Source organism: Thiorhodovibrio litoralis, from assembly GCF_033954455.1.
GTDB classification, from domain to species: Bacteria; Pseudomonadota; Gammaproteobacteria; order Chromatiales; family Chromatiaceae; genus Thiorhodovibrio; species Thiorhodovibrio litoralis.
The window spans coordinates 3,753,084-3,868,426 of sequence record NZ_CP121473.1; the positions used below are offsets into that span (position 1 = coordinate 3,753,084).

Consider the following 115,343-nt stretch of genomic DNA (forward strand, 5'->3'; position numbering starts at 1 on the left):
TCGTAGGCGCGCGCTTCACCGCCGAATTTCTTCGCCTGGGTGACGGTGATGGCCGCTGTCAGGGTGGTCTTGCCATGGTCTACATGGCCAATGGTCCCCACGTTGACGTGCGGCTTCTTGCGTTCGAATTTTTCTTTGGACATGGCTCAATCCCCGCAAGCACTAAAATTGACTTTTCTGGCAACCACTCACCGGCAGCCTTTGACACCTGAACAATATGGAGCCCATGACCGGAGTCGAACCGGTGACCTCACCCTTACCAAGGGTGTGCTCTACCAACTGAGCTACATGGGCCTGAGCAACACGGACGACACTGATAGCTGACGACCGACACAAAATCAAAGGCGGCAGAAATGCACAAAGCCCGGAAGCAAAACTGCAGCAAGCCAGCCTCAAGCAAACACCGAGTTTCGATAAACCGTCTGGAGCGGGTGATGGGAATCGAACCCACACCATCAGCTTGGAAGGCTGAGGTTCTACCGTTGAACTACACCCGCACGTTCTTCCACCGGCAAGTCGCTAGACTTGCAAGCTTTCGGACCCGCAAAGTTTTTGGACCGGCGGAGCTGTTTGATTGGCTCCGGACCAGTCCTTCATAGCTGCCGATCAACAAACTCGCAAATCTTAAGTGCCCGGTCCTGCACAAATGCCGACCTGCAGAACTTTGAAGACCCAAAGCCCCTTGCGCAACTCAGCCGGGATACCATTAGCCTGAAATATTTTTGGCTTAAGACCCTGGTCTGGTGGAGGGAGGAGGATTCGAACCTCCGAAGGCTGAGCCGCCAGATTTACAGTCTGGTCCCTTTGACCGCTCGGGAACCCCTCCGAATCAAGCTGACCAGTATAAGCGCCCAGGACATGAAGGTCAACTTGCCCGATAACGCTTTTGCCTCCTGATCCGGTTAGAATACCGCAGGTTGGATACCCGAGTTACATCAAAGGGCGCAACCGACTAGCTCGAATCGCCGATCGCCCAGGATTCAGATTTCGTGGTATCCCAAAAACCCTACTGACAACATTGGCACCGGGCGGCGGTTCTCCTACCGCGCCGGTCCGCGCGCGAGGCTTACTACATCATGGACATTACAATCTTCGGAAGTGGCTATGTCGGGCTGGTCACCGGCGCCTGCCTGGCGGAAGTCGGCAACGACGTCCTTTGCGTTGATATCGACCAGCGCAAAATCGATATGCTCAACAGCGGCGGCGTGCCCATCTTCGAGCCCGGTCTTGACGCGCTGATTGCCCGCAACCGCGAGGCGGGACGCATGTCCTTCACCACCGATGCCGCCGCCGGCATTTCTCACGGTCTGTTTCAGTTCATCGCCGTGGGCACCCCACCGGATGAAGACGGCTCAGCTGACCTGTCCCATGTGCTGGCAGTAGCCGACATGATCGGGCGTCATTTGACTGAGTACCGCGTGGTTGTCGACAAATCCACTGTCCCGGTTGGCACCGCCGATCGCGTCGCCGCTCGCATCCGCGAGCGCCTCGAAGAACGCGGCGTGCCGATCGAGTTCGACGTCGTCTCGAACCCGGAGTTCCTGAAAGAAGGCGCGGCTATTGAAGATTTCATGCGCCCGGACCGGATTATTGTCGGCACCGACAACCCGCGCACCGGTGAGTTGCTGCGCGCGCTCTACGCGCCTTTCAATCGCAACCGCGACCGCCTGTTGCTGATGGACGTGCGTTCCGCCGAGCTCACCAAGTACGCCGCCAATTCGATGCTGGCGACCAAAATCAGTTTTATGAACGAGCTGGCCAATATAGCCGAGGCTGTCGGTGCAGACATCGAGCGCGTACGCATCGGTATCGGCTCGGACCCGCGCATCGGCTACCAATTCATTTACCCCGGCTGCGGCTATGGTGGCTCCTGTTTTCCCAAGGACGTGCGCGCACTCGAGCGCACGGCGACCGACACCGGAGTAAATGTGCCACTCCTACAGGCGGTCGAGACCGTCAACCACCGTCAGAAGGATGTGCTGTTTGAAAAAATCAGCGCCTTTTTCGATGGTAACCTGCGCGGCAAAACCTTCGCACTCTGGGGATTGGCGTTCAAGCCCAACACCGACGACATGCGCGAGGCCTCAAGCCGGCGTCTGATGGAACACCTGTGGAATGCTGGCGCCCGGGTGCGCGCCTTCGACCCCGTCGCCATCGACGAAGCCAGACGCATCTATGGTGAGCGCGCCGATCTCGAACTTGTCGAAGACCAGATGGCGGCGCTGCACGGCACCGAAGCGCTGGTCATCGTGACCGAGTGGAATCAGTTCCGCAGCCCCGACCTGGCCGCGGTGCGCGACCAACTCGGCCACCGGGTCATTTTTGACGGACGCAACATGTTCGACCCGCTACAGGTCGCCAACACCGGACTGACTTATGTCTCCATCGGCCGCCAACCCGTTGCAGCCCTGACCGAAAACTAAGCGCCTGGCTTATGCCGCGCGACAGGCTTGTACTTTTTGCAACGCCCGCCCGCTTTCGCCCTAACAGACCGACCAGACCCAAAGTCGCACCTCTTGCACAGTGGCCGCACAACGCCCCAAGTTGTGGCGCTGGCGAGTGCTTTCGCCCGATTGAGTGGCAGAATATGACAGAACGCAACCAAGTACGTTAAAATTTCACACAAACTCGTAACATTATGCTACAACTATGTTGCAACGCTGCAACAATTCTGCTCCAGCCAGCATAGTCGTGGTAAAAAAACATCACCCAACGAGGAGGAGTACGACAATAATGAAAACATTTCAACTTAGCGCATTGGCATTGGCTTGTAGTGCCGCCCTGATGCCGGTCGCGCATGCGACCAATGGTTACATGTCGCATGCATATTCGCCGACAGCAAAGGGCATGGCGGGTGCAGGCGAAGCGGCCATGCCACAAGACAGCTTGGCAATCGTCGGCAACCCTGCCGCAGCCAATCAGGTCGGTCGGCGCGCCGATGTCGGTATTTCCTGGTTTAGTCCGCTTCGCGAATACGACGGCGTCTCACCGAACCTAGCAACTGGGGCCTTGGCCCCGATCGGCGGCGGAATGAACGGCACCGGCACCGTCACCAGCGAGAACACCGACTTCCTCGTTCCTGGCTTTGGCTATGCGCTGCCGATCGACGAGCGCAGCGCGGTCGCTATCGCGCTCTTCGGTAACGGCGGCATGAACACCGACTACCGTAGCAGCGACACCTTGATGGGACTCGGAACCTACGGCGGGAACAACTCGATGTTTAACCCGCCCTCCAATCAGATGGGCCAGGTGCCCGGCACCACCGTCGAAGGCGCTGGCAATACCGGCGTCAACCTAGAGCAGCTCGGCGTTTCTCTCGCCTATTCACGCGAGGTCGCAGACGGGCTGAGCCTAGGCGCGAGTTTCTTGCTCGGTTACCAGACCATTGAAATTAAAGGGCTTGGTGCCTTCCAGGGTTTCACCCAAACCTTCACCCAGAGCATGATCGCCAATCAGGGGATGAGCGCCGTCTCACCGACGAACCTTACTGACAACGGCCAGGATTCAGCTTGGGGCTACGGCTTCCAGGTCGGCGCACTCTGGGAGGTGAGCCCCATGTTCTCCGTCGGCGCCTCCTACCGGACCAAGATGTACATGGGCGAGTTCGATAAATATTCGGACCTGTTCGCGGAGGGCGGTGATTTCGATATTCCCGCAGTCGGCACCATTGGCATCGCCTTGCGCCCGAATGATCGTCTCGCCTTCGCGTTCGATATCCAGCGCATCTGGTATAGCGATGTACCTGCCATCGCTAACAACAACAACCTTGCGCAGAACTGCGATCTCTACGCGGCCTTTGGTCAACCCAGCGCGCCGGGCGCAACCTATGATGCAAGTTATTGCCTCGGCGGTTCCAAGGGTGCCGGCTTCGGCTGGGACGATATGACTGTGTTCAAGTTCGGCACCCAATATGCAGTGAATGACAAGCTAAAGCTGCGCGCCGGTTACAGCTACGGCGAAAGTCCGATCGACGGCAGTCAAGTTGCATTCAACGCGCTGGCTCCCGCGACGCTCGAGAATCACTTCACCCTGGGCGCAAGCTATATGGTGAAGGACAACTTCGAGCTGACCTTCTGGGGCATGTACGCACCAGAAGAAACGATCAAGGGACCGGGTGAGTTCACCGGCACTCAAGCACCAGAGATCAAGATGCATCAGTACGAACTGGGCGTGAACTTCGCCTGGCTCTATTGACCAAGTAACAGGTTCAGAGAAGGAGCAACGAGCCGCCGCAAGGCGGCTTGTTGCATTTTAGCTACTGCACGCGATGGATTGCACAGCTAGGAACGCGCGTGCAGGCGATTCATCGCCCGCTGAAACTCTCCGGTCAACAGTTCCGGCAGGCAGCCTTCGGCCTGAGTGACCGCCTCGAGGATCGCATCGAAATCGGTGCGCGAGGGGCGGCTCAACACATAGCCGATGACCTGCTCCTTGCTACCGGGGTGTCCGATGCCAATACGCAGTCGCCAAAAATCCTGATTGCTTAGCGCGGCGAGAGTATCGCGCATGCCGTTATGTCCCGCATGGCCGCCGCCGAACTTGAGCTTGAGCTGCCCGGGCGGCAGGTCAAGCTCATCATAGGCGACCAGAATATTGGCCGCAGCGATATCGAAATAGCGCGCCACGGCGGCAATGCTACGGCCACTGTGGTTCATGAAGGTGGTGGGTTTCAGCAGGCGCAGATCATGGCCATGCACACTTAAGCGACTTAGTTCGCCGAAGAACTTCGACTCTGTTTGAAAACGCCCGCCGTGCTCGGCGGCAATGCGATCGACAAAGCAAAACCCGGCATTATGCCGCGTGTCCTCATAGTCGCGCCCGGGATTACCGAGCCCGACAATCAGTCCGATGCCCTGATCGCTGTTCATTGGTCACCGACGCTCAATCCGCATACGCCATGCCCCCCGCAACTGGCTGACCAGCTTTGGAAGTCCGGGGCGAATGGGTCACCATGCTAGCGGGTGCGGGCTTGAGCCGAAATCAAACTCAAGCCCGGCAACCACTTCAGTCAGCCTCATCCTCTGGGGCTTCTTCCTCGCCGGCGGCATCGTCAGCCGTGGTATGGGTCGTATGCACCACCACCACGGGTGCGTCGATATCGACACTGGAGTCCAGCTCAACGCCCTTGGGCAGCGAGATCTCCGAGACATGCAGCGTCTGGCCGATCTCCATATCGGCGATGTCGACGGCAATGAACTCGGGCAGATCCTGCGGCAGGCAGAGGATGTCGAGCTCGGTCAGATTGTGCGAGGCCTGACCGCCGAGCTTGATGCCTTTACAAATATTCTCGTTCTCGAAATGGATAGGCACTGTCATGCGCAGCTTTTCACCCTTGCTGACACGCTGGAAATCAACGTGCAGGATGAAAGGCTTGGCCGGATGACGTTGCAGGTCCTTCAGCACCACCTGCACCGTGTCACCAGCCAGGTTCAGATCGAGTAGCGTCGAATAGAAGGACTCCTGCGCGGTATATTTGACCAGCTCGCTATGCGGCAGCATAAACATCTGCGGGTCCTTGCCCCCACCGTAGAGAATGCCAGGTACCTGACCAGTACGACGCAAGCGGCGGCTCGCACCCTTCCTCACGTCAGTGCGCGCTTCCGCGACGATTTGCATTGTTTCGCTCATGGATAAACTCCGTAAAAAATACCGCGTCGAGCCCCGCCAACAGGTGGCATCCAGCGACTGACGCGACAGACTTCCGCCATTCGGTCCGCGACCAGACGAATGACGGAACCAAAAAGCCGCGCCCGCAACGCGGGCACGGCCCAAAAATTCTATAAAACCGGCATGAAAAAGCCCGGCGTCGAGTCGGCTTCCAGACTGCTTCCGGGCCGGCCCTGCGTCCGGCTGATCAGTCAACGAACAGCGAGCTCACCGACTCCTCGTTCGACACCCGGCGCATGGTCTCCGCCAGCAACTCACCAATACTCAACTGGCGAATCTTTTCGCACTCGCGCGCGCGGCTGCCGAGCGGAATGGTATTGGTTACCACCAGTTCATCGAGCCGCGAGGCGCTGATATTGTCCAGCGCCGGCCCCGACAGCACCGGATGGGTGCAGTAAGCGGACACCATGGCCGCGCCCTGATCCTTCAGCGCGGCGGCGGCCTGGCACAGGGTCCCGGCCGTATCGACCAGGTCATCGATCAGCACACAGGAGCGCCCGCGCACATCGCCGATAATGTTCATCACCCGGGCCTCGTTTGCGCGCGGGCGGCGCTTGTCGATGATGGCCAAGTCGGCATCATCAAGGCGCTTGGCCAGGGCGCGCGCGCGCACCACGCCACCGACGTCGGGCGAGACGACGATAATATTTGGGTACTTTTGCCGCCAGATGTCGCCTAACAGAATGGGCGAGGCATAGACGTTATCGACCGGAATATCAAAAAAGCCCTGAATCTGATCCGCGTGCAGATCGACCGTCAGCACCCGGTCGGCGCCGGCCGAGCCAATCATCTTGGCGGTCAGCCGCGCCGTGATGGGCACGCGCGCCGAGCGCGGGCGCCGATCCTGCCTGGCATAGCCGAAATAAGGAATCACCGCCGTCACCCGCTTGGCCGAGGCCCAGCGCAGGGCGTCGATCATCACCAGGAGCTCGAGCAGGTTGTCGTTGGTCGGCGCACAGGTCGGCTGCACGACAAAAACATCCCGGCCGCGGACATTTTCCTGGATCTCAGCCATCACCTCACCATCGCTGAACTGTCCCACCACGGCTTTACCCAGGGGGATGTTCAGATGGGCGGCGATCTCGCTCGACAGGGCCAGATTGGCATTGCCGGAGAAAACCATCATCTGGCTGGCAGGCACGGCCTTGTCTCGATTCTGTATTGGCACGGCGATAGTGCTTTTGACTGACGCTCAGAGACGCTGGCCGTTCTCGGGGAGACATCCTCGCGCTTCACGCTGATGGCTGGGCGATGACGGCTGGGCAAAGATGGTTGGCGTCCCGGATCTAACGTTCTAAGGAAAATGGCTGGGGCGCCAGGATTCGAACCTGGGAATGCTGGGATCAAAACCCAGTGCCTTACCACTTGGCGACGCCCCAATTGTTGTGCTGCCCGCATTAACCGGCAATTTAACCGGTCATTAAGGGCGAGCGATTGTAGCCCCTGGCGACAAATGCCGACCAAGCCGCCGGTGCTTGATCGCGAAGATGCTCAGCCTGCGTCCGGTCCTCGAAAGCGGCGAACAGGCAGCAGCCGGTCCCGGTTAAGCGCGCCCTCGCGCGGGCGTTGAGCCAATGATAGGCCTCGGCCACGGGCGCATAACGGCGTAAAACCACCGACAGGCAATCGTTTCTGTCATCGCCCTCAACGAAGCCGGCTATTGTGATCGGCGCAGAATCCCTTGTCAAATCAGGGTCACCGAAAACCGCCGCAGTCGACACCTGACAAGGCGGCACCAGCACTAGATACCAGGGCTCGGGCAACGCCACAGGCGCAAGCTGCTCGCCAACACCTTCGGCCCAGGCGGCATAACCGCGCACAAACACCGGCACATCGGCACCTAGCTCGAGCCCAAGTGCGGCCAGTCGGTCGTTGTCCAATCCCAAGGCCCACAGGCGGTTGAGCGCATGCAGCGTAGTGGCGGCATCCGAGCTGCCGCCGCCAAGCCCACCGCCCATGGGCAGTTGTTTATCGACGCGAATATCGACCCCTTGCTGATAGCCGGTCTGACGCTGCAGCAGGCGCGCGGCGCGCACGACCAGATCCTGCTCCGGTGCCACAGCGACGGCGCCCTGCAGGCGCTGCACCTGTGCGTCGGCGCGAACATCAAAAAACAGCCGATCGCAACGGTCGATGAATTGAAAGACACTCTGCAGCAGATGGTAACCGTCGGCGCGGCGGCCGAGCACACGCAAGGTCAGGTTGAGCTTGGCCGGCGCCAGCCAGGCGCCATCCGCCGCCGGCGCCGGCACCATATCCGCACTCAAGACCCGGTGCTCGGCGCCAGGGAGACGGGGTGACGCTCGATAACGCGCAGCAGGTAGTCGTGATCGGGAAATTGGTCGAGCGCCTGTTGCCACACAGCGCGCGCCTCATCGCGGCGACCAAGGGCCCACAGCACCTCACCAAGGTGGGCGGCAATCTCGCCATCGGTCAGTTGCTCAAGCGCCTTGCGCAAGTAGGCCTCGGCCTCCGCCGGCTTGCCCATGCGGTACAGCAGCCAGCCCATGCTGTCGAGAACGGCCGGCTGATCCGGCTCCAGCTCCAGCGCGCGCGAAATAAAGCCCTTGGCTTCGTCGAGGCGGTCGGTTTGGTCCGCCAGGGTGTAGCCGAGGGCGTTGAGCGCATCGGCATGGTCGGGGTCCATACTCAGCACCCGGCGCAGGTCGCGCTCGAGCACGTCGACCTGCTGGAGGGTGGCCGCCAATAGCGCGCGGGCGTAGAGCAGATCGGGATTATCCGGAAACTGCTCGAGCGCCTGGTCGTAAACCGCCATTGCGCCCGACCCGTCATTGATGTCCCGCAGTATCTCACCCTCAATCAGGTACAGCGCGGGCTGCTGATGCGGCGACTCGTCGCGCAATCGCTGCAGCCGCTCACGCGCGCGTGCAGGCTGGCCAAGACGCGCCTCGACGCTGGCGAGGCGGATTTGCGCATCCAGCGCTTTATCGCCACGCACCTTCTCGTACCAGACGCGGGCCTGTTCGAGCTGTCCGGCCGCCTCTTCGGTCTGCCCGAGCATGAAGGTCGCATCCTGCACGCGCTCACCGCTTTGGCGCAGCCGCAAAAGATAGTCGCGCGCAGCGTCGTAGTCTTTCAGCTGCAGCGAAAGCACGCCGGCGGCGAAGAGCACCCCCGGCATGTCCGGACGTGACGCGAGCAGAGTATCGAAGGCCGCGCGCGCATCCTCATAGCGTTTGGCCTCGATCAGCAACTGCGCGTAAAGCGTGCGCAGCTCAAGGTCGTCCGTGCCTTGGGAGAAATAACGCTCGAGCTCAACGATGGCCTCGTCGGTACGATCCTCGCTGACCAACAACTGCACCAGAAACTGGGGCGGACGATTCCAGGCCGGGCGCTGCGCGGCGGCGCGCTCGGCATAGTCACGCGCCAGTTCCGGCTGGCTCGCGCCCGCAGCCAAACCGGCGAGGGCCAGTAGCGCATCCGGGTCCTCACCGAATTCGCCAATCAGCGCGCGCATCAAATCCAGGCGCTGCAGCGGGTCGTCCAGCCGCGCCACCAGCCGCGCGCAGTGAAGATACCCCTGTCGCCGATCGGGTGAGAGTTCCATGACCGCGCGCAGATAGGGCATGGCCTGATCGACCTTACCCCCTTCAAGGATGATGTAGGCTGCGACCTGGCGCGCCTGCAGCGAATCCGGCACCAAGCTCGCCCAGAAAGCGGCGGCTTCCTCGGCCTTGGCTTGATCATTGCCGGCAATGGCCGCACGCGTGGCCAGCTCTGCCAACATCGGCTCGGACGTGCGTTGCGCGGCGGCAAAATAGTGCGGGAAGGCTTCCAGCGGAAGGTCGCGCTGCATCGCCACCTCGGCCACCAGCACATCGTAGAGCAGGTCGGCATCCAGCTCAGCCAGCGGCGCGTCTGGGGCACTTGGCTCCGGCTGTATGCGACTGGATGCCGCCAGGCTCTCAGGTGCCGCGGGGCTATCCGACCCAGCAGGGCTGTCCAACACTGCGGGGCTATCGGATGCTGCGAGCCTGCCCGATGCCGCCGGGTCACTCGAGGCCAACGGAATCGGAGTAGCCGATTGCGCGGGTGGCGCCGTTTGCGGCCTCGCGACGAGCGGGCCGCTCGCGCCAAGCAGCAAGATCAGCGACAGCCACATCGCAGCTGCGCCAGGGACCGGGGCCGGCAAGGAGCGAGCCGCCAAGGAGCCTCGCCGCCGGGCCAAGGGCTTCCGCCAACAGAAATTCGTCGCGTCTGACATGATAATATTCAAGCTCTAACAAAAATTCGTCGCGCCGGTCGAAGTCATCGTCTCCGGCCCGCGCAGTATACGCGACCGGGGAGGAAATGCGCTGCGGCGCAGCGCCCTGACCAAACAGTCAATCGCCTTGCCCCAAATGTCTTAAAATCTGTTACCTTTACCGGTCAATTTAAACCGGCCCATCGGGAAATTGCGCATGAGTCTGCTCACCCTTGGCCTGAATCACAAAACGGCCCCCGTCGATATCCGCGAGCGTCTGACCTTCGGTCCGGACGTGATCGTCGGCGCCCTGCGCAGTCTGACAGACCACTCGATGGTAAGCGAGGGCGTGATTCTTTCGACCTGCAATCGCACGGAAGTTTACTGCGCGCTTGAGCCCCAGGTGAGCGAGGCACAGATTCGCGACTGGCTCGGGCGCTTCCACGGCGTCGATCCTCAGCTGATTGCACCCCACCTCTATGCCCATAAGGATCGCGATGCGATTCAGCACCTGCTCAAGGTCGCCAGCGGGCTGGACTCTATGGTGCTGGGCGAGCCGCAAATTCTCGGCCAGGTCAAACAGGCATTCCAGACCGCGTGCGACAGCGGCACCGCGGGGCGAATGCTTGGGCGGCTGTTTCAGCATTGTTTCTCGGTCGCCAAGCAGGTGCGTACCGACACCGCGATCGGCAGCAGCCCGGTGTCGGTCGCCTTTGCCGCCGTCAGCCTGGCGCGGCAGATTTTCAGCGACCTCAGCTCCCAGACCGCGCTACTGATCGGCGCCGGCGAAACCATCGAGCTGGCCGCGCGCCATTTGCACCAGCACGGCATCGGGCGCATCGTCGTCGCTAACCGCACGGTCGAGCGCGCTCATCTGGTCGCATCGCAATTCGACGGCTACGCCATCGCGCTCACCGAACTGGTCAACCATCTGCCCGAGGCCGACATCGTCGTCTCCTCCACTGCCAGCCCGCTGCCGGTGCTCGGCAAGGGCGCGGTGGAGCGCGCGCTCAAGATTCGCAAGCACAGGCCCATCTTCATGGTCGATATCGCCGTGCCGCGCGACATTGAGCCAGAAGTCGGCGACCTGAGCGATGTCTATCTCTACACTGTCGACGATCTCCAGGGTGTGGTCGAAGAAGGCCTGCGCTCGCGCCATCAGGCAGCCGCCCAGGCGATGGAAATCATCGACCTGCACACCGATGAATTCATGGCCTGGCTGCGCTCGCTCGACGCCGTCACGCTCATCCAGGACTACCGCCGCCGCGCCGAAAGCATTCGCGACGAGATGGTTGGCCGCGCCCAAAAGCAACTCGCCGCCGGCAAACCGGCCGAGGACGTTGTCTGCCAGCTGGCCCACACGCTGACCAATAAAATCCTCCACACGCCGAGCGTGCGCCTGCGCCGCGCTGGTCGCGAGGGACAATCCGAATTACTCGAAGCCGCGAACCAACTGTTCGCGCTCGGCCAGACTGTCGGAGATCCGAGTGGCGGATCTCAGGCCATCGGCGATGCCGGCAGCGAGGCGGCCAACTGCCCAGCCGAGGCCGTCAAGCGCGCTGCCGCTGGCGGTGCAGGTTGAGCGCACCTCAAACCTGGTTGGAATGACGGCCACGCAGTATGAATGACTCCCTGCGCGGCAAGCTTGAGCGCCTCGCCGAACGCTTCAGCGAAATCACCGCCCTGCTCGCCGAGCCCGCGACCCAAGACGATCAGAACCAATTCCGCGACCTCGGGCGCGAATACGCCCAGCTTGAGCCGCTGATTGACTGCTACAACAGCTATTGCGCCTGCGAGGACAGCATCGCCACCGCGCAGACCATGTTGGCCGACGCGGAAATGGCCGAACTGGCGCGCGAGGAGATCGCCACCGCCCAGGACGCGCGCGAGGCCCTTGAGCCCGAACTGCGCAGGCTGCTGCTCCCGCCCGACCCGAACGACCAGCGCAATGTCTACCTTGAGGTGCGCGCCGGCACAGGCGGCGCCGAGGCCGCGCTCTTCGCCGCTGACCTCACCCGCATGTACCTGCGCTACGGCGAACAGCACGGCTGGCGCAGCGAGACCATCAGCGCAAGCGAGGGCGAGCTCGGCGGCTACAAGGAAATTGTCCTGCGCATCAGCGGCCGCCAAGTCTATGCGCGGTTCAAATTCGAGGCTGGCACGCATCGCGTGCAGCGGGTACCCGAGACCGAATCCCAGGGCCGGGTGCATACCTCAGCCTGCACCGTCGCCATCCTGCCCGAGCCCGAGACGGTCGAGGAAACCGCCATCTCAAGCGGCGACCTGCGCGTCGACACCTACCGCGCCTCCGGCGCCGGCGGCCAGCATGTCAACAAAACCGACTCCGCCGTGCGCATCACCCACCTGCCCAGCGGCATCGTAGTCGAGTGCCAGGACGAGCGCTCCCAGCACAAAAACCGCGCGCGCGCCATGTCGTTGCTACAAGCGCGCCTGCTCGATGCCGCGCAAAGCGCCGTGACGGCGGAGCGCAGCGAATCGCGTCGCCTGCAGGTCGGCAGCGGCGACCGCTCCGAGCGCATCCGCACTTACAACTTCCCGCAAAATCGGCTGACGGATCATCGCATCAACTTAACCTTGTACAAGCTCGACGAGATCATGCTCGGCGCGCTCGATCAGGTCATCGAGCCGCTGCGCGAGGAGGACCAGGCCGACCGTCTCGCGGCCCTGATGGATGGCTGAGCCAGCACAGTCGCCACACCACGCCCCTGACAACAACCAGCGGGCGCGTGCCAGCAACAGCCCCCCCGCCCCCACAAGCAATCGCATCGACGCCCTCCTTGCCTGGGCGAGAGAGTCGCTGAACCGCCTGGAGGCCGAACTGCTCCTTGGTGCCGCCGCCGGGCTCGAGCGAACGACCATCATCGCCTGGCCCGAACGCGCCTTGAGCAGCAGCGAACGCCGCCGCTTCGAGCAGCTAGTCACTCGACGCCACGCCGGCGAGCCGATCGCCTACATCCTCGGCCAGCGCGAATTTCGCGGCTTGCCGCTGCGCGTTACTCCCGCAACTCTCATCCCGCGCCCGGAAACCGAGCTGCTGGTCGACTGGGCGCTGGCGCAATTCCCGCCCAGCGCATCCATCCGCTGCGCCGATCTCGGCACCGGCAGCGGTGCCATCGCGCTGACCGTGGCGCTGGAGCGACCAGGCTGGCCAGTGATGGCAGTGGAGCACTCCAGCGCCGCACTCGCCGTCGCACAGACCAACCGCAAGGCCCTGAGCGCGACCAATGTCCAGCTCATCCAGAGCAACTGGCTCGCCGCTATCGCGCCAGCCACCCTGAACCTGGTTCTGGCCAACCCGCCCTATGTTGCCGCGCAAGATCCGCATCTCAGCCGCGGTGATCCCCGCTTCGAGCCACTCGAGGCCTTGGCCGCCGGCGCCGACGGACTCGCGGCCATTCGCGACATCGCCGCCGAGTTGCCGCACTGCCTGGTCCCTGGCGGCAAGGTCGCGATTGAGCACGGTTGGAATCAAGGCCCCGCAGTGCGCGACCTGCTCCACCAAGCCGGTCTGAGTGACGTCCATACCCATCATGATCTGGCCAGGCTTGAGCGCTTCACTAGCGCCCAGCGCGAGCGCTAAAGATCAAAGTCTCTGGCATCAGCCGCGCTTTTTCGCGACAATCGCATGAGAATTCACGGCGCTCGCTTCCTCGCAGCGGCGCCACGACCAAGGCGGTTGCGCAATGTCACGTCAGAAAACCTATCTCGGACTCGAACAGGACAGCTACGGCGGCATGACGCCGACCGGCACCATTGTGCGCGATGCCCAGGTATTCGGCCTGATCCCGGAGAGCGAGAACTGTGCCGGCTGGTCGGTCGATCGCATCCAGACGCTGTATGATCAGGTCAGCGACGCATGGCAGCCTTATGGCCATCTCGCCTCGCGCCTGCCCGAGGAACTGCGCGAACGCCATCAGCGCATTTTCGCCGCTGCCATTGCCCATGCCCGCACCCTCGGCTGGAAGCCCGAGCTTTACACCGACGATGAATGACGCAGTCAATCTCTTGATCAAGTAATACATCGCTTATCCCTTACGCCCAACTCTGACGCTCCTATGGACATCCCAGAAGCCGATCGCATCAAACATCGCCAGATCAATTTCCGCGACCTGCATCCGGAGCGCAATGACGCCCAGTCCGCGGCAAGGTTTCTCGGCACTCTCCATGGCGTGATGCGCGCTGAACCGGTCTCGCCGATTCTGCTTGATCTGAGCTACGACATCCGCATGACCTGCCTCGAGGAGATCGAATCCGCGCTCAACGAGCTTGGCCTGCATCTCGACAACGGGCTGCTTTATCGCATGAAACGCGCGCTCCATTACTACACCGAAGAGACCCTGCGCGAGAACTACGGCATCCAGCACGCCGGCGGCCAATGCACCAAACTGGTGTTTGCCAAGCGCTTCGAGAGCATCGAGCACGGCTGCCGCGATCAGCGCCCAGAGCACTGGCGCCGTTATCTGTAACGCCGCCAACCGGCGCCATTCATCAGACCACACGCACACCCAATGCCAACCGCCGACGCTCAGGCCTGTCCGGCGGACGATGCGTTTCTGCTGCGCTATCAGCGCCAGATCCTGCTGCCCGAGTTTGGTATCGAGGGTCAGCAGCGCCTGGCCCGCGCCCGGGTGCTGGTGCTCGGGCTCGGTGGCCTGGGCTCGCCAGTGGCGCTCTATCTGGCCGCGGCCGGCGTCGGCACCCTGCTGCTAGCCGATCACGATCAGGTCGACGCAAGCAATCTGCAGCGGCAGATCTTGCATACCGAGGATGGGATTGGCAGCCTTAAGACCGACTCCGCCGTCACCCGACTGCGAGCGCTAAACCCAGCCACCCACCTGATACCGCTGCCCGAGCACCTTGATGAGACACGTCTGCGCGCACTCGCCGACGAAGTGGATTTGATCGTCGACGCCAGTGACAACTTCGCCACACGCTTTGCGGCCAATCGTGCCAGTGTCGCAGCCGACGTGCCCTTGGTCTCGGGCGCCGCCATTCGCGCCGAGGGCCAAGTCAGCAGCTTCAGCGGTCGCCTCGGCGGCCCCTGCTACCGCTGTCTTTACTCCGACGGGGACTCCGAAGTCGCTGACGGCTGCGCCGCCAATGGCGTCATCGCCCCAGTGGTCGGCATCATCGGCAGTCTGCAAGCCTGCGAGGCGATGAAAATCCTCAGCGGTTTCGGTACGCCGCTGTTCGGCCGCTTGCTGCTGCTTGATGCCCGCTCCATGCACTGGCGCGAGATCAAACTCAATGCCGATCCCCGCTGCCCCGTCTGCGCCACCCCGCCCCCGTCTGCCGGAGACCCACGCGCATGAAGTCTTTCACTGTCTCCCCGCGCGAGATCAAACAAGCCAATGTGCCGCACGAGATTTTCTTAACCAACCTGATTGGCAACCATATCCTGATGGCCATCGCCGCCGGCGGCATCGCCGGCAGTTTTCCCTGGGTCATGGCCATGATCCCAGCCATTTCCTTCGCGCTGCTCGGCTATACCCTGTGGCGCGCGCGCCTGTCACACCGGCGCGACCCTTGGTATGTCATGTGCCACTGGCAGATCTGTGCGCGACGCAGTCGGCTGTTCATCATCATGCTGAGTCTGCTGCTGCTGGTTTGCACGCTCGGCTGGGCCGCGCATGTCTATGGCGGCATGATGAAAGAGGCCGTGATCGCCTTGATTGTCGGTACCGGAATTTTGCCGGTGATGGTCACTGTGCTGGTGCTGATCATCGTCGAGTCCGACGCCCTCTATCACGCCAATCAGGCCAAACTGCCCGCCTGGGTGGTGGAGCGCTTCCCGCCACCGCAGGAATACCTCGCTGACAGCCAGAGTCAGGCTCACGCCGCGAAGTGAATCCCTGTGGTTGCGGGCCAAGGCCGCGGCACCCGCAGTCAGCCCGGAAAACCCATTCACGGGCTCTCCTGCCCCCGACCCGACCGTTCCAAGCTCATGGCGTATTGGCCATGATGACCATGCGCACCAGCTCGGCGAGCGAGTCGGCGTGCATTTTGTCCATCACCCGGGAGCGATGCACCTCGACCGTCTTGGCGCTGACGCTAAGCGCAGTGGCGATTTCCCGGTTCGACTGCCCGTCCGTCACCAGATCCATCACCTCACGCTCGCGCGGGGTGAGCTCCTTCATCCGCGCCAGAATATTTGCCTGCTCCGCGCGTAGCAACCGCGCGCGGTCATCGTTCTCGAGCGCCTTGCGAATGCTGCCAAGCAGCGCCTCGTCATCAAAGGGCTTTTCGATAAAGTCCAGCGCGCCGGCTTTCATTGCCCGCACCGCCATGGCCACATCGCCATGCCCCGTGATAACGATCACCGGCAGGCAGATGGAACGGCGACCCAGATAGCTTTGCAGCTCAAGCCCGCTCATGCCCGGCATGCGCACATCCAGCAACAGACAACCGCTCCAGTCTGGTTTACAGGCCTTCAAGAAGGCATCCGCCGAGTCGAACGTCTGCACCTGCATGCCGACGGACTCGATCAGCCACTGCAGCGACTCCCGCATCGCCTGATCGTCATCAACGACATACACCCAATGATCATCACTCATAAACTGGAGCTCCCTCGCATCTGCCGGTCTTGACCACCAAGCTGTCGAACCATGCGATCATGCTCGCGGCTCGCACCGCATTTAGACCGTCACCGAAAGAAATTGGATTATGACCTGCTGGAAACATATCATGGTACAAAGATGAGGATCGGCTCGGCGGTTGCGGGGCGACTTGCCAACTGCCACCTTATCGCCAGCGCGCCCATGTTCGGCCCGGAGGCCAATTCCTTCGTCGGCCCGGCGGTTCGGTTATCAGGAACAGACAAACCATGCACATTTTCGATGCAGAGCCTTCGGTCGTGCGCGACCTGAAGGACGAAAGTACGCCCATCATGGAAAAATCCTTCGAGCATTTTTCAATTTTCGCGCTGCGCCACCCGACGCTGGGCAAACTCGTGATTGTCGAGGACAAGCACGGCGGCGGCGCTGTGGTCGAGACCGAGCACTAAGTCACGCGCCGCCAGCGCGTGCTTGATGACCTACCCCATGGATCGCACTACCCAAATCACCGATGAGCAATGGCTTGCGGAGCAGGCCGAGCAGTCCCTGCACCGGCTGCGGCCGCGACTGGAGCAGCGCTTTCAGTCCGAGGTCGACGCTGGGGAATGGCAGGGCTACCTCGAGCGTCTCGAGCGCCATTTTCCGCGCCTGTTCCGGCATCTGTTCCGGCTCTACGGCGGCTATTACGATTTTTTCTACTACCTCGAGAGCATTCTGTCTTCTGCCACCCAGATGTGGATCGACCGCCCGGCCGAGCTCAAGGCGCTCGATGCCATGCGCCGCGCCGACCCGCACTGGTACCAGTCCAACCGCATGGTCGGCGCCATGTGCTATGTGGATTTGTTTGCCGGCGATCTGGCCGCGCTGCGCGAACGCATTCCCTACCTTACCGAGCTTGGCATCACCTACCTGCATCTGATGCCCGTCTTTCGAGCGCCCGAGGGCGACAACGACGGCGGTTACGCAGTCAGCAGCTACCGGGAGGTCGATCCCGCCCTCGGCACCATGGACGAGATGGCCGAGCTCGCCACCGAGCTGCGCCACCACGGCATCTCGCTGACGCTGGATTTCGTCTTCAACCACACCAGCGACGATCATGAGTGGGCCTTGAACGCACTGAACGGCGACCGCCGCTACCAGGCCTACTATCGCATGTTCCCCGACCGCACCCTGCCGGACCTCTACGAGGCGCACATGCCCGAGGTGTTCGGCGAGGATCATCCGGGCGCCTTCACCTACCGCACCCGCCTGAAAAAATGGATCTGGACGACCTTCCACACCTACCAGTGGGATCTGAACTACGAGAACCCTGAAGTCTTCAACCGCATGCTTGAGGAGATGCTGTTCCTCGCCAACCGCGGGGTGGAGATTCTGCGCCTCGACGCCGTTGCCTTCATCTGGAAGCGGCTCGGCACCAACTCCCAAAACCTGCCTGAGGCGCACTGGATCATTCAGGCCTTTAACGCCCTGGTCAGCATTGCCGCGCCGGCCATGGTGTTTAAGTCCGAGGCCATCGTCCACCCCGACGAGGTGCGCACCTACGTCAGCAAGGACGAGTGCCCGCTGTCCTACAACCCGCAGCTGATGGCGCTGCTGTGGGACGCCCTGGCGACCCGCGACGTGCGCGTGCTGCAGCTTGCCATGGGCCATCGCTTCAGCATTCCGCCGGGCTGCGCCTGGGTCAACTATGTGCGCTGTCATGACGACATCGGCTGGGCCTTCGCCGATGACGACGTGGCCGCCTGCGACTTCAACCCCGGCCCGCATCGGCGCTTCCTGACCGACTTTTACACCGGGCGCTTTGCCGGCAGCTTCGCACGCGGCGCCCCCTTTCAGGAAGACCCGGTCACCGGCGACGCCCGCGTCTCCGGCACCTGCGCCTCCCTTGCTGGCGTCGAGCATGCACTCGCGATCGGCGATGACGAGGAACTCGAACTGGCCATCCGCCGCATCCTGCTGATCCACGGCATCATCATCACCATCGGTGGCATTCCGTTGATCTACCTCGGTGACGAGATCGCCACCCTGAACGACCAGCACTACGACCAGGACCCGGAAAAGGTCGGCGACTCACGCTGGCTGCATCGCGGCGCCTTCGACTGGGAGCGTGCCGAGCAGCGCCGCGATCTCAGCACCGTACCCGGACGCATCCACCAGGGGCTGCTGCGCCTGCTGCAACTGCGCAACCAAAACCAGGCCTTTGCCCGCCCGGATACCGAAATGCTGGACACCGGCAACCGCCATGTCTTTGGCTTTACCCGCAGCAACGAACAATCGGTGGTCTTCGTGCTGGCCAACTTCTCCGAGCACGAGCAATCACTTGAGGCCCGCCGCCTGCGCCAGATGGGGATGCGCAAGACCATGGTCGATCTCTACTCCGGCCGCACCCTGATCGCCACCCAGGAACTCGCCCTGGAGCCCTACCAAATTCTGGTGTTGGCCCGGCATGCCTGATGCCTGATCCCGGCTCTCCAGCATTGCTCGGCGCTCGCGCCTAGCGCAATTTCGCAAATCTTACCGAGGACATCCAATGAGCGACCTGATCGTGATTTCTTTTAAGGAGCCGGCGCTGGCATTCGAAATGCGAGCGGCGTTGGCGAAAATGCAGAAGGAATACCTGATCGACATGGAAGATGTCGTGGTAGTCACCAAGGACGACCACGGCAAGGTCAAGCTGCATCAAGCGGTCAGCCTGACCGCAATGGGAGCGATGGGCGGCGGGTTCTGGGGCATGCTGATCGGCATGCTGTTTCTCAATCCGCTGCTGGGCGCGGCAGTGGGAGCCGGCGCGGGGGCGCTGTCCGGCAAGCTGACAGACATCGGCGTGGATGATAATTTCATGAAGGATCTGGCGACCCACTTCCAGCCCGGTTGCGCGGCTATTTTCGTGCTGGTACGCAAGGCCACGACCGACAAGGTGCTGGAAGGCTTGCAGCCTTTTCACGGCAAAGGCAAGGTGTTACGGACCTCGCTGACCAAGGACGAGGAGACGGAACTGCGTAAGGTGATTGAACGCACCGATTAACGGCGATCAGCGCTTGCAATCGGATGGCGGACGGCGGCTGGTGCTGGCATCATTCGAACAGATCGCCAAAGGCCCTGTGAAAGCGCTTGTAGGCATCCCAGCCGTCCTTTTCCATCACCTGATCGATCACCCAGCGGTTCTCTTCGTGCTGACCCATCAGGCTTTGAATCTCAAAGCCGAGATGCCGCAAGAAGGCGTAGCTCGGGCCTTCGTCGTTGAGCTCAAACTCGGCATACTCGCCCGAGCGGGTGTTGAGCCGCTCGACAAAGGGCTGGCCGTAGTTGCCAGGGCCGAGCAGGTCGGCGCTATTGTCCTGCAAGTGCTCAATGCACTTTTTGGCAAAGCTGGTGATCAGCGCCCGGCGCTCATCATCGCCAAAGCGGCCGAATGACAGCCGGTCGGCGATCTGGATCAGAAACACCAGATACTCCTGAATGACCTGCAGGCGCTGTTCGTCATCGCGATAGACAAAGCGCTCGCAGTGCAGGTTAATCGCCTTGTCGACCGCGATGCGCCAGGCGATAAAGGCAAGCGCCGAGCCGATTTCGGCCAGCGAGCGCTCGTTTTCGTCATTCCACCAGTGACTTTTAATGCGTAATGCCACGCCAGACTCCGTTTGTGCAGCGACCCACGCGTCGCTTGCGCGGGTCGGGATGCTTGGCTGTGATGTCTTTTCTCTGGTATCCCTATATTTGGCTGAGGTGGCGTTGGACAAGGCTTGGGGTTGCAACGCGGCGAGCCCGCACCCCATCGCGATCCCTGTGGTCAGTGCTGCCGTCTTCCCTCCAGCGGTTGTCAGGGCTGCTCGGGCGGGCTAGCCTGAACCAGTATGCTTTGGAACCGGATGCAGGCTCCTCATTGTTCAGCCTCCCGATTGTTTTTGAGTAGCAACCACCCAGAGTCTGCCACCCGGAGTCTGCCACCACGAGTCAGCTACCATGAGCCAGAAGAACCAAGTTTCCGCCGGGCAGCCGTCCGGCTCGTCGCCCCAGTCCCCCGTCATCAAAGGCCTGACGGCTGAGCACGGCCTGCCTCCATTGCAGAGCATCCGCGAGGTCAAACCGGGCAGCTTTATCTTTGCGCGCCCACGCGCGCTGCCGCCGGCCTTTTGCGAGGAGATGATCGCGCGCTTCGAGGCCAACCCCGCGCAGCAATATGAGGGCCGCATCGGACAGATTCAGGAGCGCGATCGCGCGATCAAGCAGACCATGGATCTGGTGGTCAGCAACAAGGAGGACTGGAAGGACGCTGATGAGATGTTCTTTCGCTGCCTGGCGGCGGCGCTGCGCGAGTTTCGCGAGACCTTTCCGTACTTCAAAGGCCCGTTTAAGGACATGGGCTACCAGATCCAGCGCTACCAGCCGGGGGAGTTCTACCACTGGCATATCGACGGCGGCAGTCATGAGTTCAGCCAGCGCCAGCTGGTGGCGCTCTGGTACCTGAACGACGTTCCCGGCCCCGGCGGAGAGACGCAGTTTCTGTATCAGGACATCAGCGTGCGTCCGGAGCAAGGCAAGCTGGTGCTCTTCCCGCCCTTCTGGACGCACGAGCACCGTGCGGCGCGGATCGACTCTGGCGTCAAGTACATCGCCACCACCTGGGTGGTATTCGCGTGAGCGCGGTGGCGGAAGACCGCCCCCGCCTGCTCGCCATCATCGAACTGGGCGGCTATCCAAACTTCATCGCGCTCTATCGGCGCCTGGGGTTCGATGCCGAAATCGTCAACTCCCAGCGCAAGGCCCAGGCGGCGCTCAAACGCCAGTTGCCGAATGTAATTATTGCCGAGTACAACTTCCAGTCGGACTTTCGCGACCGCAGCAGTAACCTCGAAACCCTGATGGCGCGATTGCAGCGCCACCCTCAGGTGAAGGTGATCTGCATCTATCAGGCCGAGCATCAGCCCAAGCTGGAGCAACTCATGCAGCGGTTTCCGATCTTTGCCGCCTTGCCGCTGCCAGTGACCGAGGCCCAGCTTGAGCAGAGCCTGCAGAACGTTTTGGCCCAAGCGCCAGTCGTTTAACGCTGACGCCAGATCAAGGTGCGATTGTTGACCGGCATCGGGCAGTCTTCCTCCAGATCAAACCCAGCCGCGGAAGCGAAACGCTCGAGATCGCGAATATCCCGCACCCCGCTGGCCGGGTCGCGACTCCGCAGCTGCTGATCAAAAAAGGCATTGCTCGGGCTGTTATGACGCCCATCGCGGGAAAATGGCCCATAGAGCGCGAAACAGGCACCGGACTGCAACAAGCGACCGACGCCAAGAAACATCGCTTCAACGGCCTGCAACGACATAATGTGCGCCGTATTCGCACTGAAAGCGGCATCAAAAGGACCAGCCGGCCAGTCCGGCTCCCTGACAACATCCAGCTCCAGCGGAGGCGGCAGATTCGCCAGGGCAGCGTCGGCGATCCATTGGCGGATGCCGGGCAGATTCTCAGCACGATCCGAGCACTGCCAGTGCAAATGCGGCATCTGCTCGGCAAAAAAGACCGCATGCTGACCGGTGCCGCCGCCGATCTCGAGCACCCGACTCGCCGCCGCGAATCTCGGCTTGAGAACGGCCAGAATCGGCGCCTTATTCTCCTCGCTTGCTGCCGCGAAAGGCTTGTGGTCGCGCATCCTTCCCTCCTATCGACTCGCCATCGCCGGCTTTCTGATCGTGACTGTCTCTGCTCGCATAAGGTTTGGCCCAACAGCGCCGAAGACAAGCGAACCCAGCGGCGAGAAAAAAGCCCAACATGCCCTGCAGTTCCCCGTGACACCGCGCAAAAGCAGACAGCCCTGACGCACGACTTACCAGACCAAGGCGCTGGACCAGGAATTTCGAGAAGATTTCGCGCCGAGTGGGGTGAAAACCGAACATTGGCGCCCGTGTGACGGAGCCTGCCGGAGAAAAAATCGCTGCCGCAGGACCTCTTGGCCATAGGGGGCCGCCGCCTGCGCTGTGAGCAAGCGGTAGACTCCTGGCGATATTGAGCTCAGAGCAAGCGTAATCGAAACGGTCGTTGCAGGCGCTGCTCCACCTCTTGGGGATCGAGCCAAGGGCCGGTGAGGGTATTGCGGATGAAGCCGATGGTGGCCTGCACCCCAAGCTCCACGAATAGCGCCGCGAGCGCCTTGGAGAAGCGTGCCAGGGTGTTGATCAGATGCGCCAGACGCATCAGCAAATGATAGCCCTTCATCGCGTTCCACTGCTTGGCGAAGGCATGTTCGTAGCCGTAGCCCTGGTGCTTTTCGACCAAAAACGCCCCTTCGATGCCCCAGCGGTAGCGCGCCCCGAGGTTGCAGCGGGTATGCACATTGAGCCGGCTGAGGGGGCGCGAGGAGAGCCAGACATGGCAGGCGTGCTTGGTGATGATCTCCGCAGTCTTGGGGTCCACCACCTGCCAGTGTTCGTGGCAACTCACCACATGGACCTCAAGGAACTTCTTGCCATTGGGTCCATACTCGTAGCGAATCGCGTTGACCCACTGAAATTGCTGCTGGCGCTCGCCCCATGTCTGTTCGCAGCGATGCTCCGGGTGCTCGTGGGCCAAGCTGCGATACTCTTCCCAGACAGTTGGCAGCGAGCCATCCTTAAGCACGATCATAAAATCCCAGTGGTAGGAACGACAGCGTTCCATGATCGGGCCGTTGGCATAGAGCCCATCGAGCAGCAGCATCACCGGCAGACGGGGAAAGGCGTTTTTGATGCGCTCGGCCAGACGGTGAAAGGCCTTGGTCTCGCAGTCCTGCTTGCGCTGCTCGCCCTGCTCTGGGGCAAACTCAAGGAACTCGCTCATCAACGGAATCACCATCCCGTTACGGAAGCACAGGCTCGCCTCCAGCACATAGACGTAGTACTGATAGTCCTGCTCCTCGTCGCTGTCGGGGTCCACCTTGGGACCGACACGGCGTTGGGATAAATGCTCATCCCACAGCGTGGGAAAAGCGAGTTTCTGCGAGCCATCGATCCCGATGGGGTAACAATTATTGATCAGGTAGCGCGAGAAGGTCTTGTTGCGGATCAGGCGCTGGATGAGCTCAAGATGCGCGTGGGCGATGGCGTTGACATCGATGCGCGCGAGCAGGCGAAACAGCGTATCGGCGTGAGGAAGGGCGTCGAGTTGCGGGAAGAGCAACCGCAGGTTGGCCTCGAACATCGGCCGGGTAAGCTCCCCATTGCTCGCGCGTCGTGAGCCATACTGAAACACAAACACCAGGATCCCATAGAGCATCAGGACGGTGAGTTTGTGTTTGACCTTCTTGGGGTGACGTGGATCGGGGATCTTGCCGAAGCGTTTGAGCAGGATCGGCAGCATCTGGCGCATGATCAAGATCAGTGTCGTCACCGCCTCGGTGCGCGCCGCGCGTTCCTCGGTGTTGTCGCGGAAAGGGCAGGTGCGATTGGACGGGGTAGCGCTCGGCGGCGGACTCAGTCCCGCTTCACGCTGCTGTTGGCGCAAGCGCTTGTGTTGGTCTTTTTTTTTCTCGCGTGCGCTTTGATTTCCTCGCGTCCCGGACGCCGGCTGGGTTTGCTCATGGCGCGCTTTGACCTCGCAGTTGATGGGAGCACAACAGGGTTCGAAACTCCGCCTGCAAGGGCTTGGCAAACATCAGCTTGGGGCGGGTGTGGTAGGTTTTCCCCGGCCGCACCAGGCCTCTGCCGCTGGTGCGTCCCAGCAGCGTCCAGCCGGCGGCGCGGTAACAGCTGCCGCGAAATCGCTCGGGGTCGACGAAGGTCTCCAGCAGCAGCGGGCGGTAGCCCCAACAGGCGTGCCAGTCCTCACCGATCTGCCGAGCCAGTTGCCCAAGCACATGACTGGCAAGATGGGGCACCTCAACGCCTGGGAAAATGAGAAAACGGCTGTTGTTGACCACCCAGGGCAGATTCGCCAGGCGCTGGCGTTCGTTCCAGCCAATCCACTGGTCGCGCGCCCTCAGGGCTTTGGCGGCACCGCTCAGAAGCACGCAGCCCAGCCAATGCTCGCTGGATTCGATCAAGTAGCGTGCCCAATAGCCGAAGGGTTTTTTATAGCCCAGAGGATGACACTGCGCGAGGGCGTCATTGAAGCGGTGCTCATCGGCTCGGTCACTGACCAGGCGCAGGTGCACCGGTGCAAGCGCCGACAGGGAACTCACCACGGATCGGCGCTGCCGGGGAGCGCGAGCGACCGGTGCGGCCCGCGCGTGCGGGCCGGGATGACTGAAGCGTTCATCCAGAGCCGGGCGGCGCAACTGCCCGGCCGCTTCCAGACGCGCGAGCAGCTTGGAGCAGGTCTGAAACTTTGGCCGGCCCGCGGGCGTGAGCCAATCGAGGTGTTCGCACAGGGTGGCAGTGAGCTCCGTGCGCGATAATCCGGGGAAACGTTCGGCGAAGGTGCGAATGTAGGCCAGATCCTCGGGCGTGATGTCCCGACCTCCTTGCCGCCAAGTTGTTCGAGCTTCATCGTGCATGCGCTGACAATCTCTTCGCGGGAGTGACTCAGGATCGATTCTGGCATCACGCGCGGGCTTTGTCTAGCCGCTTTTGCGAAAACATTTTTTCCGCCCGCCCCTCAGGCCTTGCCACCTGTGGGGGCGAGTGGTTATGCGTCAGGGCTGAAAAGCAGATCACCCGATTGCGAGATCGGCCCGCATCCCGTATGCTAGCGGGCTCTGAGCTTGGTCAAGAGCCGCAGCGCTCCCCGCCAGACCCAGCCCAAACAACCCCCGGAGAGGTGTCCGAGTGGCTTAAGGAGCACGCCTGGAAAGTGTGTATGGGTTAACAGCCCATCGAGGGTTCGAATCCCTCTCTCTCCGCCATTTATAGATTTCAAGTAACTGTTTTTAAACGGCTAATTTTTGAAAATCAAGAGTTAAGCTACACTCTTAGCTACATTTTTGACGGCGACAGTGAAGCACCCCATAGCGGACACTGAAGCTTTATTGGTTAGATTGACTTCCAGCCCCTGCGAGAATCCTCGCCGGGGCTTTTTTGTTCCCCTTGAACGCGCCAAGCATCACTTGAAAAACCGCACCTCGCAAGTTGCCGGCTATATCTTGTTTTCCCGCGAATGGTCACATCTGATTCTGTTTCCTATGGCTCCTTGTCCTTGGTGCTCTTTGGTCTTGGCGGCAAGGGATAAGGCACGCGGTACTCGACATCGCCTTCGATGATGCGGAATCTCTGGGGGACAGCGACCATGCGGAAGGCATTTCTCGGGCCACGCGTGGCCGGCCCTTCCGGTCTGGGAAGAACGGAATACCCAGTTGCCTCAGATGTTCGCATTGCTTGTCGGTGCGAACGTAGCCTGTGAGGTCGGCAATGTCCTCGTCACTCGGGAAGAAGGGTTCATCGATCATGGCTGCTTCCTCAGACGACGCGGGCAGGGCTTGATGATGATCTGCCGGCCAATCGAACTTTGTGGTCTAGGCTCAGCACCTAGATTGTCAGCTGGCTGAGCGGACTCGGCGTCAAATGATGTATCGCTGGCGGCGATGAACTCACCACGCAGCTCTCCCCGGTATATGTCCAGTCGCGCGGCAGTCGATGGCGATCTTGGCCTGGTTGCGATCAACAGCGACGCAGCTAATTTGCACCCGGTGGTCGTCGCTGGTTGCTGGTCGAAATTGGGGTTGCTCAGCCTTCTGGTAATCCGCCTTGAGCTCGGCCGTAAGTGCTTCGAGGACTTCTCGAGCGAGGAACAAAGGATGGCTCCTCTTTGGCAAATAATCACACGGGACGGGACATCTAAGGTGTAATCCATGTTGCCGGCATCAGCATGCTTTGGCTGGCATCCAAGCGCTCGATTCGCGCATCGGTGCGCAGCGCGGACCAGCTGACTCTACCCTCCATCAATCCCTCTCGAACGGCGGGAAAGCGCCTTCCGCAGATGCTGAGCAGATTCAGATCGCAGACGATAGTCGACTAAGCATGGTATTGCCGACTATTATGTGGTCAGGAGGGGTGCTCGATGATTTACGAAAACTACCAACGCAATCATGTGATCCTGCCCGGACGCGAGCATGCATTGGCGTCGTTTCTGCAGCAAGATTACAAGGGGATGCAGCACAATGAGCCTGAGCAGACTATTTGCGGGAATCGGCCGCGATTCTGAGCAAATTCAGTGAGGGAAAACAAAAAACCCCCTCAAACAACTTGACGCAAGTTGCCCGAGAGGGCTGTCTCCGAATTTCGCCAAAAACCAGGAGACAGTCCCAGTGTGTCACGCCTTTCTTGCCGACACGAACTTTTACCACCTGCTCACCCGGATCGACGAGTCGATTGCCGAGGAAGTCCGCGCGGGCGGCTGTGACTGCGGTGGTGCGTTGCACAGCGCCCGTTATCCGCGTAAGCCCCGAGGTGTTGTGCGTGGCGTCTTGGATGAGAGCTACCAGAGCCGTCTGAGTTTCTGCTGTGCCGCGGACGGGTGCCGGCGGCGCAGCACCCCGCCTTCCGTTCGGTTTCTGGGCCGCAAGGTCTATCTCGGGGTCATCGTCGTGCTGATTTCCGCCCTGCATTGCGGGCTGAGCGCATCGCGTCGCCAGCGCTTGATCAAGACGCTCGGTGTCACCGTCCAAACCCTGCGGCGGTGGCAGCACTGGTGGCGTGAGCAGTTTGTGCAAACCCGCTGCTTTCGATCCTTGGCTGGTCTGTTGATGCCGCCGATCGCCACCGAGCACCTGCCAGGATCCCTGCTGGAAAAATTGAGCGCAAAAGCGTTGTCCGAGCGCGTCGTGCAACTGCTGATATTGATCGCCCCGAGCACGACAGCGACAGGCTCGCTGTAGGGCAACGCCAACCCGCAGAAGACCTCATCGCGCCGCTGGGCGGCGCCTTCTAGACTCCCGGTGATGTGTGAAACAACTGGGAGGTGAAGACGAATGTCCGATGACAACGGCCTCGGTGATCCCGATGGTTGGGCGCGGTTGCGCTTTGCCATTATTGGTCCTTTATTGGCTGATCCTGCGCCGGCGAACGCGCTGGGCGCGCGGCTGAAGGCGCTAGCGGCCAAGTCATGGCGTCATCCGGTGACTGGGCGGGCGGTCAGTTTTAGCTTTGGGACCTTGGAGCGCTGGTATTACCTCGCACGCGATGCCCAAGACCCGGTGACCGCACTGCGCCCGCGCCGGCGCAGCGATGCCGGGGAGCAGCGCGCGCTGAGCCCGCGCCTGATGGAGGCCGTACAGGCGCAATACCGCGACTACCCCGGTTGGACGGTGCAGCTGCATTACGACAACCTCGCCGCCTTGTGCGCGGGCGATGAAACCCTGGGGCCGCTGCCCTCCTATGCCACCGTGCGCCGCTTCATGAAGCGCGCGGGCCTGCACCGCCGGCGTGTCCCGGCGCGCAAGACACCCGGGGCCGAGCAGGCCGCGCGGCGCCTGGAGGCCTGCGAGGTGCGCAGCTATGAAGCCCAGTATGTCCATGCCTTGTGGCATCTGGACTTTCATCATGGCTCGCGCAACGTCCTCACCCGGGGTGGCGTCTGGGTCAAGCCCCTGCTGCTGGCGGTCATCGACGATCACTCGCGCCTGATCTGCCATCTGCAGTGGTACCTCGATGAGACCACCGAGACCTTGGTGCATGGTCTGGGACAGGCGTTGCACAAGCGCGGGCTGCCGCGCGCCCTGATGAGCGATAACGGCGCGGCAATGCAGGCCGAGGAATTCACCGCCGGATTGCATGCGCTGGGCATCCTCCACGAGCCGACCCTGCCGTACAGCCCGTATCAGAACGCCAAGCAGGAGCGCTTCTGGGCCACGCTGGAAGGCCGCCTGATGGCGATGCTTAAGGGGCTGGAGGAGCTGAGCCTGCAGCGGCTCAACACCCTCACTCAGGCGTGGGTGGAGCAGGAGTACCACCGCAAGGTCCACAGTGAGACCGCCGCCACGCCGCTTGCGCGTCTTCTCGATGCGCCCAACGTGGGGCGCCCCTGTCCGGACAGCGAGCAGGTCCGCGCCGCTTTTCGTTGTCGCGTCCAACGCCGTCAGCGCCGCAGCGATGGGACGCTCAGCCTGGCGGGCAAGCGCTTCGAGGTGCCGGCGCGCTTGCGTCACCTTGAGCAACTGCATATCGCTTATGCCCGCTGGGATCTGAGTGCTGTGGACGTGGTTGATCCCCACTCGGGCGCCATCCTCTGCCGCCTCTATCCCCTCGATAAAGCCGCCAATGCCTCCGGGCAGCGTCGGCGCCTTGAGCCCGCCGGCGCACCGCCACCGCCATCACAACGCGCCACGACGCTGCCACCGTTGCTGCGCGACTTGCTCGCCGAGTATGCCGCCACCGGTCTGCCGCCGGCCTATCTGCCAAAACACGATGACCTGGAATCCAGTCGATGAACAAGACCCTGCTGGCCCTCTATGGACTGAAGTTCAATCCGTTCTCCCCGGAGCTGCCGACGGCGGCACTGCATCGCAGCGCGCCGGTGGAGCAGTTTTGCTGGCGCATCGAGCAGAGCCTGATCCGCGAAGGCGGTTTTGCGCTCATTCAAGGTGATCCGGGTACCGGCAAGAGTGCGGTACTGCGCCTGCTCGATGAGCGTCTGCGCCAGCTGCCCGATATCAGCGTTGGGGCGCTCACGCATCCCAGCTCGAAGGTGGCGGACTTCTACCGCGAGATGGGCGATCTGTTCGCCGTTGACCTCAAGCCCCATAACCGCTGGGGTGGCTTCAAGATCCTGCGCGAGCGCTGGCTGGCGCATCTGGAGACGACGCTGTTGCGCCCGGTGTTGCTCATCGACGAGGCGCAGGAGATGCATCCGACGGTGCTCAATGAGCTGCGTCTGCTGACCTCCATGCAGTTCGATTCGCGCACGTTGTTGAGCGTGATCCTGGCCGGCGATGGCCGCCTGGCGACCAAGCTGCGCCGTGAGGAGTTGCTGCCGCTGGGCAGTCGTATCCGTACGCGCCTGAGTATGGAGTATGCCAGTCGCGAGGCGCTGGTCGCCTGCCTGGAGCATTTACAACACAGTGCCGGCAATGCGAGTCTGATGAGCGCAGGGCTGATGAAGACGCTCGCTGAGCATGCGTTGGGCAATTATCGCGTGCTCACGACCATGGCGGCAGAATTGCTGGCGCAGGCTGCTCGGCTCGAACGCGCGCAGCTCGATGAACAACTCTACCTTGAGGTGTTTGGTTCAGCGGCGGGCAACGCCCGCCAACGCCCGAGTGCCAGGGCGGGCGCCTGATGAGCCGCTTGAGCGCTGAGCGCCCGCACCAGGCCATGACAGCGGCAAGACACACCGCCGTGATGCTTGAGGCATGGCACGACGCTGGCATCGTGCGTGCCGATTTGGCGGTGCGCACCGCCAAGGCGACGATGCTGTGGTTCCATGATCGCTCTTTGGATCAGCTTCCGTTGGGGCTGGCCAGAGCGCGCAATGTCCAACAGGCCGATATTTATATCCGTCCAGCCCGCGGCTATCCCTGGCCAATGGTGTTTCTCGATGATGTCGCACGGCCGATGGCGCAGCGCATCGCTCGGCACTATGCGGCCCTGGTGGTGCAGACTTCGACGCTCGGGGGCTGCCACCTGTGGCTACGGCTGACCCGCGCGCTCGATGAGGCGCAGCGCTGTGATGTGCAGCGTTGGCTGATCCCGCGCGTTGGCGCCGATCCGGGCTCGGTCTCCGGTGAGCACCTCGGTCGGCTCGCCGGGATGAAGAATGCCAAGCGTGGCGGGGAGTGGGTCAATGTCCTTCGGCGACCAAGCCCGCAGGAGCGCGTCTGGGATCCAACTCCGGCCTTGCCAACGATGGCTCCGGCTCCGCCGCCAGTCGTCAACTGCGCTCCACGGGCGCGCTTATCCACCGGGGATCCGTCCGAATCCGCCCGCGAATGGGGCTGGGTCTGCGGCGCTCTTGAGGCGGGCCTTGCACCGACCACGGTCTACCAGCGCTTGCTCGAGCGCGCGTCCCCGCGTCGCGGAGCCGATGCCGAGCGCTATGCCCGCTACACCCTCGCTCGCGCCATTCGCCAGAGCGCTAGAGGCAACTGAACCCGCTGCGTCTCTCCCCCCTCAGGGGGGAAGCGTGGTTCACGATTCCGGCTTCCCGCTGTCGGCCAGTAACGGCCCCCGTGATCCCACACGCATTCCATGTCCTTCAAATGGCTTGGAAATGGGTCCCGCAATTATCGTGATTACGCTCAGCACAAGCTGAGGAATGCTGTTAGCTCGAACAGTGAGGACGCGCTTACATGGTCTTGCTTTGATGTGCTGGGGCATCTCGACAACCTCGACAAGGCATCTGCTCTGGACGAAATCTTGCAGGATTCCTTCGAGGGGAATAGTCCCTTGTGCTTCAGGGAACGCAACCTCGGCGGCAACCAGATCCAAGTTTGCGTCGGTAAGTCATACACAGGTCCTTCGACTAACGAGTCTACCGAGGTAGATGCCAGCCTTGAGGCACCCGGTATTCTGCTTTTCTTTGAAGCGAAACTCTATTCATCGGTCAGCGCAGCGTCGCCTCCGAAAAAAACCGCACGACCAGATTGCCAGAAAATTGCGCGTGGGCCTGGATTTAGCCGGCGGCAGCAAACGGGAGTTCTATTTTGTTTTTCTGGACATCGCGCCTCTCGACATGATGTTTGAGAGACGAGAAAAGGCCGAGGCCGTCACGGCAACCGCTGGAGGCTACAAAGATAAGTGGCGCAGTGCGTGGCTGTTCAAATACTACAAGCAGGGCCGCAACAATAGCATGCGTCCTCTCGAAGAGGTACTTGAAGGGATCAACCATCCACCTGTCGCGTTAGTCGCAAACCGGATGGGCTGGCTCACTTGGGCCGACTTGTTCAAATGCACGCTACGGGCAGCGCTCAATGCACTGCACTGAGGCTATCAATGGTTGCTTAATCCTCCCGCAGTTTTGGGATGCCTACAACCCAGCCGGGTACTCGTAGCCCCCTACCAACGGCCGTTGCGAACGTCTCTGTTGTGCTGGGCATCATCATCCCCTACCCCTAGTACCTCATTTCAGCTTAACTTGCGGATATAAGTGCTTCAACTTCACACGCGCTTTGTCGTTGGTGAATTGCCAGTCGACGCCGATTTGGGCCTCGTTGCGTTGTTCTGCCCAGGCGGCGGTTTCGCGGCGAAGCGTTTCGATATCGCCGATGCGGCGGTCTAGGCACTGCTTGGTCATGACACTGAGTTCGATTTCGGCAATGTCCAACCAGCTGCCGTGCTTTGGTGTGTAGTGGATTTCCAAGCGCTCGATCAACCGCCGCGCTTCCTCAGGTGGGAAGGCTTTGTACAGAGAGGCGGGCGTATGCGTATTGAGGTTGTCCCAGACGATAACGACTTTCTCGGCGTCGGGATAGTCCACGTCCAGCAATGTCTTGATTTCTTGGGCTAAATCGATCGCGGTTTTGGTTTCGCGCACACTGACTTTGCGCCATTGCCCCAAGGGTTCTGTGATCATGAAGTTCACCGCCGTACCGGCGCGCTCATATTCATAATCGTAGCGTTCGGGTTGGCCCGGTTGCATCGGCAGGGGCTGGCGTGTCTCGGCAATCAACTGGGTCGGTTGTTCATCAATGCAGACAACTGGCTTCTTGGGGTCGTAGGGGCGGCGGTAGACCTCCAGGACATCTTCCATTTGCGCCACAAAGGCGGCGTCTTCCCCGGGGGGGAATCACCCAGCACTTGCGCCGATGCGGTTGGAGTGCGTTTTTTTTAGTGCGCGCATCACCGTGGGTGCCGAGATGCTCTCAACGACATCCAGTTCCACCAACTTCCCCGCGAGTAAATTCAACGTCCAGCGCGCGTATCCGGGAGGCGGCTCGCTACAGGCAATTTGCACCAACCGCGCCTGCTTTTCCCCATCGAGCAGGGGCTCGCAGCTCGGGCGCTCACGTTGCTTGCGTGAAAGCGCCGCTTCAAATCCTTGTTCGACGAACCGCTCGCGAATGCTGAAGACAGTGCGCGGCGCGCAACCGAACGCCTCAGCGGCTTGTGCATCGCTCCAATTCGCACCTTCGGCATCGACCTTGAGCAATACATTCGCATGTTTGATCTTCTGCGCCGCCGCTTGCCCTTTGCTCACCAGGTCTTCCAACAAACCACGCTCTTCATCGCTGAGACGGACTACATATTTCTTTGCCATAGCGGTATCTCCTTCTGCAATGCTCTAAGAGATACCACTAGCGGCTTGTTTTCGCAACATAAGCCGAAATAAGGTACTAGTTCTGCGACTCTTCCCAAGCCAAGAAATCACAGACGACGTTCCGGGAGCGACCGGCAACACCTTTGGGCCAGTCGTCGCGCGAGGCGATATAGGCATCTGCGCGACTCGCGAACTTGGTGCGAGCGACGTGTCGAATGGCTTCGACTTCGACTTCGAACCACAAATTTCTTCTCCCATCCGACTCGTCGCGCGCCAAAGAAAATCCGTATTCAGCGAACACTCAGAACCCCTTCGAGAGCTAGGGTTATCGTTCACGAAACGACAGCTAATCTGGGTTTATGAGGGGCATTTGTAGGGAGACCCCCTAAAAATATCGGGAAAGCCTGGCAGCCAATATTCGCAATGTAGCCAGACGTCCATCCCCCCTCCCCTGATTTGATGTGTCCTAAAATGGGTTTCCGGTGTGCGGGATTTGACTTAGAATCGGTATCTCCTGCTTGCAAGCTGCTCGCTGTACCCGCCGACTGGGGGAGACTTGTTGTCTTTGCTGCTCAATCGACGATGCCTGTAGCGGAGCCCAATGGCCAGAGCCGCCAAGAAGAAAACCGACACCAACGTCACCAACCTTGGCTTCGAGGCTCAATTGTGGCTCGTGGCTGCGAAAAAAACAGGAGTCACTTTGGTATCCCCACGATTAGTTGCCAAAATTGCAGCGGAAGAGCCAACTATTCGCCTAGCTGTTCTCATTGATGCCGACAATGCACAAGCAGCCGTAATTGATGGACTGCTTGCCGAGATTGCACGGTTTGGAGAAGCAACCGTAAAACGCATATACGGTGACTTCACTTCGCCTACAAGCTCCTCTTGGAAGAAGGTGCTTCAACAATATGCCATCAAACCAGTTCAGCAATTTGCATATACGACTGGCAAAAATGCAACCGACAGCACACTTATCATCGATGCAATGGACTTGCTCTATACACGAAAGTTCGATGGGTTTTGCCTGATTACAAGCGACAGTGATTTCACTGGTCTTGCGATGCGCATACGAGAAGAGGGACTCACTGTACTTGCAGGGCTATCGCATCAACGCTTAATAATATACTTTTAGACACAGGTAGAGGTTTCCAAGATAATCAGCTGAAAATACTTGCCTGACTCGGAGACCTGCCATGCCATCTGCTACTGCCCTTGATCACGCACTCACGCGGCACTTTGCCCCACTTGTCGATCCGCGCAACCCCACGCAGCGGCGGCACATTCTTCTGGAGATGATCGTGATCGCCATCGCCGCTATTCTTGGCGGGGCCGAGGGCTTCGCGGCGATCGCACAGTTTGGGCGCAGCAAGGAGGCGTGGCTGCGGCAGTTTCTGGACTTGCCCAATGGGATTCCGTCCCACGATACCTTCGGGCGGGTGTTTTCGCTGATCGAGCCGGCGGCCTTTCAAGCCTGCTTCCGCTCGTGGGCCGAATCGATTCGCGAACTGATCCCGGCGGAGGTGGTGGCCATTGATGGCAAGACCCTGCGTCACTCCTTTGATCGGGCACGCGGACTGGGGGCATTGCATATGGTCAGCGCATGGGCCACGGCGAACCGGATGGTGCTGGGACAGGTTGCCACCGAAGCGAAGTCCAACGAGATCACCGCGATTCCGAAGTTGCTGGAACTGCTCTGCCTGCGCGGATGCATCGTCACGATCGATGCCATGGGCTGCCAGAAAGCCATTGCCGCGCAAATTATCGACCAAGGCGGCGACTACTTGCTGGCCCTCAAAGGCAACCAAGGTCACCTGGTCGAAGAGGTCAATGAAGCGTTCATTGAAGCCGATGCGCGCGGCTATGCCGGACTGGTCTCTGAGGGCGTTGAAACGCGCGACAGCGGACATGGCCGCGTCGAAACCCGTCGCTACCGCACGCTTGAAGACCTCAGCGCGGTGCCACACAGCGAAGGCTGGAAGGGGATGAACATGATCGGCATGGTGCAGAGTGAGCGCACCTGCAACGGCAAGATCACGCAAGAGACACGCTACTACATCGGGAGCTGTGGCATCAACGCCGACACCTTTGCCACAGCCGCGCGCGGCCATTGGGGGATCGAAAATGCGGTTCACTGGTGTCTGGACATCGGCTTTCGTGAAGATGAGTCGCGCCTGCGCGAGCCGGTTGCACGGGAGAACTTCGCGGTCTTGAGACATCTTGCCCTGACTCGGCTGAAAAAGGACTCCACGCATAAACTGGGGATTCACAACAAGCGATTGACGGCTGGGTGGAATGAGAAATACCTGGGAAAACTGCTTTTTGAGCCGCCCGATCCGCCACGGCGGAAGACGATGTCAGGCGACTCGAATATTAGTGGACCTTGATGCGATTGCCCTGACTGTACTTGGCTTCGGCGAAAAGAAAACACCGGATGCGTTTCGCAACGCCTGCCATAAATTTGTGTTTACTGAAGTTCTTCTTCCAAGCGCCGCAATCGAACCTGCCGTGTTGGCGAAGACAGCAGAAAATGATCGACAGTCGACTTCACCCCAACCCACTTTGCAAGTTGAAGAAACAAAAAACAAATTCCCTAAGAAATTCGTACTCGCCGCACTTGAACAATCCAGTGACGACGCCGGATGGGCACATTTAGGGACTTTCGGTAGCTACCTCACTAAGTTGCAACCCGATTTTGACTCCAGGCTTTACGGTTATAAGAAGCTCTCCGAGCTTGTTAAAGCCAAGACAGACATCTTTGTAACCGAAGAACGACAGGCCCAAGGATCAAAACAAAAAGTTCTGTATCTTCGTGCAAAATGATTTCTAACGGCAAATTCAGCGGACGCGCCACTTGAAGAGAGGGGGTTTCATCAATCGCGTCCCCGGTCAAACGCGGTCAATTAAGTTGTAGATCGATACAGAGCATCTTCCCGACTGAAAGCGGAGAGATGATACGAAGACACAAAGAGCGGCTACGCAGGGACATTTTGAGCCATACCATTACTTATAAGTCGATAAGGTCTGCACGATCAGAGGGTGACAAAGGCGCAATTCAGGCCGTCCCACTAATGTGCGCCACGCTGAAATAAGCACTTACGCCGCATTGTAACCGTAGCTGCCGGACTTATGGGTAATAGTATTAATAAGACCAAGCCTAAATGGCATTAAAACGACCGCCTCATTGTCGTCCAGTTGGTGCCTGGTAAGCTGCTTGACGGCATCGTCCTTTGTGACGGTATAGTTCACTGGTTTCCCCGTAACCGATCTTTTCTCAGTGTAATTTTATAAGGAGGCATACCATGCCTTTGATCGCACTCATTTTTGCCTTGGTGATATCGAACTCGGCAGTAGCTGCCGGCCAAACACCATCAGAATTCGTCGGCCTCTGGGTACCTCTGAACGCATCGTGCCAATCGGACCTCGCATTTCTTGTCGGGCCAGACAACGTTACACTGCGCAATGGTCAGAAAAAACGCGCCTTTGGTGATCTTGACTTTTGCTACTCATGCGAAGGTGGCGTGCGTTACAACGGGATTGTCGTTTGGATGAAGCCGGAGTTCAGCAGCGGCTCTGAGTATTTTTTGGCGGCCTTCAATGCCGGAGAACAACGCGGGGTCACGAAATTGGATATCCAAGACAAGGCGATTCAGCGCGCTTTTCCGCTTGACGACGTCGCTCTGAAGAAATGTCCGTGATGGCTCGCACCCTTGTCCTCGAAGGTTGTCCCGCTGCCCTCCATGGAATGACTTTATGACCGCCGCCCCATACGATTACCCATAAGTCGATGATGTCTTCAAGATCAAAGGTTTACGAGGGCGCGTTTCAGGCCGTGTCGCTAAGATGCGCTAAGCTGGAACAAGCACTTACGCCGCATTGCAACCTTAGCTGCCGGACTTATGGGTAATGGTATGCCGCCGACCCCATCAAAGCCCCCAAGAAACTGATCGAAGTCGCTCTGCCGCTCGATGCCATCAACGCTGCCGCTGCGCGTGAGAAGTCGATTCGGCGTGGGTACCCGAGCACATTGCATCTGTGGTGGGCGCTGCGGCCGTTGGCAGCGCGGCGCGGGCGGTAATCTTCGCGCAAATGGTGAATGATCCTTTCTGGCAGTGGGAGCTTGAGCATCCGGGTGACGTTACGCCGGGACATCGGTAGGGCAGTTGGGCGGCAAGTCGCGAGCGGTTGTTCCGACTGCTCCTAGAACTGTTCCTTTAGGAGAACACGACTAATAAGGAGGCGTTAACAAATCCCCTCGCCGGACTCCGCAAGTCCTAGCGCTAGACCTGCGAGTTGGACCGCGTTCACCCGCAAGTCGCCGAGTTATTCTAACAAAGGGGCCTCGTTTGAGTTCTTTGGGCGTTTGGCGTCAAAAAAAGAAAGCGACCCTGGCCCCACAAAATCCATCGGCATACCTTTTGTTCCGCGTTCCTCAATGGCGACCGCTTAGCTTATCTGAAATGGAATCCGACATTGCTGGCAGGCTTTTTGGTCAAGCACTGCCCAGCGTGATTGACGATTTATGGTGATACGGAGTATTGAGGCTCATTACAGATGAACACGGATTTGCAGTGCGCAGCGTTCGGTAAGCTGGAGCGGGATTCTGACGGCAGGATTCTGGCTTGGCATCCGCTGATTGATCACCTTATTGATGTAGCGTCCTGTTTCATGCGCTTGTGTCAGTGTCGGTGCATTCGTCGCGCTCTGGAGCGCACAGCGGGGCGTTGCTTAAGTGCACAGGATCTTGAACGGCTGACAGTGCTAGTGTTTCTGCACGATCTGGGCAAGGCCAACAGTGGTTTTCAGGCCAAGCGCTGGCTGAATGGCCAGGCACCAAAAGAATGGCCGTACCCTGCCGGGCATGGTCTGGAAGCAATGCGGTTGTTTGAGGATGACTCGTTTCTTCGGCCATTGGTGGCACGGTTGCCCATTGATGCGATCTGTACCTGGGGCGAGGCCGTCGAACCGCTCCTGAAAGCCAGCATCAGTCATCACGGTCGCCCGATCATTGAGAACAGCGCGGATTGGGCGCGGGCGATCTGGAAGCCTGTCATCAATTCAAACGGACAAACGGCTTACGATCCAGCCGCAGCGCTCGAACAGATCGGCAAAGGAGCGAGCGAACGATTCCCCGACGCCTTCGCGCCTGGTGGTGAACCGTTCCCAACTGCGCCAGCCTTCGGCCATCTGTTTGCCGGTCTGGTGCAACTAGCCGATTGGCTCGGCTCGGACACCAAGTTTTTCCCCTTCTCCATTATCGGCGAAGATCGAGCCGAGACGGCACCCGATTATGCAGATCGCGCGATCTTGTCGCTTGGGATGGACGCCAAAGCGCCTCGCTCGGCGCTATCGATGGCATCGCCGGCACCGTGCTTCGAGCAAACCTTTGGCAATCTGCCCTATCCGATCCAAGCCGCGATGGATAATCCGGATCTGGGATCTTTTGTGATTCTGGAATCGGAAACCGGCAGCGGAAAAACGGAAGCGGCGCTATGGCGTTTCGTGCATCTGTTCGAGCGCGGCGAGGTCGATAGCCTCTATTTCGCGCTCCCGACCCGCGTCTCCGCGAGCCAGGTGTATGAGCGTATTCGCCAAGCGGTTGCCCGGCTCTGGCCGACCGATCCGCCACTCACCGTCCGCGCATTGCCGGGTTATGCCAGTGCCGATGGTCAGGAGCCAAGGTCACTCCCGAATTTCAAGGTGCTCTGGCCGGATGACGCCGCAGACGAAGTGGCGCATCGACGCTGGGCTGCTGAATCGCCCAAGCGTTTTCTGGCCGCACCACTGGCCGTTGGCACCATCGATCAGGCCCTGTTCGGTGCTTTACAGGTGCGCCACGCCCATCTGCGCCATGCCCTGCTAGCCCGCAGTCTGTTGGTGGTCGATGAGGTGCATGCGTCCGATCCCTACATGACGGTACTCCTGGAACGCCTGTTACAAGCGCACCTCGGCTGTGGTGGTCATTCGCTGCTGCTGTCGGCCACGCTCGGCTCCAGCGCACGAGCACGCTACCTGGCGATTGGTCAGGCGTCGCAAACAGGATTCCCGACTTTTGAGGCAGCATGCAAGGCACCCTATCCAGCGCTCTCCGATCACCTTGCCATGCGCGACATTGTTTCGACGATGCGCCCCAAGACCGTCGCTTGGTCGCTGCGCGATCTGATCGACGAACCTGAAGCCATTGCTCAGTTGGCGGTCGATGCCGCATCGACCGGTGCCAAAGTGCTGATCATCCGCAACACCGTTCCAGCCGCGCTTGCTGTCTTTCAGGCATTGGAGCAACAGATTCCCGATCCAGCCTGGCTGTTCGATGTGAGCGGAATCAGAACGCTGCACCACAGCCGCTTCAGCCGCCAGGATCGCCCAGCACTGGATGCCGCAATTCAAGCACAGCTCGGCAAGGATCGCCCGCCTGGTCCCCTGATCGTCCTCGGCACCCAGACGTTGGAACAGAGCTTGGATCTGGATGCCGATTTGCTCATCACCGACCTTTGCCCCATCGACGTGTTGTTGCAGCGCATCGGTCGTTTGCACCGCCATCCGCGTCCTGAACAGCAGCGCCCCGAGGCGTACCGCTCCCCCCAGGCCTGGGTGCTCACACCACCAGATCATGACCTCTCCCCGCTGCTGAAGGCCTCCCGCCATGGATTGGGACCGTTTCGCGATGGTGATGGCATCTATCCCGATCTGCGCACCATCGAGGCTACGCGCCGGCTGATCGACGAACGCCCAAGCATCACGATCCCCGAGAACAACCGGGAACTTGTCGAGGCCGCTACGCATCCCGAGCGGCTGAACGCGGTAGAAACACTCGGCGAGGCGTGGCAACAACTCGGCCAGAAGATCGAGGGGCAAACAGGTGCCCAGCGCACCATCGCCCATTTGCACGGCTTGGAAATCGACACCCCGTTCGACGAGCAAGCGGGCTTTCCGACCGATCTCGATATCGCCACCCGCTTAGGTGTGCGTGATCGTCTCCTGATCTTCGACCCCGCACCGACCGGCCCCTTTGGTCAACCGCTGCAACAATTGCCCGTCCGGCATTTCCTGGTACCCAAGGGGATCGATCCCGACGCCCAACCGTCAGCGGTGGAAGCTCAAGACGGCGCAATCCTGTTCAGCCTGGAGTCCGCCTGCTTTCGCTATAGCCGCCTGGGACTGGAGAAGATCGACGGCTAATCCTCAAGGAGTCCGCGATGACGCTGCATTATTCACTGCTCGACGAACCACTGATCGGCGTCCGCCTGGCGGCCGATGGCTCATGGACGCAACTCAGCCTGCCGGCGCTCTTTGTCGCCCTGACCGGTGATCGAATCCGCGACTTTCCGGCGCTGCGCCCCCATCAACGCCATCCCTGGCATGCGTTTCTGGTGCAGCTTGCCGCCCTGGCGTTGCATCAATCAGGACGCACCGAGCCTTTCGCCGATGAAACCGCGTGGAAGGCGGCTCTGTTGGCGCTGACGCCGGATGACCCGGATGGTGCGGCGTGGTGTCTGGTCAGCCCTCCTGATCGACCAGCGCTAATGCAGGCACCGGTACCAGAGGGAACACTGAAAGCCTGGAAGAACCAGCTTCAAGTCCCCGATGAGATCGATATGCTGGTGACATCGAAGAATCACGATCTCAAGGCGGCGCGGATGACCCGATGTGCCCCCGAGGATTGGTTGCTGGCTTTGATCAGCCTGCAAACCCAGGAAGGATTTCTCGGTGCGGGCAACTACGGAATATCAAGAATGAATGGTGGCTTTGCCAGCCGTCCCGCGATTGGCATCGTTCCCGTCGGTGGTTGGGGGCAACGCTGGCAGCGCGATGTCCGCCGCCTGCTCGACACCCGCGCCGAGATCGTCAGCGACATGGATTTGTGTGATCAGGGTGGGATTGCCCTGGTATGGCTGCATCCCTGGAGCGGAACCGAAAGCCTGGCTTTCTCTGCACTGGATCCGTTCTACATCGAAATCTGCCGGCGCGTTCGTCTGATCGGCTCCACCACTGGCCTGGCGGCCTTGGGCACCGGCAGCAAGGTTGCGCGCATCGAGGCCAAGAGTCGCAACGGAATGACGGGCGATGCCTGGACACCAATCGATCTCCGCGCGGGCAAAGCGCTAACGATCACTGCCAAGGGATTCGATTACAAACTGGCTGCCGAACTGCTCTTTGGCCAACAAAAATATCGGCCACCGGTCGCTCAAACACTGGTTGAAAGCGATGGGCAGCAGGGTCTCGTGATCCTGGCCCAGGGCGTCACACGCGGACAGGGTAAGACCGAGGGCTACCACGAGCGGCGCATTCCTCTGTCGCCGAAGGTGCGGCGCTTCCTGATGAAAAAACAGACCGACACCCTAGCGAAGATTGCCGCCGAGCGGATATCGGACATCAGCAAGATCCGCAGCGTGTTATGGACAGCCCTGGCCACGCTCTTTGAGAACGGTGCATCAAAAGAGAAGTTCGGCGACAGCGCCAAGGATAAAGCCAATGTGTTTAGCAAGCACTTCGAGCAGCACGAAGACAGCCGATTTTTCGATGGCGTGCTGAGTTTGAACGACGAAGTCGAGGCCGAGTATCCCGAGGAGATTCGCCTGCATTGGTATCTGGACATGGCCGAGCGCGCCGAGGCCATCCTCGTCGATGCCTTTCAGTCTGGGCCGCGCAGCGGCGAACAGCGCTATCGCGCCCGCGCGGCGGCACTGCGGCGGCTACGAGGCGGACTGCGCAACCCAAAAACCTTGCCCACCCTGGCGCACTATTACAAAGCCCAACAGGACTCCAAGGAGACACCCGATGCCCAGCCCTGAAACCGCTTCCTCGTCCTCTGTCGATCCGAAGCCAGAGCGATCACCGATCACCAGACTCGCCCAAGTGATCGGTCAGGCCGCACGCTTCGAGGGCGATCTCTACGGCTTGGGTAAAGGCGAGAAAGCTGCACTGGCGCGCCTGGACCCCGAGGGCGAGCTGCGTCCCCATCAGATCGCCGCACTGGCGCGTGCGCTGGTGCAGGCCGGACTCGAACCGGAGCACTGGCGGCCCGAGACCTGGCAGCGTTGGGCGCTGATCGCGCATGGTCTGGCGCTGACCGGTCATGCCAACGGAGCCTTGGGCGCACAGCTTCATCATGCCGATGTGTCCGAATCGCGGGTCACCAAGCTCCTGACCGCGCGTGGCACGACCTTTCGTCAATTGCTGCCGCGCCTGTTACGCCTGCTCGCCTCCCGCGAGGTCGCCCCGAACTGGCATCAACTCGGCGGGCTGATCTTGCACGAAAGCCGCGATGAAGAGCAGGCCGAAACCATCCGTATGCAAATCGCTGCGCGTTACTTCTCCGCCGTGTCGAAATCCGAATCTCAGGCGACCGCTTGATTGACTGACAAGGAATCGTATCCATGACCAACCAACCGCGTTTCATTCAAATTCACACCTTGCACAGCTATCCCGCTGCGTTGATCAACCGCGACGATGCCGGACTGGCCAAGCGCTTGCCGCTGGGCAATGCCACGCGCACCCGCATTTCCTCCCAATGCCTGAAGCGACACTGGCGCATTGCCGAGGATCGCTTTGCCTTGTCGGCACTCAAGGTGCCAATGGCGGTGCGGTCGCGCGGCACCCTGGAGCAAATGCGAAAGCGCATCGCCGAGGCCGGCGTTGCCGAACCACTGGCACTGGCTGCTGTGGAGGCCATGCGTGATGGCGGGCTGGTCGATAAAGCCGGCAAGGACAAAAAAGGCGAAGAAGCACTCAAAACGGGACAAGCCGTTCTGATGGGCTGCGCCGAGATCGATTACCTGGTGCAGCGCTGCATCGATTTGGCGGCGGAGACCACCGAGGAGAAAGCACTGCGCGCGGCAGTCGGCAAGATGCTCAAGGATGAGAAGAAAAACATCACAGCACTCAAGCACGGATCAGGTCTGGAATCAGCCCTGTTCGGGCGCATGGTCACCTCCGATGTGCTGGCCAGTCGGGATGCTGCTGTTTACGTCGCCCATGCCTTCACAGTTCATGAAGCCCAGGTCGAAAACGACTATTTCACCGTAGTCGATGACCTGCTGCGCGAAAGCGGGGAATTAGGCTCAGCCGGTATCTTCGACACCGAACTGGCCTCCGGTCTTTACTACGGCTATGTCGTGGTGGATGTCCCGCAGTTGGTCGAGAACCTGGAAGCGATCAAGCGTCAGGAATGCTTTGACCCCGCCACGCCGCCAGAGAAGCGCGCCTTGGCCGGCCAAGTGGTCGAGCATCTCTTACACCTGATGGCCACCGTCAGCCCCGGTGCCAAGCGCGGTTCAACCGCGCCCTTCGACTGGGCGTCGTTCATGCTGGTAGAAGCCGGAGACTGGCAGCCACGCAGTTTGGCCGGCGCCTTTCACGAGGCCCTGCCCGCAGCGGACAACACCGCGCCGATCCGCCAGCGCGCCATGGATCGGCTGGGCAAGGAGATCGGCCACATGGACGAGGCTTATGGAGCGCCTTTGGCGCGCCGTTTTATGGCGCTGGACCCGGTGGCCATCCCCCAGGCCGAGCGCATCGACCTGAATACTCTGGCGACTTGGACAGCCGGCATCATTCAAGCTGGAGCCTGCTGAAATGGCGCGCCATTTATTGCTGCGGCTGCAAGCGCCGCTGATGGCCTTTGGTGGAGAGGCCATCGACAACTTTGGGGTGATCCGTGATTTTCCGGCGCTGTCGATGGTCGTCGGTCTGCTGGCCAATGCACTGGGCTGGCGGCGCGAGGAGACGGCACGGCATGATCGTTTGCAGGAGCGGCTCATGCTGGGAGCGCGGATCGAACGAGCAGGAACGCGAATCCAGGATTATCAAACGGCATTGCTATTTGAAAATGATTCTGGTTGGACAACTCAGGGCGTTCCGGAAGGACGCGCTAAGAGTCCAAGTTATTCACCACAGAAAGATGGTAGCAAGTCGCTAACATTGCAGCGGTTTCGCGACTACCACGCCGACCGAGTGCTGCTTATCGCCCTGCGTTTAGAGCCAGCCGAGGAATCGCCAACACTCGATGACCTGGCCACCGCCCTTGACCGACCTGCGCGTCCGCTGTTTCTCGGTCGCAAGCCTTGTCTACCGAGCGCACGCCTGTTCGTGGGTTGGCAGCCTGGGGACACCTTACTGCACGCCCTCCAGGGAGCCGCGTGCCCCTCAGCGGATCAAGACAGTCTGCGCGTGCAATGGCCCGATGGTGAGGGCACCTTGCCTGGTGATCGACACATCGAATTGTGCGATGAGCGTCGCTGGAACAGCGGCGTGCATGGTGGCTGGCGACCGATCCGCGAAGGACGACTTCAGCGCGAAGGTGAATCGACATGACGCTTTCTCTGCTGCACTGCGCCCCCGATGAACAAACACTGGCCACTTGGGCGACCCGTCACCGGCTATTGTCTCCCGATGGAGATTTCGGCTATGCCTTGCATGCCCTACTGACGGCGGCCTTTGGGGACTTGTCGCCACAACCTTTTTGCTACCTGGGCGCGCGTCAGGGACTGCTGGCCTATACCAATCAGCCGCCGGAGCAATTGCGCGATCATGCTGCCTTGGCGACACCGGATGTTGCACAAGCGCTGGGGCTAGATCACTTGGCTACGCGGAACTTCCCAAGTGCCTGGCGTCCCGGACAGGTGCTGAACTTCGAGGTTCGGGCGCGACCAGTACGGCGCACCAAAGACGGACGCGAGCGCGACGTATTTCTGCATGCCGTCGATGCACAGCCTGCTGCGTTGGGATTAGACCGCGAGTCCATCTATGCTCAATGGATGGGGCAACAACTCGCCGCGCAGCAGGCGGCAGAGCTTATGCAGATCGGTATGACGGCATTCCGTCTCAGCCGCGTCATGCGCCGCACAGGCCCGGATGCCGAGGGACGGCGCAAATCTCGCGCATTCTCCGGGCCGGACGCTATGTTCAAGGGCCAACTTCGGATTGGCGATGGCGAAGCCTTTACCCGCCTTTTGACGCGCGGAATCGGCCGGCATCGCGCCTTTGGGTTTGGAATGCTGTTACTGAAACCGGCGCATTCATGCTGAAAGGACGGCTCGGCCTCGAAACTTCGCGGATGCCCCATGCGGATCGGCATGGATTGATTTGGTTCGAGCGAGGGGAGTTATGCGTGATTGATGGGTGTTTGCACTTTTTTCAGGGCAAAGATTCCCTAACGCCCTATTCGGTGCAGATTCCCCATCAGAGCGTTTCCATGATCCTGCTTGGCCCTGGCAGTACGGTGACGCATGATGCGCTTCGCCTATTGGCTCGACATGGCACGCTGTTGGCGGCTGTCGGCGAGGATGGCGTGCGCTGCTACACCGCGCCCCCATTACTGCCGGATCGCTCGGACATCGCGCGGCGTCAGGCAGAACTCTGGGGAAACCCGCGCCGGCGTATCAGTGTGGCCCGCCACATGTATGCGTTGCGACTAGGGGAGGTGCTGCCTCATCGCGATCTGGATACGCTCAGGGGGATTGAAGGTTCTCGTGTCAAATTGACCTATAAGCTCATGGCACAGCGCTACGGAATTGAATGGAAAGGACGCCATTACGACCGCGCCAACCCGAATGCGGCGGACATCCCGAATCAGGCGATCAATCACGCCGCTACCGCCGTACAAGCGGCGGCTGTCGTTGCTGTGCAGGCCGTGGCGGCGATCCCTCAGCTGGGCTTTATCCATGAGGACTCGGGACAATCTTTCGTGCTTGATGTTGCTGATCTGTTTCGAGATACGGTAACTTTACAAATCGCGTTTACAGTCGCCAAGCGCGCAGAGACCGATGACCAGACCATTGATCGTCTCGTCCGGCGCGAAGCGGCCAAGGTGTTTCGCAAGCAGGGCGTGATTCCGGCAATGATCGACCGCATCAAAAATGTGATTCGGATGGAGGAAGTTCATGCCTCTGGTCATGATCGTGACGCGTGACGTGGCGGATCGCTATCGAGGTTACCTCGGATCGCTGATGCTGGAAGTGGCGCCGACTGTTTATCTCTCTCCACGGATGAATCAAGGCGTGCGCTCACGCACCTGGGCTGTCCTGTCGCAGTGGTATCAAGCCGAGCCTGGTGGAAGCGTGGTGATGGTGTGGCGTGATGCCAATGCAACGGGTGGTATTGGAATTGCCACGCTGGGAACGCCTCCGCGAGAACTCATCGAAGTAGATGGTTTGTGGCTAGTCAGAAAACCATCGCAACCCGATCTTTAACAAAGAATCGTTTTCCTGTTTTTCCCTTGTAGTGTATGGGCTTAACTACAAGGGTTTCCCCCGCGCTCGCGGGGATAGGCCCCTGCTGCGCACCGAGGCGCTCCTGAAAGCCACGTTTCCCCCGCGCTCGCGGGGATAGGCCCCGACACTTGACCCGCGCATCCCGGTCTGCCGCGTTTCCCCCGCGCTCGCGGGGATAGGCCTCAGCCGCAGAAGCAGAACCCGCCAACAGCATCGTTTCCCCCGCGCTCGCGGGGATAGGCCCTGGAAGCCGGCAAGGCGCCAACGCCAGCATCAGTTTCCCCCGCGCTCGCGGGGATAGGCCCAGAAGGCATTAAGGAATTAGATGGCTATATCCGTTTCCCCCGCGCTCGCGGGGATAGGCCCGCATGACGGTATCCGCGACGGCGAGCAGCCGAGTTTCCCCCGCGCTCGCGGGGATAGGCCCGTGAAGCGAAAGAGGCGGCAGAGCGCGCGGCAGTTTCCCCCGCGCTCGTGTTAGCGGCTGAACAAACCTGCGGATAAACGGTGAAGTCCAGCCGCCCGACAAAGCGACGCCCTCGCTGAAGGCGAAGGGTGAGCCACCGAACAGCGAGCCGCGCCCGGTGGCCGGTGAAGGTCACTCAGAACGGATCATCGTTGTAGGAAGGAAACAACGGCAAGGGCAGCTGACGTTCATCGCGCAGTTGCTCCTGATAGGCCTGTTCGCGGGCCTCGGCGATAGCGAGGCCATGGATCTCATAAATTCCCTCGCAGAGCATCTCCAACCAGTCAACGACCGCCAGCGCCTGCTCGGGCGACCAATCATAGGGAATCATCGGGGGTGGATACATGCTCCTCTCCTGGCTGTGCTGGAGGCGTCTTTGACGCCGGCTTGGTCCGTGCCGCGCGCTGCTCACGCCGCCGCGTCGCGGACTCCTTCGCCTCCTTGAGCCGATAGGACTCCCCATCGATCTGAATGATCTCCGCGTGATGGACCAAGCGATCGATCAGCGACACCACACAGGCGGCATTGGGAAACACCTCCCCCCACTCGGCAAAGGGGCGGTTCGTTGTCACCAGGGTCGGATGCCTCTCATAGCGGCGTGACACCACCTCAAAGAGCAAATCCGCGTGGCGGTTGGAATACGACAGATACCCGATCTCATCGATCAGCAACAGCTGCACGCGGGCATAGGCATTCAGGCGCGCGCGCAGCGCCCGCTCCCCGTCGGCTTCCAGCAGCGCATTGAGCATCGCCGCCGCCGACGTGCACAGCACCGTGCGCCCGGCCAGCACCGCCTGCCGCGCCAGATTGCGCGCAATCGTCGTCTTGCCCACCCCGTTGGGGCCGATCAGCACCACATTCAGCGCCTCGGCGACAAAGCCAAGGCCCATCAACTCCTCAATCGCCGCGCGATCACAGCGCTTGGGCCAATTCCAATCGAAATCCGCCAGTGGTGTGAACCGCCCCAAGTGCGCCTGCTTCATGCGTCGCTCCAGCGAGCGCTGCGCCCGGGCCTCTTCCTCCCACTGCAACACGCTCACCAGCCAAGGCGCGTCCACCACCTCCGCCCAATGCGCCAGCACCCCATAGAGCTTCAGCGCCTGGGCGCGTTGTTTCAGCATCTGCGGATCCTGTTCACTCATGCTCAGTCCTCCCGTGGCGGTTCATCATGCAACTGGTCGTAATCCCCCAGCGCCGGGGTGCGCACCACCACCTCGCGCACCCGCGCATCCGCCGGCAGGGTGACCGGAATCGGCGGCGGCTGTCCGCGCGCCTCGCGGCGGCGCTCCAGCGCCAGGCGCACCGCATTGGGATGCGGCACCTCGCGCGCCAGCGCCTCCTCGATTGCCGCTGTCAGCTCCGCCGCCCCATAGGAATCGAGCAGGCGCAGCAAAGCCGCCGTCATGCTGCCCAAGGGCTCCCCGCGTTCAGCGGCCTGGGTCAGCAGGGTCTGACTGATCGGTACCGCCTGGATCAACCGATCCTGCCCCCGGTGCTGACGCGCGGCGCGCTTGCGCGCCACCAGCTCGGCCACATGCGCCGGGTCCTCCACCTGCGCCCCGGCATCGAAGGAGCGCGCATGAGTGGCGATCACCGCGGCCCCATCGAGCACCCGCACCTGCCCGAGCGACGCCACCACCGTGAGCGTGCGGCGCACATGAGTGTGGGGAATGGAATAGTCGTTGCGGTCAAAGCGCACATAGGGCGTCTTCCCGACCGACACCGCCACCTGCTCTTCGGTAGGAAAGGGAACCGGCGGCAAGGCCAGCAGATGCGGGCGTTCTTGTTCAAAAACCGCGCGCACTGACTGCGCGCGGTCCTCCGGGCACGGCCGATCCGCCGCCTGGCCCTGACACCAGGTATCAGCCTGGGCATTCAAATCCGCCAGATCACTGAAGGTGCGCGCAGCAAAGAAACTGTCGCGAATGTAGCGAATCGCCCGCTCCACGCGGCCTTTTTCATTCCCTCGCGCCACCGCGACCGGACGTGGCTCGAAGCGATAATGACCGGCCAGTTCCAACAGCGTTGGATGAAAGCGTATTGCCTCGCCCTGGCGCTCAAGCACCGCGCTTTTGAGGTTGTCATACAGCAGCACCCGCGGCACGCCGCCCCAGGCCGCGAAGGCGCCGACATGCCCGCGCAGGAAGTTGGCCATCTGGGCATCGAGAAAGAAGCGCAGAAACACCGCCCGCGAGAAGCTCAGCACCATCACAAAGGCCATCAGGGTGCGGGTGGCCCGGCCAATGGTGAGCTTGCCAAAGTGGCCCCAGTCGACTTGGGCCTGCTCACCGGGCAGGGTCTTTAAGCGCAGAAAGGCCTCGGGCTGCGGGCGTGGGCGCACATGGGCAATCAAATGGCGGAAATGATCCGGCCCGCCGCGATAGCCGCGCTCGCGCACCATGGCATAGAGCCGGCTGGCGGTGAGACGCGGATAGGTCTTGAGCGTCTCCACGACAAAGGGCAGATAGGGGTCGATGAGCGAGGGACGCGCGGCGCGCTCGACTTTGGGCAGTCCGGACTGGGACAGCACCCGATCGACGGTGGCGTGATGCACGCCGAGCTGCTGGGCGATGGTGCCGACGCGCCAGTGCTCAGCAAGGAAGTAGCGCAGGATCTTGGCTTCGAGCTCGGAAGGGATGGTCATGATGGCTCCTGTTGGCTTCAGGGGTCGCGGCCAGCAACGCCTGACTGCGGGCGGCGGAGAAAACCTTGGCGCAGAAGAGGCGAGCACTCACACCCGCAGCGATGACAGGGCACCTCGGGGACCTGGGCATCATCGGCAACCGCCGCGGGATTGAGAACGGCGACCGGCTCTGCCACGGCAATCGGCGTGGGGGTGTTCTCACAGGAGCATTGATCGGATGGGCGCGGGGGTGAACCCTGATGCGTCACTTTTTCGCGCTGGCGACGGCGGTAGCGCGCTTGGCGGGCGGCATGGGTATGGCGCCCGCGACGGCTGGATTGGTAGCGTCGGGCGGCGGCACGCTGGGCGTCGTGCCGGGCACGTTGTGCGCAGGTGGGGCCGCAATAGCGGTTGCCGCGATCACAGCGACTGCAGAGTACGACCTGCTGACGGCAACGGGCACAGAGGAACAGACGGGCACTGAGGCATGGGGCGCAATGGGCGCACATCGGCGGCTCCCGCCGATGAGGGTGGATGTATTCTCCCGCCAGGCCGATACTGCCGGCGGGCCGTGCCATGCACGGTTGGGGGCGCGGTCGCGGAGAGACTGTGGTGGTCGAAGCCGCGGTCGCGCCTGTCTCAACGGCCCCAAGCCTCTACCTGCTTTTTCCGCGGTTGTCACCCCCGACGAGGGCGATGACGCGACCCTCCCGCAACACCAAGCCGCCGCGCGCGGGCGCTGCGCCGAGGAGCGCACACCGTCCAGTCGCCCTCCGGGCTCCTTCCCGGTGTGCGCTCCTCGGCCCCTGGATCTGCCTTTCCACACCAACCTGAGACTGGGGTTTGTCACCAGCCTCGTTGGCGGTTGACTGCGCTATTCACCGGCTATAAGCGCTTTTTGAGCGCCATCTACACGCTCGCGGGGATAGGCCCACGCCTGTTCTGCCGGGCACATTCTCAATCACGTTTCCCCCGCGCTCGCGGGGATAGGCCCGGCTTTGGTTCAGTCACGCTCGACAGCTTGACGTTTCCCCCGCGCTCGCGGGGATAGGCCTTGAGTAATGGCGCACCCATGCCTCGACCTGATGTTTCCCCCGCGCTCGCGGGGATAGGCCCCTGGCTGCCATCGAGGGGATGGAGCTGGCCCAGTTTCCCCCGCGCTCGCGGGGATAGGCCCTCGCAGCCAATCGCGCCGCGCTCGATCAGCAGGTTTCCCCCGCGCTCGCGGGGATAGGCCCACTGCCAGGCAGCAATTCCCGTTGAAGAATTATTTGCTTTAAAAACAATGCACTGCATGATTGTGGGAAAAATGTTTTCGTAAACTTTCTCACAGAATCAGGGTATTATCTCGCAAAGCTCAGGTTGCGAGGTAAGAACTGATGAGTGCGCCTTTTGGTCGTCAATCGCTGAGTGCCGCCGGACTGCTGCGCACCGCGCGATCGGTCTTCGGGAAAATCCCGGATGAAGCGGCGAGCGACATCCCGCTGGTCGATCACCTGATGTCCGGTCTGGCGCTGTTCGGACTGAAATACCCCTCCTTGCTGCAATTCGACCAAGACCGCAAGGATGCAACCAAGCGAGCGAATCTGCGCACGCTCTACGGCATTGAGCGCGCCCCGAGCGATACCTGGTTTCGCCAACGTCTCGATGTGATGGACCCCAAGCATCTGCGCCCCTTGTACAAGGCGTTGTTGGCCGCCTTGCAGCGGGGCAAGGGCTTGGAAGGGTTTGCCTATCTGCACGGGCACTACCTGCTCTCGCTCGACGGCACCGGGTACTTCTCCTCACAGAGCATCCATTGCCAGCACTGCGCCGAGAAACACCACCGCGACGGCACCATCACCTACTACCATCAGGCGCTGGCGGCGGTGTTGGTCCACCCCGATCAGCGCGAGGTCTTTCCCTTGGCACCAGAGCCCATTATGCGCGCCGATGGGGCGAAGAAAAACGACTGCGAGCGCAACGCCAGCAAGCGGTTGTTAAGCGATGTGCGTCGCGAGCATCCGCACCTGAAACTCATCGTCATTGAGGATGCCTTGGCGTCCAACGCCCCGCACATCCGCCATCTTCAGGCGTTGAACATGCGCTTCATCCTCGGTGCCAAGGAAAGCGACCATGGCTTTCTGTTCGACTGGGTGGCCAACACCCCAACGACGATCGTGCGCGAGTACAAGGACGAAGACGGCACGCGCCACCGCTTTCGCTCTCTCAACGGCGCCCCATTGAATGAGTCCAATTTTGACCTGGAGGTCAATTTCCTCGAGTACTGGGAGCACGCCCCGGATGGCAAGGTGACCCATTTCTCCTGGGTCACCGACATTCCCATCGACGACACCAACCTGATGACTTTGATGCGAGGAGCCCGCGCCCGCTGGAAAATCGAGAACGAAACCTTTAACACCCTGAAAAATCAAGGCTATCACTTCGAGCACAACTTCGGTCACGGCGATCAACACTTAAGCACCGTGCTGATGCATCTGATGATGCTGGCGTTTCTCATCGACCAGATCCAACAACGCTGTTGTCGGCTGTTTCAAACCGCAATGACAGCGGCGCAGAGCAAGATCCGGTTGTGGGATCAGCTACGCCATCGCTTCAATCTCTGCCTGATCCCAAATTGGGAGGCCCTGTATCGCTCCATCTTCGATCCGCCCAAACTCGTCCTGACCTGGGATACTTCCTAGACGACCGCCGTGACCGAGCGCTCGTGTGATGATGTTCAGGGGATAACCAACAGCCAGCTTGCACCATCACGGCTTACCCGTGAGGTTTTCCTCTGCCCAGGGGTTTCGCAACGCTCGCTCAATCGACGGGCGCGCGACCGAATGGGGAGCAGCGGGAATTGCTGACTGCCAGGGGTTGCGCTTGACAAAAGCGGCGGTTTCCCCCGCGCTCGCGGGGATAGGCCCGTGCTGAAGTCCTTAAGCTCTGGTTCAGCATCGTTTCCCCCGCGCTCGCGGGGATAGGCCCCCGTCGACCATCATCGGCGCAAGGACTCGGATGTTTCCCCCGCGCTCGCGGGGATAGGCCCTTCAAATGCTCTCCCTGACTCACCCGCATACCGTTTCCCCCGCGCTCGCGGGGATAGGCCGTTGCGGGACTACCAGGGCGCCTCAATCGTTTGGTTTCCCCCGCGCTCGCGGGGATAGGCCCGACTATTCCGCCCACGAGCATCTGCTGCGCGGGTTTCCCCCGCGCTCGCGGGGATCAGGCCCAGGTCATTGCCTGTGAGATCGCCGCCGAAATCGGTTCTATCCGATGTCAATTATCTTGGCCGCTTTAGCTGCCGCTGTTTTTGAGCGTGATGGACCTCTGTGCTCGGTGGTGGTTCAGGTTCTCCCTGGCGTTGTTGTCGCCAACCGCGTGCTTGGGTTGGCGATGACAACTACGCTGGGAGGTTTCTGCCGGTCGGCGCGGCGGGTTCGCTCTCCAGCGTGCTGGGGGTCTTTGACGCCGGCATTGTCGTGCTCGCCGGCGCCGGGCGCGCACTCCCGGACTCGGCGCCGAACTGATTGAGGGCCTGCTTACGCCGGTAACTGTCGGCGCCGATCTCGATGATGGTCGCGTGGTGGACCAGTCGATCGACGGCGGCCACTGTCATCATCGCATCGGGGAAGATCTGATCCCAATCGGCGAACGCTTGGTTGGAGGGGATGATCACAGTGGCGCGCTCGTAGCGATGGGCGATCAGCTCAAAGAGCACCTGCGTCTCTTGCTGGCTTTTTTGCCGTATCCGAAGTCGTCGAGTTATGTTGAGCTCGTGCTCTTCCCGCTCTTCCAGGCTTTTCCTGGCGCAATAAGTGCCCAGTTCACAGGGCTGCGGACCATCCTGGCACTCATCGCGATTCGCCGCCTTTATCTTGCGCGCTGTTCACCCGTTCCAAAGCGCGAGTGCGGGCGAAGCGCTGATAGGTCCAATCCTTCTCGTAGGCGCGTTCAAGCACGTAGTAGATCGAATTCAGCATCCGCTGGCGCAGGACGAGCGCATCGGTCCCCAGAACCTCGCTGCCCTGTTCATCAAAAAACAAGAGCGCCGGTCGCTCGCTGAATCCGGTTGCGGCCCACCACTGCGCCGGCGTGGTGGCTTGCCCATCTGGCGCGAGAATCGGCGTCTGGTCATCCTCAGTATCGAGGCGGACCACCTCGAAGCGTTCCAGCTGCTGACGGACTTCAGGCACCGTCAGTACCTCCTGGTGGAAGCGTGCGCAATCTCCACAGCCATTCGCCTCGAAGATCACCAACAGCGGGTGATCGGCCGGCAACGGCTGGCGGCTCAAGGCATAGGGTGGATTGGTGAACAGCGGATCAGGGGCCAGCTGATATTCCACGCTCGTTGCTTGGGGTGTCATCGGCCTCGTCGCGGCGAAGTCGGCGAAGGACTGTTCCTCGGGGTGACCCTCGGTCAAATAGTCCAGAACCAACCCGAAGCGCTGGGGATCATGGTAGCCCACGCCGCGGTAGAGCAATTCGCCGCCCTCGCCATAGAACAGCAACGTGGGTGCAAAGCCGGCGCCGGCGCGCTTGGCGAACGTCTTGACCCGCTCTGAGGTGCCATCCGGTGCGGTCAGCTCGGCGTCGCTGAAGATCTCGAGACCGATTGCGTCAAACTGCGTTTGCAGCCGCGCCGCCAGTGTTGGGTCGCCCAGGCTGGTACGGATGAATTCGGCACAGTAGGAGCAGCCCTGGGTGGTGAACAGAATCATCAGTCCCTGCTTGCCGGCCGCGCGCGCCTCCTCAATGTCCTCCGGCAGATCGAGAAAGGAGTCTTTGAACCAGGCCGGTTTGTCGATGTGCATGACAGTGGCGTCATCGAAATCGCCGGCCTGAGCCGTGCCAAGGCTGGCGAGCCAAAGACAGCCGATCAGCAGTACGCGGTGCATGAATTGATGGTGCATGACACTGTCCTCGCTCTATCAGTGGGCGTTATCAGTCATCCAGGGGTAAAGCGCCCCGGTTTCTTGCAGCAGGTGCTCAATCGCCTCGGCCAACTGGCGGTAGCCTCGGGCATTGGGGTGAGCCTGGTCGGACTGCAGCTAGGCGGCAGAACGGCACAGCATGGCGCCAAAGCCAGCATCAGGCGTGTGGCAGGAGGCAATCGACGTTGTTGCGAACAGTTCTCATCTTCAGTATCCTTTATTGCGAATCGTTCTTATTATCGATTTTCGCTCAAGGAACCCTGAGATGACGAACAGACAGCTTTCCGGCGCGATCGCCATCGCCATCGCCATTGCAGGCATCACCGCACAGCCGGTGCTTCCCCAGCCGGTGTTCGAGCAAAGCGTCGAACAGCTAGAGCAGGAAAACGCCCGTCCGGCCGCCCCTCAGACCGCCCCCAAGACATCCCAGATCGCCCAACATAACCAACAGATTAAACAGATCCAAGGCGGCGCCCCGCAACGAGTCGGTAAACTCGATGACGCACTCGAGAGCAGCGAGGGCGGCTGGTTTCAGGGCATCGAAATCGGCGGACTGATCGAGCTCGAGGCGTCCTACATCTCCCCCTATGAAGGCGATTCCGAATCTGATGTCGTGCTGGCCACCGTCGAGCTTGGCATCGCCTCCCAGATCAACGACTGGGTCGACATTGAGGCGTCCCTGCTCTACGAGCAAGACGCCACCGACCTGGAAGTCGACCTGGCCGTTGTCACCATCCATCACCCGGATGTGTCGCCCCTGTTCTTGACCGCCGGTCAGTTCTATCTGCCCTTCGGTGTGTATGAGACCAATCTGATCTCAGACCCGCTGACGCTGGACATTGGCGAGGCACGCGAAACGGCCGTCCAACTTGGTTTTCTCTATCAGGGCTTCAGCGGCAGCCTCTATGCCTTTAACGGCGATCATCAGATCGACGGCAAGAACCAGATCAACAGTTGGGGTGCCAACCTGGCTTGGGCGGTGGACACCGACAGCTACTCGCTCACCGTCGGGGCCGGCTACATCAACGATCTTGGCGACTCCAACACCCTGCAAGACGCGGTCTCGGACAATCGCCAGGCGATTTACGATCAACTGGCCGAAGGCGAAGACCCCAACGCGGGCCAGTTTCGCACCGACCCGACTGAACGCACTGGCGGCTGGACCGCCAATTTGGGCATCATCATCGGCGACTTTAACCTCATCGCCGAATATTTGACCGCCAGCGAGCGCTTTGATCCTTCCAGCCTGGCATATCGCAACAAAGGCGCCCAGCCATCGGCCTGGAACATTGAGGTCGGCTACAGCTTACCGGTCTTCGGTCGCGACAGCGTCGCCGCCATCGCCTACCAGGGCACCGAGCAAGCCGTCGCCCTCGAACTACCCGAGACCAGTTGGCTGCTCGGCTGGTCAGTCGAGATCTTTGAGCGCACAGCCCTCGCGTTCGAATATCGCCATGATAGCGACTATAGCGTCCGCAATGGTGGCACCGGCAAAGATGCCAGCGCCCTGGTCGCACAACTGGCCGTCGAGTTCTAAAGGCTGAAGTAGCCTTGGCAGATGAGAATCAGCGGGTTTCTGGCACAGCGGCGACCCGAACGCGCGTTCCCGCGAACAGATCCGCGACATTCGCCTCGGCTAACTCTGACTCGTCAAGTTGGACAAAAAATTTGCCGAACCGCGACTGGCGATTGGGACGCATCGGCCTGGTCACCGTGTTAGCGAGGGTTTGGCCCTCAGCGTCAAGCAGGGACACCTTAACCGCGCCGGGGATAGAGCCGCGTCTGGCAATAGGCCGCGACACCCGACCCCGCAGAGTCAGCACCCCGTCGCGCTCGCTCAGGCGCACGGCGGACAGATGCACCCTTGAGGAGTCGATGACCTCAAGCGCAGGCCGGGTGGCTTCCTCTTGCGGCGCCGATATGGCGGCAAGGGGCACCAGGATAACGAGGGCGGTCAAACTCTTGACCAAGCGAAGAGGCAAAGGGGTGAGCGCACGCAGGTGGAAACGGGAATGGCTAGGCATGGGCGGTCTCTCAGATAAACAGATAGAGGCGGATGACAGATCGCAAGGGATGCGCGTTGGCAATCGTTTTAGCCACCTTAGCTGAATTCAAGCTGAATGCCGACCGGCTCGATCCCAGACGGCCCGGTGTGACTGGACAGCAACGACACCATGCGTCATGCCGACGATTACCAAGCCGGGGCATTCGGAGGGATGGTCTGCTCCAACTCGCGCAAACCAAGATCTCCAATAAACGCGGTTACACCACCACGACTCATGTTCTTCATCGACTTTTCGGATATTTTTGATGCAACTTTGGCGACATCGCTGAACACATATATGATGCTGAAGTTGACGTGCCCACGACTGATTGAGTGGTACTCAATTTTCCCGTCTGGCGCATGTATCGGATCATGTCTCGGGCAATTTGGGCACCGTTTGGGCACCAGATGGGCACGAGCCCAGAAGACGGGGATTTGCTGAGCCGCTTCCCATCGCGAAAATGGCTCGCGACGGCCCCAGCCGCGTGGCATGACGGGATCTTTTAGCTAAATTAATCAAGCAACTAAAAGAAAATAGTTGACGGCTTTCGGCGGCCAGGTATAATGCCGGCCTTTATCGCTAGGCGCGTAGCTCAGCTGGTTAGAGCACCACCTTGACATGGTGGGGGTCGGTGGTTCGAGTCCACTCGTGCCTACCAATTCCTCTCAGAACGCCGTCGGGCTTCCTGCTTGAGACGCCGTCAGTCCATCTAATTCCGCACCGCCGAATGTCCCGTCAGCCGCCTGGCTGTCGTCGCCGGTCAGTTTGCGGATTGAGAGGCTGGCGGTTTTTCATTTTGGCTTTCGCCGTTCTGTTTCGTCAAGCCCGCTCTGTTTAGCTAAACCCGTTCTGTTTCTTTCAAGTGGCCCCGCGTATCGGCCACCACTGTTACCCCAAGGACTTTTCCATGCCCCTGATCAGGCTCCCCGATGGCTCCGAGCGCCGCTTTGACACGCCGCTCAGCATCCAAGCCATTGCTGAAGACATCGGCCCGGGTCTCGCCAAGGCCGCGCTCGCCGGGCGAGTCAATGGCCGCGAGGTGGATCTCGGCTTTGTGGTCGGCGAGGATGCCGAGGTCGCCATCATCACCCGCCGCGACGAAGAAGCCCTTGAGCTGCTGCGCCACGATGCCGCGCATGTGATGGCTCAAGCTGTGCAGGAGCTGTATCCGGGCACCCAGGTCACCATCGGCCCGGCGATCGAGAACGGCTTCTATTACGACTTCGACCGCGAGCAACCCTTCACGCCCGATGATCTCACCGCCATTGAGGCGCGCATGAAGGAGATCGTCAAGCGCGATCTGCCCATTGTGCGCGAGGTGCTCGAACGCGAGGAGGCCAAGCGCGTCTTCGGTGAGCTTGGTGAGACCTACAAGGTCGAGATCATCAACGACATCATCCCTGAAGGCGAGGAAGTCTCCATCTATCGCCAGGGCGACTGGTTCGATGTCTGCCGCGGACCGCATCTGCCAAGCACCGGCAAGCTGGCTGATGGCTTCAAGCTGACCAAGGTGGCCGGGGCCTATTGGCGCGGCGACTCGCGCAACCCCATGCTGCAGCGCATCTATGGCACCGCCTGGCGCGATAAGAAGGAGCTGAAGGGCTATCTACATCGCCTCGAGGAAGCCGAGAAGCGCGACCATCGCAAGCTCGGGCGCACGCTTGATCTGTTCCACTTCCAGGACGAAGCTCCGGGCATGGCTTTCTGGCACCACAAGGGCCGGACGGTCTATCGGCTGGTCGAGCAGTACATGCGCGAGAAGCTCGACGAATACGGCTACGAAGAAGTCGAAACACCTCAGGTGCTGGATCGCTCTCTATGGGAGCGCTCCGGACACTGGGAGAAGTTTTCTGACGACATGTTCACCACCCAGCTTGATGAGCGCGACTATGCCATCAAGCCGATGAACTGCCCCGGCCACATTCAGCTGTATAATCAAGGCCTGCGCAGCTATCGCGACCTGCCGCTGAAACTGGCAGAATTCGGCGTGGTGCATCGCAGCGAGCCATCGGGCACCCTGCACGGGTTGATGCGCGCGCGCCGCTTTACGCAAGACGACGCCCATGTCTTTTGCACCGAGGACCAACTCCAGGCCGAGGTCGCGACCCTGATCGACATGGTGTTCGAGACCTATCGGGACTTCGGCTTCGAGCAGATTGATCTGGCGCTCTCACTGCGCCCTGAAAAGCGCGTGGGTTCCGATGAGTTATGGGACAAGGGCGAGGCGGCACTGGACCAGTCTCTGCGCGACAAGGGGCTTGAGTTCCGCGTGCAGCCCGGCGAAGGCGCCTTTTATGGACCGAAGATTGAGTTCACCCTGCGCGACAGCATCGGGCGCACCTGGCAGTGCGGCACCATTCAGGTGGATTTCTCCATGCCTGGGCGGCTCGACGCCCATTACATCGCCGAGGACAACAGCAAACAAACCCCGGTGATGATCCATCGTGCCATCTTGGGCTCCATGGAGCGCTTCATCGGTATTCTGATCGAACATTACGCCGGTGCCCTGCCCGTTTGGCTCGCGCCCGTGCAGGCGGTGATCATGAATATTACCGATCGCCAGGCAGAAACCGTCACCCAAGCCACGAAAGTCTTGCATGACAAGGGATTTCGCGTCATCTCGGACTTGAGAAACGAGAAGATCGGCTTTAAAATCCGCGAGCACACGCTCCAGAAGATACCCTACCTGCTGGTCGTCGGCGATCGCGAGGTGGAAAATGCCAGCTTCGCCGTGCGTGATCGCAATGGCCAAGATCTCGGCAACCTGTCTGTCGACGCTTTTGCTGAACGGCTCGCAAGCGAGATTCGCGAACGACATTGAGGCTAGCCGGGACTGGTTCCGGTGTCCATGCCTGCGGTTTTTGCCCCAAAATTTTGTGCCTAGGTAAATTGTGTGCAAGTAAATTTTGCGCCCAAGTATTTTTGCGAAAGGCTAAATAAGGTTTAGGAGGAGTCTGCTATCGCTGCACCAAAACGTAACCGCGTTAATGAGGAAATCACAGTCCCGGAAGTGCGACTGATCGGCGCGGATGGAGATCAGGTCGGTCTCGTCGATCTGCAAGCGGCTATGGCCCGCGCGACCGAAGAAGGGCTCGACTTAGTCGAGATCGTTCCTAATGCAGAGCCGCCGGTTTGCCGGTTGATGGATTTTGGCCGATTCCTGTTCGACCAGAAAAAGAAAAAGAACGAAGCAAAGAAAAAGCAGAAACAAGTTCAGGTTAAGGAAATCAAATTCCGCCCTGGCACCGACGAGGGCGACTACAAAGTCAAGCTCCGAAATCTGACCCGGTTTCTCCATGAAGGCGACAAAGCCAAAGTCACCATGCGCTTTCGCGGTCGCGAGCACGCCCACCGCGAGCTCGGTCTGGACCTGCTGAAACGCGTCGAGACAGATCTTGCCGATGTCAGTGTGGTCGAGCAGCAGCCGCAGATGGAAGGACGGCAAATGGTGATGGTTCTGGGTCCAAAGAAAAAATAACCCGGCGGCAACGCCTGGCGCGGCTTTAGCCGAAAACTGCTCTCGCCGGTCACGGCGAGAGGCAATCAAGCAAAGAAACAGCGGCCCGCGGGAAAGGGCTTCCGCGCGATCTGCCGCATCAAAAAACAGCCATGCGATCTTTCTGGGCAATCGTTCTGGACAAGCTTTTCGGGCAGAGCCCCTAGGCAACGTCCACAAAAAATGCCCGAGGCTGATCCGACATGGCATACTCTGACGTAAGGAGATAACAAAATGCCCAAAATTAAGACGAACCGTGGTGCAGCCAAGCGCTTCGCCCGCACCGCCGCTGGCGGATTCAAACGCAATGCCTCTCACCGGCGCCATATCCTGACCAAGAAGGCCACCAAGAGAAAGCGCCAGTTGCGCTCGGCTCATCGCCTGCACAAGGCCGATCAGCGCGCCGCGCGGCGCATGATGCCCTACTGCTAGGCGCTGTTGCTGGGCTGCGCTAAGGCGGGTTATCACCACCCTCACCTTCAGCCGCGTCCCACGCGCCAACACTGACATTTTTTTTTGGAGAGAGGCCATGCCAAGAGTTAAACGCGGTGTTACCGCACACGCCAAACACAAGAAGATTCTCGATCAAGCCAAGGGCTATTACGGTGCCCGGAGCAAGGTCTATCGCGTCGCCAAGCAGGCGGTCATCAAGGCCGGCCAGTACGCCTATCGCGACCGCCGCCAGAAAAAGCGCCAGTTCCGCGCGCTCTGGATTGCCCGCATCAACGCCGCCGCGCGCATGAACGGCCTGTCCTACAGCCGCATGATGAATGGCCTGAGCAAAGCCGGTGTCGAGATCGACCGCAAGGTTCTTGCCGACATCGCCTACCATGACGACGCAGCCTTCGCCGCGCTGGCCGAGCAGGCCAAGGGCGCGCTCGCGGCCTGATCGATCCTTAGCGTGATCGATCCTTAGCCTGGCCGATCCTTGTTGGCGCCGCCGCAATCCCGCCTGCACTTGGGTTAGGCGGGCAATCCAGGCATCTAACGCGACAACCGACAGCCCGGGATCAGCGCCACAGCTGAGCCCCAGCTGATAGGGAACAGCTAAGAGGGAAAGGCTCCAGGGCCTTTCCCTTGCTCGATTCCGCGCCGAACATCCGTCTTTCGTCAACTATCGCCTCCAAACTCTGGCGCCGCGAACTCTGGCGCCTCAAACGCAGGGAACAGACTTGAACGCGATCAGCGATGCCAATGAGCTCGACCAGCAACTGAGCGCTCTTGGCAGCCAACTTCGCCACGAGACGGGCGCGGCCGACAGCCTCGCCGCGCTTGATGACGCGCGGGTGCGCTATCTAGGCAAGAACGGCCATCTGACTGCGCTGCTCAAGCAGCTTGGGCGATTGCCGCCGGAGTCCCGTCCGACAGCCGGGCAAGCCATCAACCGGGCTAAAACCGAGGCCCAGCAGCTGATCGATCAGCAGCGCGAGCGGCTCGAGGCCGCCGCGCTTGAGGCCCGCCTTGCCGGCGAGCGCGTCGATGTCACCCTGCCCGGCCGCGGTCAGCACCCGGGTGGGCTGCATCCGGTCACCCGCACCATGAATCGCATCGAGCGGCTGTTTGCCAGCGCCGGATTTGAGGTTGCCGAGGGGCCGGAGGTCGAGGACGATTATCATAACTTTGAGGCGCTCAACATCCCGCCCGAGCATCCAGCGCGGGCGATGCATGACACCTTTTACTTCCCGGACGGGCGCCTGCTGCGCACCCACACCTCGCCGGTACAGATTCGGGTGATGGAAGAGCGCGAGCCGCCGCTGCGCATCATCGCACCAGGGCGTGTTTATCGCTGCGACTCCGACCTCACCCACACCCCCATGTTCCATCAGGTGGAGGGCTTTCTGGTCGACGAGCGCGCCACCTTTGCCGATCTGAAGGGCGTACTCTATGAGTTTCTGCGCCACTTCTTCGAGCAGGCCGATCTCTCCCTGCGCTTTCGCCCGTCCTACTTTCCCTTCACCGAACCTTCGGCGGAAGTGGACGTGCAATGCGTCAAATGCGGCGGCAGCGGCTGTCGCATCTGCAAGCAAAGCGGCTGGCTCGAGGTGCTCGGCTGCGGCATGATCCACCCGGAAGTCTTCCGCCATGTCGGCATCGACACCGAGCGCTTCCAGGGCTACGCCTTCGGCATGGGCGTCGAGCGCCTGGCAATGCTGCGCTACGGTGTCGATGACCTGCGGCTATTTTTCGACAACGACCTGCGCTTCCTGGCTCAGTTCGCCTGAACCGATCTTTATGATGACCAAACACAAGCACACACTATGCAACTGAGCGAAGCCTGGCTCCGCGAATGGGTCGACCCACCCATCGACACCCAAACGCTGACCGATCAACTCAGCATGGCCGGATTGGAAGTCGATGCCGTCGCACCAGTCGCCGGCGAGTTCACTGGCGTGGTGATCGGCCAGGTTCTTAGCGTCGATCCGCACCCCGACGCAGCCAAGCTGCGCCTGTGTCGGGTCGATGCCGGTCAGGGCGAGCCGTTGCAGATCATCTGCGGCGCGGCCAATGTCGCGGCCGAGCAGCATGTGCCTGTGGCCGTCATTGGCGCGCGTCTGCCGGGCGACTTCAAGATCAAGAAAGCCAAGCTGCGCGGGGTCGAGTCCTTCGGCATGATCTGCTCGGCCTCCGAACTCGGCCTGGCGGAAAGCTCCGACGGCATCTTGGTGCTGCCACCGGAAGCGCCGGTGGGCGAGGACTTTCGCGCATGGATGGGCCTGAACGATCATTCCATTGAACTCGACCTCACCCCAGACCGCGGCGATTGCCTCTGCCTGGCCGGCGTGGCTCGCGAGGTCGGTGTCATCAACCGCGTGCCGCTCACCGCCCCACAATGCGACCCTGTCCCGCCGACCAGTGAAGAGCACTGGCCTCTTGAGGTCAGCGCCACGGCAGCCTGCCCGCACTATGTCTGCCGCCTGGTGCGCGACATCAACCCAGACGCCCGCACCCCGCTATGGATGCGCGAGCGCCTGCGCCGCAGCGGCCTGCGTCCCATCAGCCCGGTGGTGGATGTCACCAACTATGTGCTGCTTGAGCTTGGCCAGCCGCTGCACGCCTTCGACGCCGAGCGTTTGACCGGTGCCGTGCAGGTGCGCCTCGCGCGCGACGGCGAGCCTCTGACCCTGCTCAACGACGAGCAAATCAAGCTGCACCCGGATGCGCTGGTGATCGCCGATGATAGCGGCGCCATCGCCTTGGCCGGCATCATGGGCGGCGCCTCCACCGCGGTCAGCGATAGCACCCGGCATATTCTGTTTGAGAGCGCCTTCTTCGCCCCGCAAGCGGTTGCCGGGCGCGCGCGCCGATACGGACTGCACACCGATGCCTCGCACCGGTTCGAGCGCGGCGTCGACCCCGAACTGCAAGTCCGCGCCATTGAGCGCGCCACCGCCCTGTTAATCGAAATTGCCGGCGGCACCCCAGGTCCGGTCGTGGCTGCCCGCGCCGAGGCCGAGCTGCCAACGCGCCCAAGCGTTAGCCTGCGGCGCGAGCGCATCCCGCGGCTGCTCGGCATTTCCCTCGCGGATGCAGAGGTTGCAGAGATACTCACCCGGCTTGGCCTGGAGCCCAGCCCCGCCGCTCATGGCTGGCAGGTTCAGATCCCCGGTCATCGCTTCGACCTGCGCCGTGAGGCCGACCTGATCGCCGAGCTTGGGCGCATCTATGGCTACGACCGTATTCAACCCAGTCAGGCGCAGTCGGCAACCTGCATGAGTGCCCCGCACGAGGCGGCCTTCGATCTCGACCAGGCGCGCACCCGGCTGATCGGGCGCGGCTACTTCGAGGCGGTGACCTATAGCTTCGTCAGCCCCGCGCAGCAAAAGCTGATTGACCCCGAGGTCGAGGCGCTCGCGCTCAGCAACCCCATTTCCGCCGAGCTCTCGGTCATGCGCACCAGCCTGTGGCCCGGCCTGTTGCAAACCGCGCAGCAGAACCTTGCCCGCCAGCAGGCACGCATCCGCCTGTTCGAAACCGGGCTGCGCTTTCGCCCCGGCCTTGATGAGCAGGACGCACTTGAGCAAGAGCCCATGCTCGCGGCCCTGGCCATTGGCGACGTTCTGCCGGAACAGTGGGGCTGCGACAGCCAGCCCGTCGATTTTCACTCCATCAAGCGCGATCTGGAAGAGCTCCTGTCATTGACTGGCAGAGCACAGGAATTTTCTCTGGTTCCCGCCGCCCACCCAGCCCTGCATCCCGGTCAGTGCGCGCGTATCGAGCACGCCGGAGCGGAAGTTGGCTGGATCGGCATGCTCCATCCATCGGTCGCCAAGCCACTGGACTTGCCCGACGCGAGCTATGTGTTCGAGCTGCGCCTGAACCAACTCGCCCAAGGACGGATTCCCGCCTTCAGCCCCTTGTCCCGGTTTCCCTCTATTCGTCGCGACCTGGCATTGTTGGTTGATACCGACACGCCCTATGGCGCAACCGAGGCCAGTGCACGCGCTGCCGCCGGTGACTGGTTACGCGAGCTGCTGGTTTTCGACGTCTATGCGGGAGAAAAAATCGCCCATAATCAAAAAAGCATCGCTTTGGGATTGATTTTACAGTCATCTTCTCAGACACTTACAGACAACGGGGTTGAGGACGCTGTCGCTCGCGTGCTCACCCGGCTGGAACAGGACCTGGGCGCCAGATTGAGGAGTTGAATGCATGGCACTCACCAAAGCCGATATGGCGGAACATCTCTACGAAGAACTTGGGCTCAACAAACGCGAGGCCAAGGACGTTGTGGAAATGTTCTTTGAGGAAATCCGCAGTGCTCTCGAGCGCGGCGAGCAGGTAAAGTTATCCGGCTTCGGCAACTTCGACCTACGCGAGAAACGGGAGCGGCCGGGCCGCAACCCCAAAACTGGGGAGGAAATCCCCATCACCGCCAGGCGGGTCGTCACCTTCCGCCCGGGGCAAAAACTCAAGTCGCGGGTAGAAGCCTATGTCGGAACCGAGCATTAACGCCGAAAGCAGCAGTGCCGAAGGCAAAGGCACCGAGCAACTGCCGCCGATTCCCGGCAAGCGCTACTTCACCATCGGTGAGGTGAGCGAGCTGTGTGACGTCAAGCCCCATGTGCTGCGCTACTGGGAGCAGGAATTCCCCCAGCTCAAGCCGGTCAAGCGTCGCGGCAACCGGCGTTACTACCAGCGCCACGATGTGCTCATGGTGCGCCAGATCCGCAGCCTGCTCTACGACCACGGCTTCACCATCGGCGGCGCCCGCCAGCAGCTCTCAAGCGACACCGCAAAGCAGGACGTCTCCCACAGCTCTCAGATCATCCGCCAGGTCCGCACCGAGCTCGAGGAAGTCCTGCTCACCCTCAAGCGCCGCGTGGGTCACGGCTAAGAGGAACCTCAGTTCAGGAAGGTCGAAAGGCCACGATCAACAAGCAGTTTCGCTGAAATTGCGAGCGACACCGCCACCAGCGCCGGGCGCTCCAGCCTGGCACCCCGAACCCGCGCTGGTGAATTACAGCCAGCTCTGCAGCACCCCCATGCAGCGGCGATTCATCTCCGCCGCGCGCTCGGCACTGTCGGCCTCGGTGTAGGCGCGCAGCTCCGGTGCATTACCGGACGGACGCAAATGGAGAATCTCACCATTGCTCAGGCTGGCGCGAACCCCGTCGGTGTGATCGATCGCGACTGCTGGTGCGAAGTGATCGCCAAACGCCTGGTTGAAGGCCACGAGATCCGCCTCCTGGTCCCCGCGATTGAAGGCGCCCAGGCGCTCGCGACCTAGCTCGAGCGGAAACTCCTTGATGCGGTCGCTCTCGGTGAAGCGCGACGGCAGGTCCGCGTGCAGCTGCGCCAGCGACAATCCGCGTGCTTTCGCATCGGCTAGCACGGCAACGGCGACAATGGCTGCGTCGCGCGTGGGCAAGGCCGGGAGCAGACGCCCGTCACGCTCAATGCAGGAGGCGATCAGAAAACCGCCATTGGCCTCATAGCCGACCACCGGGCGGTAGCCTTCGTCGATCAGGGTTTTCATCCCGGCGATCACATAAGGCGAACCGATGCGCGTTCTGAAAACACGCGAGAAATCAGCCATGCGGTCAACAGCCGTGTTGCAGCTGACCGGTGTGGCGATGGCCTCGGCGCCCAACGCTCGCGCGCACAGGATGCCGACCACATCGCCGCGCAGCCAGTTGCCGCTAGCATCGGCCAACAGCGGCCGGTCGCCGTCGCCATCGGCCGATACCAGGGCGTCAAAATCACCGCCAGCGCACCAGTCGCGGGCTAGAACCCAATCCTCGGGACGGATGGCCTCAGTGTCCACCGGCACAAAACGCTCGGAGAAGCCAAGCTTGGTGACCTGCGCCCCAAGTCCGGACAAAATCTCGTAGAACGGATCGCGGGCAACGGTGGAGTGCTCGTAGAGGCCGATGCGCAAGCCGGAAAGACAGTCGCTGGGGAAAAAGTCGAGAAAGCGTTGCCGGTAAGCCGCCTGCGCGTCATCCATCAGTGGCGGCAGCGGCGGGGCGCCGCTCTGGAAAGCGCCGGCGTCGGTAAAAACCCCGGGCGGGATGATTACCGGCTGATGCGCGATGCCGGCCTCGTCGTCTTTCAAGATCTCACCGGCGGGCAGATTGAATTTAATGCCGTTGCGATCGTCGGGAATATGGCTGCCGGTCACCATGATGCTCGCCATGCTGCGGGCGAACGCAAAGGCAGCGACCGCCGGCGCCGGGATACGCCCGCAATACAGCGGCTCGCAGCCGGCATCGCGCACTGCCTGGGCGCAGGCGGCGAGAATGCGCCCGGTGCTGTCGCGGTAGTCACCGGCCAGGGCGACCTGGTCACCGCCCTGCAGCCCATGGCTCTCAAACAGATGGCCGAGAAACCCGCGCGTGTAGCTGTAACAGATAGCATCCGTCATGTCCGCCACCCGCCCACGCGCGCCACTGGTGCCAAACTTTACCCCCGAGGTCATCATCAAATCGCCAATCTGCATGGCCTTCTCCCGCTCAATCATGCCGCCGTCGCCCGGCGACTCCTTATCATAGGAACCGATATTACCAACAGCAGCGCGCGCCTGCCTGCCCTTCCCATCCATTCAGTGTCGCTGTCGACAGATTACGGCCGCGTTCATGTTCTTTTTCAATACTCAGTGGAACCGTGCTATGGTCGCGCATGCCGGGTCGGCAACCGGGACCCGGACGACAGCAACAAGCAATTTTTCACCACCGATAACGACAAGCAACGAAACGGAGTGACCCGATGATCCGAAGAACCAACGCTATTTTGGTTGCAAGTATCACGGCCGCCGTCCTGGGCCTGTCCCAGGGCGCGCTGGCAAGCGACACCGCTGCTGCCGCACCAACACCGCCTGCGCCCCCCGCCCTGCCAGCGCCTCCTGCCCCGCCGGCGCCGATGGCCGCTCCGGAATCTCCGGATGCGATCATCGCCCGCATGGAGGAGCGCCACAAGCAGATGGCCGAAGAGCGCGAGCGCCGTTACGAAGAACTACGTAAGCAGGCTGACCAGCTCGGCTTCGAGATGCCAGAGATGCCGCCATGGGAGCCCGGCGAACGCAGAGGCATGCCCTCACCTGACTATGCGCCATGGATCACCGCCGAGGAGCGCGCTGCGCTGCGTGAAAAGCGCTGGCAGGAGACCCGCAACCGCGCCGCCGAGCATGGGATCGAGCTGCCCGAGATGCCGCCCTGGAAAGCCGCTGAAGAGCGTCGCAAGGAAATGAAGGCACGCTTTGAGAAGTTCCGCGAGACCATGGATGCGCTCAACAAAGAGCAACGCGAAGCAATCGAGAACGTGATCGGCGAGATACCCGACATGGGCGAGATTCCGGATTTCGGCGAAATGCCGGACTTTGGCGAGATGCCAAGCTACCCCGGTCCTAACGGCATGGGTCCGGGCGCCGGCCGCCCCGGTCCTGGGATGGGTCGCGGTTGGGCCAAGCCGCATCGCTGCCCCAACCCGGGCAAGCCTTGCCCCTATCACGGTCCCGGCTATGGCGGTCCGATGGCGGGCCCCGGCATGATGGCCCCGCCAGCGCCTGCCCAGGCGCCCGCCGAAGCCCCGGCTGCGACTGAATAACCGTCCGCCGCGACGGCTTTCGTCATCCGTGCCGCCGCCCGGCCCGTTCCGGGCGGCGCACCCCTTCCGCAACTGTGTCCCCCGGGACTGAAGCTCCAGTTCCCGCCCCGGTTTACAGCCCCAGCTCCCGCCAACGCGCCTTAAACCGCTTGACCGACACCGGATAGGCGGTACCGAGCGGCTGGGCAAAGAAAGAGACCCGCAACTCCTCGAGCATCCAGCGGATTTCATCCAGCCTGGGATCATCACGACCCGCCGCCTCGGCGGCCGACTGACGCTCGCGCCATTGCTCGAGCAGTGGGGTCAGTTCCGCAAGCAGACTGCGATCACGCCCGCCGGCGTGCGACAGCTTCTCGGCTCGCTGTCTGATGGCTGTGAGATAGCGCGGATAGTGCTTGAGCTGGCTGAACGGCACCTGCTGCAGAAACCCTTTGAACACCAGCGCATCGAGCTGACCCTGCATGTCGCGCACCGAGTCGAGCCAGTTGATCTGGGTGATTCCGGCGAGTTGCTTGCGCAGGCTCTGATAACGACCGAGGATATCGCCGGCCAGGGTGCTGACCTCGTTTGAGGTCGGGAACAGACGCGGCTTGCCTGCGGCGAGACGCTTTTCGAAAGCGCTCCGGTTGCGCGGCGTCGCTTGGTCTTCAAGAAAGGTCAGGTCCAGAATCAAACCAACGAGCTCGTCGGCAAGATCGGCGGGTGTCCACTGCCCTGCCTTCCGTCCTGTCTCTGGCGTCCCCCGCGATGCGCCCACCGGCGCCTTGGCATATTGCAAGCGCATCCGATCAAGACCCGGCAACTGGCGGCGCAGCGCACGCATATCACCGGCGAGCTGCAACATGATTAGCCGGCGCAATCCGGCGCGCATCGCTTGCGCGGCGCTGGCCTCGGAGTCCAACACCCGCACCGCGACACTCTTGCCCTCATCGACCAGCGCCGGATAGCCGCGCAGGCGGATGCCACCGCGGGTGAGATCAACCTGCTCGGGCAGCTCGCCGAAGTCCCAGCGCGTCAACCCCTCGCGCTCCAGCCCGGCGCTGGGGATTTCGGCGAAGCGCGCACCACCGGCCTGACCGTGCTGGCGCTTGAGCGCGATCAGGTCCTCACCGGTCGCTACCGCGCGGCCATCCTGGTCGATCAGCCGCACCTTCATGCGCAGGTGCTCAGGTGCAACGGATTCATCCCAGGCATCTTCCGGGATGACCTGGCCGGTCAGGGCCTTGAGCTCCTCGCCCAGTGCCTGAATCAGCGGTCGCTCACTGGGCTGCAAGCGCGCCGCGAGCTTGGCAGCGGTGTCGGGAATGGGCACCAGCGCCTTGCGGATCGGCTTGGGCAGACCGCGCAGCAGCGCGGTGATGCGCTCTTCCAACAATCCCGGCACCAACCATTCCAATCTCTCGGGCGCCACCTGGTTGATCAGCGGCAGCGGCAGCACCAGGGTGACCCCATCGGCGCGGTTGCCAGGGTCGAAGTGATACTCCAGCGGCAGCTCGCTGGCGCCGACGCGCAGCGCATCGGGAAAGGCCTCAGCGGTGATGCCGGCGGCGTCCCGATTGAAATCAGGGTGCATCACATCCGCCATGCTCATGTGCAGCAGCTTGGGCTGTTTTTGTGCCGCCCGGCGCAGCCAGCGCTCGAACTGCGGCTTGGAGTAGATGCCGCTCGGCACGCGCTGATCGTAGAAGGCGTAAATCGCCTCGTCATCGACCAGAATGTCGCGGCGGCGGGATTTGGCCTCCAGATGACGGACGTATTCGATCAGCTCGGCATTGTGACGCCAGAAAGGCGCGCGGGTGTCGAAGTCGCCTTCGGTCAGCGCGAAACGCAGAAAAATCTCGCGCGCCTCGGCCGGGTTGATGGGACCATAGTTGACGCGCCGTTTGGGCACCAGGGTCAGGCCATAGAGGGTCACCTTCTCGAAAGCCGCCACCTGCCCGGCGCGCGCCTGCCAGTGCGGCTCAAAGTAACTGCGCTGAATCAGATGGGCACCGGTGGCTTCGATCCAGGCGGGCTGCACCTTGGCGACGGTGCGGCCGTAGTGCTTGGTGGTCTCGACCCGCTCGGCGACCAGAATCCACTTCGGCGCCTTCTCGAACAGCCCTGAGCCTGGGTGGATGTAAAACCGGCTGTTGCGCGCGCCCTGATACTCGCGCTGTTCGTCCTTGAAGCCGATATTGCTGAGCAGCCCGGTCAGCAGCGCGCGATGGATTTCTTCATAACTGCCCTCGGCCTCGTTCTCCCGGAAACCCATTTCGGTCAGCTGCTCGCGCAGCTGCGCGTGGATGTCGCGCCATTCCTGCACCCGGGTCGGAGACAGAAAATGCAGCCGACACAAGTTCTGGAATTTGCGTCGGGAGAGCTTGCGGCGCTCGGATTCGAGAAAACCCCACAGATTCAAAAACGCCAGAAAATCCGAGTCCTCATGGCGGAAGGTGGCATGGATTTCATCAGCGGCCTGCTGCTTATCGAACGGCCGCTCGCGTGGGTCCTGCACGCTCAAAGCAGCCGCGATGATCAGGATTTCGCGCAGACAATGGTACTCGGCGCCGGCGAGCAGCAGCCGACCGATGCGCGGGTCGACCGGCAGGCGCGCGAGCTGTTTACCGAGCGGCGTCAGCTGGCCCTGGGCATCGAGCGCGGCCAACTCCTCCAGCGTGCGGTAACCGTCGTTGATGAGCCGGCTGTCGGGTGCGTCGAGAAACGCAAACCGCTCAATGGCCCCGAAGCCGAGCAGCTTCATCTGCAAGATGACGGCGGCAAGGTTGGTGCGCTGAATCTCAGGCTCGGTAAACTCGGCGCGCGCCTGGAAATTGTCCTCGTCGTAAAGCCGGATGCAGACACCATTCGCAATGCGCCCGCAACGGCCCTGGCGTTGATTGGCCGAGGCTTGCGCGATGCGCTCAACCGGCAACCGCTGCACCTTAGTGCGATGGCTGTAGCGGCTGATGCGCGCGAAGCCGGGATCAATCACGTAATGAATCCCCGGCACGGTCAGCGAGGTCTCGGCGACATTGGTCGCCAGCACCACCCGGCGGGTGCCGTGCGGCTGAAAAACCCGCGCCTGCTCGGCCGGCCCTTGGCGGGCATAGAGCGGCAGGATTTCGGTCGCCGGCGGATGATGCTTGCGCAAGGTCTCGGCGGTCTCGCGAATCTCGCGCTCGCCGGACAGGAACACCAGCACATCGCCCGGCCCTTCGCGCGCGAGCTCGGACACCGCCTCTGAGATAGCGGTCTGCATCGCCTCGTCACGTTCGCCGGCATGCTCCTCGGCAGGCGGGCGATAGCGGGTCTCGACTGGATAGGTGCGCCCGGAGATCTCGATGATGGGCGCGGGCCTGATGGCACCCTGGCCATCCTGATCCGCAAAATGACGCGCGAAACGCTGCGGGTCGATGGTCGCCGAGGTGACAATCAGCTTCAACTCCGGGCGCCGCGGCAACAGCTGCTTAAGCACCCCGAGCAGAAAGTCGATATTCAGACTGCGCTCGTGCGCCTCGTCGATAATCAGGGTGTCGTATTCATTCAGCCAGCGATCCTGCTGAATCTCGGCCAGCAGCATGCCGTCTGTCAGCAGCTTGATGCGCGTCTCCGGCCGCACCCGATCATGAAAGCGCACCTTGTAGCCGACCAGGCCGCCCAGTTCCGCATCCAATTCGGCTCCGATGCGACTGGCCAGCGAGCGCGCGGCGATACGCCGCGGTTGGGTGTGACCGATGCGCCCGAACAGCCCGCGTCCGAGCTCCAGGCAGATTTTCGGTAATTGGGTCGACTTGCCCGAGCCCGTCTCACCGCACAGCACAATCACCTGATGCTGTTTGATCAGCGCGGCGACCTCTTCGCGGCGCTCGCTAACCGGCAACTCGGGTGGATAATGAATGACTGCGGGAGCAAGCTGACGACGCTGCTCAACGATAGATTGGGAGCGCTCGAGCGCGCGGCGGATATCCTCCAAGTCCGCCTGGGAGGCTACCTGATCGCGCTTCTCTGCTCGCTTGCTGAACCCTTGCAGACGCCTGCGCAGCCGATGCCGATCACGCAGCAGACAGCAGGCCAGGTCGGCTTGGGTTGGAATACGGGTTGCGTTGGGGTTTCCGTCCATGGCAAAAGGAAGGAGTCAGCTTAGCCGGGAGAGGTGCTCGGGGAGATGCGCTCGGGGAGATGGCACCGAAACCCTTATTATGCAACGCGCGCACTGGTCACTGGCAGCGGCAACCAGCAATTGAGCAACTGCGTAAGCTCATGATCCCGGCCACCCGGTCGCAGCTCGGCAGCCGACCGAGCGGCCTGCCATTCATAATCCAGGAGAATCAGACGATGAAAAGCATGAACTTGCAACCCTCAGGCATGCTGACGATAGGAACGGTGCTGCTTATGGCGGTGTGGCTGGCAACCTCTGGCAAGCTGTTTGCCGGGGAAAGCCGCATCGAGCTTGAGGACGGCAGTCTGATCACCGGTGAAGTCCTAAGCAGCGACGGGCGGAGTTACCGCATTCGTTCGCGGACCTTGGGCACGATCGAGATCGATGCGGAGCAGATTCGTAGCCTGAAGCCGTCCGGTGCCGCCGGCACCAGCGCCGAGACTTCAGCTGCGGCGGCGGTCAATAATCAGCGCATCGAGTCAATTCAAAAGGACATTGCGGGCAATAGCGGCCTGCTCGGCAGCATCATGACGCTGGAGGAAAATCCGACCATGCGCGAGGTGCTTGCTGACGATGAATTGATGCGCGCGATCGCCAACCGTGATTTCGAAACCCTGCGCAACCACCCGAGCATTCGCAAACTGCTCGAGAATCCTCAGATGCGCGATATTGTCGACCAAATCCAAGGGAACTGAGGTCGCCTCGCGCTCGTTTCCGGTTCCGAGGGGCGGGGGGAGATGGTGGCGGCTAGCGCGAGCGCAGCTCGGCAATCCAGGCTTTCTGGGTTTCGCGCTGGCGGCGGTCGGTCAGTGTTTGGCGGATGCGCTCGCGGGCTTGCTCGAAGGGCACGGTCTTGGCGGGGGTGACGGCCTCGCAGAAAAGCAGATGGAAGCCGAGCGGCGATTCCAGCACGGCGCTGACCTCGCCTGGTGCCATCGCGAAGAGCGCGGTGTCGAGCGCCGGATAGAGTTGGCCTGGGGTCATGGTGCCGAGGCGGCCGTCCTCGAGCGCGGTGGGGCATTCGGAATGACGGCGGGCGAGTTCGGCGAAGGCGTCGACATCATTGCCTTTGGTCTCTTCGGCCAGCGCTTCGATGCGCGCGCGGGCGGCGGCGCGCTGGTTTTCGGCATAATCTTCGTTGACGGTGATCAGCAGATGGCGTGCGGCTCGGGTCTCGGGCTGGCTGAAGCGCTCGGTGTGCAGTTCGTAGAACAATTGCTCGTCGGCTTCGGTGACAGGCGCATGGCGAGCGCCGACGGCGCGGATGACGGCGTCGAAGCTGAGCTCGCGCTGCAGGGCACGACGTAGCACGCTGATCTCAAGGCCGTTCAGGGCCAGCTCTTCGGTGAACTCTTGCTCGTCGGCATAGCGCGCGCGCACAGCGGCAAGCGCCTGCTCGACCTGATCATCGGGGATGCAAACAGCCTGGGCCTCAGGGGCGCTGAGCACCAGGGTCTCGAGCGCGAAGCTCTGCTCGGCGCGTGCCTCGACTTGCGGCCATTGTTCCTCAGTGAGCGCGGCAAGACCGCAGGAGAATTGATCGGCCGCGGCGCGCAGCAGATGGTGGCGATACTCTAGTGGGCGCGGGGGGCGACTCATGTCATCGCCTCCGCGACCGGCTCGGCCGCCTCGAGCGCGGACTCCGGCACTTGCAGCAGGTTGGCGCCGGGGAACTGGACATGGTAGCCGAGCAGTTCGCGCTCGCCGCGCAGCACCTTGACGACCTCACCGATACTGCCCTCCTCCACCAGCACGCGACCGGCGCTGGCCAAGGTCAGATTAGCGCGTACCTTGTCGCGGGTGTCGAAGCGGCTTTCGACCCAAAAATCCGCCGCCGGCTGGAGCTCTTGCTCACGGCAGCCGACGACCAGGTCTTGCTCGACGAAGTGCACGCTGTAGATGATCTGGTCCTGCAAAAAGGTACCGACATCGCGCACATAGCCGGTACTGCCGCGGCGGATCAGCAGGGTGCCGCGATCCTTACCGGGAAAGGTGCCGTCGTTGCGCAGGTGGCGGATCACCCGCACCTCGTCGCCATAGTCATACTGCGGGCGCATGAGGCAACTGGCCGAGCAGCGAATCCAGACCCACGGTCACTGGCTGATGCTGTTTGAAGACCTTAAACACCTTCTCGGTCTGCGCATCAGAGCGGACGAAATCGCGATAGGCGCCCTGCAGCAGGTCTCGATGCAGATCAAAGCGCGCTTGCGCCTGCGTCGGCATGGTCTCGACCTCGGCGAGATAGTCATGAAAACGCTGCAGAATATGCAGCCGATTCACCTGCACCACAGCAGCATCGTAAGCAATGCCGAAGTAGTCGAGAAAGTCCTCGGCGCTCTCGAGTTCATCGAGATCGTCGAGGTCGAATTCATCAAGCGTGTTGAGTTGATTGGACATGGGAGGTGCCTTTTAACAGTGAGTGATTGGTGATCAGTGGTTAGAACTAAGAGGTTAAATATTCCGGCTTGTCACTCTTTGCGCTCGGTCTCGGCAGATCCATCATTGACGGCGCAACACATGCAGATTATCGCCAGCGTTCTGAATGCGCTGTTCGGTGACCAGGCTGCGCGCCATGCGCAGCAGGCTGTCGGTTCCAAGGCGACCGTCGCTGTCGAGCACATCGAGCTTCTCGAAGCGCGCGAGGGCATCGGGGCCACGGTTGAGGCGCAGTTCCAGGTAGCCGGCGCCTTTGAGCGCGAGCAGCAGAAAGCGCGTCAGCGCCATTGAGCGCTCGCCGATCTGACGCAGTCTGGCCTCATCAAGCGCTTCCCAGCCTTCGTCCAACTCCAGCTCGCGAGCACTCAGACCGATGGCGCGCTCGGCGACAACAAGCGCATCCTCCAGGCGGTGCTGGTAGTAATAGTAGCGATACAGCGCCACCAGCACGGAAAGATTCTCAGGTGCCAGAAAATAGGCTCGCAACAGCGCTGGCTCGGCACTGGCGCCGCCATCGCTGCCGTATTGGGTGGCCGCGCCCTCCAGCAGGGCATCCACCTCCGCCGGCAACGGGGTGTCGAAGTAGAGATCCTGCCCAGTGAAATCCAGTAAATCCAAGCCTTTACTCCAGTAACCATGGGTCAGTCGACGCAAGCGCCGACGCCGCATTACGCGACCGATTTCGGATCATGCCGCGCGAATCCAAGATCCCCATGTGTGGGGTTTATTGAATCCTCGCGCATCCTTAGGACGATGGCCCGTTCACTGCAATCTCAGGCTAGCTAAGGGGCTAGCCGCTGGGCTAACAACGGAGCTACCAACTGGGCTGATGGCAGGGCAAGCGGCCGGGCTCATCGCGGGACTGGCGCTGAGATCAATCTCCGACAGAAAACCGCGCAGATCGCCGGTCTCGGGCGAGCGCTTGTGCTCGGTGACGAAGCGGCGAACACGCGCGAGCAGGCTGGTCGCCTGTTCCGCCGTCAGCGAGGTATTGAGCTGCTCGGCATAGGCCCGGACCAGAGCATGGCGGCCAGAATGCTTGCCCAACACCATGCGATGGGCTCGCCCGAGCTCGGCCGGGTCGATGCCCTGGTAATTGAGCAAGTCCTTCATCAGCCCATCGACATGGATGCCCGCCTCGTGGGTGAAGGCGCCGGCACCGATCAGGCTCTTCTGCCAGGCAACAGGCCGGCCGGAGGCGGTCGCCACCAGCTCCGATAACGTCTCGAAATGGCTCAAATCAATGCCAGTCGCGCAGCGATGCACATGCTTGAGGCCAATCGCGACCTCCTCAAGCGCGGCATTGCCAGCGCGCTCGCCCAGGCCATGGACTGTCGTGTTGACATGGGTGGCACCGGCGCGCACCGCCGCCAGGGTGTTGGCCGTGGCCATGCCAAGATCATCATGGGCGTGCATCTCGATCTCGCAGTCGCAATGGGAGCGCAGGGCGCGAATCGCGTCGAAAATACCAAAAGGGTCCATGATCCCCAGGGTGTCGGCGTAGCGCACCCGCCGAGCACCGACCGCCTGGGCAGTCTCGGCCACCTGGCGGAGAAAATCTGCATCAGCGCGCGAAGCGTCCTCGCAGCCGACGCCGACCTGAAAGCCGGCGTCGAGCGCCCGCGGCACCAGGGTGCGAATCTGGCGCAGCACCCAGTCGCGATCGCGCCCGAGCTTGCGCGCGATTTGCTGATCAGACACCGGGATGGACAGGTCGATCAACTCCACCGGCAGACCGCAGCTGGCGATAATGTCCTGCTCGACCATGCGCGCCCAGACCATCAGACGCGCATTCAGCCCAAGCCCCGCGACCGCCGCGATGGACGCGCGCTCCTCCTCGCCCATGGCAGGGATGCCGACTTCCAGCTCGGGCACGCCGAGGGCGTCGAGCCCGCGCGCGATGGCGAGTTTCTCATCGAGCGAGAAGGCCACCCCGGCGGACTGTTCGCCGTCGCGTAGGGTGGTGTCGTTAATGCAGACCGCGCTCGGCGCCACGGCCGGCGGAATAGCGTGAGTCGGGTGCCTGGTCATTGGGGAGCCCTCCAGCAGAGCCTCGGACACCTGAGGTGCCACAACGGCGCCCGCCGCGGCGGGGTGTTACCGACCAAGCGACCGGTGGACTTGGCCATCGGCGGCGGCGCCTTCTCCGGAGACTGAGTTTGCTTCCGGACAATGCTAAGGCAAGCAAATCCAATGCCATTTCTAATGAAGCTTCCGCTTCAATCACTTAACATAGGACCATAGCGACTGTTGGACTCTTTACGACAACCCAGCCGCGTGCTTTGTTGGCTTGACTGCAAGCGCGCCCCACTAACTCTGTTCCATCCTGGACCAACCGCTGGAGCAATCGGGGGGAGTAGCCGAGTGCCACAAAGAGCACGTCTACCTCAACAGTGTAGACGATTGGCACCGACAGTGCATCCATTCGATGAAACCCGGAATCCCCACTCAGGGCGTGAATCTAGCCAGCCCTGTCCCCACACCGGCGGCCCCGTTCGGAGTCCGAGCCAGATCTGATCTGATGCTGCTAAGCCTGCGCGCTGACTTCTACGACGCTGCGCTAAATTGGACTAGACCGGCGCAGCAGTTGTCTGCGCCGGCACTTGGGAGGGGTCAACGACCGCCCGCAGCTGCGCAGTCCAACTCACCTTCGGCTGTAATGACGCAGTCAGGCGTGCCGCTCACCGGCAGGGCGCCGGAGAGAGGGATCTGGGTACCGAAACGCGCAGCGAGTTGGAACAGATCGAGGTTAACGCCGGCGAAATCGAAGCTAAAACGGGACGGCTGGCCTAGGAGCTTGAGCGCCCGCCCATTGATCATGAATTCGATCCCGTCAGCAGCGAAGCGAACGCTGTCGATACGGGTACCGGCGGAAAACACAATCAGACTGTCTTGACGGTCAACAATGGTGATTGGCGCGGTCAGGCTGGTTGGAATACGGTAGGTCTCGGCGCCGCCGAAATCGAGGTAAGTTAAGGATTCCCCCGGGTCGGCAGGGATGTCGATGCTTTGGTCGCCCTCCGAAAGATAAACGGTGCCGTTGATGCTCGGGGGCGGCTGGGGTGGATCGCTATCAATGACGAAGGTGGCGCCCACCGTCTTGGCGCTGTCCAATGTCAGCGTACAGGTGGTGACGCTGTCGAAGCAGGCACCGCTCCAGCCTGCGAAGGTCGCGCCCTGATCAGGAAATGCGGTCAAAGTGATGACGGTTCCCTCCGCATAGTCGAAATCGCAAGTACCAGGGCAGTCAATGCCTGCCGGGTCACTGCTAATCCGGCCAGATCCAGAAACGCTCGACACGCTCAGGGTGTAAGCGACTAAATCGCACGCATCGCCGAGACCATCACCGTCGCTGTCGGCCTGATCCGGATTGGCGATCTGTGGGCAATTGTCCTGGTTGTCGTCATATCCGTCGCCATCGCTGTCGTTTACCTGCGATGCTGCGTAGAGCAGATCGAGTAATACACTATCTGCATTGACCACGACCTCGCGCGTTGCCGCATTCGGCAGGTCACCGCCTGCAAAGCTGACGGAGTAGCTTCCTGCATCAACTGGGATTGCGTAACCACCCCCGGCAGCCGTGACGGCATAGAAAGGGCCCTGATCCGGCGTGACCGTTACATTCGCCAAGCCTTCTCCGCTGTCGTAAGCGCCGTCTTCGTCGAGATCCTCCCAGACGGTGCCAACCAGGAAGCGATTGTAATGATCTGGAACCCAATCGCCAGCCTCGGCGTAGTTACCGGTAACCACCCAATGGCCGACGGTCGTGGCTGGATTGGCCTCCGGTACGGCTGCGATACCAACGTTGGCGAGATTTGCCTCCGTCGACATTAAGTTGACCCGATGACCACGCTGACTTTGCATGCCTCCGGTGCCGCCATAGCCCCAATCAATATTCCAACCGGCGTGGCCATGAAGGGCGTGCTTGGCGTACGAAAACACGTTTCCTCCAACATTACGGTAGGTAAAACCAGCATCAGCGACGCGCTCGAATTGCCCCACATGGTCTTGTGCGTCTCTGGCAATCAGGTCGTCTGAGTGCGCCTTGGCGGCTTCATACAGACGCCGGTCGAAGGCGGCTGGGGGCTTGGCAGCGATGGCGTCGAACTCCGCCTGCATCATCAACAGGTCGACATTAAAGTAGTCAATGGCAGATTCGACTGAACTGTCGCCGCTGTTTGCCAGAAAATCCCCCTCGGCGCTTGGATCTTGCCGAGCCCGATTCATCAGCCAGACGTAAGTCTGTTCTTCGCCATCAGGATGCGCGCCGTCAGCAGTTTTATGCCACACCCATTCCACTTGGCCCGCGACGGCTGCGGCGCCTGATCGGACGGCTGAGGACTGTGACGTCTTCGGTGCAGGCCCGGAACGCATGGGGGGCGCTGGTGGCGGCGCCAACTGCTCAGCTGATTGCCCGAAGCCGGGCAGGCTTGTGAGCGCGCCAGCGGCAAACACCGCGAGGATCAAGGCAGGTGGAACAGCCGTGGGCACGCTCAACCATTGGGTTAGCCGAGCGCGCGAACAGTGCAACAAATTCAGAGCGATTGGTTGGAACATGCCGAAAACTCCGAGTCAGAAAAATAACCGCAAGAAACGTAGTTTTTTTTCGAGACTGTCGCCCCCACCTTATAATCACGCGTGTCACTCCAGACGAGGTTTAGCTGCCGCTCAGTTGTACCCGGTAATACGGATAATAATTTCCGGATAGACGGGGACGTACTGGTGGTAGCCGCCCCAAGCCTCCACATACGAATCATAGGGCGCGACTGTGGATTGCAGCACCAGGTCGCAGGCGGTTGCCAAATCACTCACCGTAACCGACAGACTTGCAGAGCCATCTTCACTGATGGTCAGCTGATCTTGCTCGCCATAATGATCGCAGCTGTCCGGGTCGTCGAATTCTTCAGTGGGCGACAGACGCCAGTTGGGGGGGCCACTGGATGAAAGCCCCCAGTCAAGCGTCAGCCCGTCGCGTTCTGTGGTGCCGGAGTCCAAGCTCGGGCGGATTGATAGGTTACCGCTGATACTTACGTCAATGCTTGATGCGTCCGACCACGGAATACTCAGCTCCCACACCAAAGTAGGTCGTATCGGGGACCGATTCTCATCCACGCTAAACACGGGCTCTTTGATTTGTACTTTGCGCAATGGTTCACCATCGTAGCTGATGTTTACGCGCAGGTCTCCTTCCAGGCTGACAAACAGCTCGTCGTTGACAAGCGGCCCGTCGGGCCAACCGGACGAACCGCTATATCGATAATCCTGACTGAAAGTGAAACGCTCACCGTCAGTGCTACCCTGAAACCCAGTGAGCGGCGACGAGACGACCTCAGAGCCATCGCGCAGCACAGCCACCAAGTAGGCTGTGGTAATATTACTGACTGCCGTAGCAGGACCGGTAAGCAGCACACTGCCGTTGTCGCTTTCGTCGCTGATTTGACTGACCAAGCCATTCACCGCCTCGCCATCGGCGCGATCCTTACGCAGTTCCAGGCTCGAAACGCGGGCGCCTATCCAACCGTCTCCCCCATTTGCCAACTTCAGCGCTGGGTAGTCGAGGTTGCCACTGACTTCAAGATTCCCCGAGGAAAAGTCAACACCGGCCGAGAGTCTAGGGCAGTCCATGAAGCCGGCCTCGATCAGCGTCGAACGTGCCACTGACTCACCGATCTGAATCGTCTCTTCAGTCCGTTGCGCCGGCTCGGCGCCATAGAATTCTTCGTGGTCAACATCACCGACGTTAACGCGCTTGATCCCAGAAGGCTCATACAGCCCGGCACCCTGCGCACTCCAAGCAGGGACAGCACCATCGCTCTGCGTGTATGTCGATTGCATGGCTATGCTGTTTAGATAGGCTCCTTGCTCGATTGGCGTGGAAAGTCCAAAGCTTAACGTTGGTGCCTGGTTCCACAACCAATCTGATAAAGTACTATTCTCTTCTGGAACCGCTTTCTTGGATGTGACGCCGTAGAAGAATGTAAACTTCCCGTCTGTCTTGCCCTGCTGCCAGCCTGCGCCTTCGTTGAACAACTGCAGGTTGGTGCTGTAGAACAGGCTGCCATTCGGTAGTTCGATTTCCGACTTCTCAAACCCGGTCGTCGTGTTTTCTTGCATGACCGAACCGAGCGCCATCATGGACTTGTGCCCTGCAGACCAGCGCAAGTCGCGCTGTCCGGGGGTGTCAATAGCAATACCATCCAGTTCCTTGCCGTAGGAATCCCACTGACCGATATTGTGTAATGGAATGCGCGAACCCATCCAGATGAGGTCATGCCCGGCACGCATCGCATAAAGCAGGCTCGGAAGCCCGGCGCCGTGGTGCGGCGAGCCCCAGGTCACCAAGCGCTGGAAGTGATCAAGCACGGCATCTGACATGTGGCGCAGGCCAGCACGAGCGACTAGCCCGCCCATGGAGTGCGCAACAATCGTCAGGTTGAACGGTATATCGCTGGCCAGCATGGCTGCGAGTTGAGAGTTTTCGCGCAGTTCTCTATTAAACAATTCTCCGAGGGACTCACCGAGCGTCTTATGATAAGTAAAGGACTTGTCGGGCACCGGGGAGAAAATCGGCCGATAGCTCGGGTAAATAAATTCGTAATAAGCAGTGCAGCCACCGCTACCGAAGGTCTTGTAAAGCAGATCCCACACTCGGCGTTTGTAACCCACCCTCCAGGGTGCCGGTTCGGTCCCATCCACAAAGCCACTCTTCTCATCTTCATTGTGCCCATGTACGAGTAGCACAACATTGCAGATCGGCTGTCGCCGCAATATCCTCAAGTCGCTCTCCGAAGCCTCGCGCCGGTAGCCGTGATCAGCGAGCGTAGCGTCAGGTATCATGCGCACCAGTTCCGGCGACTCGGACCAGTTGAGTGACTGCTCAAAACTCATCACTGAGTACTTCACGTTACCGATCCAGTACGTGCCATTGGAGGCGCCAGCTGCATAGAGTAAGGCAGGCCCAGGGGGGGTGGTGCCATCGTCGTCACCGGGATTGATCAGGACGGACTCAAGGCTGTCCGGCACCATTGGATCGACGAAGTGCAGGTTGCCAGCAGCGTCAAAGTCAGCGTCCAGCACACTGAAGTGACCATCCACCCATTCCCCTCCGACCATGGTCGTTGCCTGACGCAGCACGAAGACGGTCTCGGGGTCCAGAGTGCCGATTTCGTCCCGGGGGATAGTAATAACCGGTTTCAACGCGCTCGCATCGCCACTACCGGAGAATTCCACCGTGCGCATTGCGCCAGAGACCAGCATGTTGCTCCCACTGGGAAAGTAGTCGCCAGAGGGCAAGGTGTTGCTTGTACGCTCAACCTTGGTGACGAATTCTGCATTGGTAGCGGGCAGATCCACGCGCGTGCCATCGCCAAGATTCACCGCCACGGCGCTGCCGGGGGCGACGTTCACTTCAGCGCTCAGGGTACTAACCGAGGTCGGTGCCGGCGTGCCAGCCACATAGCCACCATCATCGGAAACGGAGGTGATCTCCCCATCGGTATTGATGGTACCTGAAACGGTTCCATTAACGGGTGATGCCCCGGCAGCGGGGATCGTGGCGCCGAAAAGCTCTGCCGTCTTGGCGAAAGTGCGGAGAACGCCTAAGCTGGGGTCATCGGCGTTGCCCGCAAAGACGAAATCGAATGCGGCGGGTTGACCGAGTAATGTCACTCCTTGCCCATTTGCTCTCAAATACACACCATCTGAACTAAACTGTGTGTCTGCGATCGACAAGCCCGCTGGCAATATGATGGTGCTGGCTTGATTGTCGACCACCTCCGCCTCGCCGGCCAGGTCTGCAGGGATGGTGTAGATGTCTTCCCCACCGAAATCGAGATAGCGTGTTAAACCATCGGTCGCGCCACCAGCGATGGTCACTGCGCCGGAAGAAGCATCAAGATAAATGGTTTCATCCGCGAAGGTGGTCAGCGGTGAAAGCGACAAGCCGATCAGCGCAATCAAAAAGACGCTAGATTTCATGTTTCTCACACCTGCTTTTGTCGTAAAAAAGAAACTCTGATTACTGGTGTCGAGGGGCTGAACTAGAGTCCATCGCTTGGTGAATGCCCCGCACTTTGAGCCGGTTGGTGCAATAAACCAAGTCCTACTGCTAGGAACCGGTTACTTTACCCCACCGGCTTCCAGCCGGTGGTTGTTAAGGTTAGGCAGCTAAGCTGGTTCTTTCCCTTTTCCCTTTTTCTGAGACTCCGACCATTAGTCTTGGTCAGAGCCATCATAAAGACAATAACGCCATTTACGCGCGACCTAGTTGCAATATCTGAGAAACCTACTCTTGCCACTCATAGATATAGCGAACACAGCCGTAATATCCTCCTGCTAGAATTTGAAACTTTTTCGTTTCACCTGATCCTGCATACCCGAAACCAGGGGCTTCAAAACTACCAGACCATGAATCAGTCGAGGGGTCAGATGCACGCCATCCGACTTCAACCGTATTGATATCAATCTTTGAAGCCGTTGCGGACCCACAACCCATCTCATAGTTATCCATTTGCATATCTATGAAATCAGATGCCCCAAATTGCTCAAGGTGATTTGATCTTGATATATCCATACTGGCAGAATAACTTTGCCCAGGAACTAAAGTTGGTGGTGGTGAGGTCCATGATCCCGTAAAAGTAATACTTTCCGAGAATTTCCAGTTGCAGAGTTCTCCGGAAACCGAGTTAGTCAGGCTATAACTGCCATCGGATATTGCTACGGATTTCTGAAAGCATTCATGAATATCAACATCCGGATCACTATATACGATTTTGTCTGCAAGTGCCCAGACTCCATGTTCCGTTATCGGGGGAGTCTCACTGTCGTCCTCAAAGTTTAGGCAATTATTGGCCTGGAGCCAGCTCAGCTTTTCCGCCTGATATTGTGCTCGACTAGCTTTACCCGATCTTATCCAGTATCGCGCTAGAACTTCAGCCTTACTCCGGATATCACTTTCTGTTAAGGAGAAGCTTTCACAGTTTCTCAGCGAGTTTTTCAAATTGAGCTCAACACGCGAGCGAACATTCAAATACTCGTGAAACATATCGCAGGTAGATGGGTTTTTTTCAACAAAAAACTTGCTCTTCAAACCATCTGTCAACTCTACTGCAAGCTCGAGATAATCGTCTTTGTATAGATTGAGTTTTGCCCTCTCCTCAGGAAGCTCAGACTTGCGAGCATATAGACTCTCAATTTTATCCTTGAGATAACGCTCAACATCTTTGTCTTCGGAAGGTTTTTTCTGTGACCTAAGGATTTCTCGGATCGTTGAATCTGCAAATTTGTTAGTCCCCAAAGCTGATAGCGGGTCAGCAACCGACCAATCACCAGTTTCAGCATAAAGATCATAAAGTTGTCGAAAAGCGTCGTTACCAAGAGCATCTTTGGCATAATCTGCAGTTTTTATCACTAATTTTACTGCTGCTGTATAAGCGGGGAACACTTTGCTTGCGATACCCTCTGCCAATGCCTGCATAGCAAGTTTGGCATTTGTTTCCGCAGCCCCAGCTGATTTCGCGAGTGTGGCAACATCATTAGGGACATTGTTACCCCAGATTTGTTCAACAATCTGCTTTTGCTCTTGCGTTGTCGCATTTTTCATGATTGTCGTCGAGACAAAGACTCCGAGCGTCGTACTGTCCACTTTTCCATTCGCCATCACCTCCAAAATGAGATCTTTACTGTCGCCAATAGTGTCTTTGATTTTGTCTAATGTTGAATTGGAAAGCTTCAAAGAACTAGCCATAGTTAAAGCGGCATCAACCACTGCATCCGATAGTTGCGGATCGGCTTTGAGTCCAACGAAGACCACTGTGTCGTTCTTGATGCACTGATCCAGTTTCTCTTCAACGGTGACATCCTTGCTCCGAACGTTTGGCGCCGATAGAGCTTCCGCTGTTGGGGCCGACGCGCTGAAGGATACAAACTGTGGCACATAAAAGGGCAGATACTCGCCGAGAAGGATTCCATCTGTAGCGACCATGGTCTGGATACGGCTGCCATAGTCGTATTCCATACGGATACTGTGCTCGCCATCCGCGCCGTCCCACTGCATCGCTATGGGACTCTGAAATGGGGTGTTGGGGAGGTTGAGGGAATAGCTTGCAGAGCCATCCAGGGTCGCTTCATTGGTCTCTCCGGCAAAGACAATGAAACCGTTATCCGGCATTGTCATTACGTTCAAGTACCCTTTTGCGGTAGAATCTGTCAGGACAAACACGTTATCTACTAAGGTAAAATCAAGGTCATAAAGAACGTAGTCAATCGCGACATCAAAGATTCTGATTCTTGCTGGGGGGCCAAAAATGTCTGCGCTGGCTAAGAAAAAATCATATCCTAGAGCAGAAAAGTCTCCGACATAGGGGAAGCTTTCAGGTGCGGGGGGGAGACCCATTTCCGAGACGAGGATGATGTTGCCCCCGTCAAGTGCCATACGATAGTCAACCCAATAATTTTCCCCATCTATTTTCATCTGGGTGAGCCGAACGGAAGCTTCTCCCGCGCGCAATACAGCAGTCTCAAGGTCGTATGGTGAAGTATCCCCATAGGGTTGATAGGAGCGTTGGAGCTGATAGGACTCATCGGAGATCTCTGGTCCAGGCAGAAAAACATCGACATTACTTGCGTCGATCGCGTAAGGAGTAAGCCCGGCGGTCGCTGCTTGAATATTGCCATCGGCATTGATGGTACCTGAAACGGTTCCATTAACGGGTGATGCCCCAGCAGCGGGGATCGTGGCGCCGAAAAGCTCTGCCGTCTTGGCGAAAGTGCGGAGAACGCCTAAGCTGGGGTCATCGGCGTTGCCCGCAAAGACGAAATCGAATGCGGCGGGTTGACCGAGTAATGTCACTCCTTGCCCATTTGCTCTCAAATACACACCATCTGAACTAAACTGTGTGTCTGCGATCGACAAGCCCGCTGGCAATATGATGGTGCTGGCTTGATTGTCGACCACCTCCGCCTCGCCGGCCAGGTCTGCAGGGATGGTGTAGATGTCTTCCCCACCGAAATCGAGATAGCGTGTTAAACCATCGGTCGCGCCACCAGCGATGGTCACTGCGCCGGAAGAAGCATCAAGATAAATGGTTTCATCCGCGAAGGTGGTCAGCGGCGAAAGCGACAAGCCGACTAAGGAAAAAGCGATAAATTTCATGCAACTCGTGCATTTTTTTGCGCCAAAAACAAAAACTTTGTTTACCATCATTTGTGCTCTCCAAGGAGACAAAGGGTAGAGTAGAGGGGGGTAGAGTAGAGGGCTGGCTACCGTCACTTCAGTCTCGGCAGCGATGAGCTTGACTTGGACTCCCTTTGACTCAGGAAAACGCGGGAATGCACCTCGGGTCAAGAAAAAATTTTCAATTAGGGCAAAAGAACACGCAATTTGACGAAATACTGGGAAATATAGCTTTTTTAGAAGGAATTGGCGGGCATTTCAGCTACAAGCATGCGTTTTTCGTATAACTTGACCCCGATCAGCGCTCGGCAACCCCCAAGCGGCCTATTGTCGACTGTAATTATCGGCATTATTACGCCACCGAACGGACTCTAATCGTGCTTGCTCTTTCAGCAAAATTGCTCGGGATTGCACTGCTCCATCACTGGGATGAAACTCCAGCGCCGTCAATTCCGCGAGTTGCTAGGGTAAGGGCCGCTAACGCGCCTGGGCCATTTGAAGTAGCCGTGGCAGACGCTGAAAAAGGCACAGTCAGCACACTCGGCGCCATCAACTTCACCGGCTGCGCGAAGACTCGCTTGTGCAGGTAGGCCTCAAGCACCCGCGCGAGCGCACCGATCTGGCCCGCGTCTTCCTGACCGACCTTGAGCCTGACGCCGAACTGGAGAGAAGCGGCCAGCTTGACCGCCTTGCCGAAGCCCGGTTTGGTCGCGACCGCGATGCGAACCGGGTGGCGCAATTGACTCCTTATTGTCAATGCTTCGGGTTCATGCTCCTGGGTTCATGCTCAGGGGTTCCCTGCAGCAAAAACCTAGATTTGCCCCGGCGCCATGCGCCGGGGCACGGGTCCAATGAACGGGATCAGTGGGGTGAACGTCCCACACCGCGCTCCTCGAGCATTTTTTGGATCAACTTCTTCTCTTGCGGCGCCACGTCATACATCGGCGGGTTATTGCTGACAAAGCCGATCTTGAACTGGGGCGGATACTTCATCAGCTCGGCCATGTACTCGCCCGCCGCGCCCATCACCGGAACCATCATCGGGATATGGCGAACACCAACACTGGCGTCCTCCTGTGGATTGGTGTAGAGATTGAACGTAATCGTGCCACCGCTCTCGGTGAACAGCGAACCGCTAAAGCCGCCAATGTCGCCTTTCTGCACCACCGCATCCTGAAGCTCTCCGGTCCAGACATATTTGAACTCATCGATCCGCATGGCGCCGAAGTACTGATTGATGGTGTAGGGACGGCTGCGACGGCTGGAGAGACCATCATCGGCGAGCAGGAAGGACAGCTGATCGACACCGTCGATATAGGTGTCCTTGGAGAACTCGGCGGCCAAGTCCGCCCCGGAGACACCGGTCATCGACATCACCGTGGGCAGAATGTCGGCAAAATCGAACAGGCCATCGGAGCGTCGTGACGGAATCATGCCTTTCCAGTAGGCAAAGGTCGGCACGCGCACACCGCCTTCCCAGCTCGACCCCTTGCAGCCGCGGAATGGGGTGCGACCATGCGGCGGGATCTCACATTCCGGCCCATTGTCGGAGGTGAGCAGGATCAAGGTGTTCTCAAGCTGGCCGGTTTCTTCAAGCTTGTCGACCAAGGCCCCGAAGATATCATCCATCTGCACGATGCAATCACTATAGACGGTATGCGCGGCCGATTTGCCCAGGTATTCATCGGGCGGATAGTTGTCGAAATGGCAACCACGGGTGGCGTGATAGAGGAAGAACGGCTCGTCGCTGTCCTTCATTTTGTCGAGGAACGCCAGGCTGACGTCCTTCCAGTGGGTGTCGAGGTCTTTGATGTAGTCGAGGTCGATCAGCTTGCCGTCCTTGCATTGCTCGGTGTCATCGGCGGTGCAATGGACCTCGTGGTGGTCAAAGCCATCCTCCTGCATCATCTTGAAGCGCGCCGGCGAGAGAGCGACCTCGGGGTTAAAATAGAGATCGCGCCACTCAGTGTACATATCCGACACGCCCAGAAAGCCGACATAGTCGTCATAGCCGACATTCTGTGGCAACGAGCCCTTGTTCTCACCCATGTGCCACTTGCCAACGCCCTGGGTGACATAGCCGTGCTTCTTGAGCAGCTTGGGCAAGGTGATGGCACCGTCAAGGCCACCCGGCTCGCCATACATCGGCGGGCGCAGGATGCCGTGATGCAGCGGATTCTGACCGGTGTGAATGGTCGCACGACTCGGCGAACAGGACGGGGTCGAATAGGCCGAGGTCAGCAGCAGTCCGTCTTGGGCCAGCTCGTCCATGTTGGGCGTGGCATTACCGACGGCCACGCCACCGCCGTTGAAGCCGGGATCCATCCAGCCCACGTCGTCGAGCAGGAAGATCAGCACATTGGGCTTCTTGCCGGTTTTCTTCTCCAATTCGGCGAGCTTCTCGCGCGCGGCTTTCTCTTGCTCCGGATGGGCGATGACCGGATACATGTTGTCGGCCGGCTTCTCGGCCTTGAGATGAATGAAATGCCCTGGAAAGTCATACCCCTTGGCTGAGGTTGGGCCTGTGGTTGAGCCGCGCGGGTTGGCTCCGGCGCTGCCGTCCTTGCCAGCATCCTGAGCAACCGCCGCATAGGGCAGTGCGAAACTCAGAGACAGGGCGACGGCAAGTCGGGCCGTCCAGCGATGGGCCAAAGCCCCTGCTTGCGCGGGCATCGGCCCGCCATTGCGGTATGGGTCATTCGTCATAAGCGCTACCTTTTGGGTCGTTGAAAGGTCGAGTCATTGAAGGTACCGCCCAGACTCTAGGGGATCTTGGCGTCAATGCCTATACGTGAGGCGACTTAGGCTGCGTAAGTAACCCGAACCTGGAGCGACCTGAATACGACAACATGACTCGCGCTCGGGCTTTTATTAAAAAGTTCCAGGCAGCGGGTTTGATGGCGCGCAACGGGATGAGCATATGACCTTGATCGGCGAGCAAGATTATCGGTACAAACGTCATGCCCAGATTGCCAATGGGGAACATTGGGCGCAAAATGCGCGCGGCGCTCGCTCTCTTATTGCGGATCGCCGCCAGCGCAACCTGACAAACCTGAGAGTTTTCCGTGGCCGACAACCCCCAAATGCTGATGGCTGTCTCAGTAGGTCTCATTTTGACCTGCATCATCCTGATCATTTTGTTTATCATCTTCGTGCACACCATGCCCGGCAAGATCGCCAAGAAGCGAGGCAGCGCGCAGGTGGAGGCCATTGAGATTCTGTCCCTGCTTGGGCTACTGATCTTTCCGCTGTGGATGGCCGCGCTGGTATGGGCCTACCTGAAACCCTTCACCCTGCCGGTGGAACTGGTCGATCACGGCAGCTCCGGCACATCCGAACCTGAGCCCGCGCCTGATCCTAAACCGACACAGGAGTCGGCACCGCAGCCACAATTGGAACCAGAACTCGCCTCGGACTCGGCGCCGCAAGCCGATTGGTCACCCGCGCCCGCACAAGCCGAGCGGCCCGCCAACACGGAAATGCAGGCATAGCGCATGGAAATACTGGTCACTACCGCCTATTTCTGCCTCGTCTGGCTGGTTTTCTTCCGCTTCCACCTGCTGCGGTTCAACCTGTTCTGGAGCTTCGTCGTTTTTGGCCTCTATGCGGGCGCGGCCCTCACTGAGATCGTCGTCCTCGGCCAGACCACGCCTTACTCGAAAGAACTGGTGGTCGAGCGCTATGTGATTCAGCTTGCCCCGGAATTCGGCGGCCTGGTGACCGAGGTCCACGCCAAGCCGAATGTCCCCGTTGCCAAGGGCGCGCCCATCTTCAGCATGGACGCGACCCCGTGGCAGAACAAGCTGACCGAGGCGACCGGCGACTTAGCCAGCGCGACCCAGGAGCAGAAATCGGTCGAGGCCGAGCTGGCGGAGGCTGAGCGTAAGCTCGAGGACGCAGTCAAACTGGTACCACAGAAGATGATGGCGGCCCAGGAGCTGCCCATCCGCCGGGATCGTGTCGAGGGGCTCAAGGCGCAGGTTGCGGGCATCCTGAGTAAGCAGGCGACCCTGCAGGCCGAGGTGGAGCAGGCGCAATATAACCTTGAACATGCGACCATCGTCGCGCCGACCGATGGCTATCTGGTCGATCTGGTGCTGCGCCCTGGGAGCTTTATTCGGCTTAAGACGCCGGTGGCCAACTTCGTCAGCACCGAGGACGTCTTTCTGATTGCCAGCGTCGATCAGCGCTCGGTGCAGTGGATTCGCCCCGGAGACAAGACCCATTTTGCGCTGAGCATGTATCCAGGGCGTATTTTCAAGGCCAAGGTGGACTCAGTGGCTTGGGCTACGGGTCGCGCCCAGCTCAGAGCAACGGGCCCGCTGCCCTCGGAGCAGCAGGTGGGAACAAGCAGAACCTTCTTCGTCAAGCTTGTTCCGGAGGGCGATTTCAGCCAGACGCCGCTGGAATTTGGCGCCAGCGGACTGGCGGCCATTTTCACCAGCAAGGCGATCGATCTCGTGCAGGTATTGCGCATGATCGAGATCCAGTCCGAGAGCCTGCTCAACTACATTTTCAATCCGTTCTGATCCGTTACCGGCGAATCGCCGCCTAAGCGTGGCGATCAAATCCTGATCCATGATTCATTCACGCTCACCCGTCGCGCTATAGAGCCCCAGCAACTCGGGTGTTGAGCTAACTTTGAACTTGCGCAGGAGATTGCGCCGATGGACCTCCGCGGTGCGCGGGCTGATGTCGAGTTCATTGGCGATATCCTTGCTGGTCTTGCCGGCGCGGACGCGCTCAAGCACGTCCTTCTCGCGCTCGGTGAGGGTTTCGGTGCATTGGGTGACGCGATCCCAGTCAGCATTGGTGCAGCGGGCGGCGGCATCTAGGTTCAAAGCGCGATTGATCGCGTCCAAGAGGGCTTGGTCGCGATAGGGCTTTTGCAAAAAGTCGAGCGCGCCGGCTTTCATCGCCTCCACCGCCATAGGCACATCGCCGTGCCCGGTGAGCAAGATCACGGGGATGCCCACGCCCTTGTCGATCAGCCGTTGCTGCAGTTCCAGCCCGCTCATGCCAGCCATACGCACGTCCAGCACCAGACAGCCCGAGCGCTCGGTATCGAAGGCGTCGAGAAAGGCGCGCGCGGAGGCATGGCACTCGGCGCGCAGGCCGACCGAGTCCAACAGCTCGGCGATGGAATCGCGCACATCGGCATCGTCATCGACGACGAAGACCCATTGCTCGTTGGCTTGCGTCATCATCGGGCGGCTCCCAAGGTAAAGCGAAAGATGGCGCCACCGTCCGGATTCGGCTCGTGCCAAAGCTGTCCGCCATGGGCCTCGATGATCGCACGCGAGACCGGCAGCCCCAGCCCCATGCCGCCGCTCCGGCCGGAGGAAAAGTGCTCGAACATCTCCTCGGCACGCTCGGGCGCCACGCCGCCGCCTTGGTCGATCACGCTGATCTGGATTCTTGGTTGCTTGGTGGATTCGGGGGTGGATTCGGGCGCAGATTCGGCGGCGGATTCCTCGACCGGTCGCACCTCGATCAGGATCGAGCAATCGTCATAGGCACCGGCGGCGAGGCTTTGCATGGCATTTTGCAACAGATTGACTAGCACCAGCTGCACCTGGAGTGGGTCGGCCATGACCTTGACCTGCTCGGCGCTCCGATCACGGCGAATCTCACAGCGCTGGCGCGTCAGTTCCGCTTCCAACAGGTTAAGGACCGCGTCGATCAGCGGCTCAAGGGCAACCGGGTGCAAGCGTGGGGCATCATTGCTGACCAGGGATCGCACCCGTTGCGTGATGGCACCGGCGCGCTGCGACTGCTTATCGATTTTGGCGAACAGCTCAACAAGCTTTGCCGTGTCAGGCGCATCGCCCTGCAACCGACGCTTGGCGGCCTGGGCATAATTCTGGATGGCGATCAGCGGCTGATTGATTTCGTGCGCGATGGTCGCAGCCATCACGCCCAGACCGCGTTCCTTTTTAAACCGGTCTAGCCGAGCACGCAAGCGTGCCACAAAGGCCTCGGTCTCGGCGCGCCGGTCGCACTCCTCGGACAACACCTGTTGGGTGTTGCGTAGCCGCCGACGCTGCACCAGGAGTGACAGAATCAGGGCCGTTTGCGCAAGCACCACGGCCAGCACCAGGAGAACCTGGCGGTGATACTGTTCCCAGAAGCTCAGCTCGCGAAAACGTAGCTCGCAGTTCTGAGGTAGGCGTTTGGGGTCGATGTCCCAGCGGCGCAACCAGCGCCAATCCGCGACGCACTGGGACGGCAAGGGCGGCTGAATACCGATGGAGGCCGGGTCCGCGCCGTTCAGCAGCCGAGTGTAGATGGCGCTCAAAAAGCGCTTATAGCCGGTGAATAGCGCAGTCAACCGCCAACGAGGCTGGTGACAAACCCCAGTCTCAGGTTGGTGTGGAAAGGCAGATCCAGGGGCCGAGGAGCGCACACCGGGAAGGAGCCCGGAGGGCGACTGGACGGTGTGCGCTCCTCGGCGCAGCGCCCGCGCGCGGCGGCTTGGTGTTGCGGGAGGGTCGCGTCATCGCCCTCGTCGGGGGTGACAACCGCGGAAAAAGCAGGTAGAGGCTTGGGGCCGTTGAGACAGGCGCGACCGCGGCTTCGACCACCACAGTCTCTCCGCGACCGCGCCCCCAACCGTGCATGGCACGGCCCGCCGGCAGTATCGGCCTGGCGGGAGAATACATCCACCCTCATCGGCGGGAGCCGCCGATGTGCGCCCATTGCGCCCCATGCCTCAGTGCCCGTCTGTTCCTCTGTGCCCGTTGCCGTCAGCAGGTCGTACTCTGCAGTCGCTGTGATCGCGGCAACCGCTATTGCGGCCCCACCTGCGCACAACGTGCCCGGCACGACGCCCAGCGTGCCGCCGCCCGACGCTACCAATCCAGCCGTCGCGGGCGCCATACCCATGCCGCCCGCCAAGCGCGCTACCGCCGTCGCCAGCGCGAAAAAGTGACGCATCAGGGTTCACCCCCGCGCCCATCCGATCAATGCTCCTGTGAGAACACCCCCACGCCGATTGCCGTGGCAGAGCCGGTCGCCGTTCTCAATCCCGCGGCGGTTGCCGATGATGCCCAGGTCCCCGAGGTGCCCTGTCATCGCTGCGGGTGTGAGTGCTCGCCTCTTCTGCGCCAAGGTTTTCTCCGCCGCCCGCAGTCAGGCGTTGCTGGCCGCGACCCCTGAAGCCAACAGGAGCCATCATGACCATCCCTTCCGAGCTCGAAGCCAAGATCCTGCGCTACTTCCTTGCTGAGCACTGGCGCGTCGGCACCATCGCCCAGCAGCTCGGCGTGCATCACGCCACCGTCGATCGGGTGCTGTCCCAGTCCGGACTGCCCAAAGTCGAGCGCGCCGCGCGTCCCTCGCTCATCGACCCCTATCTGCCCTTTGTCGTGGAGACGCTCAAGACCTATCCGCGTCTCACCGCCAGCCGGCTCTATGCCATGGTGCGCGAGCGCGGCTATCGCGGCGGGCCGGATCATTTCCGCCATTTGATTGCCCATGTGCGCCCACGCCCGCAGCCCGAGGCCTTTCTGCGCTTAAAGACCCTGCCCGGTGAACAGGCCCAAGTCGACTGGGGCCACTTTGGCAAGCTCACCATTGGCCGGGCCACCCGCACCCTGATGGCCTTTGTGATGGTGCTGAGCTTCTCGCGGGCGGTGTTTCTGCGCTTCTTTCTCGATGCCCAGATGGCCAACTTCCTGCGCGGGCATGTCGGCGCCTTCGCGGCCTGGGGCGGCGTGCCGCGGGTGCTGCTGTATGACAACCTCAAAAGCGCGGTGCTTGAGCGCCAGGGCGAGGCAATACGCTTTCATCCAACGCTGTTGGAACTGGTGAGCGTAATCACGATAATTGCGGGACCCATTTCCAAGCCATTTGAAGGACATGGAATGCGTGTGGGATCACGGGGGCCGTTACTGGCCGACAGCGGGAAGCCGGAATCGTGAACCACGCTCCCCCCCTGAGGGGGGAGAGACGCAGCGGGTTCAGTTGCCTCTAGCGCTCTGGCGAATGGCGCGAGCGAGGGTGTAGCGGGCATAGCGCTCGGCATCGGCTCCGCGACGCGGGGACGCGCGCTCGAGCAAGCGTTGGTAGACCGTGGTCGGTGCAAGGCCGGCCTCAAGAGCGCCGCAGACCCAGCCCCATTCGCGGGCAGATTCGGACGGATCACCGGTGGATAAGCGCGCCCGTGGAGCGCAGTTGACGACCGGCGGCGGAGCCGGAGCCATCGTTGGCAAGGCCGGAGTTGGATCCCAGACGCGCTCCTGCGGGCTTGGTCGCCGAAGGACATTGACCCACTCCCCGCCACGCTTGGCATTCTTCATCCCGGCGAGCCGACCGAGGTGCTCACCGGAGACCGAGCCCGGATCGGCGCCAACGCGCGGGATCAGCCAACGCTGCACATCACAGCGCTGCGCCTCATCGAGCGCGCGGGTCAGCCGTAGCCACAGGTGGCAGCCCCCGAGCGTCGAAGTCTGCACCACCAGGGCCGCATAGTGCCGAGCGATGCGCTGCGCCATCGGCCGTGCGACATCATCGAGAAACACCATTGGCCAGGGATAGCCGCGGGCTGGACGGATATAAATATCGGCCTGTTGGACATTGCGCGCTCTGGCCAGCCCCAACGGAAGCTGATCCAAAGAGCGATCATGGAACCACAGCATCGTCGCCTTGGCGGTGCGCACCGCCAAATCGGCACGCACGATGCCAGCGTCGTGCCATGCCTCAAGCATCACGGCGGTGTGTCTTGCCGCTGTCATGGCCTGGTGCGGGCGCTCAGCGCTCAAGCGGCTCATCAGGCGCCCGCCCTGGCACTCGGGCGTTGGCGGGCGTTGCCCGCCGCTGAACCAAACACCTCAAGGTAGAGTTGTTCATCGAGCTGCGCGCGTTCGAGCCGAGCAGCCTGCGCCAGCAATTCTGCCGCCATGGTCGTGAGCACGCGATAATTGCCCAACGCATGCTCAGCGAGCGTCTTCATCAGCCCTGCGCTCATCAGACTCGCATTGCCGGCACTGTGTTGTAAATGCTCCAGGCAGGCGACCAGCGCCTCGCGACTGGCATACTCCATACTCAGGCGCGTACGGATACGACTGCCCAGCGGCAGCAACTCCTCACGGCGCAGCTTGGTCGCCAGGCGGCCATCGCCGGCCAGGATCACGCTCAACAACGTGCGCGAATCGAACTGCATGGAGGTCAGCAGACGCAGCTCATTGAGCACCGTCGGATGCATCTCCTGCGCCTCGTCGATGAGCAACACCGGGCGCAACAGCGTCGTCTCCAGATGCGCCAGCCAGCGCTCGCGCAGGATCTTGAAGCCACCCCAGCGGTTATGGGGCTTGAGGTCAACGGCGAACAGATCGCCCATCTCGCGGTAGAAGTCCGCCACCTTCGAGCTGGGATGCGTGAGCGCCCCAACGCTGATATCGGGCAGCTGGCGCAGACGCTCATCGAGCAGGCGCAGTACCGCACTCTTGCCGGTACCCGGATCACCTTGAATGAGCGCAAAACCGCCTTCGCGGATCAGGCTCTGCTCGATGCGCCAGCAAAACTGCTCCACCGGCGCGCTGCGATGCAGTGCCGCCGTCGGCAGCTCCGGGGAGAACGGATTGAACTTCAGTCCATAGAGGGCCAGCAGGGTCTTGTTCATCGACTGGATTCCAGGTCATCGTGTTTTGGCAGATAGGCCGGCGGCAGACCGGTGGCGGCATACTCGGCGAGCAAGTCGCGCAGCAACGGTGGCAGCGTCGTGGCGCGTTGTGATGGCGGTGGCGGTGCGCCGGCGGGCTCAAGGCGCCGACGCTGCCCGGAGGCATTGGCGGCTTTATCGAGGGGATAGAGGCGGCAGAGGATGGCGCCCGAGTGGGGATCAACCACGTCCACAGCACTCAGATCCCAGCGGGCATAAGCGATATGCAGTTGCTCAAGGTGACGCAAGCGCGCCGGCACCTCGAAGCGCTTGCCCGCCAGGCTGAGCGTCCCATCGCTGCGGCGCTGACGGCGTTGGACGCGACAACGAAAAGCGCCGCGGACCTGCTCGCTGTCCGGACAGGGGCGCCCCACGTTGGGCGCATCGAGAAGACGCGCAAGCGGCGTGGCGGCGGTCTCACTGTGGACCTTGCGGTGGTACTCCTGCTCCACCCACGCCTGAGTGAGGGTGTTGAGCTGAGGCAGACTCAGCTCCGCGATGTCCTTGAGCATCGCCATCAGGCGGCCTTCCAGCGTGGCCCAGAAGCGCTCCTGCTTGGCGTTCTGATACGGGCTGTACGGCAGGGTCGGCTCATGGAGGATGCCCAGGGCGTGCAATCCGGCGGTGAACTCCTCGGCCTGCATTGCCGCGCCGTTATCGCTCATCAAGGCGCGCGGCAGCCCGCGCTTGTGCAACGCCTGCCCCAGGCCATGGACCAAGGTCTCGGTGGTCTCATCGAGGTACCACTGCAGATGGCAGATCAGGCGGGAGTGATCGTCAATGACCGCCAGCAGCAGGGGCTTGACCCAGACGCCACCCCGGGTGAGGACTTTGCGCGAGCCATGATGAAAGTCCAGATGCCACAAGGCATGGACATACTGGGCTTCATAGCTGCGCACCTCGCAGGCCTCCAGGCGCCGCGCGGCCTGTTCAGCGCCCGGCGTCTTGCGCGCCGGGACACGCCGGCGGTGCAAGCCCGCGCGCTTCATGAAGCGGCGCACGGTGGCATAGGAGGGCAGCGGCCCCAGGGTCTGATCGCCCGCGCACAAGGCGGCGAGGTTGTCGTAATGCAGCTGCACCGTCCAACCGGGGTAGTCGCGGTACTGGGCTTGCACCGCATCCATCAGGCGCGGACTCAGCGCGCGCTGCTCCCCGGCATCGCTGCGCCGGCGCGGGCGCAGTGCGGTCACCGGGTCTTGGGCATCGCGTGCGAGGTAATACCAGCGCTCCAAGGTCCCAAAGCTAAAACTGACCGCCCGCCCAGTCACCGGATGACGCCATGACTTGGCCGCTAGCGCCTTCAGCCGCGCGCCCAGCGCGTTCGCCGGCGCAGGATCAGCCAATAAAGGACCAATAATGGCAAAGCGCAACCGCGCCCAACCATCGGGATCACCGAGGCCGTTGTCATCGGACATTCGTCTTCACCTCCCAGTTGTTTCACACATCACCGGGAGTCTAGAAGGCGCCGCCCAGCGGCGCGATGAGGTCTTCTGCGGGTTGGCGTTGCCCTACAGCGAGCCTGTCGCTGTCGTGCTCGGGGCGATCAATATCAGCAGTTGCACGACGCGCTCGGACAACGCTTTTGCGCTCAATTTTTCCAGCAGGGATCCTGGCAGGTGCTCGGTGGCGATCGGCGGCATCAACAGACCAGCCAAGGATCGAAAGCAGCGGGTTTGCACAAACTGCTCACGCCACCAGTGCTGCCACCGCCGCAGGGTTTGGACGGTGACACCGAGCGTCTTGATCAAGCGCTGGCGACGCGATGCGCTCAGCCCGCAATGCAGGGCGGAAATCAGCACGACGATGACCCCGAGATAGACCTTGCGGCCCAGAAACCGAACGGAAGGCGGGGTGCTGCGCCGCCGGCACCCGTCCGCGGCACAGCAGAAACTCAGACGGCTCTGGTAGCTCTCATCCAAGACGCCACGCACAACACCTCGGGGCTTACGCGGATAACGGGCGCTGTGCAACGCACCACCGCAGTCACAGCCGCCCGCGCGGACTTCCTCGGCAATCGACTCGTCGATCCGGGTGAGCAGGTGGTAAAAGTTCGTGTCGGCAAGAAAGGCGTGACACACTGGGACTGTCTCCTGGTTTTTGGCGAAATTCGGAGACAGCCCTCTCGGGCAACTTGCGTCAAGTTGTTTGAGGGGGTTTTTTGTTTTCCCTCACTGAATTTGCTCAGAATCGCGGCCGATTCCCGCAAATAGTCTGCTCAGGCTCACTGGCCGGTCATTATCGCTTCGAGCCACGTCCGGTCGCGGTGGCGCGAGGGAATGAAAAAGGCCGCGTGGAGCGGGCGATTCGCTACATTCGCGACAGTTTCTTTGCTGCGCGCACCTTCAGTGATCTGGCGGATTTGAATGCCCAGGCTGATACCTGGTGTCAGGGCCAGGCGGCGGATCGGCCGTGCCCGGAGGACCGCGCGCAGTCAGTGCGCGCGGTTTTTGAACAAGAACGCCCGCATCTGCTGGCCTTGCCGCCGGTTCCCTTTCCTACCGAAGAGCAGGTGGCGGTGTCGGTCGGGAAGACGCCCTATGTGCGCTTTGACCGCAACGACTATTCCATTCCCCACACTCATGTGCGCCGCACGCTCACGGTGGTGGCGTCGCTCGGGCAGGTGCGGGTGCTCGATGGGGCCGCGGTGATCGCCACTCATGCGCGCTCCTTCGATGCCGGGGCGCAGGTGGAGGACCCGGCGCATGTGGCCGAGCTGGTGGCGCGCAAGCGCGCCGCGCGTCAGCACCGGGGGCAGGATCGGTTGATCCAGGCGGTACCGATCAGTCAGACCCTGCTGACCCAGGCCGCTGAACGCGGGGAGCCCTTGGGCAGCATGACGGCGGCTTTGCTGCGCCTGCTCGATTCCTATGGGGCGGCGGAGCTGACAGCGGCAATCGAGGAGGCGCTGGCGCGCGAGGTGCCGCATCCCAATGCGGTGCGCCTGGCGCTGGAGCGCCGCCGCGAGGCGCGCGGACAGCCGCCGCCGATTCCGGTCACCCTGCCGGCGGATGCGCGGGTGCGCGAGGTGGTGGTGCGCACCCCGGCGCTGGGGGATTACGACCAGTTGCATGATGAACCGCCACGGGAGGACTGAGCATGAGTGAACAGGATCCGCAGATGCTGAAACAACGCGCCCAGGCGCTGAAGCTCTATGGGGTGCTGGCGCATTGGGCGGAGGTGGTGGACGCGCCTTGGCTGGTGAGCGTGTTGCAGTGGGAGGAAGAGGCCCGGGCGCAGCGCTCGCTGGAGCGACGCATGAAGCAGGCGCACTTGGGGCGGTTCACACCACTGGCGGATTTCGATTGGAATTGGCCCAAGCGCTGTGATCGCGCGGCGATTGAGGAGTTGATGGGCCTTGGCTTTGTCGCCGAGGCGCTGAATGTGGTGCTGATCGGCCCCAACGGGGTGGGCAAGACGACGATTGCGCGCAATCTGGCGCGGCAGGCGGTGCTGGCCGGGCGCACGGTGCTGTGCACGTCGGCGGCGGCGATGCTCAATGCGCTGCTGGAAGCCGACGGGGAGCGGGCGCTGCGCGCGCGCCTGAATGCCTATGCCCGCGTGCAGCTGTTGCTGATCGATGAGATCGGGTATCTGTCGTATTCCAACCGCCACGCGGATTTGCTCTTTGAGGTGGTGTCACGCCGCTATGAGAGGCATCCGACCCTGGTGACAACGAACCGCCCCTTTGCCGAGTGGGGGGAGGTGTTTCCCAATGCCGCCTGTGTGGTGTCGCTGATCGATCGCTTGGTCCATCACGCGGAGATCATTCAGATCGATGGGGAGTCCTATCGGCTCAAGGAGGCGAAGGAGTCCGCGACGCGGCGGCGTGAGCAGCGCGCGGCACGGACCAAGCCGGCGTCAAAGACGCCTCCAGCACAGCCAGGAGAGGAGCATGTATCCACCCCCGATGATTCCCTATGATTGGTCGCCCGAGCAGGCGCTGGCGGTCGTTGACTGGTTGGAGATGCTCTGCGAGGGAATTTATGAGATCCATGGCCTCGCTATCGCCGAGGCCCGCGAACAGGCCTATCAGGAGCAACTGCGCGATGAACGTCAGCTGCCCTTGCCGTTGTTTCCTTTCTACAACGATGATCCGTTCTGAGTGACCTTCACCGGCCACCGGGCGCGGCTCGCTGTTCGGTGGCTCACCCTTCGCCTTCAGCGAGGGCGTCGCTTTGTCGGGCGGCTGGACTTCACCGTTTATCCGCAGGTTTGTTCAGCCGCTAACAGCCGAGCGATCAACTCACCGGTCGCACGCCCCTGGACATCGAAGGGGACAATCCAGCCTGCGGTAAGCCCATAGCCAATTTGGCTGCCGTACACGCCGAATATCGGCGCTGACGCCTTTTCAGCGAGCTGCTCGAGCACCCGACGGGGCACCAGCGGACGGCCGGTCGAATCGCGGAACAGCGCCGTAAAGAAGACTATCGCATCCTCTGGCAGTTCGGCCACCGCAGCCAGGGTCTCTTCGAGGCTGAGATCGACCAGATAGCGCGCCTCCAGGTCTTGCGAACGCTGCTGCAGTCGCTGTTTAAGGTCGCCGAGGTAGTCGCAGCAGGGACCGGAGCCACTGACGATGGCGATCAGGCGTGTGTTCGGTTTCAGACGCAGGGCCAGATCGAGGGTGCGCTCGAATGCCAGGACATAGGGTATCCCCGACACCACGGGCTCGAGCGCCAGTCGAGCCAGACTCTTGACCGAGACGGCGTCAACGACCATGGTGGCTCCGGGCCAGATGTCGTCGCGATGGCGCTGGGCGAAGTCGACCGCAATCGGGGTGATAGCCAGCACCACGTCCACTTTCAGGCGCCGGTATTTCTTCTCGAGCAGCGCGACCATATCGTCATCGAGCAGCTCGCGCGGGAACCGGTGCATGTCCAGGGTTTCGGAAAAAAACTCGACCTGCGCCTGGCTGCGCGCCTCAATGGTTTCGCGCAGCGCGCGATCTAAGGTGATGAAGGCGGGGACGTAGGGGTCGACCGCGTTGAGGATGACTAGGTGACGGGGTTCAGGCGTGGCATGCGCGGCATGCGGCGATACCACAAGCGGTATCGCCACCAACAGGATGAGGACGGCAATCCAAGGAGCTACCAGCGCCCGCCCCGAGGCGCTCAGTGCGCGCGCTGACAAACCGCGGTGGCTGGCGCTCTGCCAGCAGCACTCATGGGTTGGACACGAAGATGCGCTTCCAATCGTCCTTCATGCTGATCACAGACCAGCCTTTCTCCTTGGCCTCGTCCATCAGGTCCTGGCTGAAGGTGCCGAACTGGGTGTCGGGCAAACCCGCGGCCGGACCGTAGGCATATTCGCGCTTGGCGTCGTCGTGGAAGACCAGCATCATCAGCCGGGCGCCGTCACCTGCGCCAGTCCATTCGAGCATCTGTCGGTCCCCATCGGAATTGCCGAAGGCGGCGATGGGACGCTTGCCGATGAACTGATTGATGCCGACCGGCTTGCCCGTCTTGTCATCGATGAAGTTCACCTTGGGTTCGCGAATCAGCTCGGGCTTGCCGTCGACCACCTTGTACGCGGTCTTGATCGATGAGCCGATCACCTGTTGCGCGGGTATGCCATAGACCTCAAGGGTCATGGGCCGCATGAACTCAACCCCGCCGCCAGAGACGATGTAAGTGGTAAAGCCATTGTCACGCAGGTAATCAAGCAGCTCAAGCATGGGCTGGTAGGCCAGCTCGGTGTAGCGGCGGTCAAATTTGGGATGCTTGGCGGTCTTGAACCAGTCAGTCACAATCTGTTCAAACTCAGCCGTGCTCATGCCGGCATGGGTCGCCATGACCAGCTCAAGGATGCCCTTTTCTCCGCTCGCCGCAATGCCGGCCAGGTCGTTGGCAAGCACCGACTTAAATGGCTCTGTCGTCTTCCACTCCGGATGCTTCGGGGCCAGCGCCTTTACCCGGTCTAGCGCAAAGGCGACCTGGGTATACATCGGGTGCGACGGCCAGAGGGTGCCGTCGTTGTCGAAGGTGGCAATGCGGTCCTCAGCCGGGACGAAGCCGGGTGAGTCCGGCGTGGTTACTTCCGCTACGAAGTCGAGAATTGCCTGCTTGGCGGGACCATCGCTCCAGGAAGGCAGCGGGGCGTCGTGGCTGAGTGCCTGCGGCTCGCCCTGGACGTCTGGGCGCGGGCCAGTGTCCTCAGCGAAGAGCACGCCTGTTGCCATCAGCCCAATCAGGGCGATGGCCGGTGTAAACACTTTACTCAGCAAAGTGCGCTTGCGTTTCATTGCAGTACTCCTTAGTCATTGTAATTGCGGACGGTGCGAGCACGCACGCTGGACGCCCTTTCGCGCCCAAGCTTATCCGCATTCCGCTAACCCTTCCTATCCGCACGATTACTTAGTCTACGTAGGTAGCTGACGTATCGCTTGATCGTTTCGACACCCGCGATCCGCTTGGGCGGGATTCAGCGGTGGCAAGGCGCCATTCGGTTGTCGAGACAGCAGTTTCCATCGCCCGCCGAATTGCCACCGCAGTTGGCGCTGCAGTCGCCGCCGCCAGTCAATAAGCTCGAGTGGCCGGGCCGCGTAGCGCGCGGCTTCTAGCTCGGCGAAGAGGGCTCTTAGCGCGCTTTGCCAAGCTGCGTCTTTGCTGGTTGCCGGCTGGCCAGCCGATTGTTCAGTCCCGGGGCGGGTGAGTTTCCCGGCCAAGTGCGTGAGCGGCTCCCCGGGTGCCAACCAAGCTGCCTGCTGCGCTCGCTCCCGCAGGGCGATGTAAAAGGCATCCGGGTCATTGCAGGACCTGAGGGCGCGCAACCAGCGTCGCATCCGCCATGACGCTGGCATGGCGCCGGCCACTGCATCAGCCATTGCATCTGTCATCCGCGCGTTCCATGCCGCGAACCCTGCGCTCGCCTTTGTCCGCATCCCAGACCAGCGCAGGGCGATAGACGCGGCTGCGCGACCCAAACTCTGTGCCGAGCGCAGCCGCGCGGCAACCTCAGGGAGCGTCGATCGGGCAAGCGCGACGGGCAAGCCACCGGTCGGTGAATCGCCCTGAGCCGGAACGCGAACGATCTTGACTCGCCAGCCTGCGACCAAACCGAGGAAGACCAAGACCACGGCGATCAGCGGTATCCATGCCAACCATACCCCCGGACCGACGCCCTCTTGCGGCTGACTCGGACGCGCGTCCGCGCGCTTGGGTCCACCCAGGCTGCGTTGCGCGAGACTCGCGACCTCCAGACGGTTGGTGGCGACATTCCACCATTGCAGCCGCATCGGCGGCAGCTGCAGCGCCCCCTCGGACTGGGGTACCAGGGTGTAGATCTCGGTGCGACGCGCAAGCAGGCGCCGGCCATCTGCATCGAGGCGGGTGTCGCTCAGGGTGCGCTCGCGATAGCGGCGAAAGTCCGCCGAGGCCAGCAGGGGCTCCAGCGATGGCAGTTGTTCAGCCGTGCCGCCCTCGGCCTGCAGCTCGAGCGTCAGGGTCAGGGGTTGTCCGGCAGCGATCTCGGCGGTCGGGTCGAGTCGGGCTGTCAGGCTGAGCGCCTCCAGCGGCAGCCAGGGACGCAGCTCGGGCGGCGCCGGGCGCACCTCGAGATCAGGCACCGACGGTGCCTCAAGCTCAAAGCGCTGTCCGCGTGCGTCGGTCGCGGACAGCCGCACCGGCGCGATGCGCAGAGGGCCTTCGCGCAGAGGCCGGAGCAAGAAATAGTAGTCATTGACCTGCTCGCGACCGTCCCCTCCGGTGCGCATCTGGCTCACAGGCCCCTTGAGAAGCTCCGTTTGCGCATGATCCAGGTCATCCAGACTCGGCGTCGCGCTAGCGAGCGCGCCAGTGCTGATTACCCGCAGCTTGAGAATCAGGCTCTGCTGCACATAGGCGTGATCGTGTGAGAGCGAAACCTCCAACTTTGGCGTCGCCGCGAGAGGCGCTCCCAAAATATGACGAGTAGAACCCTGTGGTCGCGAAGCCCCTGGCGGATAAGCGGGCGCCCAACCGCCACTCCAGGGCTGTGTTCGGGGATCGGACCGATTGGGCCTCCGCCCGGCGTTTGACCCCGGATTTTGCCAGGGATTTGCCCGGGTCCTCGGGTCAACCTGCGGCCAGGTATTCTGCCCCCTTTGGCCCGGCGGCATGCCGCGGGCGTTACTCTGAGCCTCAGGACGAAAACGCCAGGATTCGGCGCTCGGTGGCTCAGATTGCCCGGACTGGGAGAGCTGGCCGGCACTTGGGGTTTCCTCCGCCGCTCCAGCATGAGCATGCAGCAGAGCCACCGCCATGCCGGCGGCAATCAGTACTCCCGTCAGACCGGTCCGCAGCTTGACCACGCCTGGCTGTTTCACCACGGCCGCGTCTCCCGCCAGGGACCACCCGCCGCTTGCAGCGCACGAATTTCCTGCAATCGGAACTGATTGCGCATCAACTCGCCGGGATCGGACTCGAGTTGCTCAAGGCGCTGCTCGGCCAGACCCAGCCCAAGACCTGTCGCCTGTTGCTCGGAAAGACCAGAGACCATGGCGGCTTGCGCATCCGCTTGCGGCTGTTGCGGCGACTCCCCGAGCTGGTCGAACTCGGTAACGCTTTGCTCCTGCGTTGCCGGATTCGCGAATTCGGGTTGTTCCGAAGCGCCCGGTGAGGTTCGATTCGGTTCGCGCTGCGACTGATCACCAGCAGAGTCCGACTGAACCGACGCGCCGAGATCATCGCCCTGCCCCTGACTTGCATCTGACTTCGGCTCCTGCCCGGCGGCGTCTGGTTCTTCCCCGTCGGTGGTGTCAGTGCCTTTCCGGGGTTTCTCCATTCCGCCATCGGACTCTCGCTCGAAATCGGGATCATCATCCGCATCGACAGCGTCCGAAGCTCCCGTTTCCGCGTCCTTCCCGCCGGCCTCGCCATCCTGTTTCTGCTCCTGGCCCTGGCCCTGGTCCTGTCCCTGCTTCTGCTCCTGTTCCTGATCCTGCTGCTCCTGCTCGGGCATCTGGCCCGACTTAACCGCGCCCTCGGCCTCGCTGGAAGCGTCCTGCCCGCGCGACTCGCCTTCGCTATCGGCTTCAGTCGACTGACTGCCAGATTCCTCCGACTCATTTTCGGATTGACCACTCTGATCGGCTTGACCCGAACCACCGACGGATTCGGAAGCATCCGTTGACTCAGCCGACCCGGACGAGTCAGAAGATTCTGACCCATCGCCGCTCTCTTGGGCCGATTCCTGGCCCTCCTCCTGTTGGTCTGATTTCTCACCCTCCTGCTGCTGCGACTCCTGTCCAGATTCCTGCTGCTGGGAATCCTGCTTATCGGAGTCCTGCTGCTGTTCGGCTTGCGCTTGCTGCGACTGATCCTGTTCCTCAGACTGACTCTGTTCAGCCGCTTTCTCCTGCTCCTGTTCCTGCTCTTTTTCCTGTTCCTGCTCTTTTTCCTGTTCCTGCTCCTTTTCCTGCTCCTGTTCTTCTGGCAAGGATTCCTCTTCTACGGAAGCAAGCAGCCGCCGCGCGAGCGCCAGATTGATTTCGGCATCCTGATGCCCTGGCTGCGCGCGCAGCGCGCTCTGATAGGCCTCGATGGCACCGGACAGATCGCCGAGTTTGAAACGGGCATTGCCGAGGTTATAACGGGCATCAGCCGCCACGGCTTCGCGCGTGGAAGCTGAGAAAGCCCCTGCGGCCTCCGGGTAGCGACCGTCCCGATAAAGCGCGACGCCCCGGCGGTAAGGATCAGCGAAACCTTGCGCCGCTGCGGCATGATCGCCCGCGGCCAGGGCATCGGCAGCCTCTTGCTCGGAGTTACTGAACCAGCCTGCCGATGCTGGTGTCGCCATGATGACCAGCAACAGCAACCAACGGGGGCGCATGGTCGCCAATTGACGCAGCCAGCTCGTCATGCTCGCGACCCTGGTGAGGCAGCCGGCAGAAACTGCGGCAATAGCAGCAGCGCCAGCAGCATGAGCGGCCAGTGGAAGGCTTCTTTCCACACCCGCGCGCTGCTCTCGCCGGCGCCGCCGCGCGCACCAGCGCCGGAGGCCGCGGCTTTTAGCACCGCGGCAGTATCTTCGCCGCGATAGTCGGCGCGCTGGTAACTGCCGCGACCGGCTTCGGCCAGGCTTTGCAGCAGCGGCTCATTCAGAGCGCTGCGGACCGGGCTGCCGCTGGCGTCGAGCAGGCGCCGACCGCCCGGCGACGGCACGAAGGCGCCCTCCCGCGTGCCCATGCCGAGCACGTGCAGCGCGATTCCCTCGCCGGCCAGGGCGGCGACCGCGCTGCCCAGGTCCGGTTCGTCGAAATCCCCGTCGCTCATCAGCAACATCGAGCGCGCGCCACCGTCAGGCACCGCAGCCAGCATCTGCGCGGCGCGCTCGAGCGCGGGTTCCAATCGACTACCGTGGTAGCTGGCAAGATCGCTCGACAACGCGGGCAAACGCTGCTTGAGGCCAGCCATGTCCTCGCTCACCGGCGCTATCACATAGGGCACGGAGGCGAAGGCCACCAGTCCCAAGCGCAAACGCCGGTTCTGGTTGATCAGGTCCTCGAGCTCCTGGCGCGCGCGCCCCAGACGGCTTGGCGCGACATCGTCGGCGTCCATGGAGCGGGACAGATCGAGCAACACCAGCAGACTGTCGCCGGGGGTCGCGAGCTGCATCTCGCGCAGCTCCCAGCGCGGTCCGGCCAGGGCCGTCAGCAGCAGCAACCACAGCAGTGACCAGTAGAGGAAACCGCCCCAAGCCCGCAACCAGTGCGCTGTTCCAGCCTCGCCGGACGGATCGATGAGATACGGCAGCAGATGCGCGTCGGCATAGCGATGCCAGTGCGCCCGCACCGGCCCGCCAACTCCGCGACGCCAGAACCAGGCGACAAGCGGCAGCGCGAACAGCCCCCAGAACCATTGCGGAGCGGCGAAGTGAAACCCCTCTGTCATGGCAAAGTGCCCTCGCCGCCTGACTGCGCCAATGCGGGCGGCGCGAGCGCGCGCAACAGCCCAAGCCAGGCCAGCGCCAGCAGCGCCGCGAGCAAGGGCCATCGGTACAGCGCTCGCGGCACGAAGGCAGTGCGCGTTTCCGCATCGCTTGGCTCTAGCGCCGAGATGCGCGCGGAAATCGCCTCCAGTGCGCTGGTATCTGTGGCACGAAAATAAGCCCCGCCTGTGGTCTCAGCGATGGCGCGCAGAGTGGTTTCATCCATGGTCAGATCGTCCCAATACTCGATGCGACCGCGATGCAGGATCGGGATGCGCGCGTCCTGACTACCGACCCCAACCACATAAATGCGCACGCCAAACTCGCGCGCTAGGGCGGCCGCCTCGAGCGGCTGGAAATCGCCGTCGGTATTATCACCATCGGCAATCAGAATCATCACGCGCGAGCCGGGCGGGCGCGCCTTGAGCTTCTTCGCGCCCAAGGCGAGCGCATCCCCCAGAGCCGTGCTGGAGCCGGCGATACCGGGCACCAGGGTCTCGAGCAGTTGGCGCACCGCCGACCGGTCGAGCGTGAGCGGTGAGAGCTGATAGGCCGCACTGCCGAACACGATCAACCCGACACGGTCGCCCGTGCGCCCGGCGACAAAGCGCCCCATGACGCCCTTGACCACCGCCATGCGGCTGACCTGCTGACCCTGCACGCTGAAGTCGAGCGCGTCCATGGAATGCGAGGCATCCACCGCCAGCATGAGATCGTAGCCCGGGGTGCTGATCTCGGTGACCGGCTCGAGCCACTGCGGGCGCATCAGCGCCACCACCAGAGATGTCCACAAGAGCGCCAGCAGCATGAGTCGCAACCTGGCCCCGGCCGAGCCAGCCCAGGACCGCCCTTGGTAGGCGCTGCGCAAATGCTCCAGATGCGGGTGTAACAAGCGCCGGGTGACGGGCGCACTCGGCCGCATCGCCAGCAGCCAGGCGCGAAGCCAGGTTAACCCGGGCGATGCGAAAGAACGGCTGGCCAGCCACCAGAGCAGCCATGGCAATGGCAAAAGCAGGATGGCCCAGGGCGCGGCGAAGGAAAACAGGCTACCCATGATGCACAGGTCCACCGGTGTCGGTCGCTGCTAATCCGCGACTCGGCCGCGTTTGGACAGGCAGTGTCACCCAGCGCTCGGCGGCGGCGATTATCTGCTCGAGCTGCTTTGGGGATGGCTCGGGTGTGCGCGCATCCGGCGGGGCGAAGGGCGCGCGAATTAGCCACTCGGCATCCCGGCCCCAGTCGAATCCGCTCGGATCATGCGCGCTCAGCCAGTCGAGCCAGGCTTGCCCGTGCAGGCCGGCACAGGCGGCGCGACCATGGCGCGCCATCGCGATGCGCCGCAGCAACGCCGAGCTTGCCGCGGCCAGCTCGGGTGCCGAAGCCTGCCCTGCGGCTTGGCGCAAGCTCGTAAGCTCGCGCGCCGCCGCGCGCTGCCACGCGGGTCTGAACAGCCACTGCAGCAGCGCATCAATCCGCGCGCGAATGGCATGCGCGCCCGGCCACCACCGCCACAGGATTACCAGTAAGGCCAGCAACCCGGCAGCCACAAGCCACCAGCCGGGCGCCAGGGGCCACCAGGGCACCGAGTCGATGCCGTGAATGTCGCGCAAGGGTGCCTGCAGCAGGGCGGATTCGGTCATACCAGGGACCTCATCGCGGCGGCGAGCGACCGGGCAAGCTGCCGGCAAGCGCGCGCACCAGGGTCAGGTGGATGTCCTGATCAGTGCGCACCGGTAGCACCAGCACACGCAGGCTCCGGGCGAGCGCCAGCAAACGCTCGCGTCTTTCCTGCCAGGCCTGTTGGTACCTTGCGCGAGCATTCGCATCGCTGGTATCGATCTCGATGCCGGCGCCGCCCGGGTCGCGAAAACGCATCCGGCCCATGGCAGGCATATCCCAGTCGGACGGATCATCGACCGGCACCAGCACGACCGCATGGCGCTGCATCAGATTGCCGAGCACCGGCTCGAGTTCCGCGGCGGGGCGATTGAAGTCAGCGATGACAAAGATCAGCGACCCGGTTGGCAACCCACGCGTGGCGCGCTGCAATGCGCCCGCCAAGCAGTCTTGCATGGCACCGGCGGAGTCGGTCGGCTCGGTCAGGGTGCGCAGCAGTTGCCATAGGGCACGGCGTCCGCGCGATGGGCGAAAATGTTGCAAGCCTAAGGAGGGATTGCCGAACACCAGTCCACCCACCCGGTCGTGCAGGCGGCTCGCGGCCCAACCGATGAGTGCCGCCGCGCGCGCGGCCTGCAGCGATTTGAAAGTGCCGCGCGTGCCGAAGGCCATGCCGGGACCGTGATCGACGCAAAGCACGACGCTGCGTTCGCGCTCCTCGCGAAACACCTTGAGATGCGGCTGGTCGGTGCGCGCCGTAACTTTCCAGTCCATGCAGCGGATATCGTCGCCCTCGCGATATTCGCGCACTTCCTCGAAGTTCACCCCCATGCCGCGGAAGATCGACGCATAGAGTCCGGCAAAGCTCGAGTTCACCAAATGATGGGACGACAGCCCCAGAGCACGCGCCTGATGGCGCAGTTCGAGGAGATCATCCAGCTGCGGATGGAGGCTGCTCATGGGGATCTGGGAAGCTGGGTAATCTGGGGGGGGAATCTGGGCGAATCTGGGAGCGAGTTTGGGAGCTCTGGGGCGGGCCTCAGGGAATCGCGACCTGACTCAGAAGGCGGCGGACCAGATCATCGGTCGTCACCCCATCGGCCTCGGCCTCGAAGGTCAACAGCAGGCGATGACGCAGCACTTCGGGCGCGACCTGCTGAATGTGCTCTGGGGCGACGAAGTCCTCGCCGTCCAGCCAGGCTCGCGCGCGGGCGCAACGTGCCAGCGCGATACTGGCGCGCGGCGAGCCGCCGAAGCGACACCAGCGGGCCAGATCGGCATCGTATGCCTGCGGCTGGCGCGTTGCCTGCACCAGATCGACGATATAGCCGTTCAGCTTGGGGTCGAGGTAGATCGCGGCGACCCGCTCGCGCAGCGCAAAGAGATCGGCCTGGCTCAGGCAAGGCGGTGCATCCGTTGCGGGTTGGTCGGTCCCATCGCGCGCATCTTGAGCCTTACCCCCAGGGCTGGGGTTTGGACTGCGCGCGGCATCCAGCGCGAGAATCTTGAGCTCCTCCTCGCGGTCGGGGTAGGTGACCACTGCCTGCATCAGAAAGCGGTCGAGCTGCGCCTCGGGCAGATGATAGGTGCCTTCCTGCTCGACCGGATTTTGCGTCGCCAGCACCATGAACAGCGCCGGCAGCGGATAGGTGCGCTGCCCGACGGTAATCTGATGTTCCGCCATAGCCTCGAGCAACGCCGACTGCACCTTGGCCGGTGCGCGGTTGATTTCATCGGCCAGCAACAGATTATGAAAGAGTGGGCCTTCGCGGAACTCGAACGCGCCTTTCTCGTGGCGGTAGATGTCGGTGCCGATCAGGTCCGATGGCAGCAGATCCGGCGTGAACTGGATGCGGTGAAAATCACCCTCAATCGCATCCGCCAACGCCTTGACCGCCGTCGTCTTGGCCAATCCCGGCATGCCCTCCACCAGCAGATGGCCGCCACTCAACAAGCAGATCAGCATGCTGTCGATAAAGCGCTGCTGACCGATCACACGCGCGGCAATCGCCTCGCGCACAGGTGTCAATTCCGCTGGAGTCATGGCACAAATGCTCGCGATGAGGTGATGGGCAGGTGATGGGAAAACCACCGCGCCGCGCCCAAGTTGTGGCGGCAAAACAGACGGTCACACGCTGCCGAAACTGTCGGCGAGCGGGTATCCTGAGCCTTTCGATCAACCGGCGCAAGCAATCAGCACAGGCATACCAAGACACTATGTCATCAACCCCGTGCAGACACTGGACAGAAACTGGGCAGACACTGGGCGGGGCCATGGCTGCGAGCACGCTCTTAGCGATGCGACTAAGGCATGCCCACAAGCCAGCCGTTACCCTGGGCTATATACTTGTAGAAACGAAATTTTTTCTCCTTCACAATAGCGGAAATACGGCGATGGACCTTCCCCTCTAAGCAACGTCAAGACCATGCAAAGCATCATTGAGGAGCTGCAACAAGCCCGCCAGCGCATTGCTGAGCTGGAAGCACGCTTGGGTTCAGAAAAGCAGTACAGTCATCTCACCAAGGTGCTTGGCACGCCCAGCAACATTGCTCTCGCGCAAATATGCGAGCACGCCATTGCCAAAATGGGCGCATGGGAACTCGACGCGCGCACCCTGGAGGTGACCTGGACCGAACAGACCTGCGCCATTCACGAGCTTCCTCCCGGCTACAAGCCCGATCTTCTCGAGGCCATCAGCTACTACCACCCAGAGGACCGCGCCAAGGTATCCGATAGCGTGCATGCGGCACTTGAGCATGGCACGCTCTACGACATCGAGGTCCGGCTTATCACGGCCAACGGCCGCCGCCGTTGGACGCGCACCATCGGCAAACCGGAATACGAAGACGGCCAGGTGATCAAGCTCGTCGGCGCCTTTGAGGACATCACCGAGCGCAAGGCAAACGAAGAAGCCCTGAAACGCTCAGAAAAGCGCCTGAAGGACGCCCAATCCGTCGGCGGCTTGGGCGACTGGGACTGGGAGCCTGCAACCGACACCATTACCTGGTCCGAGAATCTTTACCACATTCTCGGCCTGCCCACCGACTACCCGGTGCCCCGTTATCAGGAACAGCTCGCGCTCTACCACCCCGAGGATGCACAAAAGCTGCATGAAGCCGCCATGCGCGCGCTGGAAGACGGCTCACCGTTTGAGCTCGAGTTGCGCCGAACGAATCCCGACGGTTGCAAGAAGCACTTGCTGATTAAGGGTATTTGCGGTCAGGCGGAGGACGGCAAGACGCTCCGTCTTTACGGCTCACTACTCGACATCACCAAACTGAGAGCCGCTGAAGCCGCCCAATGGGAAAGCGAACAGCGCTTTGCCCTCGCCTTCCATAAAAGCCACGCCGCCATGGCGCTGGTTACTCCGGATGGGCGCTTTCAAGACATCAACGAGCGGCTCTTCACCCTGTGCGGATACACGCGCGAGGAACTGCTCAGCGAGGCCATCCTGCTGCTGACCCCTGCCGAGGATCGCGAACTCGCGAAAAGGCGTTATCAGCAATATATCGCGGACGGGCTTGACGGCTACGAATGCGAGAAGCGCCTGCTCACCAAGGACGGCCAGATATTCTGGGGGCTCCTAACCGTCTCCAGGGTCACGGACGCAGCCGGCGACCTGCTCTACTCGCTGTTTCAATTCCTTGATCTCACCCCTCTGCAAGAGACCTACCGTGAGCTGAACCAAACCAAGGAACAAGCCGAAACCGCCGAGCGGGCCAAGTCCGCACTGCTGGCGAACATGTATCGCAAAATTTCGCGCTCAGCGCGCCGAGCCGCGGGCGCGCCCGAGCCAGAGCTTCCCGAGCCACAAGCACTCACGCCCCAAACCGGCAATCCAATGGAACTTTCGCCGCAAACCCCTGCCGCCGATCAATACAGCGCAAGCCAAGTTCCCCTGGAGACGCCAACGCAAGGCCAGCCAAACTCCCGAGTCTTGCGCACCCTGGTGGTGGAGGATGATTCCATCAGTTCAAAAGTCCTCGCCGCACTTCTCGGCAAATGGGGCCACACCGTTGTCACCGCCTGCAATGGCCGCGAGGCCCTGAACAAACTTACCGATCACACCTTCGATGTGGTTGTGATGGACGTGCAGATGCCCGAGATGGACGGGATTGAAGCGACCCTGGCGATCCGCGCCAACAAGAGCAACCGCCTGGATTCATCCATCCCCATTATTGGCGTCACTGGCCATGCGCCCAAGGGGTATCGGGAGAAATGCCTGGCCGCGTGCATGGATGACTTCTTGCCCAAACCCATCGAAGCAGACAGCTTGCAAAAAGCCCTGGAGCGCGTGATCGCCAAGCGCGACCGGCGCCAAGGCAAACGGCCATGAGGCACTGGTGTCGGGTGCCGGACCTCCAGCGAAACCCTACAGCAGAAACAGGGTCGCCAGACCAAGAAAGGACGTGAAACCAACCACGTCGGTGACCGTGGTGAGAATCACGCCACCGGCCAGGGCTGGATCGATGCCGAGGCGCTGCAGCAGCAGGGGCAAGAGCGCCCCGGTGAAGGTGGCGGCGAGCAAGTTGAGCGCGATGGCCGCGGCGATAATGAGCGCGATATCGCCACTACCAAACCAAAGCAGCGCAATGGCGGCCACAACCAGCGACCAGATAACGCTGTTTAACACGGCAACCGCCATTTCCTTGCCGAGCAGCCAGCGGATGTTTTTGATCGAAAGCTGACCGACGGCAATGCCGCGAATGGCGAGCGTAAGCGTCTGGGTACCGGCGATGCCACCCATGCTGGCAACAACCGGCATCAATACCGCAAGCGCGACGATTTGCTGAATCGTGGCCTCGAAACGGCCAATCACCCAGGCAGCCAGAAAGGCTGTGAGCAGATTCACCCCCAGCCAGAGCGCGCGCCGCCGGGCGCTGAGCAACACCGGGGCGAACATGTCCTCGGTCTCACTCAAGCCCGCCTGGCCCATGAACTGGTGTTCCGCCTCTTCGCGGATGAGGTCCATCACGTCGTCAACCGTGATGCGCCCGAGCACCTGGCCGTCGTCGTCGATAACCGGCGCTGAGACCAGGTCGTGCGCCTCGAAGCGCTTGGCCACATCGCGCGCGCTGGTGGTGACCAGGATGGGCTGCACATCAAGCGTCATGACCTCAGCGACGGATTCGTCCGGGTCGTGCGTGAGCAGCTCAGTCAGGTACAGAATGCCAAGATACCGCCCAGCGCGATTGACCACGATCAGGTTATCCGTGAGGTTTGGCAGCCCCTCCTTGTAGCGGCGCAGAAAGCGCATCACGACATCGAGCGTGACCTCTGGGCGCACGCTGATGGTGTCGCTGTTTGCCAGCGCACCCGCACTGTCCTCAGGGTAGGCGAGTGTCTTCTCGAGGCGCTCGCGGCGCTGCTGGTCGAGGCTGTTTAACACCTCCCCGGTAATGGTGCTGGGCAGATCGCGCACCAGCGCGGCAAGGTCGTCGGAGTCCAGGCTCTCAGCCGCAGCGAGGATGCGGTCCGAGCTCATGCGACTTAGAATGTCGTCGCGCACATCGTCGTGCAGATAGAGCAGCGCCTCGCCCTCGATGCTCGGATCGACCAGCTCCCACAGCAGCTGGCGCTGCGCCGGCGGCAGGGACTCGATCACATGGCCGATTTCGGCCGGATGCAGCGCATTGAGCATCCGCTGGGCTTTTTTGACCGAGCCGGAGTCCAGCACGGCATGCAGCGCGTCGATGCGGTCGTTGAGGGGATTGCTCTCGGGTTCCATGCGACGGATTTCCTGGCTGTTGGGAGTTAGGCTGTCTCGCGTCCATGATGCGGGCTGCGCGCTCGCATCAAGCCGGCAACAAAGTCAGGGGCCAGCAGCGGTGGTCAACCACCGATATGGTAACGCTCCATCAGATAGCACAGACAGTCCTGGCGAATGACACGCTCGTCATGGGTGAGCATTGAAGGCATTGCCGGGATGCGCAAGCGCAGCTCGCCCTGGTCGAGTTCGAAAAAGCGCTCGCCAACATCCTGCCCATTCTCGTCGCGAACTTCCAGGACATCACCGCATGCCTTGCGCAAGGTGCCAAAGCGCGTCCCGGGCGCGAGCTCGCGGAAGTTGTACCGCTCCAGCTCCGGCGACAGCAGCAGGGCGACATCGCGCGGGGGAAAGCCGAAATCAACGCCCGGCGCGATCTTGACCTGAGCCACGGTGTGGAACAGGTCAATCTCCTGGGGCGGCGGCCAGTCGCTCGACAGCGCCTCAAGGTCCAGGCAAGCATCGATGTAATGGCGTGCGTGCTCGATGCCGAGCTGCTGACCGGCCTTGCCGCATTCTAGCGTCACCGCCGGACAGAGCTCGGCCAGCGCCTGTGACTGCACCCCGCGCGGGCGCACGAAGTAGACCACGGTGCGAGAGAACAGGGCGGCAAGCTGCAGGTAGCGCGGATCGATAAAATTGACGCAGCCATAATGCGGATTATTGCCGGTGTTGTTGTGCAGATCGATGCTGGCAAAACAGCCGCGCGCGGCCATGCGCTCGACCACCTGCGCCATGAGTGCATGCTCGGGCGTGGGCGGTAGTTCGCTGCCCGGCCAGACACGGTTGAAATCCGGCTGCTCGGGCAGGTGGCGCAGACCCACGGCTGCGGCAGCCGGGTTGCCGATGAACAGGCTCAGCGCCCGTGGCAGACGCCCTGCTCCCTCTGGCCCGAGGCGCTCGCGCAGCACCAGGCGCATGGCGTCCCAGCCGACGCTTTCGTTGCCGTGCATCAGCACCGAGACGAACAGCGGCGGCTCGCGCTCCCCTGGCAGATGGATCAGCGCCGGGCCACCAAGCACGGAGAACAGCTGGTGGCTGTCGCAGTCAAGCAGACGGGGCGGAAGTTGGTCGAGCTCGATGAGGATCACTGATGGTGGCAATGGCTGTCGTCGGTTTCTGGTTGTGTGCTTGCGCGATTGGGCGCTTGGGCGTGGCGAGCTCGCCCATCAAGCAAGACCTCGTCAGCCATCGGCGCGCAGCGGGTGCAGCGCGGGGCTGATGGTGGAATTCCTGCTGGCTAATCGAGCGTCCATTCATGCACCGGGCGGGCGCTTTCCTGCTTGGCCAGATAGGCTTCGGTCAGGTCTTCCCAGCGCATGCCATGGCGCGCGACCCAGGCACATTGCCAGGCGGCACCGGTGCGGCCGAGACGGGCGCGATTGGCGATGATATCCAGCCAGTGGCTGATCTCCCCGCGGTCGACGCCGAGCCGGCGCAGACCCTCGCGCGCGAGCGGCAGCAGCTCGTCTTCGATCAGGCGCGCGACCGGCACCTCATCGCCACCATACCAGACCAGGCGCGCCTGCATGCCATGCTGGGCGGCGCGATAAAAGTTGCGCTTCGCCTGCCAGAAACGCAGGCGTTCCTCCGGTGGCTGCTCGAGGTCCGCCAGCCCATGCAAGGCACCGATGAAGAAGGCTGCATTGGCAAGGTTGTCCGCCACCGTCGGGCCAGCCGAGAGCACGCGATGCTCCAGGCGCAGATGCGGCTGTCCGTCAGGCTCGAAGCCGATCAGCGGACGATTCCAGCGCCAAATGGTGCCATTGTGCAGGCTCAGGTGGGCCAGAGCCTCCGGCGGTGCATCGATGAGCTCCGGCAGCAGCGCCGGATAGCGGCTGACATTGGCGCGAAAGCATTCCATCACCGAGCCCTTGGCGTAGCGCACACCAAAACCAAAGCGCTCGCTCAGCGCCGGCCCACCCACGGACACCGCCTGCTCGAACAACGGAATCCGGCTCTCGGCCCACAGCTCGCGCCCGAACAGCAAGGGAGAATTGGCCCCCACGGCGACCATGGGCGCGGACAGAATCTTGGCCGCGTTGTAGTAGCGCGCCGACTGCGCCGGGGCGATCTTGATGTGAAGTTGGCAGGCGGTTGCTGCGGCTTCCAGCATCACATTGGGCTGCAGCAGCTGGACTTGCTCCTCGCCGCTGATATTGACGCGGATAGGCAGGTCCCCGCGCAGCGAAAATATCTGCTCGTTCAGCGCGCGGAAGCGCTCGCGCTCGGTCATGCGCGCGAGGGATAGATGATCGGGCCGAAGCGTGGGCAGGATGCCGATCGCGATCAGGCGGGCTTCAGCGG

101 protein-coding genes, 6 tRNA genes, 2 pseudogenes and 3 CRISPR repeat arrays (2 of these 112 cut by a window edge) are annotated in these 115,343 nt (G+C 61.4%); of the genes and pseudogenes, 55 read left to right on the top strand and 54 right to left on the bottom strand.

The features are described from left to right. The 4 genes from tuf to Thiosp_RS16965 all read right to left on the bottom strand — a co-directional run. Positions 1-143, bottom strand: partial view of an elongation factor Tu gene (tuf, locus tag Thiosp_RS16950; protein ID WP_201064603.1) — the start only. It extends 1,048 nt beyond the left edge of the window; the window shows 143 of its 1,191 coding nt (coding positions 1-143); it begins with the start codon at positions 141-143; its stop codon lies off the left edge, out of view. Between the two features lie 75 nt (positions 144-218). Continuing rightward, positions 219-294, bottom strand: a tRNA-Thr gene (locus Thiosp_RS16955). Between the two features lie 129 nt (positions 295-423). Next, a tRNA-Gly gene (locus Thiosp_RS16960) sits at positions 424-497 on the bottom strand. Positions 498-741: 244 nt separating this feature from the next. After that, a tRNA-Tyr gene (locus Thiosp_RS16965) sits at positions 742-826 on the bottom strand. A 250-nt stretch (positions 827-1,076) separates the two neighbouring features. Here Thiosp_RS16965 and Thiosp_RS16970 point away from each other — a divergent pair. Together Thiosp_RS16970 and Thiosp_RS16975 are read left to right on the top strand one after the other, a co-directional pair. After that, positions 1,077-2,423 carry a UDP-glucose dehydrogenase family protein gene (locus Thiosp_RS16970; RefSeq protein ID WP_201064564.1) on the top strand — a complete coding sequence of 449 codons (1,347 nt, stop codon included), beginning with the start codon at positions 1,077-1,079 and terminating at the stop codon, positions 2,421-2,423. Positions 2,424-2,733: 310 nt separating this feature from the next. After that, on the top strand, positions 2,734-4,194 hold the full coding sequence (locus tag Thiosp_RS16975) for an OmpP1/FadL family transporter (protein ID WP_201064562.1): 1,461 nt from the start codon (positions 2,734-2,736) through the stop codon (positions 4,192-4,194). Between the two features lie 86 nt (positions 4,195-4,280). Here Thiosp_RS16975 and pth read toward each other — a convergent pair whose 3' ends face one another. The 6 genes from pth to Thiosp_RS17005 all read right to left on the bottom strand — a co-directional run bounded on the left by pth (position 4,281) and on the right by Thiosp_RS17005 (position 9,637). After that, entirely contained in the window at positions 4,281-4,868 is a 588-nt protein-coding gene (gene pth / locus Thiosp_RS16980) for an aminoacyl-tRNA hydrolase (RefSeq protein ID WP_201064560.1), read from the bottom strand. Between the two features lie 136 nt (positions 4,869-5,004). Then, a complete protein-coding gene (locus Thiosp_RS16985; RefSeq protein ID WP_201064559.1) occupies positions 5,005-5,628 on the bottom strand; it encodes a 50S ribosomal protein L25/general stress protein Ctc in 624 nt (207 codons plus the stop codon). A 226-nt stretch (positions 5,629-5,854) separates the two neighbouring features. Beyond that, positions 5,855-6,808 (bottom strand): ribose-phosphate diphosphokinase, encoded by a 954-nt coding sequence (locus Thiosp_RS16990; protein ID WP_323696564.1) that lies wholly within the window; start codon positions 6,806-6,808, stop codon positions 5,855-5,857. A gap of 163 nt (positions 6,809-6,971) precedes the next feature. Next, a tRNA-Gln gene (locus Thiosp_RS16995) sits at positions 6,972-7,046 on the bottom strand. Positions 7,047-7,076: 30 nt separating this feature from the next. Then, positions 7,077-7,934 (bottom strand): 4-(cytidine 5'-diphospho)-2-C-methyl-D-erythritol kinase, encoded by an 858-nt coding sequence (gene ispE, locus Thiosp_RS17000; RefSeq protein WP_407702730.1) that lies wholly within the window; start codon positions 7,932-7,934, stop codon positions 7,077-7,079. Beyond that, the gene (locus Thiosp_RS17005) at positions 7,931-9,637 is read right to left on the bottom strand and encodes a tetratricopeptide repeat protein (RefSeq protein ID WP_201064557.1); all 1,707 of its coding nucleotides are present in this window, start codon (positions 9,635-9,637) and stop codon (positions 7,931-7,933) included. The genes ispE and Thiosp_RS17005 overlap by 4 nt, the downstream gene beginning before the upstream one ends. Positions 9,638-10,088: 451 nt before the next feature. Here Thiosp_RS17005 and hemA point away from each other — a divergent pair, with 451 nt between their 5' ends. From hemA to Thiosp_RS17040, 7 genes are all read left to right on the top strand, one after another. Continuing rightward, positions 10,089-11,453 carry a glutamyl-tRNA reductase gene (gene hemA / locus Thiosp_RS17010; RefSeq protein WP_201064554.1) on the top strand — a complete coding sequence of 455 codons (1,365 nt, stop codon included), beginning with the start codon at positions 10,089-10,091 and terminating at the stop codon, positions 11,451-11,453. Between the two features lie 38 nt (positions 11,454-11,491). Then, positions 11,492-12,571 (top strand): peptide chain release factor 1, encoded by a 1,080-nt coding sequence (prfA, locus tag Thiosp_RS17015; protein WP_201064552.1) that lies wholly within the window; start codon positions 11,492-11,494, stop codon positions 12,569-12,571. Beyond that, positions 12,564-13,472, top strand: coding sequence for a peptide chain release factor N(5)-glutamine methyltransferase (gene prmC, locus Thiosp_RS17020; RefSeq protein WP_201064551.1), 909 nt, complete (start codon positions 12,564-12,566; stop codon positions 13,470-13,472). The genes prfA and prmC overlap by 8 nt, the downstream gene beginning before the upstream one ends. Before the next feature lie 103 nt (positions 13,473-13,575). Beyond that, positions 13,576-13,884: a hypothetical protein gene (locus Thiosp_RS17025; RefSeq protein ID WP_201064548.1), complete on the top strand. Its 309-nt coding sequence runs from the start codon at positions 13,576-13,578 to the stop codon at positions 13,882-13,884. 63 nt (positions 13,885-13,947) lie between these two features. Continuing rightward, positions 13,948-14,358, top strand: a complete 411-nt coding sequence (locus tag Thiosp_RS17030; protein WP_201064546.1) for a hypothetical protein — start codon at positions 13,948-13,950, stop codon at positions 14,356-14,358. 42 nt (positions 14,359-14,400) lie between these two features. Further along, entirely contained in the window at positions 14,401-15,204 is an 804-nt protein-coding gene (locus tag Thiosp_RS17035; protein ID WP_201064544.1) for a HesA/MoeB/ThiF family protein, read from the top strand. Then, a complete protein-coding gene (locus Thiosp_RS17040) occupies positions 15,201-15,740 on the top strand; it encodes a hypothetical protein (RefSeq protein WP_201064540.1) in 540 nt (179 codons plus the stop codon). The genes Thiosp_RS17035 and Thiosp_RS17040 overlap by 4 nt, the downstream gene beginning before the upstream one ends. 94 nt (positions 15,741-15,834) lie before the next feature. Here the strand turns inward: Thiosp_RS17040 and fixJ are convergent, their stop codons facing one another. Further along, on the bottom strand, positions 15,835-16,446 hold the full coding sequence (gene fixJ / locus Thiosp_RS17045) for a response regulator FixJ (protein WP_201064536.1): 612 nt from the start codon (positions 16,444-16,446) through the stop codon (positions 15,835-15,837). Between the two features lie 269 nt (positions 16,447-16,715). On the opposite strand from fixJ, the gene Thiosp_RS17050 reads away from it, so the two are divergent. The 3 genes from Thiosp_RS17050 to Thiosp_RS17060 all read left to right on the top strand — a co-directional run bounded on the left by Thiosp_RS17050 (position 16,716) and on the right by Thiosp_RS17060 (position 19,471). Then, positions 16,716-16,895, top strand: a complete 180-nt coding sequence (locus Thiosp_RS17050; RefSeq protein ID WP_201064533.1) for a hypothetical protein — start codon at positions 16,716-16,718, stop codon at positions 16,893-16,895. A 37-nt stretch (positions 16,896-16,932) separates the two neighbouring features. Next, positions 16,933-18,900: an amylosucrase gene (locus Thiosp_RS17055; RefSeq protein WP_201064530.1), complete on the top strand. Its 1,968-nt coding sequence runs from the start codon at positions 16,933-16,935 to the stop codon at positions 18,898-18,900. A 76-nt stretch (positions 18,901-18,976) separates the two neighbouring features. Beyond that, positions 18,977-19,471 carry a DUF1269 domain-containing protein gene (locus tag Thiosp_RS17060; RefSeq protein WP_201064527.1) on the top strand — a complete coding sequence of 165 codons (495 nt, stop codon included), beginning with the start codon at positions 18,977-18,979 and terminating at the stop codon, positions 19,469-19,471. Between the two features lie 49 nt (positions 19,472-19,520). Here the strand turns inward: Thiosp_RS17060 and Thiosp_RS17065 are convergent, their stop codons facing one another. Next, a complete protein-coding gene (locus Thiosp_RS17065; RefSeq protein ID WP_201064524.1) occupies positions 19,521-20,075 on the bottom strand; it encodes a hypothetical protein in 555 nt (184 codons plus the stop codon). Between the two features lie 334 nt (positions 20,076-20,409). Between Thiosp_RS17065 and Thiosp_RS17070 the strand changes: the two genes are divergently transcribed. Then, positions 20,410-21,087 (top strand): 2OG-Fe(II) oxygenase family protein, encoded by a 678-nt coding sequence (locus Thiosp_RS17070; RefSeq protein ID WP_201064521.1) that lies wholly within the window; start codon positions 20,410-20,412, stop codon positions 21,085-21,087. Continuing rightward, positions 21,084-21,491, top strand: coding sequence for a DNA-binding transcriptional response regulator (locus tag Thiosp_RS17075; RefSeq protein ID WP_323696565.1), 408 nt, complete (start codon positions 21,084-21,086; stop codon positions 21,489-21,491). Before Thiosp_RS17070 ends, Thiosp_RS17075 begins: the two co-directional genes overlap by 4 nt. Here Thiosp_RS17075 and Thiosp_RS17080 read toward each other — a convergent pair. The 3 genes from Thiosp_RS17080 to Thiosp_RS17090 form a co-directional block, all read right to left on the bottom strand. Continuing rightward, on the bottom strand, positions 21,488-22,090 hold the full coding sequence (locus Thiosp_RS17080) for a DUF938 domain-containing protein (RefSeq protein WP_201064519.1): 603 nt from the start codon (positions 22,088-22,090) through the stop codon (positions 21,488-21,490). The two genes, Thiosp_RS17075 and Thiosp_RS17080, sit on opposite strands and share 4 nt — an antisense overlap. Positions 22,091-22,449: 359 nt before the next feature. Next, positions 22,450-23,916: a transposase family protein gene (locus Thiosp_RS17085; protein ID WP_323696566.1), complete on the bottom strand. Its 1,467-nt coding sequence runs from the start codon at positions 23,914-23,916 to the stop codon at positions 22,450-22,452. 73 nt (positions 23,917-23,989) lie between these two features. After that, positions 23,990-24,907, bottom strand: a complete 918-nt coding sequence (locus Thiosp_RS17090; RefSeq protein WP_323696567.1) for a Druantia anti-phage system protein DruA — start codon at positions 24,905-24,907, stop codon at positions 23,990-23,992. 257 nt (positions 24,908-25,164) lie between these two features. On the opposite strand from Thiosp_RS17090, the gene Thiosp_RS17095 reads away from it, so the two are divergent. After that, positions 25,165-25,255, top strand: a tRNA-Ser gene (locus Thiosp_RS17095). Between the two features lie 255 nt (positions 25,256-25,510). Here Thiosp_RS17095 and Thiosp_RS24785 read toward each other — a convergent pair. Continuing rightward, positions 25,511-25,795 carry a DUF4224 domain-containing protein gene (locus Thiosp_RS24785; protein ID WP_407702732.1) on the bottom strand — a complete coding sequence of 95 codons (285 nt, stop codon included), beginning with the start codon at positions 25,793-25,795 and terminating at the stop codon, positions 25,511-25,513. Between the two features lie 611 nt (positions 25,796-26,406). Between Thiosp_RS24785 and Thiosp_RS17100 the strand changes: the two genes are divergently transcribed. The 6 genes from Thiosp_RS17100 to Thiosp_RS17125 all read left to right on the top strand — a co-directional run bounded on the left by Thiosp_RS17100 (position 26,407) and on the right by Thiosp_RS17125 (position 31,266). Continuing rightward, positions 26,407-26,550, top strand: a complete 144-nt coding sequence (locus tag Thiosp_RS17100; protein ID WP_323696568.1) for a hypothetical protein — start codon at positions 26,407-26,409, stop codon at positions 26,548-26,550. A 103-nt stretch (positions 26,551-26,653) separates the two neighbouring features. Beyond that, positions 26,654-27,223, top strand: coding sequence for a hypothetical protein (locus Thiosp_RS17105; protein WP_323696484.1), 570 nt, complete (start codon positions 26,654-26,656; stop codon positions 27,221-27,223). Between the two features lie 93 nt (positions 27,224-27,316). After that, positions 27,317-28,774, top strand: a complete 1,458-nt coding sequence (locus Thiosp_RS17110) for a DDE-type integrase/transposase/recombinase (RefSeq protein WP_323696457.1) — start codon at positions 27,317-27,319, stop codon at positions 28,772-28,774. Beyond that, complete coding sequence (locus tag Thiosp_RS17115) at positions 28,771-29,622, top strand: ExeA family protein (protein WP_323696456.1); 852 nt, start codon at positions 28,771-28,773, stop codon at positions 29,620-29,622. Before Thiosp_RS17110 ends, Thiosp_RS17115 begins: the two co-directional genes overlap by 4 nt. After that, the gene (locus Thiosp_RS17120; protein ID WP_323696455.1) at positions 29,622-30,431 is read left to right on the top strand and encodes a DNA-primase RepB domain-containing protein; all 810 of its coding nucleotides are present in this window, start codon (positions 29,622-29,624) and stop codon (positions 30,429-30,431) included. Before Thiosp_RS17115 ends, Thiosp_RS17120 begins: the two co-directional genes overlap by 1 nt. A 511-nt stretch (positions 30,432-30,942) precedes the next feature. Next, positions 30,943-31,266, top strand: a complete 324-nt coding sequence (locus Thiosp_RS17125; RefSeq protein WP_323696570.1) for a hypothetical protein — start codon at positions 30,943-30,945, stop codon at positions 31,264-31,266. Positions 31,267-31,401: 135 nt separating this feature from the next. Here the strand turns inward: Thiosp_RS17125 and Thiosp_RS17130 are convergent. After that, positions 31,402-32,538, bottom strand: a pseudogene (locus tag Thiosp_RS17130) (IS630 family transposase). 727 nt (positions 32,539-33,265) lie between these two features. On the opposite strand from Thiosp_RS17130, the pseudogene Thiosp_RS17135 reads away from it, so the two are divergent. The 13 genes and pseudogenes from Thiosp_RS17135 to cas2e form a co-directional block, all read left to right on the top strand. Continuing rightward, positions 33,266-33,628 (top strand): annotated as a pseudogene (locus tag Thiosp_RS17135) (NYN domain-containing protein); the annotation flags it as partial. A 103-nt stretch (positions 33,629-33,731) separates the two neighbouring features. After that, a complete protein-coding gene (locus Thiosp_RS17140) occupies positions 33,732-34,922 on the top strand; it encodes an ISAs1 family transposase (RefSeq protein ID WP_323696571.1) in 1,191 nt (396 codons plus the stop codon). After that, on the top strand, positions 34,912-35,358 hold the full coding sequence (locus Thiosp_RS17145) for an OST-HTH/LOTUS domain-containing protein (protein WP_323696572.1): 447 nt from the start codon (positions 34,912-34,914) through the stop codon (positions 35,356-35,358). The genes Thiosp_RS17140 and Thiosp_RS17145 overlap by 11 nt, the downstream gene beginning before the upstream one ends. Positions 35,359-35,837: 479 nt before the next feature. Continuing rightward, entirely contained in the window at positions 35,838-36,233 is a 396-nt protein-coding gene (locus tag Thiosp_RS17150) for a hypothetical protein (protein WP_201067084.1), read from the top strand. Between the two features lie 305 nt (positions 36,234-36,538). Continuing rightward, positions 36,539-36,613, top strand: a complete 75-nt coding sequence (locus Thiosp_RS17155) for a DUF1156 domain-containing protein (RefSeq protein ID WP_323697128.1) — start codon at positions 36,539-36,541, stop codon at positions 36,611-36,613. A 476-nt stretch (positions 36,614-37,089) separates the two neighbouring features. After that, positions 37,090-39,714, top strand: coding sequence for a CRISPR-associated helicase Cas3' (cas3, locus tag Thiosp_RS17160; RefSeq protein WP_201067085.1), 2,625 nt, complete (start codon positions 37,090-37,092; stop codon positions 39,712-39,714). A gap of 17 nt (positions 39,715-39,731) precedes the next feature. Further along, complete coding sequence (gene casA / locus Thiosp_RS17165; RefSeq protein ID WP_201067087.1) at positions 39,732-41,327, top strand: type I-E CRISPR-associated protein Cse1/CasA; 1,596 nt, start codon at positions 39,732-39,734, stop codon at positions 41,325-41,327. Next, a complete protein-coding gene (gene casB, locus Thiosp_RS17170) occupies positions 41,314-41,889 on the top strand; it encodes a type I-E CRISPR-associated protein Cse2/CasB (RefSeq protein WP_201067088.1) in 576 nt (191 codons plus the stop codon). The genes casA and casB overlap by 14 nt, the downstream gene beginning before the upstream one ends. 23 nt (positions 41,890-41,912) lie before the next feature. After that, positions 41,913-43,109: a type I-E CRISPR-associated protein Cas7/Cse4/CasC gene (cas7e, locus tag Thiosp_RS17175; protein WP_201067090.1), complete on the top strand. Its 1,197-nt coding sequence runs from the start codon at positions 41,913-41,915 to the stop codon at positions 43,107-43,109. Between the two features lies 1 nt (position 43,110). Further along, positions 43,111-43,848, top strand: coding sequence for a type I-E CRISPR-associated protein Cas5/CasD (gene cas5e / locus Thiosp_RS17180; RefSeq protein ID WP_201067092.1), 738 nt, complete (start codon positions 43,111-43,113; stop codon positions 43,846-43,848). Beyond that, entirely contained in the window at positions 43,845-44,561 is a 717-nt protein-coding gene (cas6e, locus tag Thiosp_RS17185) for a type I-E CRISPR-associated protein Cas6/Cse3/CasE (RefSeq protein ID WP_201067093.1), read from the top strand. Before cas5e ends, cas6e begins: the two co-directional genes overlap by 4 nt. Further along, positions 44,555-45,445 carry a type I-E CRISPR-associated endonuclease Cas1e gene (gene cas1e, locus Thiosp_RS17190; RefSeq protein WP_201067094.1) on the top strand — a complete coding sequence of 297 codons (891 nt, stop codon included), beginning with the start codon at positions 44,555-44,557 and terminating at the stop codon, positions 45,443-45,445. Before cas6e ends, cas1e begins: the two co-directional genes overlap by 7 nt. After that, positions 45,417-45,725, top strand: coding sequence for a type I-E CRISPR-associated endoribonuclease Cas2e (gene cas2e / locus Thiosp_RS17195; protein WP_201067095.1), 309 nt, complete (start codon positions 45,417-45,419; stop codon positions 45,723-45,725). Before cas1e ends, cas2e begins: the two co-directional genes overlap by 29 nt. A 53-nt stretch (positions 45,726-45,778) precedes the next feature. Then, a CRISPR array of direct repeats spans positions 45,779-46,173; the repeat unit is 29 nt; unit sequence GTTTCCCCCGCGCTCGCGGGGATAGGCCC. 175 nt (positions 46,174-46,348) lie between these two features. Here the strand turns inward: cas2e and Thiosp_RS17200 are convergent. The 4 genes from Thiosp_RS17200 to Thiosp_RS17215 are packed head-to-tail and all read right to left on the bottom strand — an operon-like array spanning position 46,349 to position 49,413. After that, the gene (locus Thiosp_RS17200) at positions 46,349-46,558 is read right to left on the bottom strand and encodes a hypothetical protein (RefSeq protein WP_201062931.1); all 210 of its coding nucleotides are present in this window, start codon (positions 46,556-46,558) and stop codon (positions 46,349-46,351) included. Next, positions 46,530-47,354, bottom strand: a complete 825-nt coding sequence (istB, locus tag Thiosp_RS17205) for an IS21-like element helper ATPase IstB (protein ID WP_201062932.1) — start codon at positions 47,352-47,354, stop codon at positions 46,530-46,532. Before istB (Thiosp_RS17205) ends, Thiosp_RS17200 begins: the two co-directional genes overlap by 29 nt. Positions 47,355-47,356: 2 nt before the next feature. Next, positions 47,357-48,856, bottom strand: coding sequence for an IS21 family transposase (istA, locus tag Thiosp_RS17210; protein WP_323696454.1), 1,500 nt, complete (start codon positions 48,854-48,856; stop codon positions 47,357-47,359). A 17-nt stretch (positions 48,857-48,873) separates the two neighbouring features. Then, positions 48,874-49,413: a hypothetical protein gene (locus Thiosp_RS17215; RefSeq protein ID WP_201062934.1), complete on the bottom strand. Its 540-nt coding sequence runs from the start codon at positions 49,411-49,413 to the stop codon at positions 48,874-48,876. A gap of 387 nt (positions 49,414-49,800) precedes the next feature. After that, positions 49,801-50,073: a CRISPR direct-repeat array (repeat unit 29 nt; unit sequence GTTTCCCCCGCGCTCGCGGGGATAGGCCC). Between the two features lie 141 nt (positions 50,074-50,214). Here Thiosp_RS17215 and Thiosp_RS17220 point away from each other — a divergent pair. Next, complete coding sequence (locus Thiosp_RS17220; protein WP_323696447.1) at positions 50,215-51,519, top strand: hypothetical protein; 1,305 nt, start codon at positions 50,215-50,217, stop codon at positions 51,517-51,519. A gap of 196 nt (positions 51,520-51,715) precedes the next feature. Beyond that, positions 51,716-52,049: a CRISPR direct-repeat array (repeat unit 29 nt; unit sequence GTTTCCCCCGCGCTCGCGGGGATAGGCCC). 171 nt (positions 52,050-52,220) lie between these two features. On the opposite strand, the gene Thiosp_RS24790 is transcribed toward Thiosp_RS17220, so the two are convergent. Together Thiosp_RS24790 and Thiosp_RS17230 are read right to left on the bottom strand one after the other, a co-directional pair. After that, the gene (locus Thiosp_RS24790; RefSeq protein WP_201068353.1) at positions 52,221-52,538 is read right to left on the bottom strand and encodes an ATP-binding protein; all 318 of its coding nucleotides are present in this window, start codon (positions 52,536-52,538) and stop codon (positions 52,221-52,223) included. Between the two features lie 133 nt (positions 52,539-52,671). Continuing rightward, the gene (locus tag Thiosp_RS17230) at positions 52,672-53,730 is read right to left on the bottom strand and encodes a thioredoxin family protein (protein WP_201068354.1); all 1,059 of its coding nucleotides are present in this window, start codon (positions 53,728-53,730) and stop codon (positions 52,672-52,674) included. Positions 53,731-54,016: 286 nt separating this feature from the next. Here Thiosp_RS17230 and Thiosp_RS17235 point away from each other — a divergent pair, with 286 nt between their 5' ends. Further along, positions 54,017-55,288: an LbtU family siderophore porin gene (locus Thiosp_RS17235; RefSeq protein ID WP_201068355.1), complete on the top strand. Its 1,272-nt coding sequence runs from the start codon at positions 54,017-54,019 to the stop codon at positions 55,286-55,288. A 28-nt stretch (positions 55,289-55,316) separates the two neighbouring features. Here Thiosp_RS17235 and Thiosp_RS17240 read toward each other — a convergent pair whose 3' ends face one another. After that, positions 55,317-55,775 (bottom strand): hypothetical protein, encoded by a 459-nt coding sequence (locus Thiosp_RS17240; RefSeq protein WP_201068356.1) that lies wholly within the window; start codon positions 55,773-55,775, stop codon positions 55,317-55,319. Between the two features lie 602 nt (positions 55,776-56,377). On the opposite strand from Thiosp_RS17240, the gene Thiosp_RS17245 reads away from it, so the two are divergent. From Thiosp_RS17245 to Thiosp_RS17285, 9 genes are all read left to right on the top strand, one after another. Then, positions 56,378-56,454 (top strand) — tRNA-Val (locus Thiosp_RS17245). Positions 56,455-56,703: 249 nt separating this feature from the next. Continuing rightward, positions 56,704-58,617, top strand: a complete 1,914-nt coding sequence (gene thrS / locus Thiosp_RS17250) for a threonine--tRNA ligase (protein ID WP_201068357.1) — start codon at positions 56,704-56,706, stop codon at positions 58,615-58,617. A gap of 138 nt (positions 58,618-58,755) precedes the next feature. Then, positions 58,756-59,274, top strand: coding sequence for a translation initiation factor IF-3 (infC, locus tag Thiosp_RS17255; protein WP_201068380.1), 519 nt, complete (start codon positions 58,756-58,758; stop codon positions 59,272-59,274). A 252-nt stretch (positions 59,275-59,526) separates the two neighbouring features. Continuing rightward, a complete protein-coding gene (gene rpmI, locus Thiosp_RS17260) occupies positions 59,527-59,724 on the top strand; it encodes a 50S ribosomal protein L35 (RefSeq protein ID WP_201068358.1) in 198 nt (65 codons plus the stop codon). A gap of 97 nt (positions 59,725-59,821) precedes the next feature. Further along, entirely contained in the window at positions 59,822-60,181 is a 360-nt protein-coding gene (gene rplT, locus Thiosp_RS17265) for a 50S ribosomal protein L20 (protein WP_201068359.1), read from the top strand. 322 nt (positions 60,182-60,503) lie between these two features. Beyond that, positions 60,504-61,514 (top strand): phenylalanine--tRNA ligase subunit alpha, encoded by a 1,011-nt coding sequence (gene pheS, locus Thiosp_RS17270; RefSeq protein ID WP_201068381.1) that lies wholly within the window; start codon positions 60,504-60,506, stop codon positions 61,512-61,514. 36 nt (positions 61,515-61,550) lie between these two features. Continuing rightward, a complete protein-coding gene (pheT, locus tag Thiosp_RS17275; RefSeq protein ID WP_201068360.1) occupies positions 61,551-63,938 on the top strand; it encodes a phenylalanine--tRNA ligase subunit beta in 2,388 nt (795 codons plus the stop codon). A gap of 4 nt (positions 63,939-63,942) precedes the next feature. After that, entirely contained in the window at positions 63,943-64,242 is a 300-nt protein-coding gene (gene ihfA / locus Thiosp_RS17280) for an integration host factor subunit alpha (RefSeq protein WP_201068361.1), read from the top strand. Next, positions 64,223-64,627 (top strand): MerR family transcriptional regulator, encoded by a 405-nt coding sequence (locus Thiosp_RS17285; protein WP_201068362.1) that lies wholly within the window; start codon positions 64,223-64,225, stop codon positions 64,625-64,627. The genes ihfA and Thiosp_RS17285 overlap by 20 nt, the downstream gene beginning before the upstream one ends. A gap of 123 nt (positions 64,628-64,750) precedes the next feature. Here the strand turns inward: Thiosp_RS17285 and Thiosp_RS17290 are convergent, their stop codons facing one another. After that, the gene (locus tag Thiosp_RS17290) at positions 64,751-66,253 is read right to left on the bottom strand and encodes a phosphomannomutase (protein ID WP_323696573.1); all 1,503 of its coding nucleotides are present in this window, start codon (positions 66,251-66,253) and stop codon (positions 64,751-64,753) included. Positions 66,254-66,498: 245 nt separating this feature from the next. On the opposite strand from Thiosp_RS17290, the gene Thiosp_RS17295 reads away from it, so the two are divergent. Then, the gene (locus Thiosp_RS17295; protein WP_201068363.1) at positions 66,499-67,335 is read left to right on the top strand and encodes a hypothetical protein; all 837 of its coding nucleotides are present in this window, start codon (positions 66,499-66,501) and stop codon (positions 67,333-67,335) included. A 112-nt stretch (positions 67,336-67,447) separates the two neighbouring features. On the opposite strand, the gene hrpA is transcribed toward Thiosp_RS17295, so the two are convergent. Continuing rightward, positions 67,448-71,437, bottom strand: a complete 3,990-nt coding sequence (gene hrpA / locus Thiosp_RS17300; protein WP_201068364.1) for an ATP-dependent RNA helicase HrpA — start codon at positions 71,435-71,437, stop codon at positions 67,448-67,450. On the opposite strand from hrpA, the gene Thiosp_RS17305 reads away from it, so the two are divergent. Then, positions 71,404-72,171: a hypothetical protein gene (locus Thiosp_RS17305; RefSeq protein ID WP_201068365.1), complete on the top strand. Its 768-nt coding sequence runs from the start codon at positions 71,404-71,406 to the stop codon at positions 72,169-72,171. The two genes, hrpA and Thiosp_RS17305, sit on opposite strands and share 34 nt — an antisense overlap. A 52-nt stretch (positions 72,172-72,223) precedes the next feature. Here the strand turns inward: Thiosp_RS17305 and nifM are convergent, their stop codons facing one another. The 10 genes from nifM to Thiosp_RS17360 form a co-directional block, all read right to left on the bottom strand. Further along, on the bottom strand, positions 72,224-73,075 hold the full coding sequence (nifM, locus tag Thiosp_RS17310; protein ID WP_201068366.1) for a nitrogen fixation protein NifM: 852 nt from the start codon (positions 73,073-73,075) through the stop codon (positions 72,224-72,226). Continuing rightward, positions 73,072-73,533 carry a nitrogen fixation protein NifZ gene (locus Thiosp_RS17315; RefSeq protein WP_201068367.1) on the bottom strand — a complete coding sequence of 154 codons (462 nt, stop codon included), beginning with the start codon at positions 73,531-73,533 and terminating at the stop codon, positions 73,072-73,074. The genes nifM and Thiosp_RS17315 overlap by 4 nt, the downstream gene beginning before the upstream one ends. Beyond that, a complete protein-coding gene (gene nifW / locus Thiosp_RS17320) occupies positions 73,517-73,873 on the bottom strand; it encodes a nitrogenase-stabilizing/protective protein NifW (RefSeq protein WP_201068368.1) in 357 nt (118 codons plus the stop codon). The genes Thiosp_RS17315 and nifW overlap by 17 nt, the downstream gene beginning before the upstream one ends. Before the next feature lie 102 nt (positions 73,874-73,975). Beyond that, positions 73,976-74,530: a hypothetical protein gene (locus Thiosp_RS17325; RefSeq protein WP_201068369.1), complete on the bottom strand. Its 555-nt coding sequence runs from the start codon at positions 74,528-74,530 to the stop codon at positions 73,976-73,978. A gap of 144 nt (positions 74,531-74,674) precedes the next feature. Beyond that, positions 74,675-75,943, bottom strand: coding sequence for a homocitrate synthase (gene nifV, locus Thiosp_RS17330; protein ID WP_201068370.1), 1,269 nt, complete (start codon positions 75,941-75,943; stop codon positions 74,675-74,677). A 582-nt stretch (positions 75,944-76,525) separates the two neighbouring features. Continuing rightward, positions 76,526-78,211: an InlB B-repeat-containing protein gene (locus Thiosp_RS24795; protein ID WP_201068371.1), complete on the bottom strand. Its 1,686-nt coding sequence runs from the start codon at positions 78,209-78,211 to the stop codon at positions 76,526-76,528. A gap of 369 nt (positions 78,212-78,580) precedes the next feature. Beyond that, a complete protein-coding gene (locus tag Thiosp_RS17345) occupies positions 78,581-81,889 on the bottom strand; it encodes a PGAP1-like alpha/beta domain-containing protein (RefSeq protein ID WP_201068372.1) in 3,309 nt (1,102 codons plus the stop codon). Positions 81,890-82,196: 307 nt separating this feature from the next. After that, positions 82,197-85,115: a hypothetical protein gene (locus Thiosp_RS17350; protein WP_323696574.1), complete on the bottom strand. Its 2,919-nt coding sequence runs from the start codon at positions 85,113-85,115 to the stop codon at positions 82,197-82,199. Between the two features lie 391 nt (positions 85,116-85,506). Then, a complete protein-coding gene (locus Thiosp_RS17355; protein WP_201068375.1) occupies positions 85,507-85,824 on the bottom strand; it encodes a hypothetical protein in 318 nt (105 codons plus the stop codon). 122 nt (positions 85,825-85,946) lie between these two features. After that, positions 85,947-87,791 (bottom strand): sulfatase-like hydrolase/transferase, encoded by a 1,845-nt coding sequence (locus tag Thiosp_RS17360; protein WP_201068376.1) that lies wholly within the window; start codon positions 87,789-87,791, stop codon positions 85,947-85,949. A 359-nt stretch (positions 87,792-88,150) separates the two neighbouring features. Here Thiosp_RS17360 and Thiosp_RS17365 point away from each other — a divergent pair, with 359 nt between their 5' ends. Then, positions 88,151-88,576, top strand: coding sequence for a DUF3302 domain-containing protein (locus tag Thiosp_RS17365; protein ID WP_201068377.1), 426 nt, complete (start codon positions 88,151-88,153; stop codon positions 88,574-88,576). Positions 88,577-88,579: 3 nt separating this feature from the next. Continuing rightward, a complete protein-coding gene (locus Thiosp_RS17370) occupies positions 88,580-89,614 on the top strand; it encodes an HlyD family secretion protein (protein WP_201068378.1) in 1,035 nt (344 codons plus the stop codon). 54 nt (positions 89,615-89,668) lie between these two features. On the opposite strand, the gene Thiosp_RS17375 is transcribed toward Thiosp_RS17370, so the two are convergent. Next, the gene (locus Thiosp_RS17375) at positions 89,669-90,292 is read right to left on the bottom strand and encodes a response regulator transcription factor (protein WP_242518834.1); all 624 of its coding nucleotides are present in this window, start codon (positions 90,290-90,292) and stop codon (positions 89,669-89,671) included. After that, a complete protein-coding gene (locus Thiosp_RS17380) occupies positions 90,289-91,416 on the bottom strand; it encodes a sensor histidine kinase (RefSeq protein WP_201068379.1) in 1,128 nt (375 codons plus the stop codon). The genes Thiosp_RS17375 and Thiosp_RS17380 overlap by 4 nt, the downstream gene beginning before the upstream one ends. A 287-nt stretch (positions 91,417-91,703) precedes the next feature. On the opposite strand from Thiosp_RS17380, the gene Thiosp_RS17385 reads away from it, so the two are divergent. Both Thiosp_RS17385 and istA (Thiosp_RS17390) read left to right on the top strand, forming a co-directional pair. Continuing rightward, positions 91,704-92,243: a hypothetical protein gene (locus Thiosp_RS17385; protein ID WP_201062934.1), complete on the top strand. Its 540-nt coding sequence runs from the start codon at positions 91,704-91,706 to the stop codon at positions 92,241-92,243. A 17-nt stretch (positions 92,244-92,260) separates the two neighbouring features. Further along, positions 92,261-93,007: an IS21 family transposase gene (istA, locus tag Thiosp_RS17390; RefSeq protein ID WP_323696575.1), complete on the top strand. Its 747-nt coding sequence runs from the start codon at positions 92,261-92,263 to the stop codon at positions 93,005-93,007. A 39-nt stretch (positions 93,008-93,046) separates the two neighbouring features. Here istA (Thiosp_RS17390) and Thiosp_RS17395 read toward each other — a convergent pair whose 3' ends face one another. From Thiosp_RS17395 to Thiosp_RS17410, 4 genes are all read right to left on the bottom strand, one after another. Next, entirely contained in the window at positions 93,047-93,856 is an 810-nt protein-coding gene (locus tag Thiosp_RS17395; protein ID WP_323696455.1) for a DNA-primase RepB domain-containing protein, read from the bottom strand. After that, entirely contained in the window at positions 93,856-94,707 is an 852-nt protein-coding gene (locus Thiosp_RS17400; protein WP_323696456.1) for an ExeA family protein, read from the bottom strand. The genes Thiosp_RS17395 and Thiosp_RS17400 overlap by 1 nt, the downstream gene beginning before the upstream one ends. Continuing rightward, positions 94,704-96,161 carry a DDE-type integrase/transposase/recombinase gene (locus tag Thiosp_RS17405; protein ID WP_323696576.1) on the bottom strand — a complete coding sequence of 486 codons (1,458 nt, stop codon included), beginning with the start codon at positions 96,159-96,161 and terminating at the stop codon, positions 94,704-94,706. The genes Thiosp_RS17400 and Thiosp_RS17405 overlap by 4 nt, the downstream gene beginning before the upstream one ends. Before the next feature lie 93 nt (positions 96,162-96,254). Next, complete coding sequence (locus tag Thiosp_RS17410; protein WP_323696484.1) at positions 96,255-96,824, bottom strand: hypothetical protein; 570 nt, start codon at positions 96,822-96,824, stop codon at positions 96,255-96,257. Positions 96,825-97,036: 212 nt separating this feature from the next. On the opposite strand from Thiosp_RS17410, the gene Thiosp_RS17415 reads away from it, so the two are divergent. The 3 genes from Thiosp_RS17415 to Thiosp_RS17425 are packed head-to-tail and all read left to right on the top strand — an operon-like array spanning position 97,037 to position 98,848. Continuing rightward, positions 97,037-97,840, top strand: a complete 804-nt coding sequence (locus tag Thiosp_RS17415; protein WP_323696577.1) for a Mu transposase domain-containing protein — start codon at positions 97,037-97,039, stop codon at positions 97,838-97,840. Between the two features lie 2 nt (positions 97,841-97,842). After that, entirely contained in the window at positions 97,843-98,667 is an 825-nt protein-coding gene (istB, locus tag Thiosp_RS17420) for an IS21-like element helper ATPase IstB (protein WP_201062932.1), read from the top strand. Then, positions 98,639-98,848: a hypothetical protein gene (locus Thiosp_RS17425; protein ID WP_323696578.1), complete on the top strand. Its 210-nt coding sequence runs from the start codon at positions 98,639-98,641 to the stop codon at positions 98,846-98,848. The genes istB (Thiosp_RS17420) and Thiosp_RS17425 overlap by 29 nt, the downstream gene beginning before the upstream one ends. A gap of 98 nt (positions 98,849-98,946) precedes the next feature. Here Thiosp_RS17425 and Thiosp_RS17430 read toward each other — a convergent pair whose 3' ends face one another. The 9 genes from Thiosp_RS17430 to Thiosp_RS17470 all read right to left on the bottom strand — a co-directional run bounded on the left by Thiosp_RS17430 (position 98,947) and on the right by Thiosp_RS17470 (position 109,312). Beyond that, positions 98,947-99,789 (bottom strand): ABC transporter substrate-binding protein, encoded by an 843-nt coding sequence (locus tag Thiosp_RS17430; protein WP_323696579.1) that lies wholly within the window; start codon positions 99,787-99,789, stop codon positions 98,947-98,949. A gap of 118 nt (positions 99,790-99,907) precedes the next feature. Further along, a complete protein-coding gene (locus Thiosp_RS17435) occupies positions 99,908-100,987 on the bottom strand; it encodes an HAD family hydrolase (RefSeq protein WP_201068348.1) in 1,080 nt (359 codons plus the stop codon). Between the two features lie 117 nt (positions 100,988-101,104). Next, entirely contained in the window at positions 101,105-102,613 is a 1,509-nt protein-coding gene (locus Thiosp_RS17440; RefSeq protein ID WP_201068347.1) for a BatD family protein, read from the bottom strand. 431 nt (positions 102,614-103,044) lie between these two features. Then, positions 103,045-104,583: a tetratricopeptide repeat protein gene (locus tag Thiosp_RS17445; protein ID WP_201068346.1), complete on the bottom strand. Its 1,539-nt coding sequence runs from the start codon at positions 104,581-104,583 to the stop codon at positions 103,045-103,047. Then, positions 104,580-105,614, bottom strand: a complete 1,035-nt coding sequence (locus Thiosp_RS17450) for a vWA domain-containing protein (protein WP_201068345.1) — start codon at positions 105,612-105,614, stop codon at positions 104,580-104,582. Before Thiosp_RS17450 ends, Thiosp_RS17445 begins: the two co-directional genes overlap by 4 nt. Next, positions 105,611-106,696, bottom strand: a complete 1,086-nt coding sequence (locus Thiosp_RS17455) for a VWA domain-containing protein (protein ID WP_201068352.1) — start codon at positions 106,694-106,696, stop codon at positions 105,611-105,613. The genes Thiosp_RS17450 and Thiosp_RS17455 overlap by 4 nt, the downstream gene beginning before the upstream one ends. Before the next feature lies 1 nt (position 106,697). Beyond that, the gene (locus Thiosp_RS17460; protein WP_201068344.1) at positions 106,698-107,291 is read right to left on the bottom strand and encodes a DUF4381 domain-containing protein; all 594 of its coding nucleotides are present in this window, start codon (positions 107,289-107,291) and stop codon (positions 106,698-106,700) included. 10 nt (positions 107,292-107,301) lie between these two features. After that, complete coding sequence (locus Thiosp_RS17465) at positions 107,302-108,228, bottom strand: DUF58 domain-containing protein (protein ID WP_201068343.1); 927 nt, start codon at positions 108,226-108,228, stop codon at positions 107,302-107,304. A gap of 79 nt (positions 108,229-108,307) precedes the next feature. Further along, positions 108,308-109,312: an AAA family ATPase gene (locus tag Thiosp_RS17470; protein WP_201068342.1), complete on the bottom strand. Its 1,005-nt coding sequence runs from the start codon at positions 109,310-109,312 to the stop codon at positions 108,308-108,310. A gap of 382 nt (positions 109,313-109,694) precedes the next feature. Between Thiosp_RS17470 and Thiosp_RS17475 the strand changes: the two genes are divergently transcribed. After that, complete coding sequence (locus Thiosp_RS17475) at positions 109,695-111,605, top strand: PAS domain S-box protein (protein WP_201068341.1); 1,911 nt, start codon at positions 109,695-109,697, stop codon at positions 111,603-111,605. A gap of 36 nt (positions 111,606-111,641) precedes the next feature. On the opposite strand, the gene mgtE is transcribed toward Thiosp_RS17475, so the two are convergent. The 3 genes from mgtE to Thiosp_RS17490 form a co-directional block, all read right to left on the bottom strand. Continuing rightward, positions 111,642-112,997: a magnesium transporter gene (mgtE, locus tag Thiosp_RS17480; protein ID WP_201068340.1), complete on the bottom strand. Its 1,356-nt coding sequence runs from the start codon at positions 112,995-112,997 to the stop codon at positions 111,642-111,644. A 104-nt stretch (positions 112,998-113,101) separates the two neighbouring features. Next, on the bottom strand, positions 113,102-114,124 hold the full coding sequence (locus Thiosp_RS17485) for a M14 family metallopeptidase (protein ID WP_201068351.1): 1,023 nt from the start codon (positions 114,122-114,124) through the stop codon (positions 113,102-113,104). 152 nt (positions 114,125-114,276) lie between these two features. Further along, positions 114,277-115,343, bottom strand: partial view of a glutamate--cysteine ligase family protein gene (locus Thiosp_RS17490; RefSeq protein WP_201068339.1) — the 3' portion only. The gene runs 355 nt beyond the window's last position; the window shows 1,067 of its 1,422 coding nt (coding positions 356-1,422); the start codon falls outside the window, past its right edge — the gene reads right to left on this strand; the stop codon is at positions 114,277-114,279.

Excerpts from the sequence above, each read along its gene's own strand:
- Thiosp_RS17425 (WP_323696578.1), top strand. The coding sequence starts at position 98,639 with ATGTATCCACCCCCGATGATTCCCTATGATTGGTCGCCCGAGCAGGCG.
- Thiosp_RS17040 (WP_201064540.1), top strand. The coding sequence starts at position 15,201 with ATGAAGTCTTTCACTGTCTCCCCGCGCGAGATCAAACAAGCCAATGTG.
- Thiosp_RS17475 (WP_201068341.1), top strand. The coding sequence starts at position 109,695 with ATGCAAAGCATCATTGAGGAGCTGCAACAAGCCCGCCAGCGCATTGCT.
- Thiosp_RS17360 (WP_201068376.1), bottom strand. The coding sequence starts at position 87,791 with ATGACGAATGACCCATACCGCAATGGCGGGCCGATGCCCGCGCAAGCA.
- Thiosp_RS17470 (WP_201068342.1), bottom strand. The coding sequence starts at position 109,312 with ATGACTCCAGCGGAATTGACACCTGTGCGCGAGGCGATTGCCGCGCGT.
- Thiosp_RS17435 (WP_201068348.1), bottom strand. The coding sequence starts at position 100,987 with ATGAAACGCAAGCGCACTTTGCTGAGTAAAGTGTTTACACCGGCCATC.
- Thiosp_RS17375 (WP_242518834.1), bottom strand. The coding sequence starts at position 90,292 with ATGATGACGCAAGCCAACGAGCAATGGGTCTTCGTCGTCGATGACGAT.
- cas7e (WP_201067090.1), top strand. The coding sequence starts at position 41,913 with ATGACCAACCAACCGCGTTTCATTCAAATTCACACCTTGCACAGCTAT.
- Thiosp_RS17070 (WP_201064521.1), top strand. The coding sequence starts at position 20,410 with ATGAGCCAGAAGAACCAAGTTTCCGCCGGGCAGCCGTCCGGCTCGTCG.
- Thiosp_RS17460 (WP_201068344.1), bottom strand. The coding sequence starts at position 107,291 with ATGACCGAATCCGCCCTGCTGCAGGCACCCTTGCGCGACATTCACGGC.
- istB (WP_201062932.1), top strand. The coding sequence starts at position 97,843 with ATGAGTGAACAGGATCCGCAGATGCTGAAACAACGCGCCCAGGCGCTG.
- Thiosp_RS17450 (WP_201068345.1), bottom strand. The coding sequence starts at position 105,614 with ATGACAGAGGGGTTTCACTTCGCCGCTCCGCAATGGTTCTGGGGGCTG.
- rplT (WP_201068359.1), top strand. The coding sequence starts at position 59,822 with ATGCCAAGAGTTAAACGCGGTGTTACCGCACACGCCAAACACAAGAAG.
- cas6e (WP_201067093.1), top strand. The coding sequence starts at position 43,845 with ATGACGCTTTCTCTGCTGCACTGCGCCCCCGATGAACAAACACTGGCC.
- Thiosp_RS17370 (WP_201068378.1), top strand. The coding sequence starts at position 88,580 with ATGGAAATACTGGTCACTACCGCCTATTTCTGCCTCGTCTGGCTGGTT.
- Thiosp_RS17385 (WP_201062934.1), top strand. The coding sequence starts at position 91,704 with ATGGCACGGCCCGCCGGCAGTATCGGCCTGGCGGGAGAATACATCCAC.
- ihfA (WP_201068361.1), top strand. The coding sequence starts at position 63,943 with ATGGCACTCACCAAAGCCGATATGGCGGAACATCTCTACGAAGAACTT.
- Thiosp_RS17220 (WP_323696447.1), top strand. The coding sequence starts at position 50,215 with ATGAGTGCGCCTTTTGGTCGTCAATCGCTGAGTGCCGCCGGACTGCTG.
- Thiosp_RS17110 (WP_323696457.1), top strand. The coding sequence starts at position 27,317 with ATGTCCGATGACAACGGCCTCGGTGATCCCGATGGTTGGGCGCGGTTG.
- Thiosp_RS17115 (WP_323696456.1), top strand. The coding sequence starts at position 28,771 with ATGAACAAGACCCTGCTGGCCCTCTATGGACTGAAGTTCAATCCGTTC.
- Thiosp_RS16985 (WP_201064559.1), bottom strand. The coding sequence starts at position 5,628 with ATGAGCGAAACAATGCAAATCGTCGCGGAAGCGCGCACTGACGTGAGG.
- Thiosp_RS17100 (WP_323696568.1), top strand. The coding sequence starts at position 26,407 with ATGATTTACGAAAACTACCAACGCAATCATGTGATCCTGCCCGGACGC.
- pheT (WP_201068360.1), top strand. The coding sequence starts at position 61,551 with ATGCAACTGAGCGAAGCCTGGCTCCGCGAATGGGTCGACCCACCCATC.
- Thiosp_RS24785 (WP_407702732.1), bottom strand. The coding sequence starts at position 25,795 with ATGATCGATGAACCCTTCTTCCCGAGTGACGAGGACATTGCCGACCTC.
- Thiosp_RS17080 (WP_201064519.1), bottom strand. The coding sequence starts at position 22,090 with ATGCGCGACCACAAGCCTTTCGCGGCAGCAAGCGAGGAGAATAAGGCG.
- Thiosp_RS17090 (WP_323696567.1), bottom strand. The coding sequence starts at position 24,907 with ATGCACGATGAAGCTCGAACAACTTGGCGGCAAGGAGGTCGGGACATC.
- Thiosp_RS17200 (WP_201062931.1), bottom strand. The coding sequence starts at position 46,558 with ATGTATCCACCCCCGATGATTCCCTATGATTGGTCGCCCGAGCAGGCG.
- Thiosp_RS17290 (WP_323696573.1), bottom strand. The coding sequence starts at position 66,253 with ATGATTGAGCGGGAGAAGGCCATGCAGATTGGCGATTTGATGATGACC.
- Thiosp_RS17025 (WP_201064548.1), top strand. The coding sequence starts at position 13,576 with ATGTCACGTCAGAAAACCTATCTCGGACTCGAACAGGACAGCTACGGC.
- thrS (WP_201068357.1), top strand. The coding sequence starts at position 56,704 with ATGCCCCTGATCAGGCTCCCCGATGGCTCCGAGCGCCGCTTTGACACG.
- Thiosp_RS17235 (WP_201068355.1), top strand. The coding sequence starts at position 54,017 with ATGACGAACAGACAGCTTTCCGGCGCGATCGCCATCGCCATCGCCATT.
- Thiosp_RS17400 (WP_323696456.1), bottom strand. The coding sequence starts at position 94,707 with ATGAACAAGACCCTGCTGGCCCTCTATGGACTGAAGTTCAATCCGTTC.
- casA (WP_201067087.1), top strand. The coding sequence starts at position 39,732 with ATGACGCTGCATTATTCACTGCTCGACGAACCACTGATCGGCGTCCGC.
- istA (WP_323696575.1), top strand. The coding sequence starts at position 92,261 with ATGACCATCCCTTCCGAGCTCGAAGCCAAGATCCTGCGCTACTTCCTT.
- Thiosp_RS17445 (WP_201068346.1), bottom strand. The coding sequence starts at position 104,583 with ATGACGAGCTGGCTGCGTCAATTGGCGACCATGCGCCCCCGTTGGTTG.
- nifV (WP_201068370.1), bottom strand. The coding sequence starts at position 75,943 with ATGACCAGGCACCCGACTCACGCTATTCCGCCGGCCGTGGCGCCGAGC.
- Thiosp_RS17060 (WP_201064527.1), top strand. The coding sequence starts at position 18,977 with ATGAGCGACCTGATCGTGATTTCTTTTAAGGAGCCGGCGCTGGCATTC.
- Thiosp_RS17240 (WP_201068356.1), bottom strand. The coding sequence starts at position 55,775 with ATGCCTAGCCATTCCCGTTTCCACCTGCGTGCGCTCACCCCTTTGCCT.
- Thiosp_RS16975 (WP_201064562.1), top strand. The coding sequence starts at position 2,734 with ATGAAAACATTTCAACTTAGCGCATTGGCATTGGCTTGTAGTGCCGCC.
- hemA (WP_201064554.1), top strand. The coding sequence starts at position 10,089 with ATGAGTCTGCTCACCCTTGGCCTGAATCACAAAACGGCCCCCGTCGAT.
- cas5e (WP_201067092.1), top strand. The coding sequence starts at position 43,111 with ATGGCGCGCCATTTATTGCTGCGGCTGCAAGCGCCGCTGATGGCCTTT.
- Thiosp_RS17395 (WP_323696455.1), bottom strand. The coding sequence starts at position 93,856 with ATGAGCCGCTTGAGCGCTGAGCGCCCGCACCAGGCCATGACAGCGGCA.
- istA (WP_323696454.1), bottom strand. The coding sequence starts at position 48,856 with ATGACCATCCCTTCCGAGCTCGAAGCCAAGATCCTGCGCTACTTCCTT.
- Thiosp_RS17230 (WP_201068354.1), bottom strand. The coding sequence starts at position 53,730 with ATGCACCATCAATTCATGCACCGCGTACTGCTGATCGGCTGTCTTTGG.
- Thiosp_RS17465 (WP_201068343.1), bottom strand. The coding sequence starts at position 108,228 with ATGAGCAGCCTCCATCCGCAGCTGGATGATCTCCTCGAACTGCGCCAT.
- Thiosp_RS17215 (WP_201062934.1), bottom strand. The coding sequence starts at position 49,413 with ATGGCACGGCCCGCCGGCAGTATCGGCCTGGCGGGAGAATACATCCAC.
- istB (WP_201062932.1), bottom strand. The coding sequence starts at position 47,354 with ATGAGTGAACAGGATCCGCAGATGCTGAAACAACGCGCCCAGGCGCTG.
- Thiosp_RS16970 (WP_201064564.1), top strand. The coding sequence starts at position 1,077 with ATGGACATTACAATCTTCGGAAGTGGCTATGTCGGGCTGGTCACCGGC.
- casB (WP_201067088.1), top strand. The coding sequence starts at position 41,314 with ATGCCCAGCCCTGAAACCGCTTCCTCGTCCTCTGTCGATCCGAAGCCA.
- Thiosp_RS17285 (WP_201068362.1), top strand. The coding sequence starts at position 64,223 with ATGTCGGAACCGAGCATTAACGCCGAAAGCAGCAGTGCCGAAGGCAAA.
- Thiosp_RS17140 (WP_323696571.1), top strand. The coding sequence starts at position 33,732 with ATGCCATCTGCTACTGCCCTTGATCACGCACTCACGCGGCACTTTGCC.
- cas3 (WP_201067085.1), top strand. The coding sequence starts at position 37,090 with ATGAACACGGATTTGCAGTGCGCAGCGTTCGGTAAGCTGGAGCGGGAT.
- Thiosp_RS17150 (WP_201067084.1), top strand. The coding sequence starts at position 35,838 with ATGCCTTTGATCGCACTCATTTTTGCCTTGGTGATATCGAACTCGGCA.
- hrpA (WP_201068364.1), bottom strand. The coding sequence starts at position 71,437 with ATGGACGGAAACCCCAACGCAACCCGTATTCCAACCCAAGCCGACCTG.
- Thiosp_RS17405 (WP_323696576.1), bottom strand. The coding sequence starts at position 96,161 with ATGTCCGATGACAACGGCCTCGGTGATCCCGATGGTTGGGCGCGGTTG.
- Thiosp_RS17035 (WP_201064544.1), top strand. The coding sequence starts at position 14,401 with ATGCCAACCGCCGACGCTCAGGCCTGTCCGGCGGACGATGCGTTTCTG.
- mgtE (WP_201068340.1), bottom strand. The coding sequence starts at position 112,997 with ATGGAACCCGAGAGCAATCCCCTCAACGACCGCATCGACGCGCTGCAT.
- prfA (WP_201064552.1), top strand. The coding sequence starts at position 11,492 with ATGAATGACTCCCTGCGCGGCAAGCTTGAGCGCCTCGCCGAACGCTTC.
- cas2e (WP_201067095.1), top strand. The coding sequence starts at position 45,417 with ATGCCTCTGGTCATGATCGTGACGCGTGACGTGGCGGATCGCTATCGA.
- Thiosp_RS17315 (WP_201068367.1), bottom strand. The coding sequence starts at position 73,533 with ATGCGCCCGCAGTATGACTATGGCGACGAGGTGCGGGTGATCCGCCAC.
- fixJ (WP_201064536.1), bottom strand. The coding sequence starts at position 16,446 with ATGAGTGATGATCATTGGGTGTATGTCGTTGATGACGATCAGGCGATG.
- Thiosp_RS17295 (WP_201068363.1), top strand. The coding sequence starts at position 66,499 with ATGATCCGAAGAACCAACGCTATTTTGGTTGCAAGTATCACGGCCGCC.
- Thiosp_RS17345 (WP_201068372.1), bottom strand. The coding sequence starts at position 81,889 with ATGAAATCTAGCGTCTTTTTGATTGCGCTGATCGGCTTGTCGCTTTCA.
- Thiosp_RS17120 (WP_323696455.1), top strand. The coding sequence starts at position 29,622 with ATGAGCCGCTTGAGCGCTGAGCGCCCGCACCAGGCCATGACAGCGGCA.
- Thiosp_RS17030 (WP_201064546.1), top strand. The coding sequence starts at position 13,948 with ATGGACATCCCAGAAGCCGATCGCATCAAACATCGCCAGATCAATTTC.
- nifW (WP_201068368.1), bottom strand. The coding sequence starts at position 73,873 with ATGTCCAATCAACTCAACACGCTTGATGAATTCGACCTCGACGATCTC.
- rpmI (WP_201068358.1), top strand. The coding sequence starts at position 59,527 with ATGCCCAAAATTAAGACGAACCGTGGTGCAGCCAAGCGCTTCGCCCGC.
- prmC (WP_201064551.1), top strand. The coding sequence starts at position 12,564 with ATGGCTGAGCCAGCACAGTCGCCACACCACGCCCCTGACAACAACCAG.
- Thiosp_RS17055 (WP_201064530.1), top strand. The coding sequence starts at position 16,933 with ATGGATCGCACTACCCAAATCACCGATGAGCAATGGCTTGCGGAGCAG.
- nifM (WP_201068366.1), bottom strand. The coding sequence starts at position 73,075 with ATGAGTCGCCCCCCGCGCCCACTAGAGTATCGCCACCATCTGCTGCGC.
- Thiosp_RS17050 (WP_201064533.1), top strand. The coding sequence starts at position 16,716 with ATGCACATTTTCGATGCAGAGCCTTCGGTCGTGCGCGACCTGAAGGAC.
- Thiosp_RS17350 (WP_323696574.1), bottom strand. The coding sequence starts at position 85,115 with ATGATGGTAAACAAAGTTTTTGTTTTTGGCGCAAAAAAATGCACGAGT.
- cas1e (WP_201067094.1), top strand. The coding sequence starts at position 44,555 with ATGCTGAAAGGACGGCTCGGCCTCGAAACTTCGCGGATGCCCCATGCG.
- pth (WP_201064560.1), bottom strand. The coding sequence starts at position 4,868 with ATGAACAGCGATCAGGGCATCGGACTGATTGTCGGGCTCGGTAATCCC.